We start from the raw sequence: 115,343 nt of genomic DNA, 5'->3' as shown, positions 1-115,343 counted from the left end.
AATCTCCTTCAACTTCAAGGAGGCGGCGCAGGATTACGCCAAGGCCTTCGAGCAGGCTGCCAAATGGAGCGACGAAGACGCGTTCTACTACAAGGCGGCAGAGGCCAACGCTCTGTCGGAACAAGGGGACTTCTCCGGCGACAATGCGTATCTCGCCCAGGCCCTGACAGCCTATGAACAGGCATTGACCTATGTCACCCGCGAAAAGTTGCCGCTGCTTTGGGCGGCCACCCAGAACAATATGGGCGCCACGCTTGCTACGTTGGGCGAACGGGAAGCCGGCCGCGAAAACCTCGACAAGGCAGCTGCCGCCTATGAGCAGGCGCTGACCGTCTATACGCATGACGCCTACCCCGACGACTGGGCGTCGACCTATGGCAATCTGGGCACGGTCTACTGGCGGCTCGGCCAGCGCGAGAACGGGACGGCACTGCTTGAGCGGGCAGTCGCGGCCTTCCGCTCGGCGCTCGAGGTACAGTCGTTGAAGAAACTGCCGCTGGAATGGGCGGCGACGCAGAACAATCTCGGCATCGTGCTGTCCGAGATCGGCGAACGCCAGACCACATCGGACAGTTTTCGCGCCGCAATCGAAGCGCATCGTGCGGCGCTGACCGAATACAGCAGGGAGCGCGTACCGCTCGACTGGGCGCTGAGCCAGGTCAATCTGGGGGCAGCGCTCTACCGCCTCGGTGAGCGCGAAAAGGATATCGCGACCATGCAGCAGGCGGTTGCTGCCTATCAGGCGGCGACCCGCGAAATGACCAGGGAACGCGCGCCGGCGCAATGGGCGACAATCCAGAATAATCTGAGCACGGCGCTGGAATCGATCGGAACCATTAACGGCGATGTCGCCACGCTTGAGCAGGCGCGCGACGCCGCCCTTGCATCGCTTACGGTTTGGACGCGCGAGCACGCCGCGGCGAGCTGGGCCAACGGCCAGCTGACGCTCGGCAACGCCTTGCAGCGCCTCGGCGCCAAGCAGAAGAACAAGGAACTGCTGCTGGAGGCAGCCACCGCGTACCAGGCCGCTCTGTCCGAATATCCGCGTGAGAAACTGCCGCTCGACTGGGCTTCGCTGCAGCAGAATCTGGGATCGGTCAACGACACGCTCGGCGATCTCGATACGGGAACCGATTACTACATTCAGGCGGTGACCGCGTATCGTCAGGCATGGGAGGTCTATACCGCAACCGCCGCGCCGGGCGAGTTCGCTTCGATTGGTTACAGCCTTGCAGGCACGCTATCGAACTGGGGCGAACGCGCGGGGGACATGTCGACCCTGCGGCAGGCGATCGATGTCTACGGTCAGGTGCTCAGGGTTCGCACCCGCGACAAGGACCCAGTCAATTGGGCCAAGACGGAATTCCGCCTCGGCTGCGCGTTGATGATGTCAGGCAAGCTGGCCTCTGACGATCAACTGCTGCAGCAATCGGTCGACGCGCTGCGGGCGGCGCTCGACGGGCAGACGAAAGGCGGTGATGTCACGGAGATCGGCCAAACGCGGCGCGTGCTCGGCCAGACCCTGTCGATCCTGGGCGACAATACATCCAACCTGGACTTGCTGGCGCAAGCAGCCGACATGCTGGAAGCCGCGCTCCCCGCCTACTCCAAGGACGCCGACCCGGAGGAGTGGGCCAATATCAATTACGACCTCGGCTTTGCCCTCTACAGCCAGGGCCGGATTGGTGGCGACGCCACGTTCTACGCCAAGGCCGTGGAGAGCTTCGAGAGGGCAGCGCGGATCTACGACGGTTTTCCCGACCGCATGCAATGGGCGCGCACCAAGGGCGATATCGGCAATGCCTTGCTGATGGCCGCGGACGGCAAGGACGTCGAGTTGCTCACCCGCGCGATTGCCGCCTATGACGCAGCGCTCAGCGTGGTAACGCGCGAGAATGCGCTGGCTGTCTGGGAGAACAATCAGAACAATCTCGCCGGCGGGCTGTCGAGTCTTGGTTACTGGGCGAACGATGTCGGCAAGCTGAAACGAGCCGCTCAGATCTACCGCGACCTCGCCACGGTGCGAACGATCGCCCGCGATCCCGATCTCTGGATCACCAACCAGACCAGTCTCGCGCAGACGCTGAGCATGATCGCGGCCCGCGAGCCTTCGGCTGAATTGTACGAGGAGGCGATTGTCGTCAATCGGGCGCTTGCCGAGCAGCTCGGTCGCGACCGCGATCCCGAACGTTGGGCCAATGCGCGCAACGAGATGGGCTATGCCTTGACCATGGCCGGCCGCGCCGAAAACAATGTCGCGCATTTCGAGGAGGCGGTGTTGGTCCTGCGCGAGGCGATCGTGGTGCAAAAGAAGATCAATTCGGTGCCGGCCGTCGCCTTCACGCAGGACAGCCTGTGCGACGTGCTGGTCGATCTGGGCGCCGCCCACAAGGACAAGGCGATGGCACAGGAAGCGATCGCCGAATGCCAGGACGCGCTCATTGTCTTCCGCGCGCGTAAGATGGACGATCTCGCCGCCGGTTCCGAAAAGAACCTCGCCGAGGCACAGGCGTTGCTGGCCGAGTTGCATTAATCCGAGCCCGCGCTCCCGGATGCGGGCGAATGGTGGGCACGCCAGCGTTCACGCTGTTGCGCAAGCAAATGTCATCGGCTCGCCATGGCATGACAGAGATGCGATGTGGCAGTATCGGCAGCGCGCCGGTAGCCGCCGCCATCCAGAGCGCCAACACAGCCGGATTTTCGTCGGAGCTTTCCATGACCCTACTCACCCGCCGCCGGCTTCTAAAAACAGCCGCGCTTGCCGGCGTCGGCGGGGTTGGCCTTGCAGCGATGGCCAGGCTCAGTGGCTGGGCCGCAGCCGCGCCCGAGCCGGTGGTTCTCAAGACGGCAAAGATCCAGGCCAGGTTCATGGATATCGGCCAGACCCGCGATGTGCTGACTTATGGAGAGGCCGGAATGCCGCCGGTGCTCAGGATGAAAAAAGGCGAGCCCTTTGCCGCGCGTCTCGTCAACGCCATCGACGACCCGACGACCATCCATTGGCACGGCATTCGCGTTCCAAACAAGATGGACGGTGTTCCCTTCCTAGTTCAGCCTTACGTCTATACCGGCGATCATTTCGACTACGCCTTCACGCCGCCCGACGCCGGCACGTTCTGGTATCACCCGCATTGCAACACGCTGGAGCAGATGGGCCATGGCCTCACCGGCGTGATCGTGGTCGAAAACCCCAACGATCCCAAATTCGACGCCGAGGCAATCGTCAATCTGCGCGACTGGCGCCTCGGCGACGACGCGCAGTTCATCCAGCAATTCCGGCCGCGCGATGCCGCAAAAACCGGAACCTATGGCACGGTGCGCACCGCCAACTGGCTCGACCAGCCGCAATTCGACGCGCCGGCCGGCGGGTTGGTGCGGCTGCGGGTCGCCATCACCGATGTCACCCGCATCTACGCGTTTCGCGTCGAGGGTGCGGAGGCCGCGGTCATCGCGCTCGACGGCAATCCGGTGCCGCAGCGTTTTGCGCCCGATGCCTTGCTGCTCGGACCGGGGCAGCGCATGGAGCTCGCCATCCGCATGCCTGACCAGGAGGGCGCGATCGTCAGCCTGGGCGACATCAGGGGCACCAAACCCAAGGTCCTCGCCACCTTGCGCGCCACCGGCAGCTCGCTCAAGCGCGACCTGCGCGGCCTCGCACCGCTGGAAGCCAACCCGGTGCCGGAGGTGGATCTCGCCAGCGCGAAACACATAGCGCTCTCGCTCAGCGCCACGGCGGAAAACGTGCCGAGCGACAGCATATGCGGCACGCTAGGCTACTCCTTCTGGGCCATCAACAAGGTACCGTGGCCGGGCGACACGCCGGACCCGACCGCGCCTTTGGCCGAGCTGAAGCTCGGCAAAAGCTATGTCATCGACATGGAGAATTTGACGCCGCAATCGCATCCGATGCATCTGCACGGCATGAGCTTCAAGGTGCTGTCGTCGTCGACACGCCAGGTTCAGCCGGTCATCTCCGACACCTATCTCATGCAGCCCAACGAGAAGGTTCAGCTCGGTTTCGTCGCGGACAATCCCGGCGACTGGCTGCTGCACTGCCACATCATCGAACATCAGAAAACCGGGATGACGAGCTATATCAGGGTGGTTTGACGCCGAGGCGGGTCAATCAGCCTCTACCGGGGTTGGCCTCACCTGTCGGGCCTGTTGCCGGAGAAATTGCCGCCGTCCGCTGGTTTCGTTGGCAAAGCGGGGCCGTTCCCTGCTATTCCCGCCTGCAAATCAAGAAGCCGTGGACACGCTTGCATGACCAATGTCGCCCTGACTGGACTGGCCCGCGATCTCGCCAGGCGCGCCGCCGAGGGACGCCCGGTGCGCATCGGCGTCATCGGCTCCGGCGAAATGGGCACCGACCTGGTCACGCAAGGCATGCTGATGCCCGGCATCTCGGTCGCGGCCATCTCGACACGCCGCCCGCACACCGCCCGTGACGCCATCCGCATCGCCTATGGCGATGAGGCGATGGCGGTCGAGGCGGACAGGGGCTCGAAAGTCACCGCGGCGATCGAGGCGGGCAAAATCGCCATTACCACGAACGAGATGCTGGTCACCAATCCGCTGATCGACGTCGTCATCGACGCCACCGGCAAGCCTGGTGTCGCCGCCGATTTCGACTTGAAGGCGATGGAGCACGGCAAGCACCTGGTGATGATGAATGTCGAGGCCGACGTCACGATCGGCTGCTACCTCAAGCAGCAGGCAGACCGGCTCGGCGTCGTCTATTCGGTCGGCGCCGGCGACGAGCCGTCGAGCTGCATGGAGCTGATCGAATTTGCGTCGGCGCTCGGCTACACCATCGTCTCGGCTGGCAAGGGCAAGAACAACCCGCTCAACCACGATGCCGTTCCGGACGACTATCGCGACGAAGCGATCCGCCGCAACATGAACCCGCGCATGCTGGTCGAATTCGTCGACGGTTCCAAAACCATGGTCGAGATGGGCGCCATCGCCAACGCCACCGGGCTGGTCCCAGACGTTCCCGGCATGCACGGCCCAAAGGCCGACCGCGATCAGCTGGCCAAGGTGCTCATCCCGAAGGCGGATGGCGGCATCCTGTCGAAGAAGGGCGTTGTCGACTACACCATCGGCAAGGGCGTGGCGCCCGGCGTGTTCGTCATCGTCGAGGCGACGCATCCGCGCATCGTCGAGCGCATGGACGATCTGCATATCGGCCACGGCCCCTATTACAGCTTCTTCCGGCCCTACCATCTGACCTCGCTGGAAGTGCCGCTGACGGCAGCGCGTATCATGCTCTACGGCCGCCCCGACATGGTGCCGCTGCCGAAGCCGGTGGCCGAGGTCTGCGCGGTCGCCAAGCGCGATCTCGCCATGGGCGAGACCTTCGATGCCATCGGTGAGACCTGCTACCGCTCCTGGACAATGACCGTCGAAGAGGCCCGCGCCGTCAGCGCCGTCGCGGTCGGCCTGCTCGAAGGCGGCAAGGTGCTGAAGCCGGTCAGGAAGGGCGAGCTCATCACCACCGACAACGCCACACCCGACCGCACGACCAGGCTGTTCGCTTTGCGCAAGCTGCAGGATGAGATGCTGTACGGGAGCTGAGATTGGATGACAGGCCAGTCGGGCTGGCCTTGTCATGACAACTCCCTATGTTGTAGTGGCACCGAACGGAGGCTTCCAGGATGAATCTCCAGATCAGAGACCCGCGCGCCCGTGACCTCGCCCGGCAGCTTGCCGAAAAGCGAAAGATTTCAATGACCGAGGCGGTGATCGAGGCGCTCGAATCCGAGCTTCAGCGCGAACGTGAACGAGTTCCGCTGGCTGAGCGGCTGGCCGCCATATCGAACGATCTGAAGGCCAAGGCGGGAAGCGGCGGCAGGGATTTGACTAAGGATGAGATCGACGAGATGTGGGGACATTCCTGATGTTCATCGACACCTCGGTGGTGATCGCTGTCCTCGCCGGAGAGGAAGACGCCGCCGATTGGAGCCGCCGGATCGGGCAGGCCTCGATACGGATAACATCTCCGCTGGTCGTGCTCGAAGCGGCGATGCGGCTTTCGTCGAAGTTGGTGGTGGAGCCGCTCTCGCCGAAAGGGCAATAGGAGACTTCCTGCGCGAAGCCGCGATCGAGGTGGTTCCGATCGAAAGAGGTGATGCCAAGCTCGCGATCCAGGCTTTTTCGAACTATGGCAAAGGTCGCGGCCACCCGGCTCAGCTCAATCTCGCTGACTGCCTGTCATATGCCTCGGCAAAAAGCCGTGGGATGCCCTTGCTCTACAAAGGGAAAGACTTTTCCCACACCGATCTGGCCTGATCCTACTGCCCCAGTTCCACGATTCGGCCAGCAGCTTCGTCAGCCGCTCCCGCCCAGCAGGCCAAATGCTGCCGCGCTCGCGCCATGGGCTGTTGACCTGCTCGCGCAACACGCCTGATCATTGCGCTCGTGCTGACGACGCAGACCATCGGCTGCCATTGTATGATCCATTCATACAGTCTGTCTCTTTGATCCGGGTTTTTCAAACGATGCCGAGATGCCAATCTCGATCAGTTGAACCCCCATTGAGGATTGAAATCGTGCAAACCATTTGGACAAGACGCGAGACGATGAAAACCCTTCTGGCAACGGGCATGGTTGCCATGCTTCAGCCTCTGGCTTTTGCAGCCAAGGCCGCCGCCAAGCTGAAATGGACCCATTTTCAGGCTGACGAGAATGGTTTCCGCCGCACGCCGGTGCTGCTGACCGGGGAAAAAGAAGCCATCCTCCTCGACGGCGGATTTACCCTGTCCGATGGCCGTGCGGTCGCGGATGCGATCAAGGCGACGGGCAAGACCCTGACGACGATCTATGTCAGTTGCAGCGACCCTGACTATTATTTTGGCCTCCGTCCAGTCGCGGATGCTTTCCCCGGCGCCAAGATCATCGCGGCCGGCGCAACGGTTGCGGCCATCAAAGCCAATGTGCAAGCCAAGCTGGATGTCTGGAGCCCACAGCTCAAGGACAATGGACCGAAGGTCCTGGCGGATGTCGTCATTCCCGAGGCTTCCGATATCACCTCACTTGAAATCGAAGGAAACAAGATCGAGATCGTCACCGTCGCCGATCTGAAAGACCGGCGGTATCTCTGGGTGCCCAGCCTTGAAGCGGTGTTCGGCGGCGTGCTGATCTCGTCCGGCGTACATGTCTGGGTTGCCGACGAGCCAACCGTAGACGACCGCAAGAAATGGATTGCCGCGCTCAACGAAATCGCGTCCCGCAAACCAAACATCGTGGTGCCGTCCCATCAGGTAGCCGGTGCACCGGACGGTCTGGCGGCCGTGGAATTCACCCGCGCCTACCTCGAAGCTTTCAATAAGGAAGCCGAAAAAGCGAAATCCAGCGTCGAGCTGATTGCAGCGATGAAGCGGCGCTATCCCGATCTTCTGGACGTCTCGTCGCTGGAACTGGGCGCAAAGGTCGCCAAGGGTGAGATGAAGTGGGGCTGATACGGCCCCGCGAGCGTCTGGGCTACTTCCCCAATTCCACCGACCGCAGCCGCGCGGCTTCCACCGCCTCGGTCAGCAGCTTCGTCAGCCGGTCTTCGCCCATCAGCACGGCAAGGGCGGCTGCCGTGGTTCCGTTGGGGCTGGTCACCTGCTGGCGCAGGACGCCGGGCTCCTCGCCGCTTTCGGCAGCGAGTGCAGCAGCGCCATAGACGGTCTGCATGGCCAGCAGCCTGGCGGTCTCGGTCGGCAGCCCGGCCTTCTCGGCTGCAACCGTCAGCGCCTCGATGAAATGGAAGATGTAGGCCGGACCGGACCCCGAAACCGCCGTCACCGCGTCCATCAGGCCTTCGTCGTCGATCGTCGTCACCACACCGCTCGCCGACAGCAGCTCGGCAACGAAACGCCTGATGTCGTCGGTCACCAGCGGGTTGGAATAGACCACCATCATGCCCTTGCCGATCGCGGCCGGCGTGTTGGGCATGCAGCGGATAACAGGCGCGAGATGGCCGAGGATGTGCTCGAAGGTGGCGACCGGCGTGCCCGCGGCGATGCTGACGAAGGTGGTCCTGCCGTCGCCGAAGCGCTTGTAGGCGGCGGTGACGTCGCGGATCACCTGCGGCTTGACGGCGATGACGACGAGGTCGGGCTCTGCGTCGGCGGGGATCCCGTTCGCGTCCGCGGCGACACTGCAACCGAGGTGCTCGGCGCGCTTGCGCAATTCGGCATTGGGCTCGACCACGAACACGGCTTGCGGGGCAAGCTTGCCGGATTTCAGCCAGCCCGCAAGCATGGCGTAACCCATATTGCCGCAACCGGCGAGAACAAGCCTGATCGTCATTGAGAGCCCTCCGAGACAAGGGTTCTCCTTAGACGCTAGCGGGCAGACGGGAAAGCCCCTCAAGGGGTGCTGGATCAGGCCAGCCGGTCAAGGTCGCCGGCGCACCGCGATCGGCCGAAGCGACACTTGCTGCAAGCCAAGCACGCCGAGCACGAAGAACAGCCACACCGGGTCGCCGCGATGGAAGAAGAAGCTTTCCAGGAACGCGTTCAGCGCCGTGAACAGCACCACCATCATGAAGAAGTCACCGAGATAGATGTTCTCCTTGCGCGGCGGGATGCGCATGTAGTCGCGCAGCGGCGCGATCAGGAAAGTGTAGACGGCAACGCACAGCGCCGGGATGCCCATCAGCACCGCAATGTCGAGATAGCCGTCATGGCCATGCACGATCGTCCGGATGTCCCAGGCCCGGTCGAAGGGCTGGTCCTGGCTGAGCAGCAGCGGCGTGCCCCAGAAGCTTTCATAGCCGTAGCCGGTCCAGGGCTTCTTCGCCAGCATCTCGCCGGAGAACTCCCACAGCGTCGCGCGCCCGGTATAGGTGAGGTCGGGGAAATAGGTGGCCGCCAGCTCCTTCACCGGCGGGATGAAGACGATGCCTAAGGTGCCGATGGCCGTCGCAATGATCGCCAGTGCAAACAGGACCGGCGTGCCGAACCGCATGCCGATCAGGCTCGGCAGCACGACGATCAGGATCGAGAACGGCACCAGGCCGGCCGTCGTCTTGGAGCCGGTGTGCAGCATGAAGATCATCGCCGCGCCGAAGATCGCCACGCCCCAGAATTTCTGGCTGCGCCGGAAGAGATAGAGGCCGGCGAAGCTGAAGCAGGCCATGATTGGTCCGGCAATGTTCTTGTGGGCGAACACACCACGCCACAGGCCGGCATGTTCGGGCTCCTGCGAATCGGCCGTATGCAGGGCCTCATGCGGAAAGACGATGAGGCCGATATAGGACAGGCCGATAACGACGATCGCGCAGAATATGATGACTTTCGAAAAACTGTCGGCGTCGCGCGGCAGCACCAGGACCGTCGCTATCGTCAAAACGCCAAGCAGCGTGAAGAAGGCCGCGCGCATGGCCGAGGACGGGTCGGTCGCGTTGATGACCGAAAGCATGAAAAAGCCGAGCATCAGAATCCAGGACGGGCTGAGCAGCGAGCGCACCACCTTGGGGTCGGCGAACGTCAGCAGTGAGAAGATCGAAATGGCGCCGAGCGAACTGAAGCCGAGCTGGTTGACGATGTCGCCGCCGTCGCCGGTCAGTTCCGCGCCTGCCGGCTGAAACGGCCGGAACGACACGATGACGACGGCAAACAACAGCGCGGCAATCGCCGTCGCCACGCCGTCGCGGGTGACGATGCCGCCCAGCAGCAGCTCGTCAGTTCTTCTCAGGCTGCCTGTATTGCTCATTGGCGTATCCAAATTCGGCAAGCACGCGGCCGAGCGAGACATAGACGGGGTAAAGCGCCGTCGACAGCGATCCTGTCCGCGCCAATTTGATTGCGCCGCGCACGGGCGAGGCTATCAGCAGCGCCAGGCTTTTTGCAAACACCTTGGCGCCGGCGAATGGCGTGCCGGCGCGCTTCTTCTTTTCGACCAGCGTCGAGATTACACCGTTGCGTAAGGATCGGGCGCGGATCCAGTCAGCCTCGATGCGCCGGGCTGGAACGCCTTCGCGCACCTTTGCCTCGGCGCACCAGCCAAGCACGAAACCTTTCTGCGCCGAGCGGCTGAGGAAGTCGGAATCGCCGCCGCCCATGAAGTTGAACCGCAGGTCGAGGAAGGGCGGCCCCATGATGGTGAGCACATTGCGTCCGACCAGAAGGTTGCCCGAGGAATAGAGTGCGGCCACGCGCCCGGTCTGGCGATAGGGCGGCGCAAACACCGGGTGCTCGGCCCATTTGGCGTGAGCAGGATCGGTAAACACCGGCACTTGCGGGCCACCGACAATGTCGGCGCCAAGCGTCTCCGCCGTCTTGCACATGCGCTCCAGCCAGTCCGCGTCGGCGATCTCGTCATCGTCGATGACCAGCAGGTGGCGGAAATCCGGAAAATGCAGGATCGCCGTCTGCCAGCCGGCATTGTAGGCACTGCAATTGCCCCGCTCATGCGCGATGATGACCATGCCTTTCATATCGTCGCGTTCGAACAGCGGCACGGCCGCCTTGGCGCCCTCACGCGCCTTGGCTTCGTTTTCGATGACGATGACGGCGAAGCGCCGGCTGGTTTGCTGTGCCTTCAGCGACGCCAGCGTTTCCAGCAGCAGTTGCGGCCGCTTGAAGGTCGGCAGCGTGACGACGGCAGCGATCGTCTCTGCGGCGAGCCCCGGAGAGCGTCCCGCAATCGATACCGAACCGTCCGATGGCAAAGGGATCATCCGCTCCAGCCGCATGTTTTGAATCTGACTTTTTGATAACACCGCGACGATAACGTTTCGTTAATCACCTTTCGCAGCGGCGCCTGCTGGTCCGCGCCTTTCAGCCGTTGCGTCGCATGATTTAATCAAGGGTTCACCCAGCTTTGCTAGTGGCTGACGCCTGGATAGGTGAGATGCATCTGCTGTTCGCCACATCGATCGTGCCCGACGGCGCTCTCGCTTCGGGCTATGAGATCGCCAACGCTGCGATCATCGCCGCCTTGCGGCGCGCCGGCGTGCGCGTCACCGTCATCGGCTTCATCTGGCCGGGCAAGGCGCCCAGCGACCCCGAAAACACCATCGTGCTCGGCGCCGTCGACGTGCGCACGGAAAGCGCCTCGGCGCGGCAGAAGCTCGCCTGGCTTGGCAAGGCGGTGCTGTCAGGGCTCACCTTCGCTTCCGTGAAGCTGCGCGCGGTTTCCGACAGCGAAGTCCGTGCCGCGATCGAGCGCGCCGGTCCCTTCGACGGCTATGTCCTGAATTCGGTGCAGTTCGCCGGCGCCTTTGAAAAACTGTTCGCCGACCGTCCCTCGATTTTCGTCGCCCACAATGTCGAACATGGTTCGGCCAAAGAGAATGCGGCAGCAGCAAACAGTCGCTTCCAGCGCCTGCTGTTTGCCCGCGAGGCCAGGCTGCTCAAGACCATGGAGGAGCGGCTCTGCCGCCGGGCTCGCTTCGTCTTCACGCTGGCCGAGGAAGACCGCGCCGCACTCGGCGTTGCCAGCGACGACCGCTCGGCGGTGCTGCCGCTGGTGACCACTGCCACGGCCCCAAAGCCGGTCAAGCCGCGCCGCATCGATTGCGACGCGGCGCTGATCGGCACTTGGACCTGGCAGCCGAACCGCATCGGCCTCGACTGGTTCCTGGAAAAAGTCGTGCCGCATCTTCGCCGGAGCTTTCGCATCAGGGTCGCCGGCAACATGCCGTCGGATATCACCTCTGCCCATCCCGGTGTCGAATTTGTCGGCCGCGTGTCCGACGCCCAGAATTTCGTGCGCGGCGCCGCCGTCATTCCACTGATCAGCACCGCGGGCAGCGGCGTTCAGCTCAAGACCATCGAAACCTTCGAGCTCGGCCTGCCGTCGGTCGCCACCAGCCGTTCGCTGCGCGGCATCGATCATCGCCCGGCAAATTGCTTCGTCACCGACGATCCGGCCGCCTTCGCCGGCGCGCTGGAGGCAGCGGCGGCCGATGTCAAGGATGTCGATGGCAGCGCCTTTCACCGCCGGCAGATCAAGGCACTGGATGCCGCCATCAGGCTCGGCCTGGAAAAGCTCGGGTCGGTGGGGGAGGAGGTGTTTGCATGAACATGCACACCGCCCGCGCCGCCTTCGGGCTCGATACGCTGAAGACGATCCTTGGCATTTCGGTCCTTGCCATCGGCTGGGATGACGCGATCGCGCTGCTCGCTCGTCTGATTGCCGAGCGGCGCTTCACCAAGGTCAGTTTTCTCAACGCTCACAACGCCAACATCGCCTCTACCGATCCGGTCTTTGCCGAGGCGCTCGACGATTTCCTCATCCTGCCTGACGGCGTTGGCGTCGATCTGGCGGCAAAGCTGCTCTACGGCGCGCCGTTCCCGGACAATCTCAACGGCACTGATCTCATTCCGGCCTTTCTGCAGGCATCGGCGAGGCCGCTGACCGTCGGGTTGCTTGGCGCCACCCGCGCCAACGCCGAGGCGGCGTCGGTCAGGCTAGCCGCTCTGGCGGTGCAGCACGAATTCGTCGTCATCCATGACGGCTATTTCTCCCCCGCCGAAGAGCAGGCGATCGTCGATCGCATCGAGGCATTGCGGCCCGACGTGCTGCTTGTGGCCATGGGCGTGCCGCGCCAGGAATTGTGGATCGCCCGTCATATCGATGCCCGCCACTGCACGCTGCCGATCGCCGTCGGCGCGCTGCTCGATTTTCTCTCCGGCACGGTGCCGCGGGCGCCTCTGTGGATGCGCCAGCTGAGGCTCGAATGGTTGTTCCGTCTGTGCATCGAGCCCGGCCGGCTGTGGCGCCGCTACGTCGTCGGCAATCCGGTGTTCCTGCTGCGTGTCGTCAGGCAGAAATTCTCGCGTCGGCCCGAGCCCGCCGGAGAGTTGCGGTGAACAGCCGCGTCGTGCCGAGCCCTGCAGCCGAGACCGGTGCCCTGCCGCAAACGCCGACGGCGGCGGTGGTGACCGCCAGCTATGCGCCGGATTTCGAACGCTGCCGCCTGTTGTGCGAGACCCTCGACCGCCATGTCTCCGGCTTGGCGCATCATTACATTCTGGTCGAGCACCGCGACGTGGCGCTGTTTCGCCAGTTGGAAAACGACCGCCGCAGCGTTGTCGACGAGCGCGACCTGCTGCCGCGCTGGCTGCGTGTGTTCGACGATCCGATGAGCCTCTTTCGCCGTCGCATCTGGCTCAGTCTCAAGACCCAGCCGCTGCGCGGCTGGCATGTGCAGCAGCTGCGCCGCATCGCCATCGCTGCGCATGCTGGAGAAGACGTGCTGGTCTTCTGCGATTCCGACGTCGCCTTCCTCAAGCCATTCGATCTGAGCGCCTTCTGGCGCGACGGCAAGGTGCGGCTGTTCCGGCGCGACGGCGTGCTGTCGAGCGACGGTCACGACGAGCATCGCATCTGGTCGCGCAATGCGGCCTCGGCGATTGGTATCGATGCATCCGAGGTTTCGAACCACGACTATATTTCGACGCTGATCGCCTGGCGCCGTCAGACCGTGACGGCGATGTGCGCCGAGATCGAGAAGGTGCACGCGCGCGGCTGGGTCGAGGTCATCGCTTCAGTGCGCCGGTTCTCCGAATGCATGATCTATGGCCGCTATGTCGACGATGTGCTGGGGGGCGCCGGCCATTTCCACGGCTCGGAGGAATTCTGCCGCGTGCACTGGACCGGGGAGGCGCTGTCGGATGACGAATTCCGCAGCTTCGTCGCCGCTATGGCACCGGGGCAGGTGGCGATCGGCATGCAATCCTTCATCGGCACCGATATCGGCCGCATCCGCCGCCTGATCGGATTGGCTTAGATTGCCTTGGCGGGCTTGCGCAGCGCCGAATAGGTTAGCAGCGCCGAGGCGAGATAGAGCAGCAGGAAGACGACATTGAGCGATACGACAAGCCTGGGCGTGTCGGCAATCGTGGTCAGCACATAGGTCAACAGCACCGCCTTCAGCCCCGCCAGCAGGCCGAGGTTGAGCGCCCTGAGCGCGGTCTGGCCGCGCGCGAACAGCAGCTCGGCCTGGTATTCGACCAGGTTGCGCAGTCCCGGCACGCCGATTGCCAACGCCACCAAGGGCGCCGCCTCGGCGACATTCCGGCCAAGTGCATTGGGGAAGAAATGCAGCACGATGCCGAGTGCGGCCAGTGCCAATGTCGACACCAGGAACACGCCGGCTTCGATACCGCTCTTGACCCGCAGTCGCGACAACAGCTCCGGCGCCCGCATCATCCTCTGCACCAGCATCATCGAGAAGGTGCGGATCGGGATTGCCGTCAGGTCGACCAGCCGCATGATGATGGCATAGATGCCGGCCAGATGCGGCCCGCCGATCGCCAGCACGAGCAGCTTGTCGAATTCCGACTGCAGGTAGAACAGCACTTCGGCTCCTGCAACATAGATCGAATCGGCAAGCCGCCTGAGATAGAGCTCGGTGCGCAGCCTCAGCCGCTGGCGTGGATAATAGAAGCCGAAGGCCAGCAGCAGCGAGGCGGCGTTGGCGCCGATGTAGAACAACGACCAGATCCAGACGCTGTGCTGGCCCGATAGCATGAACAGCACGGCGCCCAGCGCGCGGAACGCCGTGGCCACGATCGACAGCACGGCGGCGCGGCCGAATTTGCCGAGCCCGTTGTTGACGATCAGCACCACCTCGACCGGCCGCCACAAAAGCGCCTCTGCAAAGACGATTGCGGCAAAGACGGCCAGCGGAACGGTGCTGGCGAAGAAGATCAGGTAGACGCCCCAGGAGGCCGCCGCCAGCAGTGGTAAGGACACGGCGCCAAGCAAAAGGAAGCCGGCGGTGAAGGTGCCGATCAGATTGGGGCGGATGGTGGCTGTGCGGTAAAGCGCCGAGATGAAGCCGAAAGCGAGGATGCGCGACAGCATGACGCCGGCCGCCGAGGCGGTGGCGAACATGCCGAACTCGGCAATCGACAGCGTGTTGGCAAGTGCGATGAAATAGGCAAGCGAGAACACCAGCCGCCCGCCGGCGCCGCTGATGGCTGAAAGATAGTCGCGAACCAGCCCCCGTCTTTCGGCGAGGAAGGTGCCGATGCGGGCGAGTGTCCGCCTTTGCGGTATGTCGCTGGCCTGCGTCATATCGAGGAAAGCCGTAAGCCGCAAAGCTTAACGTGCGGTTCTGACGCCATTTTACAGATCCCGGCAATGCGTGGCGAAGCGAGAAACTTTCACTTGCAGACTTCGGAAATTAACCTTTTGTTTCCCATGCCTGTTTAGCGTGACTTAACGATTGGCCGACCGCCGCTCCTGCGCCGTCGAAGGTAAAGTTTCGAGACAATGGTCGACAGGGAAAACCGTGAAGACTGGAGGCGCGAGCGCTCCCTCCTGGCGCTCGGCAAAGCCGTGCGCGGCGATGAGGCGGCGGATGCGTCGGCGGTCTCGATCGGTGACCGGGTGGATCCGTCATGGCGCGAGGACGCCGCCACGCGTCACCGCATAGCCCGCTCGCAACGCGAGGCGCGGTCGAATCCGGCGCCAACGTCACCGCCCGAGCCGCCGCAGTTCCAGGCCGACGGCGAACCCGTTTCGGCCGCCAGCGCGCGTGAGGAGCCTGTTTCCGGCCGGCGTCAGCAGCACGCCGCCTATGAGCTCCGCTCTTTCCACGAGCAGCGACCGGACCGCGACGACGATGACGGGCAGGAATGGAAGCCGCTGATCGATCCGCTCCAGGTCGTCCGCGGCATTAGTCGTTCCAAGTTGCTGATCGTCTCGACGACGATATTGGGCACGGTGCTCGGCGTCGCCGTCGCCGTTTCGACACCGAAGAAATACGAAGCCACCACACAGATGGTCATCGAGCCAGGCGACCTGAAGCTTTCCGACAACGATCTCACCCAACCGGTCGGGCAGCCCGATGCGGCGCTGGCTGTTGTCGAAACCCGCATCAAGATGGTGACATCCGGCAAGGTCCTCGACAAGGTCGTGGCCGATCTCAATCTCGTCGACGATCCGGAATTCAACGGACAGGGCTCTGGCGGCCTTGGCGTCCTGTCGCTCATTCGCTCGATACTGTCGCGCCAGGATGGCCCTGGCGGCGGCGGTGAAGTGCGCCGCCAGGCGCTGGCGGTCGGCAATCTGGCCAAGAGCCTGTCGGTTGAGCGCAGCGGCAAGAGCTTTGTCGTTTCCATCAGCGCCACCACTCAAAGCGCCGACAAATCGGCGAAGATAGCCAATACGACCAGGGACGTTTTCCAGCAGGAGGCGGCCCAATACCAGTTCGGGATGGCCGGGCGCGCGACGGACCAGCTGACGGCCAAGCTCGATGACCTGCGCAAGAATGTCGAGACAGCGGAGCGCAAGGTCGAGGATTTCAGGGCCACGCATGATCTCGTCGACGCGCAGGGCCATCTGATCAGCGACGACCAGATGCTGAAGCTCAACGAGCAGCTCTCAGTCACCCGGGCCCGTACGCTGGAACTCAATGCCCGGGCCGCGTCGGCGCGTTCGCTGGACGTCAATTCGGTCATCAACGGCACCTTGCCGGAAGAAATCAATTCCAACACGATGAGCGAACTGCGCGCGCAATATGCAGTTTTGAAGCAGGAGGCCGACCGCGCCGCCGTGCGTCTGGGACCGCGTCATCCCGAATACCAGGCGCTCAACGCCCAGCTCGACGGCTCGCGCGAGCGCATCGCAGGCGAACTGCGCCGCATCGCCTCGTCGCTGCAGGTCGATTTGAAGCGCTCGGTTCAGCTTGAGCAGGATCTCGCTTCCCGCCTGGCTCAGGCAAAGGTCCAGAGCGGCGACGTCAACAGCGATCTGGTCAGCCTGCGCGAACTGGAGCGTGACGCCACGGCCAAACGCTCCGTCTACGAACAGTACCTTCTGCGCGCCAAGGAGACCGGCGAACAGCAAAACATCAACACCACCAACATCAATCTGATGACCCCCGCGCAACCGCCGCTCGAACCCAACGGACCGTCGCGGGCTGTAATAGCGATGGCCGGCCTGCTGCTCGGGCTTGCTTCGGGCATCGGTGTCGGCGCCATGCGCGGCGCCTTTGCCAGCCTGCGCGGCGCTGCCAATTCGCGTTCGCGCGGCAGAATGGACGAGCGCCCCCCTCCGGTCGAGGACAAGGTCTATCGCGCGCCGCTGCCTGTGGCGCCGCCACCGGCAGCACCTCCGGTGTTGCCGACCGCGGCCGCTCCCGCCCGGAGCCCAGGTCTGTTCGACGGACTGTTCTCGGCGATGCGCAAAGCCGCGCCGGGTAGCGGGACGTCAGGCGAACCCGTCGAGACCTACCGCGCCCAACCAGCCGCCGAATATACAAGGCCGGTGCAGGAGCCTGTGGGCTATCGCCAGCCGGACTTCCGGAACGAGGTTCCGCACGCCAATTCCCCTGCGCAGCAGCCTGGCTACGCGCAGCCTCGTCAGCCGGCTGACTATGCCTATTCGCAGGCTCAGCCGATGCCCGCGGCGTCCGGGCCGTGGTCTTCTCCGCAGCCCGCTGGGGCGGCGCCGGAAGACCAGCAGGCGCAAATCGACGATATCCGCGCCAGCCTGCGCGAATTTCGCGAAGCGGTGCGCGAACTCACCGAAAGCCGTTCGCACCGCCGCTATTTCTGAGCAATTCCAGGAAAAGTGTGAAACGGTTTTCCCGGGAAAAGCGCGTAGCGCGCTTTCCCTTGGGAATTGCGTCAAAACAAGAAATAGAGCGGTTCAGCCTTTCCGTGAAAGGATGAGTCGCTCTGAGCCCGTCAGCACAGAATAAAAGCTGCCGGTTTCGAGTTTACGGCATGTGACGGCGCTTTGACGGGATTGCTTAGGCCAAATTTCGTGACAATGCCGCGCAGCATGGCGCCCAAAAAACGCTGCCGTCGGGCTTTACCCGAATGGGCGGAACGTTTGGAACAACGACATGCACGAAGCAACGTTCAAGGCGCGCGCCGCGCCTTGGCTGGAATGATGTCGAGGATGGTTCATGGCCGAAGTGATTGACGGAAAGATCGTCGCCGCAGACGTGGTTCAGAAGGTCAAGGCCTTGACCGAGGACCTGGTCGCCAAGGGAAAGGCCCAGCCCGGCTTGGCGGTGGTCATCGTCGGCGAGGATCCGGCAAGCCAGGTCTATGTCGCGTCGAAGTCGCGCACCGCCAAGGAATGCGGCTTTCATTCGCTGCAGCACACACTGCCGGCCGACACGTCCGAAGCGGCACTGCTGAAGATCATCGGCGAACTCAACGCCGATCCGGCCATCAACGGCATTCTGGTGCAGCTGCCGCTTCCCGCCCATATCGATGCCGGCAAGATCATCCAGGCCATCGCGCCACAAAAGGATGTCGACGGCTTTCATTTCATCAATGTCGGCAAGCTCGGCACCGGCGAACTCGAAACAGCCTTCGTGCCCTGCACGCCGGCTGGCTCCATGCTTTTGATCGAACGCGTGCGCGGCAAGGATCTTTCCGGCCTCAACGCGGTCGTCGTCGGCCGCTCCAACATCGTCGGCAAGCCGATGGCAAATCTGTTGCTTGCCGCCAACTGCACCGTCACCATTGCCCACAGCCGCACCAAGGATCTGCCGGCGCTGGCCCGCACAGCCGACATTCTGGTTGCCGCCGTCGGCCGGCCCGAAATGATCAAGGGCGACTGGGTCAAACCCGGCGCCACCGTGATCGATGTCGGGATTAACCGCATTGCCGCACCCGAGAAGGGCGAAGGCAAAACCCGCCTCGTCGGCGATGTAGCCTATGCCGAAGCGGCCAAGGCCGCCGGCGCCATCACCCCCGTGCCCGGCGGTGTCGGACCGATGACCATTGCCATGCTGATGGCCAATACGTTAGCCTCAGCCTACCTTGCGGCCGGCTTGAAGCGGCCTTCCTTCTGACCCAGAAAGCAGCTTCTTTGCCGAACCTTACTGTACCCTCTGAACGGCCGGTCGTGGATGATCCCGTTCAAGGGGGCCGGCAATTCGCGTTCCTGCTGGTCGACAAGTTTTCGATGTTTTCGCTGGCAGCGGCGATCGATACCTTCCGCTCGGCCAACCGCCTGCTCGGCCGCGATTTCTATGGCTGGACGACGGTCTCGGCCGACGGCGATCCCGTCATGGCCTCCAACGGCCTGCCGCTCAAGATCGACTATGCCGTCGCCGATTTGCCGCCCGTCGATATCCTATTCGTGTCGGTGGGCCTGTCGGTCGAGTTCCCCGGCAAGAGCAAGGTGCTGGCGGCGCTGCGCAGCTGGGGCCGGCGCGGCAATGCGCTCGGCGCGTTGTCGGTCGGCTCTTACCTCCTGGCCGAAGCCGGCCAGCTCGAAGGCTATCGCTGCACCATTCATTGGGAAAACCGGGCCGGCTTCGTCGAGCGCTTTCCCGACATCAACTGCACCGGCAACGTCTTCGAGATCGACCGCAAGCGCTACACCTGCGCCGGTGGCACGACCTCGATCGACCTGATGCTGGAGATCGTGCGTGGCGACTTCGGCTCGAACCTCGCCAACGGCGTTGCCAACCAGTTCCAGCATGAGCGCATCCGCTCCGCCGGCGACCGCCAGCGCGTCGGGCCGGAGCGCGACCTGACCGGCAAGTCGGAGAAGCTAAGGCGCATCGTCGAACTGATGGCCGACCATCTCGACGAGCCGCTATCAGCCGTGCAGCTTGCCAAATCGGCGGGCCTGTCGGTGCGCCAGGTCGAGCGCTTGTTCCTGCGCCATTTGAGCGTCACGCCCGGTCGTTACTACATGCGGCTCAGGCTTGAGCGGGCGCGCGAACTGCTGCGCCAGACAAACATGCCGATCCTCGACGTGGCCATCGCCACCGGCTTCACCTCGCATTCCTATTTTGCCCAGAGCTACCGGCTGCAGTTCGGCCGTCCGCCTTCCGAAGAGCGGCGCACCACGTACTGACGCGGTGCTGAGCCGGCCTCGGAACAGGCCTCGGCCGGCGCCGATCCTGTTACACGGCAACCGTTCGTGACCCGCTCCGGGGCTTGTGCCCGGACGCGCCGTCAAATAGCTTCCGGCGCGGATCAGAGGGCGGTCTCAAGGAGATTTCCATGGCGGGACTTTTGCGGAGCATCGCTGCGGCGCTGCTCCTTTTGTCGATGACTTCGCTCGGCTTTGCCGCCAACAAGGTCATCATCATTCTTGACGCTTCGGGCTCGATGTGGGCCCAGATCGACGGCAAGCCGAAGCTCGAGATCGCGCGCGAATCGCTGAGGACCGTGCTGCAGTCGGTCCCGGGCGACGACGAGATCGGCTTCATGGCCTATGGCCACCGCGAAAAGGGCAGCTGCGACGACATCGAACTGATCGTGCCGCCGCAAGCCGGCTCGGCTAGCGCCATTTCGGCCGCTGCCGACAGCCTGAAATTCCTCGGCAAGACGCCGCTGACCGCAGCCGTCAAGCAGGCGGCCGAAGCTCTGAAATACACCGAGGACAAGGCGACCGTGGTTCTCATCACCGATGGGCTTGAAACCTGCGAAGGTGACCCGTGCGCGCTGGGCAAGGAACTGGAGGCCTCAGGCGTCGATTTCACCGTCGACGTCGTCGGCTTCGGCCTGACCGCTGACGAGGGCAAGCAGATTGCCTGTCTCGCCGACAACACCGGCGGCAAATATATCCAGGCCTCGGACGAGAAGGCGCTGCAGGAAGCACTGATCGAAACCGTCGCCGCGCCGGCTCCGGCGCCGGCACCCGAACCCGCTCCGGCGCCTGCCCCTGAACCGGCAAAGCCCGAATTCAATTTCATCCCGAGCGTGGTCATGGCGGAAGGCGGCGATCCGATCACCGACGGCAATGCCTGGGAGGTCTACAAGGCCAAGGCCGATGGCACGCGCGGCGACAACGTCACCACCGAATACGGCGCCTACAAGGGCAATCTGGAGCCGGGCGACTACATCATCGTCGCGCGCGACGGGGAGGCCAAGTCCGAACAAAAGCTCAAGGTCGAGGCAAGCCAGATCTACAAGCCGCTCTTCACCCTGAATGCCGGCACGCTCATCATTCATCCGCGACCAAGCGTGGGGGCGGATGTTGTCGATGGCGCGGCTGTCGTGATCGACTATCCGAGCGCCGATAACCCCGCGACCTACTATGGCACCACCAAGGTGGTGTTGCCGGCCGGCGACGAGAAAGTGACTGTCACCATCGGCCAGGGCGTGGCTACCGAGACGATTCCGCTCGCTGCCGGCAAGACGGTCGAAAAGGACATCATCGTCGGCGTCGGGCATGTCGTGGCCAACGCCTACTATGTTGCCGGCGGCGACAAGGCCGATGGTTCAGGCATTGGCTTCAAGGTCTTCAAGGCGAAAAAGAAGATCGACGGGACCAGGGAAGAGGTGACCTACTCCTATGGCCCTGACAGCAAGTTCGATCTGCCGGCCGATGACTATGTGTTGATTGCGACGGTCGACCTCGCCGTCGTCGAGCAGCCGTTCACCGTCAAGGTCGGCGAATTCCAGGATGTGAAGGTCGCCATGAACGCCGGCGTGCTGGCAATCACCGCGCCCGGCGCTTCAAAGATCGAGATTTTCGAGGCTAAGAAAGACATCAACGGCAATCGCAAGTCGCTTGGCTACGCTTACGACCAGAAGTATCAGGCGGCGATAGCGACCGGCGATTATGTGGTCGTTTCGGAGAAGTCGGACAACAGCTCGAAGGAAGGCACCGTAACAGTCAAGGCCGGCGAGCGAGCCGAGCTCACGGTGCAATAGGATCGTATGGACGAACGCAAAAAAGGGCGGCCACGAGTCGCCCTTTTTCATGGATAGGGCAATCTGGTCAGGCTGCTCCGAAAGCACTGGCGCCATGGTCGGCGCGGCCGACCAGCTGGCGGAAACCGGCGAACAGCTCGCGGCCGAAACCGAACTCGTTGCCGATGAGATCGATGTCGGCCGTGCGGCGCAGCGCGAGCTCGGGCCCCGGCACCAGCACTTCCAGCGTGCCGGCATCGGCGTCGAGCCGGATGATGTCGCCGTCATGGATCCTGGCGATCGGCCCTTCCTCGACCGCTTCCGGCGTCACATGGATCGCCGCCGGCACCTTGCCGGAAGCGCCAGACATGCGCCCGTCCGTGACCAGCGCGACGCGCTGGCCGCGATCCTGCAGGATGCCGAGCACGGTGGTCAGCTTGTGCAGTTCCGGCATGCCGTTGGCCTTCGGGCCCTGGAAGCGGATCACGGCAATGAAGTCGCCGGTCAGCGTGCCGGCCTTGAAGGCTTCGTTGAGGCCTTGCTGGCTGTCGAACACCTTGGCCGGCGCCTCGATGACGCGGCGTTCCGGCTTCACGGCGGACGTCTTGATGACGGCATGGCCGAGGTTGCCCGCAAGCACCTTCAGGCCGCCGGTCGGCTGGAAGGCTTTCTTGAACGGTGCCAGCACCTTCTCGTCGCCGCTCTGCAGCGGCGAGGCTTCACGCACGACGCTGCCGTCTTCCCCGAGCCGGGCCTCGACCGCATAGGGCCGCAGGCCTTCGCCCCATACCGTCTGCACATCCTCATGCAGGATGCCTTCGTCGAGCAATTCGCGGATCAGGAAGCCGAGCCCGCCGGCGGCATCGAAATGGTTCACGTCGGCAAGCCCGTTCGGATAGACGCGCGCGAGAAGCGGCACCGCTTCCGACAGGTCGGAAATGTCCTGCCAGGTAAGCGTGATGCCGGCCGCCGCGGCCATGGCGATGAGATGGATGGTGTGGTTGGTAGAGCCGCCGGTGGCGTGCAGGCCGACGACGCCATTGACGAAAGAGCGCTCGTCGATCATGCGGCCTACCGGCGTGTAGGCGTTGCCGAGCGCGGTGATCGCCAGGGCTCGCCTGGTCGCCTCGCGCGTCAGCGCGTCGCGCAGCGGCGTGCCTGGATTGACGAAGGACGCGCCGGGCGTATGCAGGCCCATGATCTCCATCAGCATCTGGTTGGAATTGGCGGTGCCGTAGAAGGTGCAGGTGCCCGGCCCGTGATAGGATTTGGACTCCGCTTCGAGCAGTTCTGCTCGTCCGGCCTTGCCCTCGGCATAGAGTTGGCGAACCTTGGCCTTCTCGTCATTGGGCAGGCCCGTCGTCATTGGCCCGGCCGGCACGAACACCGCCGGCAGATGGCCGAAGGTGAGAGCCGCGATCACAAGCCCCGGTACGATCTTGTCGCAGACGCCGAGATAGACGGCGGCGTCGAACATGTTGTGCGACAGGCCGATCGCCGCGGACATGGCGATCACGTCGCGCGAAAACAGCGAGAGCTCCATGCCGGGCTGTCCCTGGGTCACGCCATCGCACATGGCCGGCACGCCGCCGGCCACTTGCGCGATCCCGCCGACTTCGCGCGCGGCATCCTTGATCAGCGCCGGGAAGGTTTCGAAGGGCTGATGCGCCGACAGCATGTCATTGTAGGAGGTAATGATGCCGAGGTTCGGCACCTTGTCGGCGCCGAGCGCCAGCTTTTCAGACGGGCTGCAGACGGCAAAGCCATGCGCGAGGTTGCCGCAAGACAGAACCCCCCGGTTGGCGGCGCGGCTGGAGGCCTCGGCGATGCGGCCGAGATAGCGCTCGCGGCCGGCTTTCGAGCGTTGGCGGATGCGTTCCGTGATGGCTTCGATGTCGCGTCTGGCTGTCATGGTCGGTCCTTTCGAGCCCCGGAAGAACGTCCTCCACCGTCTGCCGGGACTGCTTTGCGTGAAATCAGGGTGCCCAGAACACCTCTACCGGGATGGGTGCCGCTTCGAGCACTTTGCGGATGGGCTTTTTCGCACCCGGTCCCATCGCACCGTCGAAGGCGGTGCGCTTGTCCTCGCCTTCTATATGCAGCGCGATGAAGCCGGCGTCGACGATCCGCGCCAGCGGCAGCGTCAACCGGGGTTCGCCGGCGCTTGCCGCGTGAACCGGCAGCACGATCCTTGATGAGGCCGGGTCGAGCAAATCGCCGAGATTCTTGGCGTCGGGAAAGAACGAGGCGGTGTGGCCGTCGCCGCCCATGCCGAGCACGACGACATCGAGGGGCCAGGGCAGAGCCTTCAGCGCCGCATCGTCGGCCGCCGCGGCGGTCTCGATGCTTGCCGCCTCATGGTAGAGCGGCACGAAGTGCGCGGCAGCCGCCTTGTTCTGCAGCAGGTTGGCCGCGACCAGCCCCGCATTCGAGCGCGGCGAGGAGGCCGGCACGAACCGTTCGTCGACCAGCGTCACCGTCACCTTGTTCCAGGCGATCGGAATGGCCGAAAGTGCTGCAAAGAACTTTGCCGGCGTGGTGCCGCCGGAAACGGCAAGCAGGGCCGTGCCGCGCTCGTCGATGGCCTTGGTCAGGCGCGCCGCGACATTGCCGGCAAGGGCTGCCGCCAGGTCCTGGCGCCCGGCAAAGCCGTTCCAGTTATAGACGGGCTCGCTCAATTGCTTTCGTGCCATGTCCGCCCGTCGCGTTCGATCAGCGCAATCGAGGCCGAGGGACCCCATGTGCCGGCCGTATAGCCTTGCGCCTCCTGCCTGGCGCTTTCCCAGGCGTTCTGGATCGGGTCGATCCACTTCCATGCCGCCTCGACCTCGTCGCGGCGCATGAACAGCGTCTGGTTGCCGCGGATAACATCCATGATCAGCCGTTCATAGGCGTCCGGCGCGCGACCGTCGAAAGATGTTGCAAAGCTCATGTCGAGCGGAATCTGGCGCAGCCGCATGCCGCCCGGGCCTGGATCCTTGATCATGATGAACTGCTTGACGCCTTCGTCGGGCTGCAGCCGGATCACCAGTTGGTTGGCTGAGATCGGCCCGGCGCTGTCGCCGAAGATCGAATGCGGGATCGGCTTGAACTCGATGACGATTTCCGAAACGCGGGTCGCCAGCCTTTTGCCGGTCCGGAGATAGAACGGCACGCCGGCCCAGCGCCAATTGCCGATCTCGGCCTTGATGGCGACGAAAGTCTCGGTGGAGCTGTCTTTGCCGAGTTCCTCGACATAGCCTTTCACCGCGCCGCCTGCAGAGGCGCCGGCGCGGTATTGGCCGCGCACGGTGTGCTTGGGTGCCTCATTGCCGTTGATGCGCTTCAGCGCCCGCAGCACCTTCAGCTTCTCGTCGCGCACGGCATCGGCATCCATCGACGATGGCGCTTCCATGGCAACCAGGCAGAGCAGCTGCAGCATGTGGTTCTGCACCATGTCGCGCAGCGCGCCGGCCTTGTCGTAGTAGGTGACGCGGTCTTCAAGACCGACGGTCTCGGCCACCGTGATCTGCACATGGTCGATATGGGCAGAATTCCAAAGCGGCTCATAGAGCGCGTTGGCAAAGCGCAGCGCCATCAGATTCTGCACCGTCTCCTTTCCGAGATAGTGGTCGATGCGGAAGATCTGGCTTTCGTGGAAGTCGTCTCCAACCACGTCGTTGAGCTTGCGCGCCGAATCGAGGTCGCGGCCGATCGGCTTCTCCAGCACGATGCGCGAATTCGGCGTGATGAGATTGTGGGCTTTCAGCTGGTGCGAGATGTCGCCGAACAGCGCCGGCGCAACCGCCAGATAGAAAGCGCGAATGCGGTCGCTTTCGCCGATCGCCTTTTTCAGCTTGTCGAAGCCGGCACCCGTCGTCGCGTCGGCCGATACGTAGGACAGCCGGGCAAGAAATGTCTTGAGTTCCTCGGCGTCGATGTCGGCCGGCTTAACATGCTGGGAAATCGCCTGCTTGGCGAAAGCCTGGAATTCCTCGTCGCTCATCTTGGAGCGCGAGGTGCCGATGATGCGGGTCGGCTCGGAAAACTGGTGGTCGCGCTGGCGGTGGTAGAGCGAGGGCAGCAGCTTGCGTTCCGACAGGTCGCCGGTGCCACCGAAAATGATGAAGTCGAAAGGCTCGACGGGAATGATCTGGCTGGTCATGGTCTGTCCGCTTTGACGCCGCTCGCTGTGACGCGGCTGGATATAATCTAATCGATTTAAATTATCCAGTGCCATGGTGTCACATCAAGGACAAATCACTGCATATTGATTCGGTCCAAATGTGCCTTGACACTGGCTTGCACCCGGAGGCCTTTCGTCAAGCGATGGTCCCGGGGCTTTCGCGCCTGCAACATAAAGCGGGAATGTGACGAAAGCTAATGCGTGTCGCCCAGAAGTGCGAAGCGGTTCTGGGAGACAGACACGCATCAAACAAAAAGGAAAATGCGCTTGCGAGGTGGGTCTTCAATGAGCGGAAAAAGCATGCGTCTGGAAAACAAGGTTGCCGTCATCACGGGTGCTGCGTCAGGTTTCGGCGAAGGCATGGCCAGGCGCTTTGCCGAAGAGGGCGCCAAGGTCGTCGTCGCCGACCTCAACGCCAAGGGCGCGAAGCGCGTTGCAGCAGAGATCGGCCAGGCCGCGATCTGGACCCAGACCGACGTTTCGCAGCGTTCCGAATTCGACGAGATGGTCCATGCCGCAGAAAGCGCCTTCGGCCGCATCGATATCATGGTCAACAATGCCGGCTACACCCATCGCAATGGCGACATGCTCGAGGTCGACGAGGCGACCTTCGACCTGATCACTTCAGTCAACATGAAGGCGATCTATCACGCCGCACTTGCCGTGGTGCCGATCATGGAGCGGCAGGGCGGCGGCGTCATCCTGACCACGGCTTCGACCGCCGGTTTGCGGCCGCGTCCGGGGCTCACCTGGTACAATGCCTCGAAGGGCTGGGCGATCACCGCGACCAAGTCGATGGCGGTCGAACTCGCGCCCAAGAACATCCGCGTGAACTGCCTTTGCCCGGTCGCCGGCGAGACCGGCATGCTGGAGAAATTCATGGGCACTGACACGCCCGAGATCCGCGAGAAATTCCGTGCCTCGATACCGCTCGGCCGTCTGTCGACGCCGCTCGATATCGCCAACGCTGCGCTTTGGCTTGCGTCGGACGAAGCCGCCTTCATCACCGGTGTGGCGCTGGAGGTCGACGGCGGCCGCTGCATTTGAGCAATTCGGGAAGTACCTCGCTGTTCGCAATGCATGGCAGGCAGAGCCACATCGGCAAGAGTTCGCATCGGTGCGCCGGCCAGCCGAGGAACGAACAGTTGACGTCGTCACGCCGGACCCCCGTTTGACTTCTCGATCCCCCAAAAGGCATAACGGGATCGTGGATAGTGTTGGCGGGTGATGAAGATCAGGCAGCAGAAAAGTCGCTACGATCTGGGATGGCGGCTGCGGCTTTACCTGGCCACGCGTGCGCGGGCACAAAGCAAGGCGATTTTCATCGGCATTACCGGAAGCTCCGGCAAGACCACGGCGGGAAGCCTGCTTGGACACATCCTGGCCGGTCATGGTTCGGTCCACACACAGGTTCTGGCCAACACTATGAAACTGTTGGTCTCGACCCTATCCAGGCGAATGGGAAAGGGCGGCAAAACCGACTACGTCGTCTTCGAGGCTGCTGCATTCGGCCCGGATACAATGAAGCCCATGGCCGAGTTGCTTCGCCCCGACGTGGCTGTTGTCACAATGGTCCGGCTGGAGCATCGGGCCAGTTTCAAGACTGTGGAAAACGTCGCTCGAGAAAAGAGCGCCCTAGTCGCGGCGCTGGAGCCGGGCGGCTTCGCGATGCTCAATGCCGATGACCCTCTTGTGATGGGCATGGCCTCGGCGAGCTATTGCCGTTCCGTCACATTCGGCACATCGGAGCAGGCGGATTATCGCGTCAGCGATATCGAGGCAGCCTATCCCAAGCCGTTGCGGTTCTCGCTCCACTGGCGCGGCGGTGTGCTCGATATCGAGACGTCGTTCCCCGGCCAGCATTTCTGGCTGCCGACGTCAGCGGCGGTTGCAACCGCTCTTGAACTGGGCGTGCCTGCGCAGATGGTCAAGGACAGAACCGCGACGTTCCAGCCTCTGGAAAATCGCGGCCAGGTGCTCGTCCCCGCGGGCGGCCCCCACTTCATCGTGGATGCCGCAAAGGCGCCCTGGCATTCGCTGAGCCTTGCCTTCGACATGGTAGCCGGATCGACATTCGGGCGAAAACGAATCGTTCTTGGCCAGCTATCGGATTTTTCAGGCTCGAATAACAGATATGCCCAAGCCTACAGCAGCGCGCGCGAGATTGCAGACCAGGTGATTTATGCCGGCGATCATGCCCATCGCTCCAAGGCGAACCAGGCAGATCGCGACAGCGGCCGCTTCATCGAATTGCGCACGGCCAGGGAAGTGTCGGACTACATCGCCCAAACCGCGCAGCCTGACGAGTTGATCCTGCTCAAGAGCTCGTCCAATCTGCACCTCGAGCGTGTCGCTCTTGCCTGGACCCACGACGTCCAGTGCTGGGTTTCGGTATGCGGCAAGACCGAGGGATGCGAGCAATGCGGCCTCTATGAAGTGCCGTTTGAGCAGCACCGTGAGTTTGTGGCGCAGAGAAAATCGAAGCGCCGCAAGCACAGACTGCTGCGGCTCCTCGGCCGCTAGAATCTTTGGCCGAAGCACGCCAGCGCCCGTTTGACTCTGGAACTTGGCACGACGCATATTAGGCTGGGCTAAAAGCTGGCGGGGTGTGAAACTGGAATTGCTGAAAATTCGCAAGGACTTGGGCTGGGCGCTGCGACGGCTGCAGGCGCGCTGGGTGCGGGCGCGTAACAAGGCGACGTTCATCGGCATTACCGGCAGCTCCGGCAAATCCACATCCACCAGCCTGCTTGCACACATACTGGCCGCCCAAGGCAAGGTGCATCTACAGGCCCAGGCCAATACAATGCCTGCGCTCATCCGAACGCTTTACAAGCGCCTGAGGAAGGCCGGCAAAGTCGATTACGTCGTTTTCGAAGCCGGCGCTTCCGACTTCGGCACGATCAGCGCCATGGCGCAGATGCTGAAGCCGAGTGTGGCGGTGGTTACGATGATCCGTCTGGAGCATTTCGGCAAGTTCAAGACTCTGGAAGCTGTGGCGGGAGAGAAGCGGGCGCTGGTCGGGGCACTCCAACCCGATGGACTTGCGGTTCTCAATTGCGATGACCCACTGGTGATCGGCATGGCGTCTGGCGCGAAATGCCGGATTGCGACCTTCGGCCAGTCCGGCGAGGCAGACTACCGCGTGAGCGACGTGCATGCCGCGTATCCGGAATTGCTGCGGTTCACCCTTCATTGGCGCGGTGGCAGCCTGAATATTCAAGCGCCTTTTCCCGGCGAGCAATTCTGGCTGCCGACTGCAGCGGCTGTTGCCGCCGCCTTGGAACTTGGCGTCCCGCCAGAGCAAGTCGTAGCGAGAACGGCATCGTTTGCACCACTGCCCAACCGCTCTACGGTGCAAGAGGTATCCGCGGGTCCGAAATTCCTGGTCGATACGGCCAAAGCGCCCTGGCATTCGCTCAACATTGCCCTGGAGATGATTGCAAAGGCCAAGGGTGCTCGCAAGCGCATTGTGCTGGGGCAGATATCGGACTACGCCGGCTCGTCGAGGAAATACGGCGCCGCCTACAACATCGCGCGCGAAATCGCCGATGAGGTCATTTATACCGGCGACAATGCGCATCGCTCTCGCGCCAGCCAGGCCGACCGCGACAGCGGCCGTTTCATTGAGCTTCGCACTGCCAAGGAAGTTTCGGATCATATCAAACGGACGGCAGTCCCAGGAGAACTGATTCTGCTGAAAAGTTCGTCCAACCTTCATCTGGAAAGGATCGCGCTCGCCTGGACACACGACGTCAAATGCTGGGTCCCGATATGCCGCAAGTCGGAAAGCTGCCAAATGTGCGGCCTCTATGAGGTGCCGTTCGAGGAACAGCGGGATTTCCTGGCGAAGCGCAAACTTGCTCGCAGGAGACACCGTTTCAGGTGGTTGCTCGGCGGCTGACCAGATCTGGCGGCTTGCGTCTCAAGCCCCGGTCTTGATGTAGCTCTTGTAGATCCAGCCGCGCTTGCCGTTGTAGACGATCTGGCACCATTTCTTGCAACTTACCACCTGCACCGACGACTTGGCGGGCACGGTCCCCATGGCGGCGGCGTTTTTCTGCGGACCGCTGCGCATTGTCACCGTCCTGAGGATGCGTCCGGTGCCGGCGGCAGCAGCCACCTTCTGTGGCTTGGCCTTGGCCTGGGTATCGTTCGTTGCGGCGGAAGATTGCTCGTCTGGAAGTTGCGGTTTTGGCGTCGGTATGGCGGCGGTTTCCGCGTCGTCGTCATTGGCGGGAGCAGCGACCTTTGACAACTGCGTCGTGGCGTCGCCCTGGGCCGCCGGTTCTTCGAATGCCGCGGCATCGGACGGTTTGGCGGCAGCGTGCTCGGCAGGCGCCTGATCGGATGGCGTCGCGGCAGGGTCGCTGTTGGATTGCGCCGCAGTCCAGCGCGGATCGTTGGCCGACAGCGGCGGCATCGCAGCCCCACCCACAGCGACCGTCGATGAAACCGCGTCGCCCTTGCGCGCGGCTTGTGGCGCCGCTACCGCGGTAGCCGTCGCCGCGACCGGGGCAATCTTGGTCGTCTTGACCGGAAAAGTCGGAACGTTCTGCTGTGTGCTGGCGATCGCTTGCCGGTCGTTGGCCGGCAATGCCAGCCAAAGGGCTATGCCCGCCACACCAAGCAGCGCTGCGGTGCCGACCGCGGCGATCACCAGATGCGAATTCGTGCGCACCCCCTGCCAGAAGGAGGGCCGCATGTCATAACCGAATTGCATGGCGAAGCGCCGACGTTCCGGCGCGCCGAAACTGAAGGGCTCGTTCACTCTTGCCACCTCCAAAAGATGAGCCGGTGTTCTTTCGATCGGCGCCGGCAGCCCGGCATTCGATCGGCATCGGTCCCAACAACAAAGCGGGCAGGCCCGCAGAAATCCCCGTTCAATCGCCCAGAACCGGCATCCTTTGCCCTTGATTGTGGCATCAGTGCGCCCTCAGGGGAATTGTGCGCTCTTGTTAAGGATTCTGCAACGTCTCGCTGCGGCAACCAACAGCTCAATAGAATCAGCTCAGTACCAGCCACGGCTGATATGAGATACTTTCCCTATATTCTGTCCCTCAGGGCAAACCAGTTCAGTGCCAAGAACAATAATGGCGTTCTAAATCGCCGGCCGCCGGGGAAAGCCGGGATGTTCAGGTCCTCGATCAGCTTCAGTCTGTCGCGGTTGCCGGCGACGGTCTGGGCATAGAGCTTGCCGAAGAAGTTCGACAGCATCACGCCGTGGCCGGAATAGCCTCCGGCCGAGATCACATTGGGCATCACCTCGCGCACGAACGGTTTCCTGGGCATGGTGATGCCGACATAGCCGCCCCAGCCATGGGTGATCTCGACATCGCTCAGTTCCGGATAAAGCTCGGCTATTTGCCGGCGGATATGGACATGGATGTCCTTCGGATCGTTGACGCCATAGACCTCGCGCCCGCCGAACAGCAGCCTTCCATCCCTGGATTTGCGGAAATAACGCACGACGAAACGCGAATCGTCGACCGCCTCGCCGCCCGGCAGCACTTTCGAATCGACGCCCAGCGGCACCGTCGCGCCGATGAAGGAACCGATGGGCATGATGTGCGCGGCACTCACCGGCTCGAGCGTGCCGCCATAGGCATTTACACCGATCAGGCATTTCTGGGCGGTGATGGTTCCTCTCGAAGTCGTCACCCTGACCTTGCCGCCGCTGGAGGTAACACCGGTCGATAGTGTCTGCTCGAACAGGTGCGCGCCGGCCGCTGCCGCGACCTTTGCCGTGCCGATCACCAGCTTCATCGGGTGGATGTGTCCGGTGCCGGTGTCGCGGGTGCCGCCGAAGTAGCGTGTGGAGCCCAGCCGTTCGGCCGTTTCCCTGGCATCCATGAAGGCGATGTGCGGATAATTGAAGCGGCCCGCCATGATCTCGGCATGCGCCTTGTAGTCGTCGAGATAACGCGGCTTGTGCGCCACGGACAACTGGCCGGGCATATAGTCGATGTCGATCTGGTTGACGGCGGCGAATTCGAGCAGGTGCGCTTTCGCCTCCTCGGCAAGGTCGAACAGCGCCTTGGCGCGGGAGAAGCCGTATTCGGCCTCCATCTCTTCGGCCCAGGCGCGCTGGCCCGTGCCGAGCTGGCCGCCATTGCGCCCTGAAGCGCCGTCGCCGAAGCGATGCGCCTCGATCAGAACGACGTCGGCTCCCGCCTTCGCCAAATGAGCGGCCGCCGACAGCCCGGTGAAGCCACCGCCGACGACGACGACGTCGCAGCTGCGGTCGCCCTCCAGGGCAGGGTACTCAGGGCGTGGTCCGGCTGTGTCTTCGTACCAGGAGCGACCGGGGGAGGTAGGTGATTGGTAAGGCATGGGGACACCAGCCAATGGTGAATGGTGAATGGTGAATGGTGAATGGCTGCGAGACGCACGACGTCTGCGCTCATCCATCCAATATGAAACTACTCACCATTCACTATTCACCATTCACACGACGAAGTCGCCGCTCACACGTTGAGCAACAGATACTCCCGCTCCCACGGGCTGATCACTTCCATGAAGGTCTCGAACTCCGCCCGCTTGATCGCTGCATAGGTTGCGGCGAAGGACTTGCCCAGAAGAGCGCATAGTTCCTCGTCGCCTTCGAAAAGATCGACGGCTTCGAGCAGGCCGCGTGGCAGGTCGATCTCATCGGCGTTTGCGGTGGTCAGCACCGGAGGCTCGGCCTTGATCTTGTTGGTGATGCCGATCAGCCCGCAGGCAAGTGAGGCCGCCAGCGCCAGATAGGGGTTGGCGTCGGAAGACGGGATGCGGTTTTCGACACGCCGCGCCGCCGGGTCCGAGCGCGGCACGCGGAACGCCGTGGTGCGGTTGTCATAGCCCCATTTGTTGTTGACCGGCGCCGAGGCCGACTGCGTCAGCCGGCGGTAGGAATTGACGTAAGGGGCAAACATCACCAGCGCGTTCGGCACATGCTTCTGCATGCCGCCGATGAAATGGAAGAAGTCGTCGGTTTCCGAGCCGTCCTTCGCCGAAAAGATATTCAGCCCGGTCTTCTTGTCGATGATCGACTGGTGGATGTGCATGGCAGAACCTGGCTGGCCCTGGATCGGCTTGGCCATGAAGGTGGCATAGATCTCATGCTTCAGCGCTGCCTCGCGGATGGTGCGTTTGAACATGAACACCTGGTCGGCGAGCTCGACCGGATCGCCGTGACGCAGATTGATCTCGAGCTGGCCGGCGCCTTCCTCGTGGATCAGCGTGTCGATCTCCAGGCCCTGGCTTTCGGAGAAATGGTAGATGTCGTCGATCAGTTCGTCGAACTCGTTGACGCCGGCGATCGAATAGCCGGCGCCGCCGCCGATTGCCCGTCCGGAACGCCCGACGGGTGGGGTCAGCGGATAATCCGGGTCGGGGTTCTTGCGCACCAGATAGAATTCGATCTCGGGCGCCACCACCGGCTTCAGCCCGCGCTTGTCATAGGCTGCTACCACGCGCTTCAGGACGTTGCGCGGCGTGAACTCGACCGAACGGCCATCCTGATGGACGAGGTCGCAGATGACGGCGGCCGTCGGGTCTTCTTCCCACGGCACGACGGTCAACGTCGACAGATCCGGCATCAGCTTTAGGTCGCCATCATCCTCCGGATAGTGGAAACCGTTGCCATCCTCGGGATAGCCGCCCGAAATCGTCGTCATGAACACTGCCGATGGCAGCGCCAGCGAGGTGTTGGAAGTGAATTTCTTCGAAGGCATCATCTTGCCGCGCGCGACGCCAGCCTGATCAGGCGTGATGCATTCTATGTCTTCGATGCCGCGCCATTCCAGCCAAGCGCTGACTTCCTTCCAGTTCTTCACGCCGCGTTGATTTTTCACGAAGGCAGGCGTTCGGACGCGTCCTCCGCGGGTCGACGGACGGACTTCCTTTTTCGCAGGCGGCATCATTCACCAGTTTGGGTTGCGGATTTGGGAGTATAGCCGTTGCCGGTGATGGAAGGGAAGGGGAGCCGGCCCGATAGGTGCGGCAACGAGGCTGAACGGCCTATGTCAGACGGCCTTGCCGGGCGGCGCATTTGCGCCCAGCCATCTGCGCAAGGCACCGGCATAGCGCCTGCGCCATCCGCTTTGCGGCGCGGTCAGGAACCAGGATTGGCTGAGGTTCCAGCTGTCTGCGCACAGATCCCTGAGCCTTGTGTTGATGATGCCTTTGCCGGATAGCGGATAGACCGAGAATTCGGAAAAGAAGATCGCGCCTTCGATTTCGTAGAAATCGCATCGCATGTGATCGAACGGCGCGGTCAGCCGCTCGGCGATGGCAAGCATGCGCGGGAAGGATGCCGGCAGGTCGATCCGGACCCACTGGGGGCCGCTGCCTGGCGGTGGCGGCGCGTAGGTTCCGTCACGGTCGAAATGACATTTCTGTTCGTTGCCGTGCTCATCCCGACGCGCGGCATAGACATAGGCCGTCGTCCCGTTAGACACGTGGAATTTGTACTCCAAAGCAACGGGCTGACCGTCCTCGAGGAGCATCTCTTCCACGAGGATGCGCCTGCTGGCGTGCTTGTAGCCCCATTCGCCGAGCTTCCTGCCGTAGCGGTGGCGCATCCAGCGTGCCGTACGCCGGCGCAGCCTAGCTCTGTCTACCTCACCGTTGCGGACCATCATGTTCCAGCGGCAGCCATGATTGGCCTTCACCATGACATTGCCGGTGAGCAGCTCCGCCGGAAGTTCTGCCGCGTCATATCCGGACCACAGAACCGCAGCGGTCTTGAGTTCTGGACAGGTGGACAGAGCGTAGGCTTTCGAGGCGAGCTTGTCGCAAGCCGTGGTGAAGAAGGGATTGTGGTCGAAAATCTTGCGCCACAGGAACTTGTCTGCATAGGAAGCGGGCCTTGCCGGATCGGGCAGCACGCCGCTATGATTGAAGGTGCGGGCGCAAATCATCGGATGGCGGACAAGGCACCATGCCTGTACCAGGGTAAGCAGCACGCGGTCGCTCATCCGCAGCCCTGGCATGATCAGCTTGCTGGCCTGGGAACACTCCCGCGTGCAACGAACACGTCCCGCGTCATATTTCGATGGATGCTCGTGCGGCCGGTAACCGCAAGCCGGGGATCAAGCGTTCTTTCTACGCTTTCCGCCCACAGCCTGCCAAGCGAGACCGGCTCCCACAAGACGATCTGCACACCTTGAGGCGCGGTATCGGCTATGCGAGAAACCACCGCTGCCTTGGGCGATACCATGCTGGCGACGTAAACGACCTGCGCCTCGCCATAGTCATAGTCGCGGCCGTCGCAAAGCTCGGCCCGCATCCGCACATAGCCGAGCTTGGCCGCAAGCCTGTTTGCCGTTTCGACCGCTTCAGGCACAATATCGAGACCGATGATTTCGGGGACGACAGTCTGGTCGTGTATGCGGAACATCGTAAACGGACGCCCTCCGCAGCCGACCATGACAGCGCGGCAGCAGCTGCCGAAATCGACGTGATCGAAGACTTCGTTCAGGCGATTATACGCATCCCTGGATGACAGCACGCCGATGCTTGTTTTTCCCGCTGCGATCTGCCCGAAGGATGCCGGACCGCTCAGATCCTGATCCAGCATGTGCCTGATCTCGGCGGTATCTTGCTCCTGCACCATCTTGCCGAATGCGGCGGTCAGCGCCGGTCGGTACGAAAGGATCTCCGGGTAGTTTTCAAGCAACGCCTCGCCGGTATCGTGTCCCATGGCGATGCCAAGATCTCGGATGGCATTTATGAGTTCAGTCGGAGTACGCCCTGGCAAGGAGCCCACAATTTGCTCCAGTTCACGCTTCCAGGCGCCCAATTCCGGCATTGCTTCCCACCATTCCCTTGCCGTAGCTAGCAGTGTGCGGCGACAACGTCTACATCATTGCCTTCACTTGAACGGGACAGTCGACCATGCCCCTGACCACTATCGGCTTCGACGCCGACGATACCCTATGGCAGAACGAACAGTTCTTCCGCCTGACCGAGAAGCATTTTGCAACCCTGCTCGCCGACCATGGCGAGGCCGAGCACATTTCGGCACGGCTGCTGGAGGCCGAGAAGCGCAACCTTGCCGTCTACGGCTTCGGCATCAAGGGCTTTACCTTGTCGATGATCGAAACGGCGATAGAAGTGACCGAGGGCCGTGTGCCGGCCTCGACGATCGCCGAAATCCTTGCCGCCGGCCGGGACATGCTCGGCCATCCTGTCGAGGCGCTGCCGCATGCGCGCGAGACAGTCGAAAAGCTCGCCGGCGCCTACCATCTGGTGCTGATCACCAAGGGCGATCTGTTCGACCAGGAGCGCAAGCTGGCGGCGTCCGGCCTTGGCGACCTGTTCGATGCCGTCGAGATCGTCAGCGACAAGAGCGCCGCCACCTATGCCAGGATCTTTGGCCGTCACGGCAGCCCGCAGACCAGCATGATGGTCGGCAATTCGCTCAAGTCGGACGTGGTGCCGGCCATCGAGGCCGGCAGCTGGGGTGTGTATGTGCCGCACGAGCTGACCTGGGTGCTCGAACACGTCGAGCCGCCGGTCGAGGCACCGCGTTTTCGTCAGCTTGTAGATCTTGGCGAACTGCCGGCTTTGATCGAGAGCATCGGCAAGGAAGGCTGACCGCCCGCACGCGTTCGGGCGGATTGCGATCAGCCGCGCCCGAGACTGATCAGCCGGTCGACCACCGGCTGCAGCCTTTCGGTGGTGATCGGCTTGGTTACCACCACATCGACCACGCTCGACAGACCCAGGCTGTCGGGCGTGCCGGTCTTGGTTGAAAGCAGGATCACCTTGGGGAGCGACCGCCCAGATGTCCGCCGCAAGGCGTCGATGGCCGCAATCAGCGCGCGGCAGTCCTCGTTGTCGGGGCCGCCATCGAGAACGACGGCGCCCGGAATGAGGGTTCGCAATGTCTTGGCCGCCATTTCGGGCGACTCGGAGATCGGCTTCAGTCCGGACTTCTCGACGATCTTCGACACCACCACCCGGTTGATCGGCGATTTTCCAACGACCAGCACGTGGGAGAAATCCGTTGATATCTCGGAGTTCGCATCCCTGCTTGACGAATTCAGATGTTTGGCGGTGTCGGTCTCGCGGTTCACAGGGCACATGGGCGGGGCGGGCACTCGGCGCTGCTTCAATGCAGGGTTGAAATCCGAGAGCCAATTGGCGTGAGATCGCCCGCCATGTCAAGCTGAAATGACGGACCTGCGAAATATAGCCGGAAATATTAAAACCCGGAGACAAGGTCTGTTTTCGAACTGTAGTTAAGTTTACGCTCAAAAGCGAAAGTCACCCGCGCTGAAAACCCGCGGGTGACGTTGAAATCGGCCAGTGAGCGGCGGGGCCCATAGGTTCCACAAGCACAAAGCTTCCGTTAGGGAAGATCAGCCGTGACTCTTCTGCGTGACGATCACCGGGATCAGCAGGTCGCCCCAATTGCCGTCGCCGCCATGATGCCGGGCCGAGCGCACCAGTTCCACCGAGACGCCGGCCTCCACTGCCTTCATCACCGATTGATTGAGCCGGTGCAGGTCGTTGGCCAGCATGCGGATGGTCGCCTGTTGGTCGACACTCATCGTGGTGGACTGCTCTTCTGCACGTTCCTTGACGCGGCTTATGGATGCCATTTTCTTCTCCCTTGCCCTTCGGGCGTTTCCTCTGTTGGTTATGTCGATCGGTTCATTCCGCTGCCGGCTTGAACTGGGCGTGCTCAGTCGATTCATGCATGGCGGCGGTCGAGGACTGGCCGCCGCTGATCGCCATTGAGACGGCGTCGAAATAGCCGGTGCCGACCTCGCGCTGGTGCTTGGTCGCGGTGTAGCCGTGGACTTCGGCCGCGAACTCGGCTTCCTGCAGCTCGGAATAGGCGGCCATCTGCCGCGCCTTGTAGCCGCGGGCCAGCTCGAACATGCCGAAGTTGAGCTGGTGGAACCCGGCCAACGTGATGAACTGGAACTTGTAGCCCATGGCGCCGAGCTCGCGCTGGAACTTGGCGATCGTCGCGTCGTCGAGGTTCTTCTTCCAGTTGAACGACGGCGAGCAATTATAGGCGAGCAGCTTGCCCGGATGATGCCTGCGCACGCCTTCGGCGAATTTCTTGGCCTGCGCCAGATCGGGCTTGGATGTTTCGCACCAGATCAGGTCGGCATGCGGCGCATAGGCAACGGCGCGCGCGATGCACGGTTCGATGCCGTTCCTGACCTGGTAGAAGCCTTCAGCCGTGCGGCCGGCATCGTAGTCGACGAAAGGCTGGTCGCGCTCGTCAATGTCGGAGGTCAGAAGCTTTGCCGCTTCCGCATCGGTGCGTGCCACGACTAGCGTCGGCGTGCCCATCACGTCGGCCGCCAGACGCGCCGCGTTGAGGTTGCGGATATGCGCGGCGGTCGGGATCAGCACTTTGCCGCCGAGATGGCCGCACTTCTTCTCAGAGGCCAGCTGGTCCTCATAGTGGACGCCGGCAGCGCCCGCCTCGATGAACGCCTTCATGATCTCGAAGGCGTTGAGCGGTCCGCCGAAGCCGGCCTCGGCATCGGCGACGATCGGCGCGAACCATGTGTCGACCGACAGGCCGTTGCCTTCCGAGGTCTCGATCTGATCGGCGCGCTGCAGCGTGCGGTTGATGCGCTTGACCAGTTCGGGAGCCGCATTGGCGGGATAGAGCGACTGGTCCGGATACATGGCCGACGCGGTGTTGGCGTCGGCGGCGACCTGCCAGCCCGAGAGATAGATTGCCTTCAGCCCGGCACGCACCTGCTGCATCGCCTGGTTGCCCGACATGGCGCCGAGTGCATTGACGAAGTCTTCCTCGTGGATGAGCTTCCACAGCCGGTTGGCGCCCATTTCGGCAAGACTCTGGCGTATCTGGACCGACCCGCGCAGCCGCTTCACATCGTCCGGCGAATAGGCTCGTTCGATGCTGTCGAAGCGGCCTTCGGGCGCGGATGGGACAAGATTGTAAAAATCAGTCATTGGTCACTCCAGATCAATCGATGCCAGTGTCTTGAAACGCCGCGCCCTGGGATAGTGTGCGTCGTCTGTGTGTGACATCATTTACATTGCGCCGCGACGAGAGCGAGGGAAACCGCTATTTCCGGTGGAAAATAAGAGAAAACCTGTGTTGTGTGTGACTGCTTGACGCTGTAAATCTGTCATGATTGTAAAAAGATGGTGCGCCGTTCATCGCTCGCAAGTCGTGTAAATTCCTGTCAAGGAAAGCCGATGGCCGACCAGAAGATATTCGCCGGGCCGCGCATCCGCCGCATCCGCATCGCCAAAGGCCTGACCCAGACGGCGATGGCCGAGGGGCTCGGCATCTCGCCGTCCTATCTCAACCTGATCGAGCGCAACCAGCGGCCGCTGACGGTGCAGCTGATCCTGAAGCTGGCCTCTGTCTACAAGGTCGACCCGCATGAATTGCAGGGTGAGGCGAGAGGGTCGATCTCGGCCTTGAAGGAAGTGTTCGGCGACCCGCTGCTTGCCGGTGAGCTGCCGAGCGACCAGGAACTGATCGAACTGGCCGAGGCCGCCCCCAACGCATCGGCTGCGATGATAAAACTGTTTCGCGCTTACCGCGAGCAGGCCGAGCGGCTGTCCGATCTCAACGAGCTTCTGGCGCGCGAGGGCCGCGCCACGGCGCTGTCCGGTGCGCGGCTGCCGATCGACGAAGTGCACGAGATTTTCGAGCGCCGGCCGAACCATTTTGCAGCACTCGAGGAGGAGGCCGAGGCCTTCACCTCGGTGCTCGACCCCGGCGACGATCTGTTCGGCGCGCTGAAGGCGTGGCTGAAGCGCGAGTATGGCATCGTCGTCAAGGTGCTGCCGGTCGCCACCATGCCGAACTGGCGCCGCCGTTATGACCGTCATTCGCAGCGTCTTTTTCTATCGGAGCGGCTGTCGCCGTTCGACCAGTTGCGCGAAGTCGCCATGGAGGCCTGCCTGATCCGCATGACGGTCGCTGTCGCCGGCGAAATTCAGACGCTGAAGCTCGGTACGGACGAAGCCCGTCGGCTCGCCCGCTTCGAGTTCGGCCGCTACGCCGCCAATGCCTTGATGATGCCCTATCAGGCATTTCATGCCGCCGCCGTGCGGGCTCGTTACGACATCGATGTGCTGCGCTCGCGTTTCGGCGTCTCCTTCGAACAGGCGGCGAACCGCCTGACCATGCTGCAGCGCCCTGGCTTGTCCGGAGTGCCGTTCTTCATGCTCGAGGTCGACAATGCCGGCAACCGCTTCCGCAAGGCCGGCGGCCAGGGCTTTCCGCAAAGCCGCTTTGGCGGCGGCTGCCCGAAACTGCCGGTCCATGCCGCTTTCGCTTCGCCTGGCCAGATACTGGTCGAGGCGGTGGAAATGCCCGACGGCGCCGAGTTCCTCTGCATCGCACGCACGCTCGAGGGGCCGCAGGGTTCGTTCTCCGAGCGCCCGCGCCGCACCGCGCTGCTGTTGGGCTGCGATATCGGCTTTCGCGACGAGATCGTCTATGGCGCCGGGCTGCCGGCAAAGGCCGGACAGGGCGCCGCCACGCCGGTCGGTCCCGCTTGCCGGCTGTGCGAACGCATCGGCTGCCTCGCCCGCGCCGAGCCGCCGGTGACCCGTCCGCTGGGCCTGGACGAGATGGCGACGGGCCTGAGCGCCTTCGATTTCCAGTGATGCTTCTCGGGCAGGAGGTCGCGGAAGACCGCAGTTGTTTGCGCTAAGCAATAGAGCGCGGCCCGAACCATCGCAGAACCAAATATTGATTAAGCATCGGCGCTGCGCTATCGAAGGTGAGCTGCAGGGCAGCCAAGGGGGGACGGCTTATGAACAGGAAAGCTTTGTGGCTTGGCGTGGCGCTTGCCCTTTTGGCGGGGCCTGTTCTGGCAGAAAAATCCTCGGAATTCTTCAAGGACTATCAACAGTATAGTGACGACGGCAAGGCATTCCTGGACAAAATCGATCCAAAGACCGGCGCGGTCGACCTTCCCGAAGGCATCCATCTCGATCTCAAGGACAAGTTCTATTTTCTGGGCAAGAAGGACGCGACGTCCGTCCTGACCGAGGCCTGGGGCAATCCGCCTGATACCGCGTCCGAAGCAATCGGCATGATCTTCCCGGCCAAGTACGAGCCCATCGCCGGCAACGGTTGGGGCATCGAATTGCGCTATGAAAAGATCGGCCATGTCGATGACGCCGACGCCGCATCCATCGACTACACCGAATTGCTGAGCAGCATGCAGGCGGACACATTGTCGGCCAACGATCAGCGGGTGAAGGACGGCTTTCCCCCGATCAAGCTGATCGGCTGGGCCTCGCCGCCGGTCTATGATTTCGTCCACAAGCGGCTGCACTGGGCCAAGGAACTGCAGTTCGGAGACGATACCGTCCACACGCTCAATTACGACGTCCGTTTCCTCGGCCGGGAAGGCGTCTTCGTGATGAGCTACATCGCTACGGTCGAACAATTGCCGGAGATCAAGCAGAGCCTGGACGAAGTGCTGGGCGTGGCGGACTTCAACACCGGCAAGAAATACACCGATTTTCTGCCAGGCACCGACACGGTCGCCGCGGTTGGCATTGGCGGCCTCATCGCCGGAAAACTCGCGGCAAAGGCCGGCCTGATTGCAGTCGCGCTCATCGCCCTGAAAAAGTTCGGCATTCTGCTGCTGGTACCGTTGGCCGGTCTCTGGCGCTTTATCCGCGGCAACAAGGGCATGTCCTAGAAACGGCGGTGTTTGCCCGTATGGCTGCCGGTTGGCGGTGCGCCAAAGGGAATGCCGGGCTGGGTCACGTCCGGCGGTAGCCTATGCGCTAGGCGAATACGGCACGTTTCTGTCGTCCATTGTGCATCATGCCACCCCGAGATAGCCGACAGTCGCACCCCATGACCGATACCGCATCTTCTCCAATCGCCGCACCGCCGATCGTCTCGCCGCGCGAAGAGCGGGTCGGCTTGCTGCTGGTGTTCCTGTCGGCGCTGATGTGGAGCTTTGGCGGCACCATCGCCCGCTTCATCGACACCGCTGACAGTTGGACGGTGGTGTTCTGGCGCTCGCTGTGGGCGGCTGTGTTCCTGATTTGCTTCATGGCCTGGCGCGACGGCTGGCGCGGCATGTTGCGGCTGTTTCGCGACATGGGCCTGCCCGGCCTTGCCGTGGCCGTCTGTTTCGCCACGGCGTCGACGTGCTTCGTTGTCGCGCTCGCCTACACCACCGTTGCCAATATCCTGTTGATGCAGGCCGGTGTGCCGCTGCTGGCGGCATTGCTTGCCTGGGTGCTGTTTCGCGAACGCGTCGCCGTCGCGACCTGGGTGGCGATCGCCGCCGTCATCGCCGGCGTCGCCATCATGGTGTCGGAATCGCTCGACGGCGCCGTATCGCCCATCGGCGACGGGCTGTCGCTGCTGATCGCCGTCATGTTCTCGATTGCCACCGTCATCACCCGGCGCTTCGCCCATGTGCGCATGACGCCGGCGACGTGCCTCGGCACGATGCTGGCAGCGGCTTTCGCCGCATCGCAAGCCACGCAGTTTGCCACGTCGACCCACGACATGGCTTTCCTGTTTGCCTTCGGCGTTATCAATCTCGGCCTGGGCCTTGCCTTCTTCGCCACCGGCGCGAGGCTGGTTCCGGCGGCGATCGCAGCACTCCTCGGCACGTTCGAGCCGATCCTCGGACCGATCTGGGTCTGGCTCGTTCATGGCGAGGTGCCCTCGGTGCGCACCATCATCGGCGGCGCGGTGGTGGTCGCCGCGCTGCTCGTCCATATCGCGCTTGAATTCAAGCGCCAGGCGAGGCCTGCACGGCCGGGGACCACTGGCCTGCCATCCCCTAATTGACCCGCCTTTCCCTTGGTTGAGCCCGTCTTCCCTAATTACGCCCGCCTTTCCCCAATTAGCGAAGCCGCACGCCCTATTGACCGAGCTTCCCCGCGCGGGCCATTGACAACCTTGCTGCGGCACGGGCAGGCTGGGGCACGGCAACAACAAGACAGGCTTATCTTGCCAAGTGTCCCCGCCGGTCGGACCAAGACCGGACCACAGCGTCGTATCCCTGCCAGCGCCGCGGCGAAAGCCTCTGACGGCGTCAGCGCGCCCGCCATGCGGGCACACAGAGCCATCATCTGCCGCTCGTCGAACCGCCCGGACGGCGCTGGCAGTTCATGCTTGTGGCTGCCCGGAAAGCTCAATACTCTGAAGCAAATGCCCAATCGCGCTCGAACAGCGACGACTTGGCGAAGGAACACTCATCAAAGGAGAACAGCATGATCCGCAAAGCGCTCTGGCTTTCGGCAACCTCGGCATTTCTGACGCTTTTCGCCGTTGGCGGCCATGCCGAGGATCGCGTCGTCAACGTCTTCAACTGGTCGGATTACATCGACAGTTCGATCATTGACGACTTCACCAAGGAGACCGGCATCAAGGTCGTCTACGACACCTTCGATTCCAATGAAATCCTCGAAACCAAGCTGCTTGCCGGCGGCAGCGGCTATGACGTCGTCGTGCCCAGCGGCAACTTCCTGGCCCGCCAGATCCAGGCCGGCGTGTTCCAGAAGCTCGACAAGTCGAAGCTGCCCAACATTTCCAACATGTGGGACACGGTTTCGGAGCGCACCGCCAAATACGATCCCGGCAATGAATACTCGATCAATTACATGTGGGGCACCGTCGGCATCGGCTACAACATCAAGAAGGTGCAGGCAGCACTCGGCACCGACAAGATCGACAGCTGGGATGTGTTCTTCAATCCCGACAGCCTGGCCAAGCTGAAGGACTGCGGCGTCTATGTGCTGGACTCGCCGGCCGACATCATCCCGGCGGCGCTCAAATACCTCGGCCTCGATCCGAACAGCACCTCACCTGACGACATCGCAAAGGCCGAGGAGACGTTGCTGAAGGTGCGTCCGTATATCCGCAAATTCCATTCGTCCGAATACATCAACGCGCTCGCCAACGGCGACATCTGCCTGGCGGTCGGCTGGTCGGGTGACGTCTTCCAGGCGCGCAACCGCGCGGTCGAGGCCAAGCAAGGCGTCGAGATCGGCTATTCCGTGCCCAAGGAAGGCGCCCAGATGTGGTTCGACCAGATGGCGATTCCCGCCGATGCGCCGCATGCCGCCGAGGCACTCGAATTTCTCAACTACATGATGAAGCCGGAAGTGATCGCCAAGTCGTCCAACTATGTGCTGTACGCCAACGGCAACAAGGCTTCGCAGCAGTTCGTCGACAAGGCGCTGCTGGATGATCCGGCGGTCTATCCGGACGCCGAGACCTTGAAAAAGCTCTATACGGTCCAGCCCTACGATCCCAAGACCCAGCGCCTGATCACGCGCAGCTGGACCAAGATCGTCACCGGCCAGTAAGCAATGCGACATGGTCCCGGCAGCCACCTGCCGGGACCATTCTTCTCTGGGGCAAGAAGCAAAAAAATAGGACGGAGTGGGACATGAAATCGCTTGGCAGCATCCGCAGGGATTTCGCGCCATGGAACGACCCGAACGCCAAGCCATATATCCAATTCGAGAACGTCACCAAGAAGTTCGGTGACTTCACCGCCGTCAACAATCTGTCGCTGACCATTTTCGAGCGCGAGTTCTTCGCCCTGCTCGGCGCGTCGGGCTGCGGAAAGTCGACGTTGCTGCGGATGCTTGCCGGCTTCGAGGAGCCCACCGCCGGCCGTATCCTTCTCGACGGCCAGGACTTGCGCGGCATCCCGCCCTACCGCCGCCCGGTCAACATGATGTTCCAGTCCTATGCGCTGTTCCCGCATATGAGCGTGGAAAAGAACATTGCCTTCGGCCTCAAGCAGGAAGGCATGCCGGGACCGGATATCGAAAAGCGCGTCGCCGAGATGCTGAAGCTGGTGAAGCTAGAGCAGTTCGCCAAGCGCAAGCCGCACCAATTGTCGGGCGGCCAGCGCCAGCGCGTCGCGCTCGCCCGCTCGGTTGCCAAGCGGCCAAAAGTCTTGCTGCTCGATGAGCCGCTCGGCGCGCTCGACAAGAAGCTGCGCGAGGAAACGCAGTTCGAGCTGATGGACCTGCAGCAAAATCTCGGGCTCACTTTCGTCGTCGTCACCCACGACCAGGAAGAGGCGATGACCATGGCCGACCGCATCGCCATCATCGACAAGGGCGAGGTGATGCAGGTGGCGACGCCGGCGGAAGTCTATGAAGCCCCCAGTTCGCGCTTCGTTGCCCACTTCGTCGGCAATGTGAACATGTTCGAGGGCAAGGTCGCCGAGCGTGCGGCAAACACCACGCGCATCACCGGCGCGACAGGGGCCCAGATCGTCGTCGAAAACAGCACCGATACAAAGGCCGGTTCCGACATCGTCTTCGCCATCAGGCCGGAGAAGATCAAGGTGTCGTCGACGAAACCGGCCGACGCCGTCAATGCGCTTGAGGGCGAGGTCTACGACGTTGCCTATCTCGGCGACATGACCGTCTACCACATCCGGCTGGATGACGGGCAGATCATCAGGGCAAGCGCGCTCAACGCGGCGCGAGTCACCGAGGACCCGCTGACCTGGAACGACCGCGCCTGGGTCTCCTTCCGGCCGGATGCCGGCGTCGTGCTGACACGGTAGGGGGCGGCCATGTCCAACATTGCACTCACCGACGCCGGTCCATCGGCCGCGGCCAAACCGTTCCTGATCCGGCTCGGTGCCGGCTTTGTCAGCCGGCTCGTCATCATCGTGCCTTATCTCTGGCTGCTGTTCTTCTTCTTCATCCCGTTCATCATCGTCTTCAAGATTTCGCTGTCGCAGTCGGCGATCGCCATGCCGCCCTACACGCCGGCGCTCGATTTCAGGGACGGCATGTCCGGGTTCTTTGTCCGCTTCCGCGAACTCAGCGTCGACAATTATGTCTGGCTAACGCAGGACGCGCTTTACTTCAAAGCCTACGTGACCAGTGTTATCATCGCTGCTGTCTCGACGATCCTGACCTTGCTCGTCGGCTTCCCGATCGCCTACGGCATGGCCCGCGCGCCGGCGACGATCCGTCCGACCTTGCTGATGCTGGTTATCCTGCCGTTCTGGACGTCGTTCCTGATCCGCGTCTATGCCTGGATCGGCATCCTCAAGCCCGAGGGTCTGCTCAATCAGCTGCTGTTGTCGCTGCACATCATCAATCAGCCACTGATCATCCTCAACACTTACACGGCGATCTTCATCGGCATCGTCTATTCCTACCTGCCATTCATGGTGCTGCCGCTCTATTCGTCGCTGGAAAAAATGGATTATTCGCTGATCGAGGCGGCAAAGGATCTCGGCTGCCCGCCGACATCAGCCTTCTGGAAGATCACGTTCCCGCTGTCGCTGCCCGGGGTCATCGCCGGCTGCCTGCTGGTGTTCATTCCAGCGGTTGGCGAGTTCGTCATTCCCGATCTGCTCGGCGGCTCGCAGACGCTGATGATCGGCAAGACCTTGTGGAATGAATTCTTCGCCAACCGTGACTGGCCGGTGTCGTCGGCCGTCGCCGTCATCCTGTTGCTGCTCCTGATCGTGCCGATCATGCTCTTCCAGCAGGCCCAGGCACGCGCCCAGGAGCAGGACAAATGAACGCCACCTGGAGCCGCTTCAACGTCACCTCGGTCGTGCTGGGCTTTGCCTTTCTCTATCTGCCGATCGTGCTGCTCATCGTCTTCTCCTTCAACGAGTCGAAGCTGGTCACCGTCTGGGGCGGCTTCTCGACCAAATGGTATGCCTCGCTGTTCCACAATCAGGGGCTGATGGACGCCACCTGGGTGACCGCGCGTGTGGCTGTCATCTCCGCCACTGTGGCAACCGTGCTCGGCACGCTGGCAGCACTGACCTTGACCCGCTACACCCGCTTCCGCGGCCGCATCCTGTTTTCCGGCATGGTGTTTGCGCCGCTGGTCATGCCGGAAGTCATCACCGGCCTGTCGCTGCTGCTGCTGTTCGTTGCCGTCGGTCTCGACCGTGGCTTCCTGACCGTGACGCTTGCTCACATCACCTTGACCATGTGCTTCGTGGCCGTCGTCGTGCAGTCGCGCCTGGTGTCGTTCGATCGTTCGCTGGAAGAAGCTGCCTTGGACCTCGGCGCAACGCCGGTAAAGACCTTCTTTCAGATCACGCTGCCGGTGATCATGCCGGCCATCGTCTCCGGCTGGATGCTGGCCTTCACCCTGTCGCTTGACGACCTGGTCATCGCCTCCTTCACCTCCGGGCCCGGCGCCACCACGCTGCCGATGAAGATCTACAGCCAGGTGCGTCTCGGCGTGACGCCGGAAATCAACGCCGCCTGCACCATCCTGATCGCCGTCGTGGCGGTAGGCGTCATCATCGCTTCGGTCGCCAACAAGCGGCGTGAGGTGCAGCGCCAGCTCGACGAACAGGCCGCGCAGCGCGGTTGATTGCGTCAAACGAGGGATAGGGCGGTTCCGGTAACGGACCGCCTACTCGCCTGAGACGCCGCGGCTGATCGGCGAGATGAACGGCGTGCTCCAGGTGCCGCCGACGAAGAATGACGACTGGTTGGATCCCTGCTGGCCATTGACCGGTGCCGCTGCCGGGTCGGCCTGGGTGACACCCCCCGACAGCGCCAGCCCGCGTCCGCCGTAAGAGGCGATGCCGGACAGCCAGACCTTGTATTTCGCCGAATTGGCCTCGGCCTTGTCCAGCCTTGCCACACCCTTCGAGATGGTGGCCTTGAGCTCGGCGCCGTCCATCGGCAGTGTCCCGTCCGAGACGTCGTCGAGCGCGAAGAAGCCGCCCTGTTCCGTGTGCTTCAGAAATGCCGGCAAATTGAGCCCGCTCAGCGCGCCCGGCCCGAACGTCGCAGAGACCGAGCCGTCGGCGTTCTCGAAGATCGAGTCCCAGGATTTGCCCGGCCCTTTGAGAATGACCGAGACAGTGCCGGTGCTGGCCGGCACCAGCCGCGTCATTCCGGCCGCGGTGCCGAAAGCGGCGCCGTCAATGTCGGAGGCGAGCAGCCGGATCTCGACCTGCGAGCCCTCCGGTTTGCGGTCGAAACGCAGGCTGCTCTGCACGTTGCCGCCAAAGGCCGACGCATCGGAGATATCGAAGACGGCAAGCCCGTTCTTCACCTGCGCCGTGGCGGCGACGTCGGCAAGCTGGATTGCGCCGGCCGAGGCATGTGCCGCTGACAGCCTCAGATCGAGATTGATCCGGTCGGCGAAGCTGGTGTCGATTTCGCCGGGACCGGTCTCGCCGGTCGGCGCCAGCGGCGTGAAGGCCGAAAACAGCGACCTGAGGTCGAGCGTATCGAAGGCGAGTGTGCCTGATATCACCGGCAAGGCGTCGCCGAACGAAAAATCCAGCGCCCCCATTCCCGGGTTGTTGTCGAGCGTCACCGCGGTGTTTTCGAATTTGACGCGGCCGGCGGTCGCCGTGATCTTGCTCGAAATCGAGACCGAACCGATCGCCGTACCAGGAGCAATGCCGGCCTGCGACCATTCCAGCACGCGCCGCAGCGAGGGCGCGGCGAATTTCGCCTGGCCATCGAAATAGGCGTTTTGCGACATGCTGGCCGTGCCGTCGAACGAGAAGCTGGCCGGCACTGCCTTGAACGAAAACGTGACCGGTGCGGCGCCGCCGGCAAACAGCACCAGCGGCTTGGCCGAGGCGGCATCGACGGTGACGCTCTCGCCGCGCCAGATTCCGGTCGCCGACAAGGTCGCGTTGCTGTTCATCGCTGCCCAGCTCGCCTGGCCGGACAGGCTGGTCAGCAATTCGACGTCCTTGCCGCCGACGGAGGCGACCATGCGGCCGTCCCTGAATTCCACGGTGCCGAACGGATCGGCGGGCAGCTTGCTCAGATCCGGTTTCGTCGGATCGGCGTTGACCACGCCGCGCGCCGTGTCGATGGAGCGGGTGATGCGTCCGCCCGTTGGTATGGCGGGCAGGAATATGCCGTTTGCGGCGCGCTGGACCCGGATCGTCGGCCGCACCAGCCGCGCCGTCGAAAACACCACATCGCCCTGCAGCGCCGCCATGGCCGAAAGGTCGACCTCGACCCGTTCGGCCTCGATCACCGGCGGCGCGTCGGTCTCGGTCCACTGGGACAGCGTGACGTCGCTCAATATGGCGCGGAACTTCGGCCACACCTCGATGCGCGGCGAACCGGCGATGGTGACCCTGAAACCGCTCCACGCGCTCATCTCCCAGGCGATGCGATCGCGCACGATCCGGGTCGAGGCAAACAGCGGCAGAGCGGCGACGACCAGCGCGATGACGAGCACGGCAACGCCGATCGCCCATATTCCGCGCCGGATCAAAGGTGATGGCATATTGCCCCGGTTGCTTTCATTCCGATAAACGCCTGACGGGTGTAACCGCCAGTCGTCACCACGCCTTCCAGCCGTCACTACGACTTAGGGCTGAGGCATTTCAAGTCTTTATGGCCCGGCGATGGCAATTGCGCACATATGGCCGAGTTTAGCGGAACAAAATCTTGCTCTGCCGCACGGTGGTAGGCATAAGCGATGCAGCTTCAGCCTGCTACGAGGCGCGGCGTTTTTGGGACAGCGCGCCTGTAAAGCTGAGGCTAGTGCATGTCGCCCGGAGAGTGCAGCGGTTCCGGGACAACGACGTGCATCAAAACAAAAGCATATCTATCTTGCGACGCGACGGGCTTCAAGGAGGATCGATAATGGCTGCCGAAGCACCGCTCTGGACCCCGACGCAAGACCAGATCGACGCAGCACCACTGACCGCGTTCATGAAGGCAGCAGCGGCCAAAAGCGGCACATCCTTCGCCTCCTACGCCGAACTGCACCGCTGGTCGGTCGAGGATCGCGAGGGCTTCTGGAGCCTGCTGTGGGACTTTTGCGGCATTGTCGGCGACAAAGGGACCGATGCGGGCGAGCCCGTGCTCGTCGATGGCGACAAGATGCCCGGCGCATCGTTCTTTCCCGAAGCGACACTGAACTTCGCCGAGAACCTGCTGAAGAAGACCGGTTCCGGTGACGCGATCGTCTTTCGCGGCGAGGACAAGATCGAGCGGCGGCTGTCGTGGAGCGAACTGCACCAGCTGACCTCGCGCTTTCAGCAGCTTTTCCTGTCGCTCAAGGTTAAAAAGGGCGACCGCATCGCGGCGATGATGCCCAACATGCCGGAAACCGTCGCCGCCATGCTGGCGGCCGCCTCCATCGGCGCGGTCTGGTCGTCCTGTTCCCCCGATTTCGGCGAGCAGGGCGTGCTCGACCGTTTCGGCCAGATCGAGCCGGTCATATTCATTGCGCCGGACGGCTATTGGTACAATGGCAAGGCAATCGAGGTAGCCGACAAGATCGCTGCCGTTGCGGCGAAGCTCGAAACCGTCCGCAAGGTCCTGATCGTCGACTATCTCGGTACCTCGCGCGATATCGCAGCGATCATCGACAAGGCCGTGGCGCTCGAAGAGGCGCTGTTACCCTTTACCGCCAAAGCGGTCACGTTCGAGCGGCTGCCGTTCGCGCACCCGCTCTACATCCTGTTCTCGTCAGGTACCACCGGCATTCCCAAATGCATCGTCCATTCGGCCGGCGGCACGCTGGTCCAGCATGTCAAGGAACACCGGCTGCATGCCGGACTCATCGAAGGCGACCGCTTCTTCTACTTCACCACCTGCGGCTGGATGATGTGGAACTGGCTGGTGTCGGGCCTGGCCTCGGGCGCCACGCTGCTGCTCTATGACGGCTCACCCTTCCACCCCGACGGCAATGTGCTGTTCAGCTTCGCCGATGCCGAGAAGATGACCTTTTTCGGCACCTCAGCCAAATTCATCGATTCCGTGCGCAAGGCCGGGCTCAAGCCTATCCGCAGCCATGATCTGTCGAGTGTGCGGGCGATTTCCTCGACCGGCTCACCGTTGTCGCCGGAGGATTTCCGCTTCGTCTTTGACGGCATCAAGAAGGACGTACATCTGGCCTCGGTTTCCGGCGGCACCGACATCGTCTCCTGTTTCGTGCTCGGCGTACCGACGCAACCGGTCTGGACCGGCGAGATCCAGGGTCCCGGCCTCGGCCTTGCTGTCGATGTATGGGACGATGACGGCAAGCCGATCCGCGAGCAAAAGGGTGAGCTGGTTTGCACCAAGGCGTTTCCGTCGATGCCGATCGGCTTCTGGAACGATCCTGAGGGCAAGAAATACCATGCGGCCTATTTCGAGCGCTTCGACAATGTCTGGTGCCACGGCGACTTCGCCGAATGGACCGCGCATGGCGGCATGATCATCCACGGCCGTTCCGACGCGACGCTCAATCCGGGCGGTGTGCGCATCGGCACGGCGGAGATCTACAATCAGGTCGAACAGATGCCGGAAATCCTTGAGGCGCTGTGCATCGGCCAGGATTTCGACAATGACGTGCGCGTCGTGCTGTTCGTGCGGCTGGCCGCCGGCGTGACGCTGGACGAGGATCTGGAAAAGCGCATTCGTTCCAAGATCCGCAGCGGCGCCAGCCCGCGCCACGTGCCGGCAAGGATCGTCGCCGTCAGCGACATTCCGCGCACCAAATCGGGCAAGATCACCGAGCTTGCAGTGCGCGACGTGGTGCATGGCCGCGCCATCAAGAACAAGGAAGCGTTGGCCAATCCAGAGGCGCTGGAGCTGTTCACGAACCTGCCGCAGCTGGCTGAGTGACGCGGCCGGGATGGTTAACCAGATATGTCGGTCGAATTTACCTAGATTTCATGAGTGGTACACATTCGTAAATTTTTTGGACGGCCGGTAAGGATTTGTTAAGGCCCGGCGTTGATAGTCGCACGTAACTTGAGGGAGAAATCCCGTTCCTCGTCCCCTGAGGATCAGATTCGCTCAAGCCCCCGTTGTGACAGCAAATCCCATTTAAGGCGTCCTGTTGGACGCCTTTTCTTTGTCCGGGATTCTCGCCCGGGAATGGCCGGCCCTATTCGGCCAGCACCCGCGTCGACGGGAAGGCGACCTCGACCAGCGTCCCTTCGCCCGGCGTCGAGGTGATGGTGAAGCGGGCGCGGTTGGCTTCCACCATCGCCTTGGTCAGCGGCAGGCCGAGACCGGTGCCGTCGCCACGCCCGCGCTTCAGCGCATTGATCTGCTTGAACGGCTTCAGCGCCTGCTCGATCTCGGCATGGCTCATGCCAATGCCGGTATCGCGCACCCGCATGACAACGTCGCCGGAGGTTTCATAGGCGGTCGACACGATCACCTGTCCGCCGGCTTGCGTATAGCGAATGGCGTTGGACAGGATGTTGAGCGCGATCTGGCGCACGCTTCTGAGGTCGGCGACGACTTCCGGCAGTCGCGAGGCGAAGCTGGAGCGAATGATGACACGCTCGCGGTTGGCCTGCGGCTGCATCATCGCCACCGTCTCGGCCAGCGTATCGTTGAGCGACACCGCCTCGTAGTCCATTTCCTGCTGGCCGGCCTCGATCTTCGAAATGTCGAGGAGGTCATTGACGAGATCGAGCACATGGTTGCCCGAGCGGTTGATGTCTCTGAGATAGTCGCGGTAGCGGTCATTGGCTACCGGGCCGAACTTCTCGTCCACCATCAGCTCGGAAAAGCCGATAATGGCGTTGAGCGGCGTGCGGATCTCGTGGCTGATGCGGGCGAGGAAATCGGTCTTCTGCGAGGAGGCGCGCTCGGCCACCGCGCGCGCCTGGGTCAGATCCTCTTCGGCCCGCTTCCACTGCGTGATGTCGCGCACCACGGCGCAGAAGCCGCTGTCATTGGGCAGCCTGCCGATGGTCATGAACAGCGGGATGAAGCGCCCTTGCGCCTCGCGCCCGATCACCTCGCGGCCATCGTTCATCACACTCGCCACGCCGGGCTCGGACAGGCCGTTCAGATAGTCGCGCGCCGCGCGCTGGCTTTCGATGGCAAACAGCGAGGCGAACGGTTTACCGGTGACGTCGTCGCTGTCGAAGCCGAACAGCGCCTCGGCCGGCCGGCTGATCGAGCGGATGTCGCCGTCGCGGCCGATCAACACCACACCATCGGTCGCGGTGTCGATGATGGTGCGCATCTCGGCAATGCGCGCTTTGAGTTCGGAGACATCGGGCTGCGTCTGCTCCTCGGCTGCGAGATGCGCAACCATCGGCGGCTCGTTATCGCCGGTACGTCGCACCACCAGCATCAGCGCCTTGCCGGCGCGCCACGGCACCGAACGCAAAATGGCTTCGATCGGAAATTCCTGGCCCTCGCGCGTCTTCAGTTTGAGTGTGTGGTCGCTTTCGCCGGCCATTTCTGAATAGGGATCGGCAAACAGCGCGTCGAGCCCGCCGGCGTCGCTCAGGTCCTCAAGCGTGTCATAGCCGGTCAGGCCGAGGAATTCCTCATTGGCGTAATGAAGCTCGTCGCCCGAATGGATGAGCAGCGGCACCGGCAGCTTGCCGAGGATCGACGTGTCAGGGGCCTTGTGTTCATCTCCGGCCGAGAATGCCGAAGGCATGAACCCCTCAAGCTTGAGCGGCGGCACTTTCAGGCGCTGTGGTTCTGCCGGCACTGTGTCCGCATCGCCGGCCTTGTCCCCGTCTTCCACGGCGGAATCGGTCGCCTCGTCGGACGGCGCCCAATCCTCATTGTCCTCGGCATCGCGGAAGTCGGCCGACGTCATGCTGTCGTCTTCACCGGCATTGGCCGGCGTCTCGGCAACAACCGGCTGTGGCTCTGCGGCCTCGACGATCTCTTGGGCTTGCGTATCATCCGGTTCGGAAGCCGGCGCAAGTTCGTCGTTGGACGACGTTGCTTCCGTACTGTCTTCGGTGACGGAGCCTGGTTCGGGATCGGCATAGTCGAGCAGGGAGCGCGACACTGTCGGCGCCTTCGCCTCGCCTGCTTCGCTGTCCGCAAGGCCGTCGTCCGGCTGCTCGCCGTCAAGCCGCGTCAGGTCCTTTTCGTCCTCGGCATCGCTTTCCGGCGGTTCGGCCTCAGCCGTTTCGCTTTCGGGTGCGGCTGCCGATGGTTCAGCCACGGCAGCCGGGCCGGCTTCGTCCGGACTCGAGACCTCGGCGGGTTGTCGGGCTGGCGCGGCTGTTTCAGGCTGGTCCGCCTCGACATGATCCGGCTTGGGCTCATCTGCCTTGGCCTGGTCTGGCATTACCTGATCCGGATTGGCCGGTTCGGCCTGCTTGGCAGTCTCCGGCTGCTCCGGCGGGGGATTGTCCTTCTTCAGCCGCTCGCCGATTTCGCGGAAAGCGCTGCGCTCCAGCGTCGACAGGCCCCTCTCGCTTGTCGGCTGCTTGTCGTTGGCGGGCTGCCGATGCTCGGCCAGCCGGATGACCTTGTCGGCAAAACGACGTTCCTGCTTCGGCACGATGGTCAGTGCCGGCACTTCGCCCTCGAACGGATCGGCCGCCTTGGGAGCTTCCGCCACGGGCTGTTCCGGGGCCGGCTCAGCTGCTGCCGCTGGCGCGCCATTGGGGACCAGCGCCATGCCGATTGCTTCCGGATCGACCACCGCATCGCCGGCGCGGGCGACGCCGAAACCACGAAAACCTTCGAAGGCGCGGCTGCGGCCATAGACAGGCAGTGCTGCCAGATCGACCGGTATCTTCAGGTCGGAGCCGGCAACCGGCCACAGTACCGAGCGGCCCGACCAGGTGTCGCGCCGTTCAAGCAGGCCCGCGATCTCGCCCGAGGCGTCGAGGCCGAAAGTTGTCGCGACGTCCTTGAAGCGGCGGCCGATCACGTCGGCGGCGGCTTTGCCGACAATGTCGCCGAATTCCGGCGACAGCGCGCTGAACTTGCCCTCGGCGTCGGTGCGCCAGACGAAGCGCAGCGGCGGCGCCGAGCGGTCGACCTCACGTTTGGCGGGAGGCGCAGCCGGTGGGGCTGCGTCGGACGGCAGGGCGGGCGCAGCGGCACTGCTGTCCAACTGCGCACTCTCGGCCGGGGAAACAGAGTCCGGCTCGGCCTGCGCCGGGCTGTCCGGCTCGCCCGCCTGCGGCTCTTCGCCGGCATGGAAGTACCAATGATCATGTTGCGCCGGCGCGCTGTCATTCGCCGCCTGCTCGCGGCCGGTCGTCTGCTCGCGATGGTCCGCCTTTGTATCGGTTGACGCCGAAGCATCATGCTCGGTGGCAGCCGGACCTGTCTCCCCGACATCAGGCGCGGCCGCGAGTGGGGCGCCCTGATTCCCGCTTGCGGTGGGGTGGTCAGCCACCGCATCCACCGTTACCGCGTTCTCCGCGGCGGCTTGCGCCGGGCCATCGTCGACCTGCGCTGCAGCAGGTTCGGCATCCAGCTCGCCGACAGGATTTTCCTCACCGAGCTGATCCTCGTCGATGACCACCAGCAGATGCCTGGACTCGGTCAGGCGCGCGAAGCCGGCCGGATAGGACGTGGCGCCGCCGGGGACCAGCCGCTTGACGATGCGGTCGTCCTGGCTCGCCACGTCGGCGACAAGCGCGGCCAGCGTCTCAGGCCGGATGGCGAGCGCGCCAAAGCCATCCGAAGCCGCCTCGACAGTGCCGGCGGCGTCGACAAAGGCGATGAAATGGCCGTCTTCGGTAAAGCCGCTGATGGCGCGGGTCCCAATGTCGGCAGCACTGCGCGAGCCGGCCTGCGCTGCCGGCACCACCAGCATAATGGCGCTTTCGCCGTCCGGCATAGTCACCGCACTGGCCAGGAAGCCGACGGCGCGGCTGGTGATGCCGGTCGCCAGCCGTACCGTAATGGCGCGGTCGCTGCCGATCTGCGGGAAGCCCGCGGTCGCCATGATCTGGCGCCTGGCGATCAGCGGCAGCTGAGCCGAGGCGCCGATGATGGCCTCGATATCGGGATAGCCGAACACCGCAGCGCCCGGGCCGTTGGCCCAGATCACCTGTTCGAGGTCGGCCGACAGAATCGCGATCGCGTCGCCGGCGGCGAAGCGCTGGCGAACCGCATCAAGCACGGTGACATCGAGGAAAGAGTAGTTCTCGGAAGGCATGCGCTTGGCGGACCCTTTCGGTGAAACCTCTTGGCGAACCCCTCTTGGCGAACCTACAAGGCGGGCAATTTGCAGTTAACGCTTTGTTAATAAAAGCCCGCGCGGCGAAGGTCCACAAGCCATGGCGGGAAGCAGGTGGAATCTCTGGCCACTTGGTTAACAGCGTCTCGGAATGTCCCTGGATAACCTCTTGGGTGACGCATTGGAAGAAATTTATGGTGCACTGCAACAAAGATATTGCATCGCACAAAAAAACCGCTATATTGCCATCATACATGAACGAGACGGCTTTTTGTCAAAGCCGCTACCCCGAAAGGATGGAAAATGACCAAGGCCAAGACCGCTGAGACCATCGAAAACGTCGAATTCCCGAGCTTCGACGCTTCCAAGGCAACCGACCAGATCCGCGCTTTCGCCGAAAAGGGCGTCGAGCAGTCGAAGGAAGCCTACTCCAAGCTGAAGACCGGCGCCGAAGAGACCCAGAAAGTCCTGGAATCGACCTTCGAGACTGCCAAGACCGTTTCCAGCGACCTGTCGCTCAAGACGATCGCCGCTCTGCGCGCCAATGCCGAAGCCGGCTTCTCGCATCTCGAGGCCCTCATCGGCGCCAAGTCGCTGTCGGAAGTAGTCGAACTGCAGACCGCCTTCCTGCGCAAGCGCGTCGAGACCACGGTCGAGCAGGCCAAGGACTTCCAGGCTGTTGCTTCGAAGGCTGCCGAAGACGTCTCCAAGCCGGTCAAGACCGCTTTCGAGAAGGCCCTGAAAGACATCAAGGCCGCCTAATAATTGCGCACAACTCTGCGATGCATCAAAACGTCGCATTTCGTCAGACAAATAGGTGTGCAATAGAGTTGTCCAAATGAATACCCGGCGAGTGGAACCTCCTCCCTCTGCTCTCCGGGGTGACCAGCCAGCACCTCCTCCCGCTGGCTCGTAACAGGAAAAGGCCGGCACCTCCTCCCGCCGGCCTTTTTCTTTTGCCGAAGAAACCGGCGCCTGTTGGCAGAACCGGCTTTGCCTTATCAAAGGCCTTGAATTAGTCTCTGATAGACCGTATTGGACGCATCGCCGAACGACAGAGCGGATCTCGGAGAATGAATGTTCACCACGATCTGGCTCAGGCGAACGTGCCGTTGTAGCTCAGATGGTTAGAGCGCCGGATTGTGGATCCGGAGGTCGCTGGTTCGATCCCAGCCAACGGTACCATCGAATTTCCCGCTAAAGTATTGATTGCCGATCCCGACGGTCCACGAGAGATCAAGACCTGTATGGCGCTGTCGGCAGGGCAGGAAGACCCTGACTGCACACGCCGCGGTGCGGATACCCGCGCCACAGCTTAGGTTTCATTTTACTCCAGCGATTCGTCGGTCGGCCGAGGCGTCGTGCCTGCCTGACGAGGGCGGCCGGCATTGCGATTTGCAATACGGCTGTCGAGCGGCGATCTGGACGCTTGCTGGGCGCCGGCGGTCTTGGGTGCCGTCGGCTTGGCGCCGGAATCGCTGTCTTCAGCATCGCGACGGGGATGTGGCAGGCCGGCGGCGTCAGGCGACCTGACCGGGGGTGTGGCGGCCGGGTTTGTCGATGCGGGTTTATCCTTGGCCATTTTCAACTCTCGCCTTTTCAGCATGCAGACGGCCGGACAACAAAGTCGGGCCATTGGACAGAACGGTCAGCCGTGCGGGCGCATCACGACTTTGATGCAGCCGTCCTCCTTGTCGCGGAAGGTTTTGTAAAGCTCGGGCCTGGCCTCGACGCCACCCGATGGGTGATCACGAATGACGGGTCGATATCGCCGTTCTGAACTTTCTGCAGCGATGTCGCGTTCATCCTGGATCGTCGGATCGGCCACCTGTTCGCAACGTATGTGGCCTTTGCCGCGCCATGTGAGGGCCTTCATGTGCTGTTCCTTGACGACAAGCTCTGCGAGCCCGAACTTGGCTTGATGTGAAATGTTCCCGCTTCGAACGAGCATCTGGCCTCAACCCTTGGCGGCCGAGCCGGGTTCGGCCATGCCGCAATGCTGCTCGGTCGGGGTGCCGGCCGGCGTGGCATGCGCGGCTGCAACCTGCTTTTCCAGCCGCTGATCGCCTGCTGCCCACGGCCACATCCTTGAACGCGTTTTGGCGCAAGCGCAGGCTATCGCGCCAGCATCGCGGCGACAACGAACACGACGGCGGCAACGACGACAAGCGCGACAATGGCCAGCACCGGGCCATTTTTACTCGGGGCCGGGGCGCTCTCGTCGTCCGGCCGCCGCATCGCATTGGCGAAGCTTGCTTGATTAGCGAAAGCCGGCGTGCCCGTCGCTGCGGGAACCGGCACGGCGCCGGTGTCTGCCGCTTCGGCATCGGTTTCCATGGGCGCCGCCGCCGGGTCGAATCCCGGCGTCTTGTCCTCTGTCACCCCAGACTGAATATCGCCTCTGTCTTCGGCCGGGTTACGTTCGACGTTCATGATGATGCTCCTGCCGCTGGCCCGGGCTTCCCCAACCGCGAGCGGATCAGGATGTTCCATTGGGCGGAATCGCCGACAACGAGGAGCAAATTTCAGATAGCCTTCAAACAGATGTCTCTGGTGGCAACGCGGGCCTTGCAACCGGTCAGCACCGGATTGGTGGTCTCGTTGTAGTCGGCCATGGTCGGCAACGCGGCAGATTCGGCAAAGTTCCAGTCTGGCTCGCAATGCCCGCTTACGCACACCGCCGCTCGTTGACCTTGAGCTGGCTCGTTCCAGCCACTCCAACCCAAATTGCCAGTCGGGCTCCCGGCGGCGCGCTGTTTGGATTCCGTGGGAACATCAACAGCGCCAGCGAGTTCGGTATGTGCAGCGAGTTCCCTGTTCGCCGCATGGCCAACATCCGGAGCTCTTGACTGCCCGCGTCTTCGCTCCTGGAGCGCGGGCCACTCCTCTTAGCCCAAGGTTGCGATCATGAGCAGAAACATTCCGGAAAAGCGGGCCAGGCAGGGTGGCTTGGGGCGACCGGTCCTTGGCGTGCTCTTGGCAGGCCTTGTCTTGGCGCTCGTTGCCTGGGGGATCGCTGAAATCTATGGCGAGCAGGCTAAGACACCGGCGACACAGCAAAACAGCCGGGTTCCATCGCCAGATACTTACAGCCCAAATCCTGGCCAAACGGACCCTGCAAACTCCAAGGCCGATGATGTGAATGGCGAACCGGTGGACCGAAATCCCAAGCTCGACAAGGATCCGACGCCGCGATCAAGCACTGGCGGGGATCAGCCAGGAACGCCGCCAGCTCAACCTGCTTCGCCATAGCGTTCGGACCTGTTGATGAAAACAATCCAACAGCAGATGCGGAAATTTGGAGCGGCGATTTCAGCCAAATTCAGGTGCCCGGGTCTGTCAATAATCGCCGACGCTCTCTGATAGCTGAAAGTCACGAAAACCTCCGCTGATTATTACCGCTTGCTGGATGGCACTGGCGGCTCCAGACCGACTGCGCGCTGTGTCACGCCGGCAGACCTTTGCACCTCTGGGCGCTTTTGGAGTTGCAAGTCGATGGAATCGGGCAAGCTGGGTGTAGATGATGCAGTCGTCATCTTATCCAGGTCCGGCAGCAACACCATCTTTGCGTAGCGTGGAGGAACCAGATGGCCTCCGAAAACAGCGAATATCCCGCACACGAATAAAGCGAGAAGCAGGGCCGTAAGCACATCTGTGAAAATTTCGACAAATCTCATGTGCTCGCTCCGCGCGTAAGGATCCCGCCGCGCTCTCGACAGTAAGAGCGGCGGGATCCTTAACCGGCGATGAAGGGACTTTGATCGACGGTCTTCTCCTAATGTGGCTTCCGGTTGCGTGTTCCCTGGTTCGGACCTTATCCACCGACTATGGGACTAAGGTCCCGAACCTAAATGGAACCAATGGGGAAGAGCGGAATCCATGTGCCTTTAAGAGGCTTCAACCAGAGGGCACGACGGCTGATCGTCAGCCTCCCGCCAGAGACAGTCCACGGGCGCGCTCGCGCAGCAACGCAAGCAGTTCGTCGCGCCGTGGCTCCGGCGTGTCGACGGGTAACACCAAACACAAGGTCCTTTTGATGGCGCCGTGGCCGTCACGGATGGGGGCCGCCATGCACCAGGTGAAACGGTCGGCCAAGGCTGTGGTCTCGCTGAAACCCTGCCGGTGGGCCAAGGCAACATCGGCAAAGAATTCGGCTGGTGCAATGATGCGGCCGTCGGGAAGCCTGTAGTCGCCAGATGGGATGAAATCCCTCAACTCTTGCTCGTTCATATGGCCGAGGAGCAGCCGTCCGGATGCCGTCCATGGGATCGGCACCTCAACCCCAACATCGCTTGAGATCCGGAACGGGCCTGGGGAATCTCGGCAGTCAAGAACGACGTATTTGTTGCCACGCAGGCCGCATAGCTGGACCGTCTCGCCTGTCTCGGCGGCCAACTTATCCAAGGTCTCGATGATGCGACGGTAATGGGCATTGTGATGTGAGTAGGCCCAGCCGAACAGATGCATGGCGCGTCCGAAATAGACGTAACCTTCACCGCCGACGTTTTCGAGCATTTCGGCGTCGAGCAGGCTGTTGACGATCTCGTAGGTGGTCGAACGCGGCGCGCCGATCATCTTGGCGATGTCGCCGACGCGCATTGGCGCGCGATGCCGCAGCAAAGCCTCGAGCAGCATGATGACGCGGTCGATGCCGCGTCGTCGTTCGCCATTGCGCGGCTCCGCGCCGGCTTCCTTCCCGATCGCATCGTTAGTGCCGTCGCTCATGACCATCCGCCAAAATCATTTCGGTTCTCGTCTCAAGGCGCTTGAAAGATGTCAAGGCTCAGTCTAGCATCCAATTTGTCCGATATACAGACACATTGTCTGAAATACCAGACAAACTAACGAGCCTGACGCAGACAAATCCCGAGGGGACACACGGTTTCCAGGACCCGGCGACCGACGGGTTTCCTCGCCCTTGTTCTGCACGTCGAGGCCACAACCTCTGAAGGGAACAGTCATGATGAAATCACCGTTTTTCGCATCCGCCAGCGCGCTTTGCCTCGGTCTCGTGCTGAGCTTTGGCGCCGGCTCGGCAGTCAATGCCGCCGCCAACTGCATCAAGGGCGACCGCAAGGCGCCGTACACGATCGGCTGGGCCAACATCTATTCCGTGCCGACCTGGATGAAGCAGACGCAGGGCACGATCGAAGCCGAAGTCGAGAGCCTGAAGAAGCAGGGACTGGTTGACAAGCTCGTCGTCACCGACGCTCAGGGCGATGCCAACGTCCAGATCCAGCAGATCCAGTCGATGATCGATTCCGATGTCGACGCCATCATCCTGATCGCCGGTTCGTCGACCGCACCTGCACGCGTTCTGGCCGATGCCTGCGCCAAGGGCATCGCCATCATCAACTTCGACAGCCTCGTCGATACCGACAAGGTCACCGCCAAGGTCAATACCGATTCTTCGCAGTGGGGCGACCAGGCGGCCAAGTTCCTGATCGACGCTATCGGCGGCAAGGGCAAGATTCTCATCCTCAACGGCCCGGCCGGGGTTTCGGTCAGCGATGACAGGCGCAAAGGCGCCGACGCTGAGCTCAAGGCCCATCCCGACGTGACGGTGCTTGCCGAGACCAACACGCCCTACAACGTCGCGCCGGCACAGGAAGCCGTCACCAGCCTGCTCTTCGCCAACCCCGAGATCCACGGCATCCTGTCGCTCGGCGGCGCTCTGTCGGCAGGCGCCGTGCTGGCCCTCGACAAGCAGGGCCGCGAACAGGTGCCGATCACCGGTGAGAACGCCCGGCAGTTTTTGGAACTCTGGAAAGAAAAGGGCTTGAAGAGCTGGGCGACGATGCAGCCGAACTGGCTCGGCGCCTTCGCCACCTACACTGCCGTCCAGGCGCTGGAAGGCAAGGATGTGCCGGCTTTCGTCAAGATTCCGCTGCCGGTAATCGACAATTCCAACATCGACGAATACCTCGCCCGGGCCAAGGACTTCCCGGCTGACGGCTACATCTTTTCTCCTTACGATGAGGAGCTGTTCAAGAAGCTGCTGGCTCAGAAATAAGCCTGAAGGGTTGTAGCGTTGACAACCATGGCTCCGCTGCTCGCGGCGCGGGGTGTGTCGAAGTCTTTCTTCGGCAACCCCGTCCTGCGCGACGTTTCAATCGCTCTCCAGCCGGGCCGCGTGCATGCGCTGCTCGGCGAGAACGGCGCCGGAAAGTCGACCTTGATCAACCTTTTGTCCGGCGCCTTGAGACCGGATGGCGGGACGATCGAGGTCGATGGACGCGCGGTCTCACGCATGACGCCGGCTGTTGCGCGGCAGGCCGGCATCGCCGTCGTCCAGCAGGAACTCAGCCTGACGGCCAGTCTTTCCATCGCCGAAAATATTGGTCTCGGCGCCTATCCCAAACGGTTCGGCCTGATCGACTACCGCGAACTCGCTGCGCGGGCGAGGACCGCATGCGAACTTGTCGGGCTGCACGAGCCGCTGTCGACGCCGGTCGGGCATCTGTCGCTCGGCCGCCGCCAAATGGTGGAGATCGCCAAGGCGCTCTACCGCCGGCCGCGCGTGCTCATTCTCGACGAACCGACATCGTCGCTATCGGCAACCGAAACCAAAATTCTCACCGATCTGCTGCAGCGGTTGCGCGGCGAAGGCATCGCCATTCTCCACATCTCGCACCGACTGAACGAAGTCATGGCGCTGTGCCAGCACGTCACCGTTCTGAAGGACGGCACCTGCACGGCCGACCGCACCCTGGAAGGCACCGACGCCGCCGGGTTGGTTCGGCTGATGGTCGGCCGCGATCCCGGTGATCTTTTTCCGCAATGGCAGCCTTCCAATTTGCCTGCCGACGCTATCTCTGTCCGAAATCTTTCGGCCGGCCTGATGCGCGACGTCGATCTGGATATCAAAACGGGCGAAGTGCTTGGCATTGGCGGCCTGGTCGGGCAAGGGCAGGAAGATCTGCTGCTCGGTCTCTACGGCGCCATTCCGGCACGGACGGCGTCGGCGACCGTCAACGGCGCCTCCGGCCTGCCCGGCGGCGTGCCGAAAGCCAACGCGCTGGGGCTGGCCTATGTGCCCGCGGATCGCAAGCGCGAGGGCCTGCACCTGATCCATCCCATCATCACCAACATGATGCTGCCCGCCTTTGCCAGGCTGCCGGCGCTGAAGCTGCGCAGCCGCCGCGCAGAGGGCGAGACGGCCAAAAGCCTTGCCGCCCAACTCGGCATCAAGGGTCACCTCGGCCGGGCGGCGCAGGCTCTATCGGGCGGCAACCAGCAGAAGGTGGCGCTGGCGAAATGGATGCCGCACGACCCGCTGGTGCTTCTGCTCAACGATCCGACGCGCGGCGTCGACGTCGAAACAAAACGTGAGATCTACATGATGCTTCGCAATTTCGCCGCCGCCGGCAAGGCGGTCGTGCTGCTCAGTTCCGACACGCCCGAACTCGTGCACCTTTGCGACCGTGTAGCCATCGTCCGCGAAGGCCGCATCGTCGCCATGCTGGCGCGTGGAGCGCTGAGCGAGGAAGCCATCGTCTCCGCGGCGATGGGCGCCGAACAGCGGAAGGTTGCGGCATGAACACATCTTCCTCCGCCCGGCAGACCGATGCGCTCTACTGGCCGGTGCAGATGCGTCGCAATGTCGGCGTGCGCAGCCTGTTTGCCGTCGTCCTGATGTTTCTCATCGCCTATGGCGTCCTCTTTCCGGGCCTGTTCACGGCGTCCGGCTTCGCCAAATTCACCCAGAGCTGGTTTCCATTGGCGCTGGTCGCCATGGCGCAGGCGATCCTGATGCTCACCGGCGGCATCAGCCTAGCCATCGGCGCGACGGTCAGCTTGGGCGCGGTCATCGCCGCGACGACGATGGCCGGGCCGCTGGGCGTCGCCGGGGGCACTGCCGCGGTGGCGCTGACGGGCCTCGGCATCGGGGCGGCAACCGGCTTCATCGTGATACGGCTTCGCCTGCCGGCGATCGTGGTGACGCTTGCCGGGTCCTTCATCATCGGCGGCGCCGCACTGCTGATCCTGCCGCGGCCCGGCGGCGCAATCCCGGCGTGGCTGTCCGACCTGCTTGCCGGCAACACACCGGCGGCATTCGTGCTGCTGGTGCTCATCGTTCTCCTGTGGAAGCTCTATCTCGCCACGCCGCTTGGCTTGAGCCTCTATGCCGCCGGCGAGAATCCGGTCGGCGCCTATCGCTCCGGCGTGCCGGTCGACGGCGCGCGCATTGCGGCCTATGCGATCAGCGGTCTGCTCTCCACCGGCGCCGGCTTGTTCGTCGCCGCACAGACCGGTTCGGGCGACCCGGTCATCGGCGCCGCCTTTACCCTGAACTCGATTGCCGCTGCGGTGCTCGGCGGCATCGGCTTCCTCGGCGGCCAGGGCACGATGCGCGGCGCGCTTGCCGGCAGCCTGCTGCTCAGCCTGATGATCAGCGTCATGTTCTTCCTCGGCTTCACGCCGGTCGCACAATATGTGGCCCAGGGCCTGATCATCATCGGCGCGGTCGCCATCCCGCAATTCCGCAAGGCACAGCAATGACAGCATGGAATGACAGCGCGGGCGGCAAACGCGCCCTGACGGTCCTGCTCAGCCGGCCGTTTCTCACCGTTGCCATCGTTGCCGCGGTCTGGATCGTGGCGAGCTTCGTTTCGCGCGGCTTCGGCGCTTATGGCCATCTGCGCTATCTGGTGGAGCTCGGCGCCGTCATCGGCCTGGTTGCCGCGGGCCAGACTTTTGTGGTGATCGCCGGCGGCATCGACCTTTCCGTCGCGGCCATCGTCACGGTCAGCGCCGTCAGCCTGCCGCTGCTGTCGTGGCAGGTGGATCCGACCGGCATCACCGCCATTCTTGCCGTTCTGGTGCTGACCACGGCAATCGGCCTGGTCAACGGGCTCGGCGTCGCTTTGCTGCGCGTCCACCCGATGATCATGACATTGGCCATGGCGACATTCTTGCAGGGTCTGTTGATCATCATCGCCGGCGGCAGCGCCGTGACCGCCGAGAACCCGCTGGTCCACTGGCTCGGCAATGGCCGGCCGGCCGGCATTCCCGCTGGCGTATTGTTGTGGGTGGTCGTCTCGGCGATCGTGCTGACCACGATGCATGCGACATCGCTCGGCGCCCGGATTTTTGCCATGGGCGCCAACCCGCTTGCCGCGGCGCTGTCCGGTGTTCCGGTCACGTCCACGACGCTTGCGGTCTACGGCATCAGCGGCTTCTGCTCGGGACTTGCCGGCGTGCTCGTGTTGGGCATGAACGGACAGGGCTATGTCGGCATCGGCGATCCCTATCTGCTCGCCTCGATTGCCGCCGTGGTCCTCGGTGGCACCTCGATTCTCGGCGGGCTTGGCACCTATGCCGGCACCATCCCCGGCGCCATCCTGCTGGTCACCATCACCGCGCTGATCACCGTCGTCAACGCATCGCCCGGCTGGCGCAGCATCCTGTTCGGCTCGCTGATCCTCGGCCTGCTGCTGCTCTCAGGCCGGGAGCAGGCGCGCCGATGACACATCGTCGAGCCGATAGATGCGCCTTGCGTTGCCGAAGAACAGCGCCGTCTGCTCGTCGGCGGAAAAGTCCGCTGTGATGGTTTTGAAGCCGTCATATATGTCATCGAACGAGGCATGCAGGCCGGCGACCGGAAAGTCGCTGCCGAACATGGCGCGACCGGTGCCGAAACAATCGATGCAATGCAGGACGACGGGCTTCAGGCTGTCGAGCGTCCAGTCATGATCGTAGGCGACCAGATCCGATATTTTGATGGCGACGTTGTCGCATTGCGACAGAAGCCGCAGCCCGTCGCGCCACACCTGCATGCCATCGGCGTCGCGGTCGATCGGGCTACCGCAATGGTTGAGCACGAATTGCTGATCGGGGAAGGCCCTGGCAAGCAGCCCCGCGTCGGCGAGCTGGCGCGGAAACACCATCATGTCGAAGGCCAGCCGATGCTGGCCAAGCAAGGCAAGCCCGGCGCGCCAGGCCGGATCGTCCATGATGCCGTCACGGGCCGCAAAACGGCGGGCAGGGTCGGGATCCCAGCTCAATATGTCGCGCACGCCGGCGACACGCTCGAACGCGGCTTGCGCTTCGATCAGCGCCGGCGCCTGGCGATCGGCGAGCGGCACGTGAACGACATAGCGGGCGGCGACGCCGCGCGATTTGTCGAGTGTTTCAAGCCAGCGCGTTTCTCCGATGCAGTCGCCACTCGCCCAGCCGGCTTCGACATGGACGGTGGCGACGACATTATGCCCTATGGCATCGCGCGCATAATCCCCGGGCAGATAGTTCCGCCGCAAGGGGCCAAGCTCGCCGAGGCCGCCGCGCTCGCTGGCCGTGGCGGCGAGCCAGGGATGCCGTCCCAGTCTGAGATCCCAAAGATGATGATGGGCGTCGATGATCGGTCCGGCGTAAGGTTCTGGCACGTATCTCTCTCAGGCTGTGACCGGCGATCGATCCTGGCTTCGTTCTGCGACGGTAAAAGGGTTAGCATCGCATGACTGAAAACTCACCGGTTCCAGCCCTTTCGGTGCGCGAAAATTTTCGGCTCGACGACCGCATCCGCGGCGTGCCTCCCGGCACAACCGGGCTGGACAGCAGCCTTGTCGCGGCCGAGCACTGGCATCCGGCCGATGGACGCATGGCGCTTCCGGTGCTGACCCTCGACGAGGCGGCCTTCTCCGCCAATCGCGACCTGTTCCTGCGCTATGCGCGCGAACACAATGTTGCGATCGCTCCGCATGCCAAGACGCCGATGGCGCCCGATCTTACCCGGTCGCTGGTCGAGGCCGGCGCATGGGGCACGACGGTCGCCGACATCAGGCAAGCGACAGTGATGCTGAAGGCCGGCTTGACACGGCTGATCATCGCCAATGAGGTTGGAGGAGCCGGCGGCGCCAACCGGCTGGCCGTGCTTGCTGGTGCCTGGCCGGATGCCGAGCTCTATGTCTTTGCCGACTCGGTCGACGCCGTGAACGCGCTTGCCGAGGCTTGGCGCGCCAATGCGGCGCTGCCGCCGCTGCGCGTGCTGGTCGAACTTGGTGCGGGCAGGGCGGGCGCCCGCACCACCGCGCAAGCCGAGGCCATCGCCGATGCGATCACGGCTGCCGGCGGGCGGCTGCTGATCGCCGGCGTTGCGACCTATGAAGGGGCGGCGGCGCAACCCGAGCCCGGTCGCACCGATGAGGTGATATCCGGCCTGCTGGCAATGACCGCCGACATGTTCCTGCGGCTGCGTGCCCGCGTCGGCGGCGACGCACCGCTGATCGTCACAGCCGGCGGCTCCGCCTTCTTCGACCAGGTGGTCGCGGCGCTTGCACCCCTCGTTTCCAGCGACGGCAACGCAACGCTGGTGCTGCGCAGCGGCGCCATCTTCTTCCACGACCACGGCACCTATGACCGTTCGCTCGGCGCCCTCGATGCCCGCAAAGGTTTTGCCATAGGCGGCATCAGCGCTTCGGCGCGGCATTCCTTTCGCCCTGCGCTACGCCTTTGGGCCGAAGTGCTGTCGCGTCCGGAGCCGGGCCTTGTCATCTGCGGCATGGGCATGCGCGACGTGTCGTTCGACCAGGGCTTTCCAACGCCGCTCACCGTCTTTCGTGCCTGCAAGCCGCTGCCGATGCCGGCGGCGCGCGCCGAGGTGGTCAAGCTCAACGACCAGCATTCCTTCCTGTCGATTGCACCGAGCGACGACGTGGCCGTCGGCGACGTCGTCGAATTCGGCATCTCGCATCCCTGCACCTGCCTCGACCGTTATCGCGTGATCTTCGGCGTCGACGCGACCGGCCACGTCCGCCACGCTTTCCCCACCTGGTTCGGCTGACCAGATCCCCCAAAAAGAGAACCTCGAAAGGATCCGATATGATCAAGTATTTTCAGTCCGGCTCGCGCATGTCGCAGGCAGTCGTCTATGGCGGCCTCGTTCACATAGCCGGCCAAGTGGCCAACGATCGCAAGGCCGGCATCGAAGGCCAGACCAGCGACGTGCTTGCCAAAGTCGAGGCGCTGCTGGTCGAGGTCGGCAGCAGCAAGTCGAAGTTGGTGGCGGTCAACATCTTCCTGCCGCAGATCGGTGATTTCGAGGCCATGAACAGCATCTACGATGCCTGGATCGATCCTGCCCGCCTGCCGGCGCGGGCCTGCGTCGAGGCGCGGCTTGCCGACCCTGATCTGCGCATCGAAATCACCGCGGTCGCGGCGGTCTGACCATGCACACCGGCCTCGCCCACACGCTCGATTTCGACCGCGACGGCAAGACGCTCAGCCATCTAAGCATTCCGTTCTCGATCGATCGCTCGCCCTACTTTCAGGTCAAGGTGCCGATCTGCCTCATCCGCAATGGCGACGGCCCGTCACTGCTTTTGATGGCCGGCAATCACGGCGACGAATATGAGGGCGAGCTGTCGCTGGCAAAACTGGCGCGCCGGCTCGATCCGAAGCGGATCAAGGGCCGCATCACCATCATGCCGATGGCCAACGCCCCTGCGGTGATGGCCGCCAAGCGCTGCTCGCCGCTCGACGGCGGCAATCTCAACCGGGCGTTTCCCGGCGATCCCTCGGGAACGCCGACAAGCCGGCTCGCCAATTTCCTTGAGACGGAGCTGTTTCCTCGTCACGACGTCGTCTTCGATATCCATTCGGGCGGCACGTCGATGGAGCATCTGCCGACCGCGCTGGTCGAACGCAACGCCGATCCCGAGCGCCACCGGCGTGGCGTCGAGCTGATGCGCACGCTCGGAATGCCCTACGGCTTTATCGCTGACAACGGCCAGGCCTCGCCAACCTCGATGGGCGCAGCGCGCCGCGCCGGCGCCGTCGGCGTCAGCGGCGAGTTCGGCGGCGGTGGCACCGCAACGGTCGATTCGATGGCGATCACGGCCCGCGCGCTCGACCGTCTGATGATAGCAATGGGTGTGGTCGACGCGCCGGTTCTTGGCGCGGGCGAAAAGCCTTCGGCGCCGACAAGGCTGCTGTCCCTGTCCAGGCACAGCCAGGGCCTCTATGCCACCCGCCGCGGCTGGTTCGAGCCCGCCGCTAGGCTCGGCGACAGTGTCACTTCAGGACAATTGGCCGGCTGGTACCACGATCTCGAGCGGCTCGATGTTCCCGAGGAGGCCCTGCATTTCGCCGAAAGCGGCTTGGTGCTGTCGCGCCGGCTGCACACGATGTGTGAGGCGGGCGACTGCCTAATGCAGGTCGCAGAGCCGGTCGACGGCTGAGCCAAAGGCAGAGGATATTCCATGCAGCAACTGTCCATGTGGACCTATCCCTGGGACATCCAGGATCTCGGCCTGGAGACGGTCGAACGTGATCTTGTCGAGCGCGCCGGGCTCAACATGATCAGCCTGGCGACATCCTATCATGCCGGGCGCTTCCTGCAGCCGCGCAGCCCGCGCCGCAAGGCCTATTTCCCTGAGGACGGCACCATCTATTTCAAGCCGACCGCTGCGCGCTGGGGAAGTCTAGCCATCCAGCCCAAGGTGGCTGACGTGATCACTGAGGGCGGCGACGTGCTCGGTCAGCTCATCCGCCGTCGCGACGCGGGCGGACTAGGAGTTTCGTGCTGGACGGTCTGCCTGCACAACACCCGCCTGGGCATGCTGCATCCGCAGGCCGTCACCCGCAACGCCTTCGGCGATGCCAACTACTACAATCTCTGCCCCTCCCATCCCGATGCGCGCGCCTATGTCCGCGCGCTGATCGCCGACATCTCGCACAGCTACCGGCCGGACCGGATAGAACTTGAAAGCCCGTCCTTCATGGGCTTTGCCCATGAATACCATCACGAGAAGGACGGTGTCGGGCTGACGCCGGAAGACGATTTTCTTTTGTCTCTGTGCTTCTGTCCGTCCTGCGTCGCCCGTGCGGCAAAAGCCGGCATCGATGCCGAGGCGGCGCGCAAGCTCACCAGGCAATGGATCGTCGAGACCTGCGAGCGTGCGATGCCTGAGCGGCGCTTTCCCGATTTTCCCGCCTGCGGCATCGACGCCTTTGCCCCCTGGCCGGAGCTCCATGCCTATCTCTTGTGGCGATTCGAGCCAGTGACCAGCCTGGTCGCCGAACTGCGCGAGGTAGCCGATCCCACGACGCGGGTCGTCATTATCGATCTGAAAGACGGCTGGCTTGGCGGTTGCGATCTGGCAGCGCTGGGCAAGGTCTGCGACGGGGCGATCCTGTGCGCCTACGACATGCAGGCCGGCGATGTCGCCAGCCTGATGGCGGCCGGCCGTGCGGCACTGGGCGCGGACAAATTCCTCGGCGCCGGCTACCGGCTGTTCTATCCGGAAATGGCCCGCCCCGACATCCTCGCGGCCAAGGTGAAGCCGGCGCTGGCGCCCGGTGTGGACGGCGTCAATTTCTACAATTACGGCCTCATTCCAGCCGCGCGGCTCGACTGGATCCGCGCTGTTCGGCAGTCTTGAGCCAGCCGGCCAATGCTCGTGGCCACGAGGCGTTGAGGCCGGATTCGGGCGCGAGCGCTGCCGGGTTAATCAAATCAGCGAAACCTGAAGCCATCCATGGTGTAATCCGGGTAGGCGTCCATCGTGTCGAATAGGTCGAACAGGTCAGGTGTGTCCGCCAATATTCCTGACAGAACCAGCACCGTGGCCACGCCGGCAGCAAGTCCGCCGGCGATGTCGTGTTCGACACTGTCGCCGACGCAGACCACAGTGCCGCGGTCTGGATTGCCTGCCAGCGCTAGTGCGGCGCCGAATATAGTGGGGTAAGGCTTGCCGATACGCGTGACGCTACCACCGAGGTCCTCGTAGAGATCCGCCAGCCGGCCGGCACCGAAGCGCGGCCCCACTGCCGTCAGCATGATCTTGTCAGGGTTGGTGCAGAAGCATGGCACCTGCCGCACCGCAGCCGGCGCAAGAAGTCGGCGATAGTGCTCAAGATCGTAGCGGTCGCCCTCGCTGGCCGAAATCAGCACCAGCCCGGCATCGTCACCGTCCTTAGTCAATGCGAACGGCAGACCTTCGATCGCCGAGCGGTCATCGTCGCGGCTTATCAACAGGCATTTCGTGTTTGGCAGTAGCTTTCCGGATACCGCCATGTCGTGGAAGAACTCCCACGCGACCTCGCCGGAAGAAACAAAATGGTCCCAGCTTCCCGGTTCGAAGCCGAGCTTTAGCAGCCGGCTCTCGTTAGGCCCCGCCCGCTTGCCGGAGTTCGAGATCAGCACAATGGTCTTGCCGGCGCGCTTCAGCGCCGACAGTGCTTCCACTGCCCCTGGATAGGGGCTGGCGCCGTCATGCAGCACGCCGAACTGATCGAGCAGGAAAAAATCATAGCGCTCGGCCAGCTGGTTGACGCCGTTGAGGTGTTCGACTGTTTTCGCGCTCATAGAAGCCCCGCCGCGCTTGCGCCCATCAGCGCCAGCCGCGCTGTGCCGGCGGCGGCTTCGTCCGAAAGCGCCGGCAGGAAATCAACACCAAGTCTGCGCTGCCGGATCGCCGTCCAGGCGGCATTCGCCGCACCGCCGCCGACGCTTCTGACCGACGTCAGCTGCGGAGCGCCGAGCTCGGCGAGCCTGTCATAGCCGAGCGCCTCGATCGCGGCGATACCCTCCAACATGGCTTTCAGATAGTCGGCGTCCTCCACCGGTCGCGGCACAAGACGCGGCGGCAGTGCCGGATCGGCGATCGGAAAGCGTTCGCCTGCAGTGGCAAGAGGATAGTAGTCGAGGCCGGTCTCGGTCATCGGGTCGATCGCCATGCTCAGCTCGACGATGCGCGCCAGAGGGAAATGCTGTGTCAGCACCTTGCCGCCGGAGTTCGATGCGCCGCCCGCCAGCCAGACATCTCCAAGCCGATGGCTGTAGATGCCGAAGCGTGGCGCCGAGATAGGCCGGTCGGACAGGATCTTGACGGTCAACGACGACCCCAGCGCGGTGACGCCGTCGCCCATTGCCGCGGCACCTGTCGCCAGGAACGAGGCGCAGCCATCGGTCGTTCCGGCGACGACGGCGATTTCGCGCGGTAAGCCGAACATATCCGCGGCATCCGCGGTGAGTTTGCCGACGACATCGCCCGGCCTGGCGATACCGGGCAGCAACTCCATGCGCATTTCGGTGGCCGCAATCCAGTCCGGCCAGCAGCGGGCCGTGATGTCGTAACCGGTTTTCAAGGCATTGTTCTCGTCGCTGACATCGAAGCGACCGGAGAATTGTCCCGCGATCCAGTCCGCCTGATGCAGCACCGCGGCAACACCGGGCGTGCGCTGGAACCAGAGCGCCTTGGCGAGACCGGACGTCGCCCCAAGTGCGGCACTGGTCGCTGGGGCTTCGCGAGCGATCGCGACCAGAATGGCGTTGTCGGCGACCGTATCGTTGTACATCAGCGGCTCGGCCAGCGGCCGCCCGGCGCCGTCGACCGGCAGCAACGTACCTGAAGTGCCGTCAACAGCGATCGACCGGACCGCTGTTCGGTCGATGCCCGAAAGCAGTTCCGCCAGCGCTGCGCCGACCGCTGACCACCACACTGCAGGGTCGCGGGCATTCCGGCCAAACAACTCGAGCGAAACGGCGGAACGCGCGGCAATGGAAAAATCCGGACGCATGGCGACCGCGCGCGCGCCGGACGTGCCGATGTCGATGCCTATGGCAAGCGGCGTGTCAGCGGCTGGCGGCATTGAGTTTCTGGCGATACTTCTCGGCGTCCCAGTTGACCAGTTCATCGTTCTCGGCGGCGGTGAGGTAGTTCGGCCGCGCTGCAATGTCGACGCGTGCCGTCACGTCGGCAAGGCAGCGTTGCATGGCGTCGGCGCCCGCACTGGCATCGCCGCGCATCAGCACGCCCAGCCCGGGAAACAGGATCGCCACGGGGTTTGTACCGCACCGCTCGATGACGCGCGGCACATCCTCACCGGGCTTTGCCACCACCGACCCCCGACCCAGAAAGATGACGTGATCGGGGTAGAGGCTGCCCCCGGACGCCATGCGGCGGCTTTCGGGATCGATGGCGACCGCGTGCGCCTCGATTTCCGCCGGCAGCCTGTAACCGGTTTTCCCGGCCAGCGCCGCCAATCCCGCAACATCCGGTTCCGCCACTTGGCGCGCCGGCCGCGCCAGAAGCAGCGTGACGCGGCGCAGCAGCACTTCGGCCTCGGCGACGGTATCGGCCGCGACGACCAGCCCGTGATTGGCAAGGATCAGCACGTCGACCCCAGCCTGAAGCCGCTCGGCAATACCCTGGGCAAGCGGCAGGCCTGGCCGGAAATAAGGAACATACGCCCATTTGAGACCATCAAGGCGTCTGGCGGCTTCCACCTCGCAATTGGCCTGTACCGCCAGCGAAATGGTTTCGACGCAATGGACATGCAGGACGACGCGCTGCGGCATCAGCGCGTGAACGGTGGTTTCAATCGAAGGGCGCAGGCGCCGGGCGTTGAGCGTCTCGATGGCGAAGATCTGCGGCTGGTCGGCGGCGCTGTCGCGCTGTTCGACAGCCCTGAGCAGCGGCGCCATCGCCACCGGGACCATGATGTCTTCGGAGAGCGCATCCTTCAGCCATGTGCCGGAAGCCTTGATCCACAGCGTGTCGCCGGCTTTCAGCGAGGTGTTGCCGCCGGCGGCCTGGGTCAGATTTGGATTGCGCCCGATGCTGGCCGAAAGCGCCCGCAAAGCAGCCATTTCCTGCGCATCCGCATAGCTCGCCATGGCGCATTTCCTCTATCAGCTCCGTCAGCCTCGCAGCTTCGGATACCCGTCGTGGGATGTTGATGTGTATCGCAGATGCGAGCGACTTACGTCAATAGTGATCTAATGTCATCAAAGGTTCTTGCAATCGGAAAGATGTTGAGTAAGTTACGTCAAATGCCGTGGCAAAAACGGCTCCTGGGAGGAAAACGATTGAGCGACTCCGGCCGCCAGCGTCAGATCGTCGAGTTGCTGCGGGATCGCCCCTTCGCGTCGGTGCGCGAACTGCAGGAGCAGCTCGGCGTGTCGGCGGCGACGGTGCGGCGCGACATCGACAAGATCGACGAGGCCGGTGAAGCACGGAAGGTCTATGGTGGCATCTCGGCGCTCGACGGCGCTTCACAGGCGGGTGTTGCCTATGCCAGGCCCTATGACGAGAACCGCGACCTCGCGGTCGAGGCCAAGCGGCAGATCGCCGCTCTCGCGGCCACGATGGTGCGCGACGGCGATGCGGTCATCGTGCATGGCGGTTCGACCTGCTTCCACCTTGGGGTCAAGCTGGCTGAGCGCAGCATCCGTCTCTATACCAATTCGATGCCGCTCGCGGCCTATCTGAGCGACCACGGCCATTGCAGCCTGACCGTTGCCGGCGGCGATCTGCATCGTGAGCCGGGCATCATCCATTCACCGACCCAGGCGGAGCCGTTCTACGCATCGAAGTTCTTTCTCGGCGCGCAAGGCCTTGGCCAGGAGGGCGTGCTGGAATCGCACCCGCTGCTGGTCCGCTCCATCGCCGATCTCAGCCTGTGTGCCGACCAGATCGTGGTGCTGGCCGACAGCCGCAAACTGTCGATCCACGCCCGTAACATCGCGCTGCCCTTGTCGCGCATCGGCACGCTGGTGACCGATGACGGCCTGTCCGACGTCGACGCGCGCATGCTGGAAGACGCGGGCGTCATGGTGCGCATCGCTTCGGCTTCGGGAGCCATCCAGTGAAGATGGCCGTCCTCGATTTCGGCAAGACCAATTCGAAGCTGTTCGTCTTCGCTCAGGACGGGCGCATCGTCGACGAGCGCCGGACCCGGCCGAACTGGATGCGCAAAGATGGCTTCAGCGTGCTTGATGAGGCAGCACTTCACAGTTGGGCGGTTCGCGCCGTAAGCGAGGCCTCCGACGTCCATGGCGTACAGGGCGTGATGGTGTCGGGCCATGGCTGCACCTTTGCCCTGGTCGACGAGGCGGCGCTGACGCATCCGATACTCGATTATGAGCAAGAGCCGCCGGCTGATATTGCCGCGCAAATTGATCGCCTCGTTCCGGATTTCACCGAGACCTTCTCGCCGCGATTGCCGCTCGGCTTCAACTACGGTCGCCACATGCTGTGGCTACAGGCGGTGCAACCCGGTGCATTCACGGCCGCGAAATCGATCCTCGGCTATCCACAATACTGGAGCTGGCGGTTTGGCGGCCGGGCGGTCTCGGAAGTGTCCTATCTCGGCTGCCACTCGCATTTATGGGCGCCGCGCAAGCGCGACTTCAGTTCGCTGGTCGATATTGAGGGCTGGCGCGACCGGATGCCCGCTTTCGAGCGGGCGGGCTCGGTTGTCGGCGAGCAACGCCTCGGCGACACGAAGCGGCGGATCGCCATCCACAATGGTGTCCATGACAGCAATGCCGCGCTCCATGCCTATCGCCGGCAGGAGCTTGGCCCGGTCACCGTCGTCTCGACCGGCACCTGGGTCGTCGTGCTTAATCCGGATTGCCTGCTCGACGCGCTCGATGGCCAGCGCGACATGCTGGTCAATGTCGATATCGACGGCGGCCCTGTGCCGACCATCCGCTTCATGGGCGGGCGCGAATTCGCCACGATCAGCGACGGCTGGCAAGGCGCGATCGCGCCGGCGGCAGTGCAGCGGGTGATCAACGCCGGCAGCATGGCGCTGCCGAGCTTCGCGCCGGGCGGACCAATGCCCGGCCGCGCCGGCAAATTGGTCGGCCGCATGCCAAGCGCCGAGGAACGCGCAGCCGTGGCGCTGCTCTACGTCGCGCTGATGGTCGACCTCTGCCTCGACCAGATCCATTCGGACAACACCGTGATCGTCGATGGCGGACTGAACGCTGGCGGCCTGCTCGCCGGGCTAGTGGCGCAACTGCGTCCCAGCCAGGCCTTCCTGCAAGGGGCCACACTGGAGGGCAGCGCCACCGGGGCGGCGGCGCTGGCCTTCGAGACCGTCGGCCGCGAATTTGCCGCGGAAGTGCCGGAGCCCGTGCGTGCCGCAAGCTTCACCGGACTTGCCCGATATCGCGACACATGGCGTGGCCTCATCGGCGAGCAGGGCATCCCCCGCGCGGCAGCGGGAGGCGCACGGTGATTGTCGCTGCTCAGGCCGAAGTCACGCGCCAGCCAGTGCTGGAAATGCGGCACATCTCGAAGACGTTCGGGCCAGTCCGCGCCTTGCAGGACGTGTCGCTGACCGTCCATGCCGGCGAAGTCCATGCACTGATGGGTGAAAACGGTGCTGGCAAGTCGACTTTGATGAAGGTGCTGTCCGGCGCCTATCGGCCTGATGCCGGCGGCGAGATACTGATCGACGGCGTGCCGGTCGCCACCGGCGACCCGATCAAGGCGCGGGCTCACGGCATTGCGGTTATCTATCAGGAACTGTCGCTGGCGCCCAACCTGACGGTCGCGCAGAACATCTTCCTCGGCAATGAGCCGAGGCGTTTCGGCATCGTCGACCGCGACCAATGCTACCGGCGCAGCAATGAGATCATCAAGCGTCTCGGCGTGTCCTTCTCCGCACGGGCTCAGGTTTCCAGCCTGTCGCTCGGCGAGCGTCAGCTGGTCGAAATCGCCCGCGCGCTTTCGACCAGCGCGCGCATCATCGTCATGGACGAGCCAACCACCTCGCTGACCTCGCGCGAGACCGACCGTCTCTTCGAGGTCATCGCGACGCTGAAGTCGCAAGGCATCGCCATCATCTACATCAGCCACCGCATGGAAGAGGTCTACCAGTTGGCCGACCGTGTCAGCGTGCTGCGCGACAGCGGCTATGTCGGCACACTCGAGCGTGCCGAGCTGAACGCCTCGCGCCTCGTCTCGATGATGGTTGGCCGCGACCTGTCCGCTTTTTACAGGAAGGATCATCGCCCGCCGGACAACAAGCGCGCGGTCGCCTTGTCGGTGCGCGGCATGGCGGACGGCAATCTCCTGAAGAACTGCTCCTTCGAACTGTACAAGGGCGAGGTGCTGGCTCTGGCTGGCCTTGTCGGCTCGGGCCGCACCGAACTCGCGCGACTGATCTTCGGTGCCGACAGACGCATCGCCGGCACGCTGGAACTCGACGGCAAGCCCGTAACCATCGGCTCGCCAAGCGAGGCACTGAATGCCGGCATCGCCTATCTCACCGAAGACCGCAAGGAGCTCGGCCTCTTTCTCGACATGTCGATCTCCGACAACATCAGCATGGGCGTGCTGGCCAGGGATGCGCGGCCCGGCGGCTTGCGCGATTTCGAAGCCGCCGAGAGACATGCTGCCACTGCCGTTTCGGATCTCTCCATCCGCACCAGGTCGGTACAGGCCAATGCCGGTTCGCTGTCGGGCGGCAACCAGCAGAAAGTGTTGCTTGCCCGCCTGCTCGAGACCGAGCCGCAAGTGGTCATCCTGGATGAACCGACGCGCGGCGTCGATGTCGGAGCGAAGTCGGAAATCTACCGGCTGATCGACAATCTCGCCAAAAAGGGCATCGCCATCCTGATGATCTCCAGCGAACTGCCGGAGGTGATCGGCGTTGCCGACCGCGTGCTGGTAATGCGCGACGGCACGATTGCCGGCGAGGTTACGGCGTCCAAAGACCAGCCGCTGCGCCAGGAAGCAATCATGGAACTTGCAACGGGAGCGGCCAAGGGATGACCGACAAGGCGACCGAGATCAGTGGCCAGGTTGTCGGCAGGAGCCGGCGGTTGCGCACCGCCTTCGCCGCCCTTGGCATGCTGCCGATCCTGATCCTGCTGGCGGTCGGCTTCCAGTTGATGAACGCGCGCTTCTTCACCCAGACCAATTTGCTGATCGTCATGCAGCAATCGTCGATCAACATCGTGCTGGCAGCGGGCATGACCTTCGTCATCCTGACCGGCGGGATCGACCTGTCCGTCGGCTCGATACTTGCCGCCTCGGCGATGGTGGCGGTGATGGTGTCGCTGGTGCCCGATTGGGGACTGCTGGGCGTGCCGGCGGCCATTCTCGTCGGCCTCGGCTTCGGCGTCATCAACGGGCTGCTGATCGCCTATATCAGACTGCCGCCCTTCATCGTCACGCTGGGGTCGCTGACCGCTGTGCGCGGCGTCGCCCGCCTGCTCGGCCAGGACACCACGGTGTTCAACTCGGACCTGCCGTTCGACTTCATCGGCAACGGTTCGCTGTTCGGCATTCCGTGGCTGGTCATCATCGCCTTGTCGATCGTGGTGCTGTCCTGGCTGGTGCTCAAGCGCACCGTGCTCGGCACCTGGATCTATGCCGTTGGCGGCAATGCCGAAGCGGCGCGGCTGACCGGCATCAAGGTGCCGCTGGTGCTGCTCTTTGTCTATGGCGTTTCCGGCCTGCTGGCCGGCCTTGGCGGCGCCATGTCAGCGGCCCGGCTCTATGCGGCCAACGGGCTGCAGCTTGGGCAGTCGTACGAACTCGACGCCATTGCCGCGGTCATTCTCGGCGGCACCAGCTTCGTCGGCGGCGTCGGCTCGATCTGGGGTACGCTGATCGGTGGCCTGATCATAGCGGTGCTATCCAACGGGCTCATCTTGGCCGGTGTCTCGGACATCTGGCAGTACATCATCAAGGGATTGGTCATCATCGTGGCAGTCGCCCTCGACCGCTACAGGCTCCAGGCAGGAGCGAGAACGTGATTGACCTTGGTCGCCGGCGTAAACGACCGGTTTGTGTAACGCACCGTGAGAGGCGCGGGGCAATTGGAGGAAAGCAATGAAGACCATCGCTAAACTGCTCTGCGGCGTCGCACTCGCGGCCGCCGCCATCGCGCCCGCATCGGCCAAGGACCTCAACAAGGTCGGCATCTCGGTCGGCCTGCTCGGCAACCCCTTCTTCGTCGCCACCATCAAGGGCATCGAGGACGCAGCCAAGAAGATCAACCCAAAGGTCGAGGTAACCTCAGTGTCGGCCGACTACGACCTCAACAAGCAGGTCTCTCAGGTCGATTCCTTCATCGCCGCCGGGGTCGACGTGATCATGCTCAATGCGGTCGATGCCAAGGCGATCGGCCCGGCGGTGAAGAAGGCGCAAGCAGCGGGCATCGTCGTTGCCGCCTTCGACGTCTCGGCGCCAGGCGCCGACGTCACCGTGATGACCAACAACGTCAAGGCCGGCGAAGAGGCCTGCCAGTATCTGGTCGACCACACCGGCGGCAAGGGCGACTACGTTATCCTCAACGGCCCGGCGTCGTCGTCGATCCTGGAGCGGGTGAAGGGCTGCAAAGACGTCCTTGCAAAACACCCCGACATCAAGATCCTCTCCGACGACCAGAATGCCGAAGGCTCGCGCGACGGCGGCCTGAAGGTCTTCCAGTCGCTGCTCACCCGCTTCGACAAGATCGATGCGGTGTTTGCCATCAACGATCCGACGGCGATCGGCGCCCAGCTTGCGGCCAAGCAGCTCAATCGCTCGGAGTTCATCTTCACCGCAGTGGATGGCGCTCCCGATATCGAGAAGGAACTCGCTTCCGGCACCTCGATGATCAAGGCCTCGGCTTCGCAGGATCCCTACGTGATGGCTGGCCAGTCGCTGACGATGGCGGCTGAGCTGCTTGCCGGCAAGAAGCCGGCGGAGCCGACCGTGCTGCTCGACCCGAAGCTGATCACGGCCGAGAACCTGAAAGACTACAAGGGCTGGACCGCAGCCCGCTAAGCCTCCCAAGGCCGATGCGGCCGGGGCAACCCGGCCGCAACTCAATTCCAGAAACGGGAGACGATCATGTCGCGCATCGGTATTCATTCCTTCGTCTGGTCGGCGAGTTCGGCGCAAGGCGACCTCGAACGGACGCTGGCCAACACCAAGGAGGCCGGTTTCGACCTGATCGAGTTCTCCTATCTTGACCCCGCCAATGTCGACGTTGGCGGGCTGGCCAGGCGCATCGCCGACCTCAAGCTTGGCGTGGCGATCAGCATCGGCCTGCCGGCCGACGGCGACATTTCGAGTGCCGACAAGGCGGTTGCCGCGCGCGGCGTCGAGATCCTCAACGAGACGATCGCGCTCACCCGCGATCTCGGCGGCCAGAAGATTGGCGGCATCCTCAGTACCAGCCACGGCTTGCAGACGCAGGCGCCGACGCGCGATCAGTGGAACCGCAGCGCGGGTACACTTGCGAAGGTTGCGGAGACGGCCAAGGCCGCCGGCGTCACGCTCAATCTGGAGATCGTCAATCGCTTCGAAAGCAATCTTCTCAACACCGCTTCACAAGGCCTGGCCTTCATCGCGGACACCGGCTCCGACAACATCTTCCTGCATCTCGATACCTTCCACATGAACATCGAGGAGGCCGATGTCGGACTGGCTATCCGCCATGCCGCTGACAAGATCGGTTATGTCCATATCGGCGAGAGCCATCGCGGTTTCCTCGGCACCGGCAATATCGACTTTGCCGCCATCTTCGATGCGCTGACCGCGATCGGCTATAGGGACGACCTCAGCTTTGAATCCTTCTCGTCGAAGATCGTCGACGAGAACCTGTCACGGAAGACGGCGATCTGGCGCAATCTGTGGTCCGACAATATGGAATTGGCCCGGCATGCGCGCGCCTTCATCTCAATCGGTCTGGAGACGGCGCAGCGAAAGGCAGAGCTTGTTGCATCGAGACATCGTCCTTAGCAGGAGCGCGCTGCCAAAGCGCCAATGTTGTCGTTCATCCGGCCCGCGCCTTACGTGCAAGGAATCGACGTCGGAGGCGCTGAGTGTGGCGGAGGCAGTCGAGCGGGGTGACGCTGACGAGAGCTTTCTGATTTTGGCCCACGAAACGCAATAAAATCAACATCTTCATACGCCCTCCGGGGCCATCCGATCTCCATACTGGACGGGGATGACGTTTGACACAGCGCGGCGGAAAGAAGCAGGATGGCTGATAGAGTCGACATCGCATAATGATGTCACTATATAGCGGCGGCTTCGACCGTGTAGCTGTGGCGGTGTACCACGAAGCAGCAGAAAATGTGTTACGCGTTGTGATCCCTATTGTGATACAAATCGGCCGTCGACAGCAGGAAAAGATCGTAAGAACAATAGCATAGAGCCGAAGCCGATCCCGGCCAACGTACCACTCTATCAAACAATCAGAACGTGCTCATTGAACCCTTCCCTTCATTCGGCTCTTCGGACCTCCGACAAGATCAACTTGCCGGGCGAAGCCGACTCGGTTCGAATGGCAGCATGCATCCTTTACCGGGTGCGGACGTTTACGGTTACCAACCGGCATAGCCGCCAGGGAAAAGCAGTATGAGTGAACATGCGATCGAGTTCTTGCGCGGATGGATCGGTGAAAAGGTCCACTGCCAGCACTCGCCGGTAAAGATCGAGAAGCAGGCCGAGACCCTCGCCAAGGAGTGCGCGGCCAAGGCCGCTGAGGTCGGCATTCCGCTGGAAGATATCCAGGAAGAAGTCGGCGACATCCAGGAACTGATCGCATCGCGGCTCGAAGAGGCGGCCGAGGCCGACCAGAGCAACGCGGCCAAGCCGTGACGCAACAGGCCCGCCAGGCCTTGTCCTCTATCCAAATCGATCTTTCAGCCAGGCCTTCGGCAGCGCCGGCACGAAATTGCCGTCGCGTCCGCTCATATCCTCATTGGCGACCATTGCATTGAGGATCGCCTCCTCTACGCCTTGCGCCACCGCATCGAAGAACGGATCGATATCGACGTCCGGGATGTAAGCGGCGTTTGCGGTTCGTCCCGACGGTGCAAGTGCTGCTTGCGGATTGGCGGTGGTGAAGGCCAGAAAAATGTCGCCCGAACTGTGGTAGCCGAAGCCGCCTGTCATGGCGATGCCGAGCGGCACGCGCTTTGCCAGCCGCTTCATCTGGTGCGGCAGAAATGGCGCATCGGTGGCGACGATGGCGATGATCGAGCCCTTTTCGGCACGCGGCGTGCCTTCGCGCATCGCCGGCTCTACCAGATCGGGCCCGACGCGGGCGCCGCGCAGTGTGAAATTGCGCCGCTTGCCGAAATTCGCCTGCACGAATACGCCGACCGTATGCCTGATGCCCTGCCACTCGACGATGCGCGATGCCGTGCCCGAGCCGGCCTTGAAGCCAAAGGCAATCATGCCGGTGCCGCCGCCGACACTGCCTTCCTCGATCGCTCCACCGGCGGCACCGTCGAGCGCGGCTTCGACATCTTCGAAGCCGACGTGATGACCGTTGATGTCGTTGAGGAAACCATCATAGGTCTCCGCCGCAACCGGCAGGCCCCAGCCGCTGTCGAGCGCCGCCGGCAGCACGCGTTGCATCCAGCGCAGCGTGCCGTCGCGGGTAACGCCGCAGGAATGCGTGTTGGTGATGGTGACCGGCAGGTTGAAGGCGCCGACTTCCTCGATAATGTGCGACCCCGTCAACTCGCCATTGCCGTTCTGGCTGAAGACACCGGCAAACACCGGCGTGGCGAGCTCAGCCGACGGCCGCGGCAGGATGGCGGTGACGCCGGTGCGCACCGGCCCCGTGCCAACCTCGAGCAGACCCTCGCCGGAAATCAGCGTCGCATAGCCGACCGATACGCCGGGCACATCGGTGATGGCGTTGAAGCCGCCCGGCGTGCCCTCGAAGGCAATGCCGAAAGCACGGGCGCGCGGCTTGCCCGCCGGCGTTTGAAGATGCGGGTCATGTCCGGTCATGCGGTCCTCTAAAAAAGCGAGCCCTGATTGCCCGGTTCTTTCGGTTTGCTGGCCGCCGGCTTTGCGGCGGGTTTGCTGGCGGGCGGCGTGGCCGCTGGTTTGGCAACGGCCTGCACCCGCTCGGCGTCGCCGGTCGCGACCGCATTTACGATGCCGTCGGCGAACTCCAGCTGCAGGCCAGCGCCCGGCGTCACATCAACTGCCAGTTTGATCACCGCGCCGTCGGCATCCTTGACCAGCGCGAAGCCGCGGGCCAGCACAGCCTTGTGCGACAGCGTTGCCATCAGCCTCTCGGATTGGACAATGCGGCCGCGCAGTCGCTCCAGCCTGAGCAGTACCGCTTGCGTGCCGCGTCTCGTCAAAGCTGTCAGCAGATCCCTCTGCACGGTTTGCCGCCGTGCCGTTGGCTCGATCGTAATGCGGCCTTGCAGCAAAGCCAGTTGCTGCCTGTGCCGTTGCAGGGATGCTTTTGCGCATTTTGGCAGTTGATCCGCTGCGCGATTGAGTTCCGCGCGCCGGGCTCTCGCCAATGCGCGCAGCGCCCCCTGGGCGCGCAAAAGGTTGCGGTCGTTGGTTCGTCGCGCCTCGGCAATCCGCCGCGACAGCGTTGCCGGAGTGAGCTTCACGGCGAAGAACCGAGCTCGCTTTCTTTCGGTGGAGACCATCAGCCCCCGGCTAAGCCGGCTGGCCGCCTCGTCCAGCCGCCGTCGCGGCAGCGCCAGCAACTGGTCGGGTGAGGGCAGTGCCCGGGCCGCCGCACGCGAGGCCTGCCGCTTGCGTTCGAAATTGCGCAAGGTGGCTGCTTTGAGACGTGCGCCAAGACTGGCTAGTGTCGCTTCGAGGTCCGCTTTCACCGGCACCGCGATCTCCGCCGCACCTGTCGGCGTCGGTGCGCGCATGTCGGCGACGAGGTCGATCAAGGTCCAGTCGGTCTCGTGCCCGACGGCCGAAATCACCGGAATGCGCGAGGCGGCGACGGCGCGCGCCAGCCCTTCATCGTTGAACCCCCAGAGGTCCTCGAGGCTGCCGCCGCCGCGCGCCACGATCAGAAGGTCGGGCTGGGCAATCGCGCCATCCCAGGCCAGCGCGTTGAAGCCGTTGACGGCGGCCGTCACTTCCGCCCCCGCCGTCTCGCCCTGGACTCTTACCGGCCAGACCAGCACATGCAGAGGAAAGCGGTCCTTGATGCGATGGATGATGTCACGGATCACCGATCCGGTCGGCGAGGTGACGACGCCGATGGTGCGCGGCATGAACGGCAGCCGCCGCTTGCGGCCGGCATCGAAAAGTCCTTCGGCCTGCAGTCGCCGCTTGCGCTCTTCCAAAAGCGCCATCAGCGCCCCGGCGCCGGCGGGTTCTAGATTGTCGATGACGATCTGGTAGTTGGATTTGCCGGGATAGGTGGTGAGTTTGCCGGTGGCGATCACCTCCATCCCCTCTTCGGGACGGAATTTCAGCCGGCTCATCGTGCCTTTCCAGACCACGGCATCGAGCCGCGCGCGGTCGTCCTTCAGGGTGAAATAGGCATGGCCGGAAGAGTGCGGCCCGCGATAGCCGGAAATTTCGCCGCGCACCCGCACATGGCCGAAGACATCCTCGACCGTGCGCTTCAGCGCGCCGGAAATCTCGCTCACCGTGTATTCGGTGGCATTGGTTCGTGATTCGGATTCTGCGTCGCTCATCGGCCGATTGAGCGGCTGTTGTCGCTCCGCGTCAAGATTCCATAACTTGATCTTAAGCCTGGCCTGATTGACTCTGGGCCAAGGAGGACGCATGAGCGCCCGCAAACAACGCAGCCCGTTGACGTTCCAGGTCACCCTGACGGTGCTGACGCTTGCCGTTTTTGCACTGGCCATCGTTGTCGGCTTCGGCCTTTACGCCACCATGCAGGCCGACCGGGTCTCGCTCGAGCGGGAGAAGGTTTTCCTTGCCAACGGCCTGCAGGACCAGATCGCCGCGGTAAAGCGCGAGCAGGAAAGCGTCGCCGTCTGGGATGATTCCGTTATAAACGCCAAGGCCGGCAACCAGACCTGGATGGCCGAGAATTTCAGCGTCTGGATGTACTCGTATTACGGCCACAACCGGGTCTATGTGCTGGACAACGCCAACCGGCCGGTCCACGCCATGCGCGAAGGCAAGGTCGTGTCGCCTGCCGTCTTTGGCGAGGACGAACCCGCTTTGCGGCCGACCATCGCCAGGTTGCGCCAGATGATGAGCAAGGACGCAAGCCAGGCCGGCGCAAAATTCGTTGCCGACGATCTGGTCTCGCTTGGCGGTCAGCCTGCCATACTCAGCGTCATGCCTCTGGTGCCGAGTTCGGATCGCGTCACCCAGGCATCCGGCAGCGAATATCTGCATGTCTCCATAGAGTTCATCAACGACGCGGTGATCGGCAAGATCGCGCAGAAATATCTGCTGGCGGGGGCGCATCTCCTGCCGATGGCTCAGCCGCTTGGCTCGGCTGCCATTCCGCTTATCGACAAACAGGGTGTCATCCTCGGCTATATTGCCTGGGACCAGGAACGGCCCGGCCTGACGCTGGTGGGCAAGGCCAGCCCGGCCCTGGCTCTGGCCGCGCTGGTTGCGGCGAGCGTGCTCGCCTTTCTGCTCCGGCGTCTGCGCCGTGCGTCATCGGCGCTGCAGACCAGCCAGGCCCAGGCGCAATATCTCGCCTTTCACGACACGCTCACCGGCCTGCCCAACCGGGCACTGTTCGAGGACAGGCTGCGGCGTGCCTTGCTTACCTCCGGCAATGAAAGCAAGGTCGCGCTGCTTTATCTCGATCTAGATCGCTTCAAGCATGTCAACGACACGCTTGGTCACCCGGCAGGCGACGAACTCGTGCGCCAGACGGCGGCCAGGCTTCAGCATACGGTTCGCGACGTCGACACGGTGGCAAGACTGGGTGGCGACGAATTCGCGGTGATCCTGATCGATGTCCGCGACGTAAGGAACGCCGAGGATATTTCCGAGAGGGTGCTGCAGAAACTGCAGGAGCCGTTCAAGCTGATGGACGATCAGGTCTTTATCAGCGCCAGCATCGGCATAGCCTTGTCGACAGGCCCTGATGCCGACGCAGACGATCTGCTGCGCAAGGCCGACATCGCGCTCTACGAAGCCAAGAAGAACGGCCGTGGCCGCTACCAGGTCTTCGCCGGCGACATGGACGACCTTTTGCTGCGCAAGCGCAAGGTCGAGAGCGAGCTGCGCAGCGCGCTGAATGGCGGCACCGGTATCAAGCTCGCCTACCAGCCGGTCTTTGCCAGCGACGGCAAGACCATTGTCGGCGCCGAGGCGCTGATCCGCTGGGCGCATGAGGTCCATGGCGCACTGCCGGCGGCGCAGTTCATCGCCATCGCCGAGGAACGCGGCATGATCGGGCAGCTCGGCGCATGGGCCCTGCTGGAAGCCTGCCGCTTCGCCGTGAAGACCAAACTGCCGTGGCTCGCCGTCAATGTCTCGCCGCTGCAATTGCGCGACGCCGGCTTTGCCGAAGAGGTTGCCTCGATCCTCGCCGAAACCGGACTGGCGCCGAAGCGCCTGCAGCTCGAAATCACCGAAAACGTTCTCCTGGAAAACAACGACACCACCAGAGCGGCTCTGGCAGCCTTGCGCCAGTCGGGCGTCGGCATTGTGCTCGACGATTTCGGCACCGGCTATTCGTCGCTGAGCTATCTGCGCCGCCATGCCATCGACAAGCTCAAGATCGACCGCTCCTTCGTGCGGCTTCTCGACGGCGACGGCAATTCGGGCGCCATCGTCAAGGCGCTGATCGATCTCGCCGGCGCGCTCAAGGTCGAGGTCACCGCCGAGGGCGTAGAGACCGAGGTGCAAAAGGCGCTGCTGGTCGCCATGGGCTGCCAGCAGCTGCAGGGCTACCTCTTGTCGCCGCCGCTGGAGCCGGCGCAATTGGTGGCGCTGCCCGGCCTGTCGTCGGCCAACGCAACGACGGAGGCGGCAGCGTCGGCCTGATCGTTCCTACCAGCCAGGCAGGATCTGGTTCGGCTTGCTCCGCTTCATCTTGGCGAAGGCGAGCGAGGCGAAATCGAAGCTTCCCGTTTCTTCGCCGAGCGGCACGGAAATATTGTCGAGGCTTTCCGAGATGTGTCGGGCCAGAGCGTCGACGATTTCGGGACGCGAGGTCTGGCCGCGCATGATGCCGATGCGGCAGTCGGGCAGGGCGCCAAAACCGTCGGCTTCGCCCAGCACTCGCATGCCGGGCCGCAGCGCGCATTCCGGCAGCACCGAGATCGCCAGCCCCGACAGCACCGCGGCGGTGATGACGGTGGCCGAGAAGCTGGTGAACAGGATTCGATAGTCGCGGTTTTGCCGGTCGAGCACATCGACGGCGGCGCGCCGCCAGATGCAGTTCGGCCGGCCGAAGGCCATCGGCAGCACTTCCTGTTCGTGCGTGGCATGGTTGGCCGAGGTCACCCATAGCAGCGGCTCGCGCCGCACCACTTCCGACTGGCCGCGCGTATCGTTGTGCGTCACCAGCGCAAGATCGAGATTGCCGCGCTTGATATGCTCGACCAAGCCTGGCGTAGGCTCGCAGATGACGGTCAGTTCGACGCGCGGGTTTGACCGTGTGAAGCGTGCCATGATTTCGGGCAGGAACCGGTCGGCATAGTCGTCGGGGGTGCCGATGCGGATGGTGCCTTCGAGCCGCTGGTCATCGAAGGCGGCCAGCGTTTCGCGGTTGAGATAGAGCAGGCGGCGCGCGTAGGAGAGCAGCTTGTCGCCTTCCTCGGTCAGCCTGTTGGTGCGGCCGTCCTTTTCGAACAGCGGCTTGCCGATCCGCTCTTCCAGCCGGCGCATCTGCATCGACACCGCCGATTGCGTGCGCAGCACTTCCTCGGCCGCGCGGGTAAAGCTGCCGGTATCGGCAATCGAGATGAAGGTCTGCAACTGGTCGAGATCGAGTGGCGCTTTCATCGGTCCAATCCATCAGTAGCGTTGATGCTAAAGATTAGAAACATTCGTTGGATTAATCAATCGGTGCGTGGCAAATTCACATTGTCCACATGAAGGCATGTGAATCGAGACCGGAACGGCCGCTGTCCCCAGCGCCGATCGCCTGGTCTTGTCCAGTTCGAGTCTGAAGGAGACCGACATGACCACGTTTGATTTCGCCACCGCGACCTCGCGCATCACCTCGCGTCCGGCCGTTGCGACGCGCGTGGCCAACACCCTTCTCAATGCCTACCAGGCCTGGAAAAATCGCCGGGCCTTCTATCGCCTCGGCGAGATGTCGGACGCCGAACTCGCCGATATCGGCCTGACGCGCGCGGATCTCCATGTCGCCATCGATGTGCCGTTCGGCGCCGATCCGACCGTGAAGCTGCGTGCGATTGCGAGCGATCGCGCCGATACAATCGAAGATCTCGCCCGCCAGATAGCGTGATATCGGGCGCATTGTTTCGGTTGCCGTGAACCTTTCTCAGGCTCGCTACGACCAACGAGTATAGCAGGCTCCCCACTCCCTGCCGGTTCCCCGCCGGCCAGCCTGCACACTGGCCCGGTCCTCCTCCAGGACCGGGCTTTTCTTTTAAAGCTCCGTCGTCATCGTGCGGTCTGCGCCGCGTCGCTTCGTTCCTTGCTCCGAAGCCGCGAAGGTCAGCGCCCAACTACCGCCAACTACCGCCGGTCCATGTCCCGCTTGAACTGGTCGAAGATCGTTTCCACGCCCTTCTGATAGTCGTCGCGCTGCTGGGCGCCGGTCTCGAACATCTTGCCGAAAATATCGTCGAACGGATTGCGTGGCCTGCCGCTCGGATTGGCCTGCGGTTGCGGCGCCTGGCGCTCCTGCGGTGCCTGTCGCGGCTGGGGTGCTTGCGGCTGCTGCGGCGCCGGCTGCCCACCGGGCAGGCCGAAGCCGCCACCACCGCCTTGCCGCATCATCTCTTCAAAAATCTTGCCCAGCGGGTTGTCGCCGTAAGGGCTCTGCGTCTGTTGCGGCTGTGTTGGCTGCTGCGGCCGGCCCTGCGGTTGCTGTGCCGCGCCACCGCCGAACATATCCTGCAGCACCTTGCCCAGCGGATTGTCGCCATATGGGTTGGGCGCCTGTTGCGGCTGGCTTTGCGGCTGTTGGGCGCCGCCGCCGAACATGTCCTGCAGCACTTTGCCCAGCGGGTTCTCACCGTAAGGATTGGGTGCTGGCTGCGGCGCAGGCTGTGCCCCGCCGCCCGCCTGCCGCATCATCTGTTCGATGATCTCGCCGAGCGGATTGCTGCCGCCGCCGCCGAAGCCACCGGCGGCCTGCATCTGACCCCCGGTCAACTGGTTTGTCGTCTGCTTGAACAATCCGCCCATCACCATCGAAGCGATGGCCGGCAGCATCTGCTGCAGGATCTGCTGGCTGACGCCGGTCGCCTGCGCGGCCTGGCTGGCCACCGCGCGCGACAGCTCCTTCGAGCCGAACAGATGACCCAGAATGCCATTGCCCTCATTGACGCCTTGCGGTGAGAAAGCCCTGGTCGCGTCCTCGAAGTATTTGGCGTGCTGGCCGCTCGCCATCGCCGTCATGAAGGCGCCTAGCCCATAGGGATCGGCGGTGTTGCGTTGCAGCCCTTGCGAGAAGGCCGGCAGCAGAGCGGCGACAGCCGCCTGCGTCTGCTGCATGGAAAGCCCGTACTGCTGGGCAAGCGCCTGCATGCCGTTGCCGTTCTGCGCCTGCGCCAATATGTCGAACAAGGTAGGCATCGGTTTCTCCTCCGGGAAATCCTCGAGGGAGAACCTAGTTCGTTTCGATGTTCGATTGAAGCGGCTTTTGCCGCTGCTCAAGGCGCGACGCTAATACGCATATTCCATGAACACCGGCTCGATCGAGCCGCCCCAGCGCGTGTGGTAGGCCGACAGCATTTCCTCGGCACTGGTGGTACCGCGCGCCACGACTTCGTCCAGCGTGTTGAGGAACGAGGTCTCGTCATAGCCGTCGCGGTTCTTCCTGCCGCGATTTTTCAGCCCAAGGCGCGAAATCGTCATTACATCGCGGCCGATCTCACGCAGCGTCGTGTTGCGGAACGGCGCGGAAATGCCTTGTTCCGGCACCGCATTGCGCATCGCCAGCGTTTCTTCATAGGTCCAGCTCGAAGTCAGCGCCTCGGCGGCGTCGAGCGCGGCCTCGTCATAGAGCAGCCCGACCCAGAAGGCCGGCAGTGCGCAGATGCGGCGCCACGGCCCGCCATCGGCGCCGCGCATTTCGAGGAAGCGCTTCAGCCTGACGTCGGGGAACAGCGTCGACAGATGGTTCGCCCAGTCGCCCATGGTCGGCAGTCCGTCCGGTACTTCATTGCGGGCAGCGCCGGCCATGAACCGGCGGAAGGTGATGTGCGTCATGTCGTGATAGTGGCCGTCGCGGATGACGAAATACATCGGCACGTCGAGCGCCCATTCGACATAGTCGGCAAAGCCGAACTCGGGCGAGAAGCAGAATTCGAGCAGGCCCGAGCGCTGGTTGTCGGTGTCGCGCCAGATGTCGCCGCGCCAGCTCTGCAGCCCGTTCGGCCGGCTGTCGGTGAAGGGCGAGTTGGCAAACAGCGCCGTCGACAGTGGCTGCAGCTTCAGCGACACCTGCATCTTGCGGCGCATGTCGGCTTCGCTTTCGAAGTCGAGGTTCACCTGGATGGTGCAGGTGCGATACATCATGTCGAGACCCTTGGTGCCGACCTTGGGCATGTAGCGGGTCATGATTTCGTAGCGCGATTTCGGCATTTTCGCCGTCTCGGCGAGCGACCATTTCGGACTGCCGCCGAGGCCGAGAAAGCGGATGCCCATCGGCTCGGCGATCTCGCGCACCTGCGCCAGATGCGCATTGCCCTCCCGGCAGGTCTGGTGGATCGTTTCCAGCGGCGCGCCCGACAGCTCGAACTGGCCGCCAGGCTCCAGCGAGATCGCGCCCTGTCCGGTCGGCTCGACCAGGCCGATGATGCGGCCGTCATCGATGATCGGGTCCCAGCCGAGCTTTTGCTGCATGCCTTCGAGGATGGCGCGGATGCCGCGCTCGCCGCCATAAGGCACCGGCGCGTTGCCGTCGACATAGAAGGGGAACTTCTCGTGCTCGGTCCCGATGCGCCACTTGTCGCGCGGCTTGTTGCCTTCGGCCAGATGCTCGACCAGTTCGTCGATGCCTTCGATTGGCCGGAAATCGGTTGTGTCGCGCGCCATGGGGCCCCCTCTGCGGCTCTCGGAGCCCGCCGGCGCTAAATGGACGAAATGTCAGCAGCCGATCAAGCGAAAAATCCTGAGCCACAGGTCAACAGGAATTGATCTTTACGCCTCTTACCAGTCTCCGACCGTCACCTGCATCACCGCAAGCGCCGCTACAGCTGCTGTGTCAGCGCGCAGGATGCGCGGTCCGAGCGGGATGGCAGTGACGAAGGGGAGCGCCCGCAGCATCTTGCGTTCGTCGTCGGAAAAGCCGCCTTCCGGCCCGACCAGCAGCGCCAGCTTCCTCTCCGGCACCGCCTGCAATGCCGGCAGCGGGTTGTTGGTCGAGGCATCCTCGTCGCAGAAGATAAGCCGGCGTTCCTTGTCCCAGCCGGAGAGCAGGCGCTCGAATTTCTCGGCCTCGCGCACTTCCGGCACCGCCAGTATGCCGCATTGCTCGGCCGCCTCGACGACATTGGCGCGCAGCCGGTCGATGGAGGGTTTTGCCACTTGCGTGTGCTGGGTGATCACCGGCTGCAGGATGCCGGCGCCCATCTCGACCGCCTTCTGCACGAGATAGTCGAGCCGGCCCTGTTTCAGCGGCGCGAAGCAATAGATCAGGTCAGGCAGGGGCGGTTGCGGTCTCTGCGAGGCCAGCACCTTCAGCCGCACCGCCCTTTTCGACCTGGTGGCAATCGCCGCCGACCACTCGCCGTCGCGGCCGTTGAAGACCAGGATCTCGGCGCCTTCGCCGAGCCGCAGCACATGCGTGAGATAATGGCTCTGCTGCTGGCCGGCATCGAATTCGATGCCTGCCGCGAGGTCGTCCGGCACGAACAGCCGCTGCATCTTGTAATTGGCGCGCATCGCCGAGGAATGGGCGAGGCGGTGCCTGGCGTCAAGTCTCGGCGGAACGATGCCACACCGGTTCAAAACCGTGCCGCAGCACCGAAACGGTCGTGGCCGGTGTGAGCAGGCGCAGCGACCGGCCGGCAAGGCTGTCGAAGGCCGCCGCATCGCCATAGCCTGCGAACGACCAGGGCAGCGCGTTGCCGCCGCGCAGCGCATAGGCCGAGCCGCCATCCGCGATCATCGCTCCGTCCGGCAATTCGGCAAGCTCTCCCATGGTGACATCAGGTGGCTTGCCGCCGGAAGCCAGCCGCTCCTTGTGCAGGCGCTTGTCCACCATTGGCGCGCGCGGTTCGTTTACACCGAAGACTTTGCCGAAACGCCCGACAAAATCCGTGGCTCGCTCACGCCGGCAATAGAAACAGGGACGGTGCCCGGCGGCCAGCGCCGTCACCTCGTCGAGGAAGAACAACTCGGTCCAGCCGGCCCTGCCGCCCGGCCTGTTCCTGCCCATCGGCTCGCGCCGCGCATTGCGGAATTGGCAGACGCAGATGATCCAGGCCGGCAAGGCCCAACGCTTTTTCAGCAGCGTCTTGGTCTCAGGATCGTGGATGATGCCGCGATTGCCGGTGAACAGGCCGCGCTCGGATATGGCATGGATGGCGCCGAACGGATCGACCCGGTTCTGCAGTGGCATAGCTCTCTCCCGAATACGCATCTTGGCTGCAATACGGGCGACATGATATCGCTCGTCGCGTCATTTCATGTCAGCAGGGTTTTGCGATGCGGGTGCTGGTGGTCCAGAACTACGAAAACACCGGCCTTGGCCAGGTTGGTGCCGCGCTCGCCGAAGCCGGCGCCGATCTCGACCTGCGCCGGCCCTACAAGGGCGATGCGCTGCCGGACGACGCGACCGGACACGATGCCATGGTGATGCTTGGCGGCGGTCAGAATGCGCTGGCCGACGATGACTACCCGTATTTCCCGGCGCTGCTCGAACTGACCCGCGATTTCGCCGCCAAGGATCGCTCGGTTCTCGGTATCTGCCTGGGCAGCCAGTTGGTTGCCCGCACTTTCGGCGGTGAGAACCAGATCGGCGGCGCCTCGGAATTCGGCTGGCACAAGGTATCGCTGACGCCGGATGCCAGAACCGATCCGGTGCTTGGCGCACTTCCCCAGGATTTCCCCATCTTCGAATGGCACGACGACACTTTCGCGCTGCCGTCAAATGCGGTGCGGCTTGCCGGCAGCGAAATTGCTGAGAACCAGGCGTTCCGTATCGGCCGCGCCGTCTACGGCTTCCAGTTCCATTTCGAGGCCGACCGGCCGATGGTGAGGGACTGGAGCACGTCCTTCGCGCCGCTGATTGCCGATCGCCATCCCGACTGGCACGACCGCCTCGACAGCGAAATGGCTCTCAACGGCCCCCAGGCCGACGCCGCGGGCTTGGCCATTGCCCGCGCCTGGGTGGCGACGATCTGAGACTGGCCGCGCGCAGTCAGCAATTCCAGGAAAAGTGTGAAGCGGTTTTCCGTCCGGAATTGCGTCAGATAAAAAGATAGAGCGGTTCGCCGTAGCGGCGAACCGCTCTATCCGTTGCATAATTGGCACGCGGCGGGGAATCCGCCGGGGACAACCTCTTTCGTCCTTGGTTTGTGGCCGAACGCTATCCTACAAGGCGCGCGCTCTGCATCGGCAATGCAACCGCGATGAACCTTCTGTGTGATCCGCGCGACACACCGCCGATACAGAATCGACCTACAAGCGCGAAATCGTCGAAACTTTGAGACGAATTCTCGGTTTCAACCCATTGGTAACCGCCTCGTGCCCAGATGCAGGAAGCTCAACTAGAGATGACGTCCGTGAAAGCAGCGCTTCTGTCCTTTGTCATGCTGTCTGCCATCGTTTTGTGCGGTCTCGGCATTTATTCCGCCGATGCAGCCAACAACCATCAGGCCGTCGACGGCTACGGCGTCACCGCCGCGCTTCGCTAAAACGCTTTTCCCTGCACAGTCAGGATACGCTTGTCCGCGCCGTCCACGGCGAGCGCACTGAGCATGCCTGACTGCCAGGCGAGCGTGTCGACATTGACGCGGTTCGGCATCACCTCCGCCTCCGGCACCGGTGTGTGGCCGTGCACGATCACCTTGGGGTAAAGCCCTGGATGGTTGTGGAAGACGTCGCGTATCCAGACCAGATCCTGCGGGCTCTGGCTCGCCAGCGGCACGTCAGGCCTGACGCCAGCATGGCAGAAGAAGAAATCACCTGATATCAGTGACAATTGCAGCGACCGCAGGAAGTCGACATGGGCTTGCGGTACAGCATTGACCAGTGCCTGGTGTCCCCGCCGTAACGCCTCGGCCTTGCCGAACCAGCTTGCGTGTCCCGCTAGGTCGACGCCATAGGATTGTGCCGTCTGCACGCCGCCATAGCGGATGAACAGCCCTTCCGGGTCAGGCTCGTCGAGAAAATCGAGGAAGCCGATATCGTGGTTGCCGGCGAGCATCAGATGCCGTGGATCGCGTTTCTGTGCCTCGATCAGGAAGTCTATGACGCCCTTGGACTCTGGTCCGCGGTCGACATAGTCGCCGAGGTGGATGACGCGCCAATCGCTGGTCGGCTTGTATTCGAGTTCGCTCTCGATGCGGCGATGCATGGCGGCGAGCAGATCGAGCCGGCCATGCACGTCGCCGATCGCATAGAGGCGCATGCCATCGGGCGCGCGCGCGTCGAGGTAGTGGATGCCGGTCTCGATCAAGGCGGCTTCGTCTCCGTGATCCAGCGAGGCTAGGGTCTAATCGGTGAACAAGACCCTATCGCCGCAACTGGTCCTTGCCCATCTCGGTCACCAGCCGTTTGCCGCACAGTGCCAGCGTGATGTCCATCTCCTTGCGGATGATGTCCAGCGCCAGGGTCACGCCTTGCTTGCCCATGGCGCCCAACCCGTACAGGAACGGGCGGCCGATATAGGTGCCCTTGGCGCCGAGGCAAAGCGCCTTCAGCACGTCCTGGCCCGAGCGGATGCCGCCGTCCATATGAACCTCGATCCTGTCGCCGACGGCATCGGCGATCTCCTCCAGCGCCATGATTGACGACGATGCGCCGTCGAGCTGGCGCCCGCCATGGTTGGAAACGATGATGGCGTCGGCGCCGGTCTCGACCGCCATCAGCGCGTCCTCTTTGTCGAGAATACCTTTCAGGATCAGCTTGCCGCCCCAGCGCTCCTTGATCCAGGCGACGTCCTTCCACGACAGGTGCGGGTCGAACTGCTCCGTCGTCCACGATGCCAGCGAAGCGACGTCGCCGACGCCCTTGGCATGGCCGACAATGTTGCGGAAGGTGCGGCGCTTGGTGCCGGCAATGCCCATCAGCCAGCGCGGTCGCATGGCGATGTTGGCAATGTTGGCCAGCGTCATCTTGGGCGGCGCCGACAGCCCGTTGCGGACATCCTTGTGGCGCTGCCCCAGGATCTGCAGGTCGAGCGTCAACACCAGCGCCGAGCATTTTGCAGCCTTCGCCCTGTCGATCAGGTCGAGCACGAAATCCTTGTCGCGAAGCACGTAGAGCTGGAACCAGAACGGCTTCTTCGTCACCGACGCGACATCCTCGATCGAGCAGATGCTCATCGTCGACAGGGTGAACGGCACGCCGAATTCCTCTGCCGCCTGCGCCGCCAGCATCTCGCCATCGGCATGCTGCATGCCGGTCATTCCAGTTGGGGCAAGCGCCACCGGCATCGCCACTTTCTCGCCGATCATGGTCGATTCCAGCGAGCGGTTGCTCATGTCGACCAGCACGCGCTGACGGAATTTTATCTTCTGGAAGTCCTCCTCGTTGGCGCGGTAGGTGCTTTCGGTCCAGGCGCCGGAATCGGCATAGTCGTAGAACATCTTCGGCACCCGCCGGCGCGCCAGGTCCTTGAGATCGGCAATGGTGAGGATGTCGCTCATGGTGGTTCCTCGTTAGCCAGTCGTCTTGAAGCCGTCGTCGGCGTCGGACCGCTGCTTAAGCCTGAGCCGCGACACGCGCTGCCAGTCGCCGCTGCGTTCGGCCTCGAGCATCGAGCGCTCGACATAGGAGATATGGTCCATCGCCGCCTGGCGGGCAGCTGAGGGATCGCCGGCCTTCACGGCTTTGTAGATCGCGCCGTGCTGGGCCAGCAGCGCCTCCCGCGCTCCGGGCACGCTGAACACCAGAAGCCGGTTCTGGAACACGCCTTCAGACAGCAGCCGGTAGCAGGAGCGCAGCGTGTGCAAGAGGATGATGTTGTGCGCGCATTCGCACACAGCATGGTGGAACTCGACGTCGATTTCCGCCTCGTCGTCGAAATCGCCGGTGCGGTGCGCCTCGTCCATGCGCGCCATGATGCGGTCGAGCAGCGCAATGTCGTCCGCTGTCGCGCGCCGCGCCGCATATTCGGCCGCCACGCCTTCGATCTCGCGGCGGTATTCCAGATAGTCGGTCACCGCCTTGCGGTGCATGGAGACGAGGTCGGTCACCGGCTTGGTGAACAACTGGCCGATGACGTCGGCGACATGGGTGCCGCCGCCGGCCTTGGTGATCAGCAGCCCGCGCCCTTCCAGCGCCTTCAGCGCATCGCGCAGGATCGGCCGCGACACGTCGAACTGGCGCGCCAGCTCGCGCTCGCCCGGCAGCCGGTCGCCGGTGCGCAGCACGCCTTCAAGGATCAGGCTTTCGATCTGCTGCACCACCTCGTCGGCGGTGCGCGAATGCTCGATCCTGGAGAAAATATCGCTCAACGGGGGCCTGGGAAATTGAACCGGCGTCGCGCAAGATAAAGCCAGCGTCGCCAACTGGTCAAATTATTTATCCAATTTGCCCAATCGGGTCGGTCTGCGCGTCGCGCCGGCAGGACCTACGATGCTAGACTTTGGTGTTTACGCGCCTCATGGATTGCCTTTAGAGGACGCCATCACACGAAGGGTCGAGAACAGGGGGACCACCGTGTCGGACGAGACGTCCAACCTCGAATTCCAGCCGCGCGCCCAGGGCAGCGTGATGGGCTTTCCCGCGCATGAGGGACGGCCTGGCGCGCTTGGCGAGGTCCATGCCCGGCCGCATCCGCTGATCGAGAAGCCGCGCGTGCTTGTGCAACTCGCCTTCATGACCGAGGGCGGCTCCGGCGTCGACATGGCCGTGCTCTCCGAACTGTCGCGGCGCCTCGGCATCGCGGCGCCCGACCGTCATGCCCGCCACCACGCCATGAAGTGGGGCAAGGGCACGCTGCGCTGGGAGCGGCATACGGAATTTTCGACCTATCTTTGGGAAGGGCCGCTGGCCGAAAGCAGCAGGGCGCAGGAGGATTCTCCTTTCGGCAACGGCTTCTCGCCGCCGGGAACGGTGATCTCAGGTATAAGGCTGGAGATCCGCAAATGGACGCCGGCAAGCGAGAAGCTGATTGCGGCCTTCGACCCGACGAGCCTCTGCTATTCGCTGGTCGAGCGCGGCAATGCGGCCATAGTCACCGATTTCCGCCAGGACGGCGACGGCCTGACCCGCATCCTGGTGCTTGATCGCGGCCTGACGCCGGCGCGGACCGGCGCGCTGTCGCAGCGGCTGATCGACGTCGAGACGTATCGCACGCTTGCCATGCTCGGCCTGCCGCTGGCGCTGACGCTGTCGGGCCGCGCCCGCCGCATCGAGGACCGGCTGGCGCAGACCACGCTGGAAATGAAGGTCGCTGAAACCCGCGACAGCCAGACGCTGCTCGCCGACCTGACCGAGCTTGCCGCTGAACTCGAGGCTGATGCCGCCTCCAGCCTCTATCGCTTCGGCGCCAGCCGCGCCTATGACGGCATCGTTGTCGAGCGGCTGGAAGCGCTGGACGAAGAAGCCGTGCCCGGCTACGACACTTGGGGCGGCTTCCTGCAGCGGCGGGTGGCACCCGCCATGCGCACCTGCCGTTCGGTCGAGGAGCGCCAGGCCAACCTGTCGCGAAAACTGACCCGCGCCACCACGCTGCTGCGCACCTGGGTCGATGTCGAGGTCGAGAAGCAGAACCGCGATCTGCTGGCGTCGATGAACAACCGCGCCCGGCTGCAACTGCGGTTGCAGCAGACGGTGGAAGGCCTGTCGGTGGCAGCAGTGTCCTACTATGTCGTCGGCCTGATCTCCTATCTCGCCAAGGGCGCATCGATCTTCGGCCATGCCTTTGCACCCGAAATCGTCACTGCCGCGGCGGTGCCGGTCGCCATCGTGCTGGTCTGGTGGGGCGTGCGGCGAGTCAGGCGGATGCACTCCGAGCCGGCGAAACATCCGGGGGAGTGAGAAGCGGTCCGCGCAGCGGACGAAAAGCCAATTGCTTGGCTTTTCGAGCTTCGAACGCCCTGAGCCAGCGAAGGGCAAGGCGCTGGACGATCCGCCCTGCCGGGCCAGCGGCAGATTGCCGCTGCGGAAGGCGGGCAGTACGCTCTTTGCCCGACGCGGTGTTTGCAACATCCGGATGTAACTGGTAAAAGATTTTTACCAGCTAAGCGGAGGACGCCGCCGATGTCCGGCCTTGTCATGCCCAAGCCAGACGACGCCACGATGCGAAGGCGCGCAGAGATCGTCGCCGATATGCGCATCATCGTGCCGGGCGAGGGCGTCGTCGACGCCACCAACGAAATGCGCGCCTTCGAAAGCGACGGTCTCACCGCCTACCGGCAATTGCCGCTGGTCGTGGTGCTGCCGGAAACGGTGGCGCAGGTGTCGCGGGTGCTGAAATACTGCAACGACCGCAACATCCGTGTCGTGCCGCGCGGCTCCGGCACCTCACTCTCCGGCGGCGCGTTGCCGCTCGAGGATGCCGTGCTGCTGGTCATGAGCCGCTTCAACCGCATCCTTGCGATCGACTATCCCGATCGCGTCGTCGTCGCTCAGCCCGGCGTCACCAATCTCGGCATCACCACCGCCGTCGAGCAGGAGGGCTTCTACTATGCGCCCGATCCATCCTCCCAGATCGCCTGCTCGATCGGCGGCAATGTCGCTGAAAATTCCGGCGGCGTGCACTGCCTGAAATACGGCCTGACCGCTAACAATGTGCTGGGCATCGAGATGGCGCTGATGAACGGCGAGGTGGTGCGCCTGGGCGGCAATCATCTGGACTCGGAAGGCTATGATCTCCTCGGCGTCATGACGGGGTCCGAAGGCCTGCTCGGCGTCGTCACCGAGGTCACCGTACGCATCCTGAAGAAGCCGGAGACGGCGCGCGCTCTGCTGATCGGCTTTCCGACCAGCGAGCAGGGCGGCCAATGCGTCGCCGACATCATCGGCGCCGGCATTATCCCTGGCGGCATGGAGATGATGGACCGGCCGGCGATCCATGCCGCGGAAGATTTCGTCCACGCCGGCTATCCCCTTGATGTCGAGGCGCTGCTGATCGTCGAACTCGACGGGCCGGGCGTCGAGGTCGATCACCTGATCGGTCTCGTCGAAGCGATCGCCTACAGGAACGGCTCCACCACCTGCCGCATCTCGCAATCCGAACAGGAGCGGCTGAGTTTCTGGGCCGGCCGCAAGGCGGCCTTCCCGGCGGTCGGCCGCATCTCACCCGACTATTACTGCATGGATGGCACCATCCCGCGCAAGGAATTGCCGCGTGTGCTCGCCGGCATGCGCGAACTGTCGGGAAAATACGGCCTTGGCGTCGCCAATGTCTTCCACGCCGGCGACGGCAATCTGCATCCGCTGATCCTCTACGACGCCAACGTGCCGGGCGAACTCGACAAGGCGGAAAGTTTTGGCGCCGACATCTTGCGGCTCTGCGTCAAGGTCGGCGGCGTCTTGACCGGCGAGCACGGCGTCGGCGTCGAGAAGCGCGATTTGATGCCGGAGATGTTCAACCAGATCGACCTCGACCAACAAATGCGCGTCAAATGCGCCTTCGATCCCAACCATCTGCTTAACCCGGGAAAAGTGTTTCCACAACTGCGCCGCTGTGCGGAGCTTGGGCGCATGCACGTGCATCGGGGGCAGCTGGCATTTCCGGATATTCCGAGGTTTTGATGGGGGCGGAATGTCTCACGTCGGCGATCCTTCGCGCCCCCCTCTGTCCTGCCGGACATCTCACCCACAAGGGGGGAGATCACCAGTCATCTCTGCCTTCGCCAACCTTCGACGTTGCTAGAGAGGCGCGGTCGCCAAAGCTGCTAATCTCCCCCCAAGTGGGGGAGATGTCCGGCAGGACAGAGGGGGGCGCGAAGGAACTCGACCCATCTTCGCCATGACGACCTTCACCCCCACCACATCGGCCGAGATCCTCTCCACCGTCCAATGGGCGGCGGCGGAAGAGTCACCTTTGGAAATCATCGGCCACGGCTCCAAGCGCGGCATCGGCCGGCCACAGCAGAGCGAACACACGCTCGATCTTTCGAAGCTCACCGGCGTCACCCTCTACGAGCCGGCCGAGTTGGTGCTGTCGGCCAAGGCCGGCACGCCGCTTTCCGAGATCGAAAACCTGCTCGCCGAAAACGGCCAGCAGCTCGCCTTCGAACCGATGGATTACGGTCCTTTACTCGGCGGCGAGCCCGGCAAGGGCACCATCGGCGGCGTGCTCGCGGCGAACCTGTCCGGTCCGCGCCGGCTGAAGGCGGGGGCTGCGCGAGACCATATTCTGGGCATCAATGCGGTTGCCGGACGCGGCGAGGCTTTCAAGTCCGGCGGCCGCGTCGTCAAGAATGTCACCGGCTACGATCTGTCGAAGCTGATGGCCAACAGCTGGGGCACGCTGGCCGTGTTCACCGATGTCACCTTCAAGGTGCTGCCGGCGGCCGAGACCGAGGTGACGCTTGCCATGCGCGGCCTACTCGACGATGCCGCCTCTGCCGCCATGGCGCTGGCGCTCGGCTCCAGCGCCGAAGTGTCGAGCGCGGCCCATCTGCCCGAACGCATCGCCGCGCGCGTTGCCGGGGGCAGTCTAGGCACTGACGCTGCAACGCTGCTGCGCGTCGAAGGGTTTGGCCCATCGGTCGCCTATCGCATTGAGGCGCTGAAGACCCTGCTGAAAAATGCCGGCCCGCTGCAGGAGATCGCAGGTGAGACATCGCATACCCTCTGGCGTGACATAAGGGACTGCACGCCATTCGCCGACCGTAGCGAAAAGCCGGTCTGGCGCGTCTCCATGGCGCCGTCTCAGGCCCATCAGATGGTGCTGACGCTGCGTATGCAGATCGGTGTCAGCGCCTTCTACGACTGGCAGGGCGGGCTGGTCTGGCTGCGCATGGAGGAGGGCGATCCCGAGGCCGCCCTGCTGCGCGGGCTGATCAGAAAGCATCGCGGCGGCCACGCGACGCTGGTGCGCGCCACCCCTTCGTATCGCGCCGCCGTTCCGGTGTTCGAGCCGCAGGCGCCGCATCTGGCCGCACTGTCGGCGCGGCTCAAGGCCGAGTTCGATCCCAAGTCCATCCTCAATCCCGGCCGCATGGCCCAAGGCTAAGATAATGCAAACTAACTTCTCCCTTGCCCAGCTTGCTGATCCCCATGTCGCGGAATCGGAGAAGATCCTGCGCAAATGCGTGCATTGCGGCTTCTGCACCGCCACTTGCCCGACCTATGTGACATTGGGCAACGAGCTGGATTCGCCACGCGGGCGGATCTATCTCATCAAGGACATGCTGGAGAACGGCCGTCCCGCCGACAAGCAGATCGTCACCCATATCGACCGCTGCCTGTCCTGCCTGGCCTGCATGACCACCTGCCCGTCGGGCGTCAATTACATGCACTTGGTCGACCATGCCCGCGCCCATATCGAGGAAACTTACAAGCGGCCGCTGCTCGATCGGCTGATCCGCGCCATGCTGTCCATGGTGCTGCCCTATCCCACACGCTTTCGCGCCGCGCTGAAGTTGGCGAAACTGGGCAAGCCATTCATTGGCCTATTCGAAAGGCTGCCGGCGCTGAGGCCGCTGGGTGCGATGCTGAAGCTGGCGCCGGCATCGATCCCGGCGGCCTCGCCGATGGCCTCTCCCGGCGTCCATGCCGGCAAGGGGACGAAGAAAGGTCGCGTCGCCATCCTCACCGGCTGCGCCCAATCGGTACTCGACCCCGCCATCAATGAGACGACGATTGCATTGCTGACACGGCTGGGCGTCGAGGTCGTGGTGCCGCAGGGCGAAGCCTGCTGCGGCGCGCTGGTCCATCATATGGGCCGCGAGGCAGCAGCCCTTGCCTCGGCACGGCAGAATGTCGATGCGTGGACGCGTGCCATCGACCAGGGCGGGCTCGACGCCATCGTCATCACCGCATCGGGCTGCGGCACAACCATCAAGGATTACGGCTTCATGCTGCGCCTCGATCCGGCCTATGCCGACAAGGCCGCGCGGGTCTCGGCGCTGGCCAGGGACATTACCGAATATCTCGCAAGCCTCGACCTGCCCGAGCCGGTGCGCAAACCCGGCACCGTCGTCGCCTATCACTCCGCCTGCTCGATGCAGCACGGTCAGAAGATCATCCGCCAGCCGAAGGAATTGCTGTCCAAGGCGGGCTTCGTCGTGCGCGAACCGCGCGAGGGGCATCTGTGCTGCGGCTCCGCCGGCACCTACAACATCCTGCAGCCGGAGATTTCCGCAAGGTTGCGTGACCGCAAGGTGAAGAACATCGAGGCGACCGACGCCGAAATCGTCGCCACCGGCAACATCGGCTGCATCACCCAGATCGCTTCGGCTGCAAAGCTGCCGGTGGTGCACACGATCAAGCTGCTCGACTGGGCCTATGGTGGTCCGAAGCCGGAGGGCGTCTCCGAAGGAAACCTGGTCGCCGCCGAGTAAGCAGCTATTCCGCTGCCAGCCGGTCCACCACGCCATACGTCGCCTGGTAGCGCGCGCGCTGGCGGCTGAGCGCGACCATTGTGTTGCGCAAGAGGATCGCCACAGTGATCGGGCCGACGCCGCCCGGCACCGGCGTGATCCAGGACGCGACTTCCTTCACGCTCTCGGTGTCGACGTCGCCGACGATGCGGCTCGTGCCGTCCGGGCCGATCTCGGAATTGATGCCGATGTCGATGACGGCCGCACCGGGCTTCACCATGTCGGCCTTGATCAGCCGCGGCTTGCCGACGGCGACGAACAGCGCATCGGCGCGGCGCGCATGTGCCGCCACCGAGCGCGTCATGTGATGGCACACCGTCACCGTCGCGCCTTCGCTCATCAGCAGGAAGGCAATCGGCTTGCCGACGATCTCGGAATGGCCGACGACGACGACTTCGAGCCCCTTGAGGTCGAGGCCGGTTTCCTTGAGCAGCTCGACCGAGGCCGCAGCCGTGCAAGGCGCGAGGTCGAGCTGATTGTAGACGATATTGCCGATCGACGCCGGATGCATGCCCTCGACGTCCTTCAGTGGATGCACCGCCGCTTGCAGCGTCTTGATCGGGATATGCGCCGGCACCGGCCGCTGGATGATGATGCCGGTGACGCGCGGGTCGGCGTTCAGGCCATGGATCGCCGCCTCGAGTTCGCCGGCGCTGATGTCGGCGGGGAACCGCCGCTCCTCGAAACCGATGCCGGCAAGCGCGGCTTTGGCGCGCTGGTTGCGCACATAGACATCGACGGCAGCGGTATCGCCGACGGTGATCGACACCAGCTTGGGCGGAAAACCTTCGGCGGTGGCGATGGCGGCATCCTCGCGCACGGATGCCATGATGCGCTGGGCGACCGGACCGCCCCGGAGATAGCGGCTATCGTCTGGCGGAGACATGGCTGAACCTTTGCAGCGAGTTTGGCGCAGGGGAGTTTGGCCGTCCCTATAGCAGGGGAAATGCGGCAAGGCAGCGTGAAAGCGAACCGTCATCCCCCTGGCGCGACGTTCTGGCGCAGCCTGGCTCAGCTACCGCCGCAAAGAGAAAGGGCAGCACGGTTTCCCAGGCTGCCCTTTTCTGACTGGCCGCATCCCCACACGGCCCGTCCCCCGTAAACTCTTCCCGATCCCTGAAGGTCTAGCCTTCTGACCAGATGATTCGGTAGCCGACTATATCACGACCACGGTCGTTCCAACATTGACCCTCTCGTAAAGGTCAACCACGTCCTCGTTGCGCATGCGGATACAGCCGGAAGATACCGAGCCGCCGATGGTCCATGGCTGGTTGGTGCCGTGGATGCGGTATTCCGTCGTGCCGAGATAGAGCGCGCGGGCGCCGAGCGGATTCTCTTCGCCACCGGCCAGATAGGTCGGGAGGTAGCGGCCCTTGGCAGCCTCGCGCTTGATCATCTCCGCTGGCGGGCGCCAGTCCGGCCAGACGCGCTTGTTGGTGATCTTGTGCGTGCCAGACCATTCGAACCCAGGCTTGCCGGTGCCGACGCCATAGCGCCGCGCCTTGCCGTTCTTCTCGACCAGGAACAGGAAGTTCTGCGTCGTATCGATGACGATCGTGCCCGGCTTCTGCGGGCCGTCATAGGCGACTTCCTGCGGCAGGTAGAGCGGATTGATCTGCGGCCGCATCACCACGCGCTTGGCCGGCGCCTGCACGGAAGCAGTGCGCACCCGATCGGGTCGCGCTGGCTGCGCATAGCGAAGGCGTGGCTGCTGCTGCACGAACTGGCGGCTCTGCCGCACGATGCCAGGCGCGCGGCCAAGCTGCAGCACCCAGGGTGCGGAAAGGTCGGGGCTCACCATCACCGGCGGCCTGTCGGCATAGCGGTCGTTGGCGGCAGAGGAGGTGACGCCGGCGGCCAGAATGGCCACGGCGCCGAGCACGGAACGCAAAAAGATCTTCATCGGAACGCACCTTGATCGTCGAACGGACGGAGGCGGAACTTGCCCCCGGTTGCGCGATCCTTGGCGCGAAGCGGCAACCGAAACATGAATCGGAATGCGTAAAATGCCGCTTTGTCAGTAAACCTTTTGGTGTGGTTACCGCCGGGTTCAGGAATCTGGTAAAGCCGCGGTAAATGCAGCGCGAAAGCGCGTTAACGGATGGATTGGCCATGGCGCAAGACAACACCGGACTGCTTACCGGCTCCGACGGGATCACGCGCTGCTTCTGGCACGGCAATCTGCTGGACTATCTGCACTACCACGACCATGAATGGGGCCGGCCGGTCGCCGACGACCGCAGGCTGTTCGAAAAGATCTGCCTCGAAGGCTTTCAGTCCGGCCTGTCCTGGCTGACCATTCTGCGCAAGCGCGAGAATTTCCGCGAGGCCTTCGCCGGTTTCGACTTCGACAAGGTCGCTGCCTTCACCGACGAGGATGTCGAGCGCCTGGTCGCCAATGCCGGCATCATCCGCCACCGCGGCAAGATCGTCTCGACCATCAACAACGCCAAACGGGCGTGCGAAATGGTCGACGAGTTCGGCTCGCTGGCCGCCTGGTTCTGGAAGTTCGAGCCGGGGCCGAAGGAGCGGCCGGCGGTGGTGGACATGGCGCATCTACGCGCCAACCCGACGACAGGGGTCTCGATCAGGATTTCGAAGGAGTTGAAAAAGCGCGGCTGGACCTTTGTCGGCCCGACGACGATCTACGCCTTCATGCAGGCGATGGGTCTGGTCAACGACCATCTCGAAGGCTGCGTGTGCCGGGAGCAGGTGGAGAAGGAACGCAAGGCCTTTAAGAGGCCGAAGTAGGGCGCTGTCCCCCTACCTCCCCCTTGTGGGGAGGTCGCGCCGAAGGCGCGGGTGGGGGTATCTTGGCGCTGCACCCCCACCCCGACGCTACGCGTCGACCCTCCCCACAAGGGGGAGGGTAAGGAGCTCACGTCCCACTTGCGCCAGTCAGGAACAATCCCGCGACAATCGCCGCCAGTGCCGCAAAGGTCGGATAAATCACCAGCAATCCTGTCATCAGCGCCTCGCGCATGGTGGAACGCTTGCGCTCGTCGGCGGTGACCTCGAACGGACCGAGGCTCGCCGTCACCGGCGCACGGTTCTCGGCCGGCCGCAGTCGAACTTCATGCAAGCCGTCGTCTCTGATGTCGAACTTGTGTGCCGCAGTCATGGCCCCAACCCTTTGTTTCGGCGCGCTTATCGGCTCTGATTGTGTCGGCACGATGCCGCGCCGATGGCGGAATTGTTTCCTTTTGGTGCGTTTTGTTTCGGAGGAGAAGGAAAAAGCGCAAACCCTTGCCGCACAAAGCCGCTTCGGTTAGGACACGCCCACTCCAAACAAGTCATCGATTACTAAGCGAAAAGACCCATCCTATGGCCGACAAATCGGAAAAGACGAAAGCGCGGCTGCCGCGCGGCTTTGCCGACCGCAGCGCTGAAGACATCCGCGCCGTCGAGAAGATGATGGCCACGATCCGTTCGGTCTATGAGCTCTACGGTTTCGAGCCGGCCGACCAGCCGCTGATCGAGTACACCGATGCGCTCGGCAAATTCCTGCCCGACCAGGACCGGCCGAACGAAGGCGTTTTCTCGTTCCAGGACGATGATGAGCAGTGGCTGTCGCTGCGCTATGATTTGACTGCGCCGACGGCGCGTTTCGTCGCCGAGAATTTTGAGAAGCTGCCGAAACCCTATCGCAGCTACCGCTCCGGCTGGGTGTTCCGCAACGAAAAGCCCGGCCCGGGCCGCTTCCGCCAGTTCATGCAGTTCGACGCCGACACGATCGGTACGCCGGGCGTCGCAGCCGACGCCGAGATGGCCATGATGATGGCCGACGTGATGGAAGCGCTTGGCATCAAGCGTGGCGACTACGTCATCCGGGTCAACAACCGCAAGGTGCTGGATGGCGTGCTGGAGGCGATCGGCCTTGGCGGTGACAACAATGCCGGCCGCCGGCTGACCGTGCTGCGCGCCATCGACAAGCTGGACAAGCTCGGGCCGGAAGGCGTGAAGCTTCTGCTTGGGCCGGGCCGATGGGATGGCGGCAAGGAAGGCGAGGGCGACTTCGCCAAGGGCGCTGGTTTGGACGACGGGCAAGCTGAAGCAGTTCTCCTCGCCACGGCAAGGAACGCACAGGTCGACCAGGTTTCCATAGTGAGCTCGAACCCGACTTACCAAGAAGGCGTCGGCGAGCTCGCGACGATTGAAGCCCTGGTCAGGGCGGCCGGATATGGCGAAGATCGCATCGCCATGGACCGCTCCGTCGTGCGTGGCCTCGAATACTACACCGGCCCGGTTTTCGAGGCCGAGCTTCTGGCCGAAATCCCCAACGAAGACGGCCAGATCGTGCGCTTCGGTTCGGTCGGTGGTGGCGGCCGCTATGACGGGCTGGTCTCGCGCTTCCGTGGCGAGCCGGTGCCGGCGACCGGCTTTTCGATCGGCGTCTCCCGCCTGATGACGGCGCTGAAGAACCTCGGCAAGCTGGACACCACCGATGTCATCGCGCCGGTCGTCGTGCTGGTGATGGACAAGGATACGGAAAGCCTCGGTCGCTACCAGAAGATGGTGGCCGATCTGCGCGCGGCCGGCATCCGCTCCGAAATGTATCTCGGCGGCGCCGGCATGAAGGCGCAGCTGAAATATGCCGACCGCCGCGGCAGCCCGGTCGCCGTTATCCAGGGCGGCGACGAGCGCGCCAAGGGCGAACTGCAGATCAAGGATCTGATCGAAGGCGCGCGGATGTCGGCTGAGATCACCGACAACGCCGAATGGCGCGCCGCAAGACCGGCACAGGTCACGGTGCCGGAGGCTGAGCTGGTCGCCGAGGTGAAGAAAATTTTGGCTGCGCAGGCCGCTGACCGTGCGAAGGGTGGCGCTTGAACGCCCCCCTCTGGCCTGCCGGCCATCTCCCCCTCAAGGGGGGAGATTGGATGTTGCGTAGGCTTTCGCCAATCTCCGCCGGTGAAGAAGAGGCGCTGCGCCGCAAGCTGCCAATCTCCCCCCTTGAGGGGGAGATGGCCGGCAGGCCAGAGGGGGGTGCCTCGCGCCGCCCATGACCTCCCGCCCCGCAATCGCGACGGAAATCACCGAGCTCTTCGCCACCCGCAACACCCATGCGGTCGAGGTCGCGGTGCTGCAGCCGGCCGACCCATTCCTCGATATGGCCGGCGAGGATCTGCGCCGCCGCATCTTTCTCACCGAAAGCGAGACCGGCAAGACGCTGTGTCTGCGGCCCGAATTCACCATCCCCGTCTGCCTCGACCACATCGCCTCGCAGGCCGGCACGCCGCGCCGCTATTGCTATCTCGGCGAAGTGTTCCGCCAGCGCCGCGAGGGCGGCAACGAGTTTTTCCAAGCCGGCATCGAGGATCTCGGCGACCGCGATACGGCCAAGGCCGATGCGCGTTCGCTGGCCGATGCGCATGCGCTGCTGCAGCTGGTGCTGCCGGCGCAACCTCTTGCGATCACGCTCGGCGACCAGACCATCTTCGAGGCGGTGCTAGCGGCCCTCGGCCTGCCGCGCGGCTGGCGCATGCGACTTGCGCGTGCCTTCGGTTCGGCGCCGATGCTGCAGGCAGCGTTGTCCGATCTCGCCAACCCGCCACGCAACGGTCAGCTTGACGGCGAAGTCGCGGCCCTTGTCCTCAATGGCGATTTCGAAGCGCTTTCCGCCCACATTGCCGGCGGCATGGAAGAGGCCGGCCTGCTGGCATCCGGCGGACGCGCGCCCGCCGACATTGCCCGGCGGCTGATCGAAAAGGCCGAACTGCGCAGCGTGCGGTTGTCGAACGAAGCGTTTGCGGCGCTCAGGGATTTTCTCGCCATCGACGTGCCGCTCGACGGCTCGAGTGCTGCGCTCGAAAGTTTTGCGGCCTCTGCCGGGCTTTCGCTGGGCGCGGCGCTGGAAAAATTCGCCGCCCGCGCCAAAGCCATCGAGGCACATGGCCTGCCTGCAAAGACGATCCGCTACGACGCTGCCTTCGGCCGTCCGCTGGATTACTACACCGGCATCGTCTTCGAGATCGCAGCACTTGGTGGCGAGCGGCCGCTGGCCGGCGGCGGTCGCTACGACCGGCTGCTGACCCTGCTCGGCGCCAAGACGCCGATCCCCGGCGTCGGCTTCTCTGTCTGGCTCGACCGCATCGAAGCGCTGCGGGGAGAGCCGCAATGATCACGCTGGCGATCCCATCGAAAGGCCGGCTCAAGGAGCAGGCCTTGGAGGTACTGGCCAGGGCCGGGCTTGCCGTCAGCCTGCCCGGCGATGAGCGCCAGTACCGCGCCCGCATCGACGGCGCCGAGGGCATCGAGGTGGCGTTCCTGTCGGCGTCCGAAATCGCCGGCGAGATTGGGCAAGGTTCGGTCGACCTCGGCATTACCGGCGAGGATCTGCTGCGCGAAAACCTCGCCGACTGGGAGGCGCGCGCCGAAATCGTCGCTCGCCTCGGCTTCGGCCATGCCGATGTCGTGGTCGCGGTGCCCGGCATCTGGCTCGACGTCGATACTATGGCCGATCTCGACGATGTCGCCGCCGATTTCCGCCAGCGCCACGGCAGGCGACTGAGGATCGCAACCAAATACTGGCGGCTCACGCAGCAGTTCTTCTCGCAAAAGCACGGCATCCAGGTCTACCGCATCGTCGAAAGCCTCGGCGCCACCGAAGGCGCACCGGCCGCCGGCCTCGCCGATGTCATCGTCGACATCACCACCACCGGCTCGACCCTACGCGCCAACCATCTCAAGGTGCTGGCCGATGGGGTTGTGCTGGAGTCGCAGGCTTGCCTGGTGGCTGCCCGGAAAGATCGTGCGCCGGCGGATGAGGCGCTAGTGCGGGAAATAGCCGCGAAGATGAGCGCGCTCCCTCCCCCTTGAGGGGAGGGTGGACAGCCGCCAAAGGCGGATGGACGGGTGGGGTCGCTCCGGCAGTGCTCGACGCGAGACGACCCAAGCCGGGTCGACCGTGACCAAGGAGTCGAGCACTTCGCCGAGGACCCCACCCGCCTCGCTTCGCGAGGCACCCTCCCCTCGAGGGGAGGGAAACCGCCTGTACTTTCCACCACCCCATCAGGCTGCTAGGCTCACTCATCGGGAGGAGACGGCGATGGCGATCAATCTCGACGAGCTCAAGAACGCCACCAATCTGCGCGGGCGCGGCAGGGCGTTCATCGCGCCGATCGATGGCAGGGCGCATGTCTCCGGCGAGCGCACCCCGTCGCTGCTCGACAAGACGATCCCTCAGCTTTTCTCCGGCACGGTCAGCAAATACGCCACGCAGGATGCTGCCGTCTTCGTCGGCCAGGACAAGCGCTTCACCTGGAGCGAACTGTCGGACACGGTCGATACGCTCGCCGCCGGCTTCCTGGCGCTTGGCCTCGAAAAAGGCGACCGTGTCGGCATCTGGTCGCCTAACCGCTGGGAATGGCTGGTCACCCAGTTCGCCACCGCTCGGATCGGCCTGATCTTGGTCAACATCAACCCGGCCTACCGGCTGACGGAGCTGGAATATGCCCTCAACAAGGTCGGCTGCAAGGCGCTGGTCACCGCCGCCAGCTTCAAGACCTCTGACTATCTCGGCATGCTCGAGACGCTGGCGCCGGAGCTGGCCAGGGCCACCCCCGGCAAGCTCAGGGCGCAGAAATTGCCGGCGCTGAAGATCGTCATTCGCATGGGCGACGACAACTCGCCCGGCATGTTCAATTTCGCCGATGTGCTGTCGATGGCCGGCCGCGACGAGCATGACAGCCTCGACCGCATCTCCGAAGGGCTGAAGCCGGGCGAGGCCATCAACATCCAGTTCACATCAGGCACGACGGGCGCGCCCAAGGGCGCGACGCTGACCCACACCAACATCGTCAACAATGGCAATTTCGTCACCGCTGCGATCAAGCTCACCGTCGACGACCGGCTCTGCATCCCGGTGCCGCTCTACCACTGCTTCGGCATGTCGATGGGCACGATGGGCTGCGTTACCAAGGGCGCGACCATGGTGTTTCCTGGCGAGGGTTTTGACGCCGGCGCGACGCTGAAGGCGGTGGCGCAGGAACGCTGCACCGGCCTCTACGGCGTGCCGACCATGTTCGTCGCCATGCTCGACCACGCCGACTTCACCAGCTTCGATCTCTCCAGCCTGCGCACCGGCATCATGGCGGGCTCGCCATGCCCGATCGAGGTGATGAAGAAGGTGGTGTCGCTGATGCATATGGAAGAGGTGACCATCGCCTACGGCATGACCGAGACCAGCCCGGTCTCGTTCCAGAGCAGCGTCGACGATCCGCTGGAAAAACGCGTCTCCACTGTCGGCCGCATCCATCCGCATGTCGAGGTCAAGGCCATCGACGCCGAGGGCGCCACCGTCGCCGTCGGCGCGCCGGGTGAGCTGTGCACCCGCGGCTATTCCGTCATGAAAGGCTACTGGGACGACGCGGAAAAAACCCGCGAGGCGATCGACGCCGACGGCTGGATGCACACCGGTGATCTCGCCACCATCGACGCCGAGGGCTATTGCAACATTGTCGGCCGGGTCAAGGACATGGTCATCCGCGGCGGCGAAAACGTCTATCCCAGAGAGGTCGAGGAATTCCTCTACCGCCATCCCAAGGTCAAGGAGGTGCAGGTGTTCGGCATTCCCGACGCCAAATATGGCGAGGAGCTGTGCGCCTGGATCGTGCTGAAGCCCAACCAGATCGCCACCGAGCAGGAGATCAAGAATTTCTGCGCCGGCCAGATCGCCCACTACAAAATCCCCCGCTACATCCGCTTCCGCACCGAACTGCCGATGACGGTGACGGGCAAGCCGCAGAAGTTTTTGATGCGCGAGGCGATGATGGAGGAACTGGGGCTGGTGGTGCAGAAGACGGCTTGAGGGGCTGAGGCCGGTGATGGAGATTGCCGGCTTCGCAATGACATCGGGGTGCTCCATACAGGCCTGCCGCAAGGTTCGCAGAAACGCATGGGGGCTTGAATGACTGGTTTCGCACGATTGGTGACGTCCTATGCGATGCCATTGGCTGCCGTCGCGATGGCCGTTGCGGTCAGAGCCAGCGGGCTATCGGTGGACGAAGGTTCGCAGAGCGTCAGGGTCCTCGTCGGAGCGCTTTCGAGTGCGATCATGTTCATCACCATTTTCGTGGTGCTCGACCACGCCGAGGCGGTTGCCCACCGTGTGGGAGAGCCCTACGGCACATTGGTGCTGACTTTTGCCGTGACGGCTATCGAGGTGTCGATCATCGTTTCCATGATGCTGCATGGAGAGAACAACCCCACGCTTGCACGTGAGTCCGTCTTCTCGACGGTGATGATTGCCTCCACGGGCGTTGTCGGAATGTGTCTCACGTTTGGCGGCTGGCGTCACCGCAAGCAGGCAATTGTCCGGCAAGGGACCAGCGCATATCTGGCCGTTCTGGTCGCACTGACCGTCATGACGCTTATCCTGCCGACCTATACACGGACCACCGATCCCGGCACATTTTCAGCAGCTCAACTTGGTTTTGTGAGCGTACTTTCTGTGCTGCTCTATGCAAGTTTTGTGTTCGCGCAAACCGTCCGGCACCGGGACGACTTCATCGAAGGACTGGCACACGACGTTCCGGCGCGAACCGCCCCTCACAAAAGCGTCTCTTCCAGCGCTCTGCTCCTGGTCATCGGACTGATCGGAATTGTCATGCTCGCCGAGCAGGTCGCCGCAAGTGTGGAAGATGCGCTCGTTGCCTACCAGGTGGCCCAGGCTGACAGCATTGTGGGAGCAATGATCGCGGGTCTGGTTTTGATGCCGGAGGCCATTTCGGCGGTTCGCGCTTCACTCAACAACGAGCTGCAGCGCGGGCTGAATGTCGCAATGGGTTCGGCCTGCGCCACGATTGGTTTGACAATACCGGCGGTCGCAGCAGCCAGCCTGCTGACGGGGCGAGGGTTAACCCTGGGGCTGCCGGAGGCTGATGCAGTGCTTTTGGTTTTAGCGCTTTTCATATGCGGCGTAAGCTTTAGCAACGAAAGGACGACCTTCCTGACCGGAATCGTCCATGCCGTGGTATTTTTCGCGTATGTATTTCTGGTATTTATCCCTTGAGGCTTTGGTGCGATCTGGCGACCAGCCGTCAAGGCGGGTATTCTCGAACGCGCCTGATTTGAGTTTCTTTTCGGGGTTCCCAAGGCGCCATCCAAGACCCAAACGACTCACACCCCCAGCACCGCCGCATCCAACCCCCGAATGATCTTCGCCAGTTCCACGCATTCATCATGCCGCACCTTGTTGCGGCGCCAGGCGAGGCAGATCGTGCGTTGCGGCATTGGCTCCTGGAACGGCACGATCTTGAGGTCCGGCATGGCGCTGGCCGGCCTTGCCGCCATTTCGGGGATGAGCGTGACGCCGAGACCATGCGCCACCATCTGCAGCAGCGTCGTCAGGCTGGTGGCGCCGTAGCTTGCCATTGCTACGGGACGCACGCTGCCGCACAGGGCCAGCGCCTGTTCGCGCAGGCAGTGGCCTTCCTCCAAAAGCATCAACCGCTCCAGCGCCGGGCTTTCCGGCGGCACCGGTGGCGAGGCGAAGGCTGGATCTCCGGCTGGCACGGCGAGGAAGAAGCGGTCGGCGAACAGTTCCTCGGTGACCAGGCCCGGCTGCTCGAGCGGCAGCGCGGCGATGAAGGCGTCGAGCCGTCCGGTTGCCGTGTCCTCGACCAGTGATGCCGTCACTGCTTCGCGCAGTTCGAGCTGCAGGGACGGAAAATGCCGCTTCAGCTCCGGGAGCACATGCGGCAAAAGATACGGCGCCACGGTCGGGATGATGCCCAGCCGGAAGCGGCCTTCCATGGCCGGGCGGCCGCGCCGGGCCGTCGTCTCGACATCACTGATGTCGCGCAGGATGCGCTCGATGCGTGGCAGCAGCGCTTGCGCCTCTTCCGTCATCCGCACCGTCTTGCCGCCGCGCTCGAACAGCCGGCAGTTCAGCCTTTGCTCCATCTCGGCGATCTGCGCGGACAGCGCCGGCTGGCTGACGCCGGCGAGTTTTGCGGCGCGGCCGAAATGCAGCGTTTGCGCCAAAGCCTCGAAATATTGCATCTGCCGCACGGTCAAGCCAATCATAAGGAAAGCCTATCGCAACAAACAGGAAAGGCAATTTGTTTTTATCGAAGAGACGGCTTAGTCTGGAACCATTCCAGAGTGGCGCGGCTCCCGGCCGGCCCGGAAAAAACAACACATAAAATCAGCAATTCGGAGGCCAAGATGGACGCGATGACCGACGACAACAGCGCCGGCAAATGCCCGGTCGCGCATGGAACCTCCGCCAGGACCAACCGCGACTGGTGGCCGAACCAGCTCGACATCGGCGTTCTCCACCAGCAGTCGAGCCTTTCGGACCCGATGGGCGAAGCTTTCGACTACGCCGCGGAGTTCAAGACGCTCGACCTCGACGCGGTGATCGAGGATTTGCACAAGGTGATGACGGATTCGCAGGATTGGTGGCCGGCCGATTTCGGCCATTACGGGCCGCTGTTCATCCGCATGGCCTGGCACAGCGCCGGCACCTATCGCATCGGCGACGGCCGGGGTGGCGCCGGTGCGGGCCAGCAGCGTTTCGCGCCGCTGAACAGCTGGCCGGACAACGCCAATCTCGACAAGGCGCGCCGGCTTTTGTGGCCGGTCAAGCAGAAATACGGCCGCAAGATCTCCTGGGCCGACCTGTTGATTCTCACCGGCAACGTCGCGCTGGAATCGATGGGCTTCAAGACCTTTGGCTTTGCCGGTGGCCGCGCCGATGTCTGGGAGCCCGAGCAGGATGTCGACTGGGGTTCGGAAACCAAGTGGCTCGACGACCAGCGCTATTCCGGCGACCGTGAGTTGCACGGCTATCTCGGCGCGGTGCAGATGGGCCTGATCTACGTCAACCCGGAAGGGCCGAACGGCAAGCCGGATCCGCTGGCCTCGGCCCGCGACATCCGCGAGACCTTCGGACGCATGGCAATGAACGATGAGGAAACCGTGGCGCTGATCGCCGGCGGCCACACCTTCGGCAAGACCCATGGCGCCGGTGATGCAACACTGGTCGGCGCCGAGCCGGAAGGCGCGGGCATCGAGGCGCAGGGCCTCGGCTGGTCGAGCAAGCATGCCACCGGCATTGCCGGCGATGCGATCACGTCCGGCCTCGAAGTTACCTGGACGACGACGCCGACCAAGTGGAGCAACAACTTCTTCGACAATCTCTTCAACTTCGAATGGGAGCTGACCACGAGCCCGGCCGGGGCCCATCAGTGGACGCCGAAGGGCGGCTCTGGCGCGGTTACGGTGCCGGACGCGCACAATCCCTCGAAGCGTCATGCGCCGGCAATGCTGACCACCGACCTCGCGCTGCGGGCCGACCCGGCCTATGAGAAGATCTCGCGCCGCTTCCATGAGCATCCGGAGCAGTTCGCCGATGCCTTCGCCCGTGCCTGGTACAAGCTCACCCATCGCGACATGGGGCCGGTCGTGCGGTATCTCGGCCCGTTGGTGCCGAAGGAAGAGCTGATCTGGCAGGATCCGGTTCCGGCCGTCGACCATGAGCTGGTCAGCGACCAGGACATCGCATTGCTGAAGGCCAAGATCCTGGCTTCGGGCCTCAGCGTTTCGCAATTGGTCTCGACCGCCTGGGCCTCGGCCTCGACCTTCCGCAACTCCGACAAGCGCGGCGGCGCCAATGGCGCGCGCATTCGCCTGGCGCCGCAGAAGGACTGGGAGGTCAACCAGCCTGTCGAACTGGCTACCGTGCTGGCGAAGCTCGAAGCCATCCAGAACGAGTTCAACGCAAGCGGCAAGAAGGTCTCGCTGGCCGACCTCATCGTGCTCGGCGGCGTCGCCGCGGTCGAGAAAGCCGCAACGGATGGCGGCAATGCGGTGAAGGTTCCCTTCACGCCCGGCCGCACCGACGCCTCGCAGGCGCAGACCGACGTCCATTCCTTTGCGGCGCTCGAGCCGAAAATTGACGGCTTCCGCAACTATGTCAGGGGCAAACCGCCGATGTCGGTCGAAGCCATGCTGGTCGACCGGGCGCAACTGCTCAACCTGACGGCGCCGGAGATGACGGTGCTGGTTGGTGGCCTGCGCGTGCTCGGCGCCAACACCGGCGGCTCGAAGCATGGTGTGTTGACCGACAGGCCGGGCACGCTGACGAACGACTTCTTCGTCAACCTGCTCTCGATGAGCACCATCTGGGATCCGGCCTCCGAGCCGGGCTCGCATGAGGTCTATGAAGCACGCGACCGCAAGACCAGGGCAGTCAGGTGGACCGCCACACGCGCCGACCTGATCTTCGGCTCGCATGCGCAGCTGCGCGCGCTGGCCGAGGTCTACGGGTCGGCGGATGCCGGGCAGAAATTCGTTGGCGATTTCGTCAAGGCGTGGACCAAGGTGATGAACGCCGACCGTTTCGACATCGCTGCCTGATACAACCTCCCAAACGAAGGGGGGGGGGGGGGGGGGGCCGCCCGGGGGGGGGGGGGGGGGCGTGGGGGCGGGGGGGGGGGGGCGGTGCTGCGGCGGCGGGGGGCGGGTGGGGGGGCGCGGCGCGGGGGG

The 115,343-nt window shown here is 63.5% G+C and carries 95 protein-coding genes, 1 tRNA gene and 1 pseudogene (1 of these 97 running past the window's edge); 58 read left to right on the top strand and 39 right to left on the bottom strand.

All coding sequences use genetic code 11. From position 1 onward, the window contains the following. The 7 genes from NKI05_RS18265 to NKI05_RS18235 form a co-directional block, all read left to right on the top strand. On the top strand, positions 1–2,533 hold the 3' portion of the coding sequence (locus NKI05_RS18265) for a caspase family protein (RefSeq protein ID WP_196814890.1). Its footprint begins 1,304 nt before the window's first position; only the last 2,533 of its 3,837 coding nucleotides appear in the window; its start codon lies beyond the left edge, outside the window; its stop codon occupies positions 2,531–2,533. 182 nt (positions 2,534–2,715) lie between these two features. Further along, positions 2,716–4,110, top strand: coding sequence for a multicopper oxidase family protein (locus tag NKI05_RS18260; RefSeq protein WP_023669290.1), 1,395 nt, complete (start codon positions 2,716–2,718; stop codon positions 4,108–4,110). 153 nt (positions 4,111–4,263) lie between these two features. Continuing rightward, positions 4,264–5,577: an NAD(P)H-dependent oxidoreductase gene (locus NKI05_RS18255; RefSeq protein WP_023815091.1), complete on the top strand. Its 1,314-nt coding sequence runs from the start codon at positions 4,264–4,266 to the stop codon at positions 5,575–5,577. A gap of 80 nt (positions 5,578–5,657) precedes the next feature. Next, the gene (locus NKI05_RS18250; RefSeq protein ID WP_023669292.1) at positions 5,658–5,900 is read left to right on the top strand and encodes a type II toxin-antitoxin system VapB family antitoxin; all 243 of its coding nucleotides are present in this window, start codon (positions 5,658–5,660) and stop codon (positions 5,898–5,900) included. Further along, positions 5,900–6,079 carry a type II toxin-antitoxin system VapC family toxin gene (locus tag NKI05_RS18245; protein WP_245261319.1) on the top strand — a complete coding sequence of 60 codons (180 nt, stop codon included), beginning with the start codon at positions 5,900–5,902 and terminating at the stop codon, positions 6,077–6,079. Before NKI05_RS18250 ends, NKI05_RS18245 begins: the two co-directional genes overlap by 1 nt. A 29-nt stretch (positions 6,080–6,108) precedes the next feature. Further along, positions 6,109–6,291 (top strand): type II toxin-antitoxin system VapC family toxin, encoded by a 183-nt coding sequence (locus NKI05_RS18240; protein ID WP_280792065.1) that lies wholly within the window; start codon positions 6,109–6,111, stop codon positions 6,289–6,291. Positions 6,292–6,560: 269 nt separating this feature from the next. After that, on the top strand, positions 6,561–7,460 hold the full coding sequence (locus NKI05_RS18235; protein WP_023669293.1) for an MBL fold metallo-hydrolase: 900 nt from the start codon (positions 6,561–6,563) through the stop codon (positions 7,458–7,460). 22 nt (positions 7,461–7,482) lie between these two features. On the opposite strand, the gene proC is transcribed toward NKI05_RS18235, so the two are convergent. The 3 genes from proC to NKI05_RS18220 all read right to left on the bottom strand — a co-directional run bounded on the left by proC (position 7,483) and on the right by NKI05_RS18220 (position 10,672). After that, positions 7,483–8,298 (bottom strand): pyrroline-5-carboxylate reductase, encoded by an 816-nt coding sequence (gene proC / locus NKI05_RS18230; RefSeq protein WP_023669294.1) that lies wholly within the window; start codon positions 8,296–8,298, stop codon positions 7,483–7,485. An 87-nt stretch (positions 8,299–8,385) separates the two neighbouring features. After that, positions 8,386–9,705 carry an O-antigen ligase family protein gene (locus NKI05_RS18225; protein WP_023669295.1) on the bottom strand — a complete coding sequence of 440 codons (1,320 nt, stop codon included), beginning with the start codon at positions 9,703–9,705 and terminating at the stop codon, positions 8,386–8,388. Next, positions 9,674–10,672: a glycosyltransferase family 2 protein gene (locus NKI05_RS18220; protein WP_023669296.1), complete on the bottom strand. Its 999-nt coding sequence runs from the start codon at positions 10,670–10,672 to the stop codon at positions 9,674–9,676. Before NKI05_RS18220 ends, NKI05_RS18225 begins: the two co-directional genes overlap by 32 nt. Before the next feature lie 173 nt (positions 10,673–10,845). Between NKI05_RS18220 and NKI05_RS18215 the strand changes: the two genes are divergently transcribed. From NKI05_RS18215 to NKI05_RS18205, 3 genes are read left to right on the top strand one after another with little or no spacing between them, the layout of a single operon-like run. Next, the gene (locus NKI05_RS18215; protein WP_023669297.1) at positions 10,846–12,018 is read left to right on the top strand and encodes a glycosyltransferase; all 1,173 of its coding nucleotides are present in this window, start codon (positions 10,846–10,848) and stop codon (positions 12,016–12,018) included. Then, positions 12,015–12,809, top strand: coding sequence for a WecB/TagA/CpsF family glycosyltransferase (locus NKI05_RS18210; RefSeq protein WP_023669298.1), 795 nt, complete (start codon positions 12,015–12,017; stop codon positions 12,807–12,809). Before NKI05_RS18215 ends, NKI05_RS18210 begins: the two co-directional genes overlap by 4 nt. After that, positions 12,806–13,729 (top strand): DUF6492 family protein, encoded by a 924-nt coding sequence (locus NKI05_RS18205; protein ID WP_023669299.1) that lies wholly within the window; start codon positions 12,806–12,808, stop codon positions 13,727–13,729. The genes NKI05_RS18210 and NKI05_RS18205 overlap by 4 nt, the downstream gene beginning before the upstream one ends. On the opposite strand, the gene NKI05_RS18200 is transcribed toward NKI05_RS18205, so the two are convergent. After that, positions 13,726–15,021, bottom strand: coding sequence for a lipopolysaccharide biosynthesis protein (locus tag NKI05_RS18200; protein WP_023669300.1), 1,296 nt, complete (start codon positions 15,019–15,021; stop codon positions 13,726–13,728). The two genes, NKI05_RS18205 and NKI05_RS18200, sit on opposite strands and share 4 nt — an antisense overlap. Positions 15,022–15,219: 198 nt before the next feature. Here NKI05_RS18200 and NKI05_RS18195 point away from each other — a divergent pair, with 198 nt between their 5' ends. The 4 genes from NKI05_RS18195 (at position 15,220) to NKI05_RS18180 (ending at position 21,587) form a co-directional block, all read left to right on the top strand. Then, positions 15,220–17,508 carry a GumC family protein gene (locus NKI05_RS18195; protein WP_023692390.1) on the top strand — a complete coding sequence of 763 codons (2,289 nt, stop codon included), beginning with the start codon at positions 15,220–15,222 and terminating at the stop codon, positions 17,506–17,508. A gap of 355 nt (positions 17,509–17,863) precedes the next feature. Next, entirely contained in the window at positions 17,864–18,763 is a 900-nt protein-coding gene (folD, locus tag NKI05_RS18190) for a bifunctional methylenetetrahydrofolate dehydrogenase/methenyltetrahydrofolate cyclohydrolase FolD (RefSeq protein ID WP_023669302.1), read from the top strand. 17 nt (positions 18,764–18,780) lie between these two features. Then, positions 18,781–19,779: a GlxA family transcriptional regulator gene (locus NKI05_RS18185; protein ID WP_032891834.1), complete on the top strand. Its 999-nt coding sequence runs from the start codon at positions 18,781–18,783 to the stop codon at positions 19,777–19,779. A gap of 149 nt (positions 19,780–19,928) precedes the next feature. Then, positions 19,929–21,587, top strand: coding sequence for a vWA domain-containing protein (locus NKI05_RS18180; RefSeq protein ID WP_352460417.1), 1,659 nt, complete (start codon positions 19,929–19,931; stop codon positions 21,585–21,587). Between the two features lie 67 nt (positions 21,588–21,654). Here NKI05_RS18180 and edd read toward each other — a convergent pair whose 3' ends face one another. From edd to zwf, 3 genes are all read right to left on the bottom strand, one after another. Then, complete coding sequence (gene edd / locus NKI05_RS18175) at positions 21,655–23,478, bottom strand: phosphogluconate dehydratase (RefSeq protein WP_023815092.1); 1,824 nt, start codon at positions 23,476–23,478, stop codon at positions 21,655–21,657. Between the two features lie 64 nt (positions 23,479–23,542). Then, entirely contained in the window at positions 23,543–24,259 is a 717-nt protein-coding gene (pgl, locus tag NKI05_RS18170) for a 6-phosphogluconolactonase (protein WP_023727769.1), read from the bottom strand. After that, positions 24,241–25,710, bottom strand: a complete 1,470-nt coding sequence (zwf, locus tag NKI05_RS18165) for a glucose-6-phosphate dehydrogenase (RefSeq protein WP_023669307.1) — start codon at positions 25,708–25,710, stop codon at positions 24,241–24,243. Before zwf ends, pgl begins: the two co-directional genes overlap by 19 nt. A 321-nt stretch (positions 25,711–26,031) precedes the next feature. Here zwf and NKI05_RS18160 point away from each other — a divergent pair, with 321 nt between their 5' ends. From NKI05_RS18160 to NKI05_RS18150, 3 genes are all read left to right on the top strand, one after another. Next, positions 26,032–26,778: an SDR family oxidoreductase gene (locus NKI05_RS18160; protein WP_031205266.1), complete on the top strand. Its 747-nt coding sequence runs from the start codon at positions 26,032–26,034 to the stop codon at positions 26,776–26,778. A gap of 180 nt (positions 26,779–26,958) precedes the next feature. After that, on the top strand, positions 26,959–28,254 hold the full coding sequence (locus NKI05_RS18155) for a Mur ligase family protein (RefSeq protein ID WP_023815093.1): 1,296 nt from the start codon (positions 26,959–26,961) through the stop codon (positions 28,252–28,254). Positions 28,255–28,339: 85 nt separating this feature from the next. Continuing rightward, entirely contained in the window at positions 28,340–29,635 is a 1,296-nt protein-coding gene (locus tag NKI05_RS18150; RefSeq protein ID WP_023697307.1) for a Mur ligase family protein, read from the top strand. Positions 29,636–29,656: 21 nt separating this feature from the next. Here the strand turns inward: NKI05_RS18150 and NKI05_RS18145 are convergent, their stop codons facing one another. The 5 genes from NKI05_RS18145 to NKI05_RS18125 all read right to left on the bottom strand — a co-directional run bounded on the left by NKI05_RS18145 (position 29,657) and on the right by NKI05_RS18125 (position 35,524). After that, positions 29,657–30,502: an SH3 domain-containing protein gene (locus NKI05_RS18145; RefSeq protein ID WP_023815094.1), complete on the bottom strand. Its 846-nt coding sequence runs from the start codon at positions 30,500–30,502 to the stop codon at positions 29,657–29,659. 275 nt (positions 30,503–30,777) lie between these two features. After that, positions 30,778–32,064, bottom strand: coding sequence for an NAD(P)/FAD-dependent oxidoreductase (locus NKI05_RS18140; protein WP_023815095.1), 1,287 nt, complete (start codon positions 32,062–32,064; stop codon positions 30,778–30,780). A 134-nt stretch (positions 32,065–32,198) separates the two neighbouring features. Beyond that, the gene (locus tag NKI05_RS18135; RefSeq protein ID WP_023669313.1) at positions 32,199–33,635 is read right to left on the bottom strand and encodes a glutamine synthetase family protein; all 1,437 of its coding nucleotides are present in this window, start codon (positions 33,633–33,635) and stop codon (positions 32,199–32,201) included. A gap of 102 nt (positions 33,636–33,737) precedes the next feature. Then, a complete protein-coding gene (locus tag NKI05_RS18130; RefSeq protein ID WP_050588078.1) occupies positions 33,738–34,706 on the bottom strand; it encodes an ATP-grasp fold amidoligase family protein in 969 nt (322 codons plus the stop codon). A 2-nt stretch (positions 34,707–34,708) separates the two neighbouring features. Beyond that, complete coding sequence (locus NKI05_RS18125; RefSeq protein ID WP_155923548.1) at positions 34,709–35,524, bottom strand: class I SAM-dependent methyltransferase; 816 nt, start codon at positions 35,522–35,524, stop codon at positions 34,709–34,711. Between the two features lie 86 nt (positions 35,525–35,610). Between NKI05_RS18125 and NKI05_RS18120 the strand changes: the two genes are divergently transcribed. Further along, positions 35,611–36,312: an HAD family hydrolase gene (locus NKI05_RS18120; RefSeq protein WP_031196692.1), complete on the top strand. Its 702-nt coding sequence runs from the start codon at positions 35,611–35,613 to the stop codon at positions 36,310–36,312. Between the two features lie 29 nt (positions 36,313–36,341). Here NKI05_RS18120 and NKI05_RS18115 read toward each other — a convergent pair whose 3' ends face one another. The 3 genes from NKI05_RS18115 to aceA form a co-directional block, all read right to left on the bottom strand. Further along, positions 36,342–36,803 (bottom strand): response regulator, encoded by a 462-nt coding sequence (locus tag NKI05_RS18115; RefSeq protein WP_023751977.1) that lies wholly within the window; start codon positions 36,801–36,803, stop codon positions 36,342–36,344. A gap of 276 nt (positions 36,804–37,079) precedes the next feature. Next, positions 37,080–37,322, bottom strand: a complete 243-nt coding sequence (locus tag NKI05_RS18110; protein ID WP_023669318.1) for an SMc00767 family acetate metabolism repressor — start codon at positions 37,320–37,322, stop codon at positions 37,080–37,082. Between the two features lie 52 nt (positions 37,323–37,374). Beyond that, positions 37,375–38,664, bottom strand: a complete 1,290-nt coding sequence (gene aceA / locus NKI05_RS18105; RefSeq protein ID WP_023806622.1) for an isocitrate lyase — start codon at positions 38,662–38,664, stop codon at positions 37,375–37,377. 249 nt (positions 38,665–38,913) lie between these two features. Between aceA and NKI05_RS18100 the strand changes: the two genes are divergently transcribed. The 7 genes from NKI05_RS18100 (at position 38,914) to NKI05_RS18070 (ending at position 47,041) form a co-directional block, all read left to right on the top strand. After that, positions 38,914–40,341 carry a helix-turn-helix domain-containing protein gene (locus NKI05_RS18100; protein ID WP_023815096.1) on the top strand — a complete coding sequence of 476 codons (1,428 nt, stop codon included), beginning with the start codon at positions 38,914–38,916 and terminating at the stop codon, positions 40,339–40,341. A gap of 149 nt (positions 40,342–40,490) precedes the next feature. Next, on the top strand, positions 40,491–41,390 hold the full coding sequence (locus tag NKI05_RS18095; RefSeq protein ID WP_031244436.1) for a DUF2167 domain-containing protein: 900 nt from the start codon (positions 40,491–40,493) through the stop codon (positions 41,388–41,390). A 161-nt stretch (positions 41,391–41,551) separates the two neighbouring features. Then, on the top strand, positions 41,552–42,505 hold the full coding sequence (locus tag NKI05_RS18090; RefSeq protein ID WP_023729069.1) for a DMT family transporter: 954 nt from the start codon (positions 41,552–41,554) through the stop codon (positions 42,503–42,505). 425 nt (positions 42,506–42,930) lie between these two features. Then, positions 42,931–44,028: a polyamine ABC transporter substrate-binding protein gene (locus NKI05_RS18085; protein ID WP_023669323.1), complete on the top strand. Its 1,098-nt coding sequence runs from the start codon at positions 42,931–42,933 to the stop codon at positions 44,026–44,028. An 83-nt stretch (positions 44,029–44,111) separates the two neighbouring features. Beyond that, positions 44,112–45,251: an ABC transporter ATP-binding protein gene (locus NKI05_RS18080; RefSeq protein ID WP_023689322.1), complete on the top strand. Its 1,140-nt coding sequence runs from the start codon at positions 44,112–44,114 to the stop codon at positions 45,249–45,251. Between the two features lie 9 nt (positions 45,252–45,260). Next, positions 45,261–46,226, top strand: a complete 966-nt coding sequence (locus tag NKI05_RS18075; RefSeq protein WP_031205267.1) for an ABC transporter permease subunit — start codon at positions 45,261–45,263, stop codon at positions 46,224–46,226. Further along, the gene (locus NKI05_RS18070) at positions 46,223–47,041 is read left to right on the top strand and encodes an ABC transporter permease (RefSeq protein ID WP_023815098.1); all 819 of its coding nucleotides are present in this window, start codon (positions 46,223–46,225) and stop codon (positions 47,039–47,041) included. Before NKI05_RS18075 ends, NKI05_RS18070 begins: the two co-directional genes overlap by 4 nt. A gap of 42 nt (positions 47,042–47,083) precedes the next feature. On the opposite strand, the gene NKI05_RS18065 is transcribed toward NKI05_RS18070, so the two are convergent. Continuing rightward, positions 47,084–48,937 (bottom strand): AsmA family protein, encoded by a 1,854-nt coding sequence (locus NKI05_RS18065; RefSeq protein ID WP_023815099.1) that lies wholly within the window; start codon positions 48,935–48,937, stop codon positions 47,084–47,086. A 362-nt stretch (positions 48,938–49,299) separates the two neighbouring features. Between NKI05_RS18065 and NKI05_RS18060 the strand changes: the two genes are divergently transcribed. After that, positions 49,300–51,270 (top strand): acetoacetate--CoA ligase, encoded by a 1,971-nt coding sequence (locus tag NKI05_RS18060; protein ID WP_023806624.1) that lies wholly within the window; start codon positions 49,300–49,302, stop codon positions 51,268–51,270. 265 nt (positions 51,271–51,535) lie between these two features. Here the strand turns inward: NKI05_RS18060 and NKI05_RS18055 are convergent, their stop codons facing one another. Continuing rightward, positions 51,536–55,540, bottom strand: coding sequence for a PAS domain S-box protein (locus NKI05_RS18055; protein ID WP_352792799.1), 4,005 nt, complete (start codon positions 55,538–55,540; stop codon positions 51,536–51,538). Positions 55,541–55,864: 324 nt separating this feature from the next. Here NKI05_RS18055 and NKI05_RS18050 point away from each other — a divergent pair, with 324 nt between their 5' ends. Together NKI05_RS18050 and NKI05_RS18045 are read left to right on the top strand one after the other, a co-directional pair. After that, a complete protein-coding gene (locus NKI05_RS18050) occupies positions 55,865–56,323 on the top strand; it encodes a phasin (RefSeq protein WP_023669330.1) in 459 nt (152 codons plus the stop codon). A gap of 346 nt (positions 56,324–56,669) precedes the next feature. Beyond that, a tRNA-His gene (locus NKI05_RS18045) sits at positions 56,670–56,746 on the top strand. A 463-nt stretch (positions 56,747–57,209) separates the two neighbouring features. On the opposite strand, the pseudogene NKI05_RS18040 reads toward NKI05_RS18045, so the two are convergent. The 4 genes and pseudogenes from NKI05_RS18040 to NKI05_RS18025 all read right to left on the bottom strand — a co-directional run. Further along, positions 57,210–57,337: pseudogene (locus NKI05_RS18040) on the bottom strand (glutathione-dependent formaldehyde dehydrogenase); the annotation flags it as partial. 181 nt (positions 57,338–57,518) lie between these two features. Continuing rightward, positions 57,519–57,647: a hypothetical protein gene (locus tag NKI05_RS18035; RefSeq protein ID WP_023729077.1), complete on the bottom strand. Its 129-nt coding sequence runs from the start codon at positions 57,645–57,647 to the stop codon at positions 57,519–57,521. 29 nt (positions 57,648–57,676) lie between these two features. Next, the gene (locus NKI05_RS18030) at positions 57,677–58,054 is read right to left on the bottom strand and encodes a hypothetical protein (RefSeq protein WP_023729078.1); all 378 of its coding nucleotides are present in this window, start codon (positions 58,052–58,054) and stop codon (positions 57,677–57,679) included. Between the two features lie 1,431 nt (positions 58,055–59,485). Further along, positions 59,486–60,286 (bottom strand): IclR family transcriptional regulator, encoded by an 801-nt coding sequence (locus NKI05_RS18025; RefSeq protein ID WP_023681861.1) that lies wholly within the window; start codon positions 60,284–60,286, stop codon positions 59,486–59,488. Positions 60,287–60,521: 235 nt separating this feature from the next. Between NKI05_RS18025 and NKI05_RS18020 the strand changes: the two genes are divergently transcribed. The 4 genes from NKI05_RS18020 to NKI05_RS18005 are packed head-to-tail and all read left to right on the top strand — an operon-like array spanning position 60,522 to position 65,031. Continuing rightward, a complete protein-coding gene (locus tag NKI05_RS18020; RefSeq protein ID WP_031205269.1) occupies positions 60,522–61,574 on the top strand; it encodes a substrate-binding domain-containing protein in 1,053 nt (350 codons plus the stop codon). A gap of 27 nt (positions 61,575–61,601) precedes the next feature. Next, a complete protein-coding gene (locus NKI05_RS18015) occupies positions 61,602–63,101 on the top strand; it encodes a sugar ABC transporter ATP-binding protein (protein ID WP_196814891.1) in 1,500 nt (499 codons plus the stop codon). Continuing rightward, positions 63,098–64,063: an ABC transporter permease gene (locus NKI05_RS18010; RefSeq protein WP_023815102.1), complete on the top strand. Its 966-nt coding sequence runs from the start codon at positions 63,098–63,100 to the stop codon at positions 64,061–64,063. Before NKI05_RS18015 ends, NKI05_RS18010 begins: the two co-directional genes overlap by 4 nt. Beyond that, a complete protein-coding gene (locus tag NKI05_RS18005) occupies positions 64,060–65,031 on the top strand; it encodes an ABC transporter permease (RefSeq protein WP_352792796.1) in 972 nt (323 codons plus the stop codon). Before NKI05_RS18010 ends, NKI05_RS18005 begins: the two co-directional genes overlap by 4 nt. On the opposite strand, the gene NKI05_RS18000 is transcribed toward NKI05_RS18005, so the two are convergent. Beyond that, positions 65,005–65,946, bottom strand: a complete 942-nt coding sequence (locus NKI05_RS18000; protein ID WP_023692366.1) for an amidohydrolase family protein — start codon at positions 65,944–65,946, stop codon at positions 65,005–65,007. The genes NKI05_RS18005 and NKI05_RS18000 overlap by 27 nt on opposite strands. 71 nt (positions 65,947–66,017) lie before the next feature. On the opposite strand from NKI05_RS18000, the gene NKI05_RS17995 reads away from it, so the two are divergent. Genes NKI05_RS17995 through NKI05_RS17980 form a run of 4 tightly spaced genes read left to right on the top strand, consistent with a single transcriptional unit; the run spans position 66,018 to position 69,942 of the window. Continuing rightward, the gene (locus tag NKI05_RS17995; protein WP_023686803.1) at positions 66,018–67,343 is read left to right on the top strand and encodes an alanine racemase; all 1,326 of its coding nucleotides are present in this window, start codon (positions 66,018–66,020) and stop codon (positions 67,341–67,343) included. Between the two features lie 38 nt (positions 67,344–67,381). Further along, positions 67,382–67,726, top strand: coding sequence for a RidA family protein (locus NKI05_RS17990; RefSeq protein WP_023686804.1), 345 nt, complete (start codon positions 67,382–67,384; stop codon positions 67,724–67,726). A 2-nt stretch (positions 67,727–67,728) separates the two neighbouring features. Then, entirely contained in the window at positions 67,729–68,739 is a 1,011-nt protein-coding gene (locus tag NKI05_RS17985) for a succinylglutamate desuccinylase/aspartoacylase family protein (RefSeq protein WP_352792793.1), read from the top strand. A gap of 21 nt (positions 68,740–68,760) precedes the next feature. Further along, the gene (locus NKI05_RS17980) at positions 68,761–69,942 is read left to right on the top strand and encodes a hypothetical protein (protein ID WP_352792791.1); all 1,182 of its coding nucleotides are present in this window, start codon (positions 68,761–68,763) and stop codon (positions 69,940–69,942) included. A gap of 74 nt (positions 69,943–70,016) precedes the next feature. On the opposite strand, the gene NKI05_RS17975 is transcribed toward NKI05_RS17980, so the two are convergent. From NKI05_RS17975 to NKI05_RS17965, 3 genes are read right to left on the bottom strand one after another with little or no spacing between them, the layout of a single operon-like run. Further along, entirely contained in the window at positions 70,017–70,868 is an 852-nt protein-coding gene (locus NKI05_RS17975; RefSeq protein ID WP_023701283.1) for a TIGR01459 family HAD-type hydrolase, read from the bottom strand. Continuing rightward, the gene (locus NKI05_RS17970) at positions 70,865–72,154 is read right to left on the bottom strand and encodes an FGGY-family carbohydrate kinase (RefSeq protein ID WP_031199271.1); all 1,290 of its coding nucleotides are present in this window, start codon (positions 72,152–72,154) and stop codon (positions 70,865–70,867) included. Before NKI05_RS17970 ends, NKI05_RS17975 begins: the two co-directional genes overlap by 4 nt. After that, positions 72,138–73,181 carry a class II aldolase/adducin family protein gene (locus NKI05_RS17965; protein WP_023815105.1) on the bottom strand — a complete coding sequence of 348 codons (1,044 nt, stop codon included), beginning with the start codon at positions 73,179–73,181 and terminating at the stop codon, positions 72,138–72,140. The genes NKI05_RS17970 and NKI05_RS17965 overlap by 17 nt, the downstream gene beginning before the upstream one ends. Positions 73,182–73,373: 192 nt before the next feature. Between NKI05_RS17965 and NKI05_RS17960 the strand changes: the two genes are divergently transcribed. The 7 genes from NKI05_RS17960 (at position 73,374) to NKI05_RS17930 (ending at position 80,901) form a co-directional block, all read left to right on the top strand. Further along, complete coding sequence (locus tag NKI05_RS17960; RefSeq protein ID WP_023701285.1) at positions 73,374–74,156, top strand: DeoR/GlpR family DNA-binding transcription regulator; 783 nt, start codon at positions 73,374–73,376, stop codon at positions 74,154–74,156. Next, a complete protein-coding gene (locus NKI05_RS17955) occupies positions 74,153–75,532 on the top strand; it encodes an FGGY-family carbohydrate kinase (RefSeq protein WP_023701286.1) in 1,380 nt (459 codons plus the stop codon). Before NKI05_RS17960 ends, NKI05_RS17955 begins: the two co-directional genes overlap by 4 nt. A 44-nt stretch (positions 75,533–75,576) precedes the next feature. After that, positions 75,577–77,073 carry a sugar ABC transporter ATP-binding protein gene (locus tag NKI05_RS17950; RefSeq protein ID WP_352792878.1) on the top strand — a complete coding sequence of 499 codons (1,497 nt, stop codon included), beginning with the start codon at positions 75,577–75,579 and terminating at the stop codon, positions 77,071–77,073. After that, complete coding sequence (locus NKI05_RS17945; protein WP_023701287.1) at positions 77,070–78,062, top strand: ABC transporter permease subunit; 993 nt, start codon at positions 77,070–77,072, stop codon at positions 78,060–78,062. The genes NKI05_RS17950 and NKI05_RS17945 overlap by 4 nt, the downstream gene beginning before the upstream one ends. Positions 78,063–78,138: 76 nt before the next feature. Continuing rightward, positions 78,139–79,077, top strand: a complete 939-nt coding sequence (locus NKI05_RS17940; RefSeq protein WP_023670567.1) for an ABC transporter substrate-binding protein — start codon at positions 78,139–78,141, stop codon at positions 79,075–79,077. A 66-nt stretch (positions 79,078–79,143) separates the two neighbouring features. Next, the gene (locus NKI05_RS17935) at positions 79,144–80,037 is read left to right on the top strand and encodes a sugar phosphate isomerase/epimerase family protein (RefSeq protein WP_023707957.1); all 894 of its coding nucleotides are present in this window, start codon (positions 79,144–79,146) and stop codon (positions 80,035–80,037) included. 621 nt (positions 80,038–80,658) lie between these two features. Then, complete coding sequence (locus NKI05_RS17930) at positions 80,659–80,901, top strand: DUF768 domain-containing protein (RefSeq protein WP_023670565.1); 243 nt, start codon at positions 80,659–80,661, stop codon at positions 80,899–80,901. A gap of 27 nt (positions 80,902–80,928) precedes the next feature. Here NKI05_RS17930 and NKI05_RS17925 read toward each other — a convergent pair whose 3' ends face one another. Together NKI05_RS17925 and xseA are read right to left on the bottom strand one after the other, a co-directional pair. Further along, positions 80,929–82,047, bottom strand: a complete 1,119-nt coding sequence (locus NKI05_RS17925; protein ID WP_023815106.1) for a DmpA family aminopeptidase — start codon at positions 82,045–82,047, stop codon at positions 80,929–80,931. Between the two features lie 8 nt (positions 82,048–82,055). Next, positions 82,056–83,729 (bottom strand): exodeoxyribonuclease VII large subunit, encoded by a 1,674-nt coding sequence (gene xseA / locus NKI05_RS17920; RefSeq protein ID WP_023715633.1) that lies wholly within the window; start codon positions 83,727–83,729, stop codon positions 82,056–82,058. A 91-nt stretch (positions 83,730–83,820) separates the two neighbouring features. Here xseA and NKI05_RS17915 point away from each other — a divergent pair, with 91 nt between their 5' ends. Then, complete coding sequence (locus NKI05_RS17915; protein WP_023723354.1) at positions 83,821–86,019, top strand: bifunctional diguanylate cyclase/phosphodiesterase; 2,199 nt, start codon at positions 83,821–83,823, stop codon at positions 86,017–86,019. A 6-nt stretch (positions 86,020–86,025) separates the two neighbouring features. Here the strand turns inward: NKI05_RS17915 and NKI05_RS17910 are convergent, their stop codons facing one another. Continuing rightward, the gene (locus NKI05_RS17910; RefSeq protein WP_023695095.1) at positions 86,026–86,982 is read right to left on the bottom strand and encodes a LysR substrate-binding domain-containing protein; all 957 of its coding nucleotides are present in this window, start codon (positions 86,980–86,982) and stop codon (positions 86,026–86,028) included. Positions 86,983–87,160: 178 nt separating this feature from the next. On the opposite strand from NKI05_RS17910, the gene NKI05_RS17905 reads away from it, so the two are divergent. Beyond that, on the top strand, positions 87,161–87,451 hold the full coding sequence (locus NKI05_RS17905; RefSeq protein WP_023753909.1) for a DUF1127 domain-containing protein: 291 nt from the start codon (positions 87,161–87,163) through the stop codon (positions 87,449–87,451). A 233-nt stretch (positions 87,452–87,684) separates the two neighbouring features. On the opposite strand, the gene NKI05_RS17900 is transcribed toward NKI05_RS17905, so the two are convergent. The 4 genes from NKI05_RS17900 to NKI05_RS17885 all read right to left on the bottom strand — a co-directional run bounded on the left by NKI05_RS17900 (position 87,685) and on the right by NKI05_RS17885 (position 91,741). Beyond that, positions 87,685–88,749 (bottom strand): DUF937 domain-containing protein, encoded by a 1,065-nt coding sequence (locus NKI05_RS17900; protein WP_023753910.1) that lies wholly within the window; start codon positions 88,747–88,749, stop codon positions 87,685–87,687. Positions 88,750–88,839: 90 nt separating this feature from the next. Next, on the bottom strand, positions 88,840–90,213 hold the full coding sequence (locus tag NKI05_RS17895) for a glutamate--cysteine ligase (protein ID WP_352792785.1): 1,374 nt from the start codon (positions 90,211–90,213) through the stop codon (positions 88,840–88,842). Positions 90,214–90,327: 114 nt separating this feature from the next. Continuing rightward, positions 90,328–91,062 (bottom strand): 16S rRNA (uracil(1498)-N(3))-methyltransferase, encoded by a 735-nt coding sequence (locus tag NKI05_RS17890; RefSeq protein ID WP_023815107.1) that lies wholly within the window; start codon positions 91,060–91,062, stop codon positions 90,328–90,330. Between the two features lie 31 nt (positions 91,063–91,093). After that, a complete protein-coding gene (locus NKI05_RS17885; RefSeq protein ID WP_023686822.1) occupies positions 91,094–91,741 on the bottom strand; it encodes a hypothetical protein in 648 nt (215 codons plus the stop codon). A gap of 86 nt (positions 91,742–91,827) precedes the next feature. Here NKI05_RS17885 and NKI05_RS17880 point away from each other — a divergent pair, with 86 nt between their 5' ends. Continuing rightward, complete coding sequence (locus NKI05_RS17880) at positions 91,828–92,526, top strand: type 1 glutamine amidotransferase (protein WP_023815108.1); 699 nt, start codon at positions 91,828–91,830, stop codon at positions 92,524–92,526. A gap of 371 nt (positions 92,527–92,897) precedes the next feature. Continuing rightward, complete coding sequence (locus NKI05_RS17875) at positions 92,898–93,038, top strand: hypothetical protein (RefSeq protein ID WP_006206855.1); 141 nt, start codon at positions 92,898–92,900, stop codon at positions 93,036–93,038. Here NKI05_RS17875 and NKI05_RS17870 read toward each other — a convergent pair. From NKI05_RS17870 to NKI05_RS17860, 3 genes are read right to left on the bottom strand one after another with little or no spacing between them, the layout of a single operon-like run. Further along, entirely contained in the window at positions 93,035–93,802 is a 768-nt protein-coding gene (locus tag NKI05_RS17870) for a metallophosphoesterase family protein (RefSeq protein ID WP_023815109.1), read from the bottom strand. The two genes, NKI05_RS17875 and NKI05_RS17870, sit on opposite strands and share 4 nt — an antisense overlap. A gap of 55 nt (positions 93,803–93,857) precedes the next feature. Continuing rightward, on the bottom strand, positions 93,858–94,994 hold the full coding sequence (locus NKI05_RS17865) for an alpha-hydroxy acid oxidase (RefSeq protein WP_023815110.1): 1,137 nt from the start codon (positions 94,992–94,994) through the stop codon (positions 93,858–93,860). A gap of 12 nt (positions 94,995–95,006) precedes the next feature. After that, on the bottom strand, positions 95,007–95,804 hold the full coding sequence (locus tag NKI05_RS17860; RefSeq protein ID WP_023815111.1) for an FCD domain-containing protein: 798 nt from the start codon (positions 95,802–95,804) through the stop codon (positions 95,007–95,009). 205 nt (positions 95,805–96,009) lie between these two features. Here NKI05_RS17860 and NKI05_RS17855 point away from each other — a divergent pair, with 205 nt between their 5' ends. The 4 genes from NKI05_RS17855 (at position 96,010) to glcF (ending at position 101,810) form a co-directional block, all read left to right on the top strand. Beyond that, positions 96,010–97,332 carry a DUF3422 family protein gene (locus tag NKI05_RS17855; RefSeq protein ID WP_023815112.1) on the top strand — a complete coding sequence of 441 codons (1,323 nt, stop codon included), beginning with the start codon at positions 96,010–96,012 and terminating at the stop codon, positions 97,330–97,332. 222 nt (positions 97,333–97,554) lie between these two features. Continuing rightward, a complete protein-coding gene (locus NKI05_RS17850) occupies positions 97,555–99,051 on the top strand; it encodes an FAD-linked oxidase C-terminal domain-containing protein (protein ID WP_352792781.1) in 1,497 nt (498 codons plus the stop codon). 217 nt (positions 99,052–99,268) lie between these two features. Next, positions 99,269–100,480: a glycolate oxidase subunit GlcE gene (gene glcE / locus NKI05_RS17845; protein WP_023804491.1), complete on the top strand. Its 1,212-nt coding sequence runs from the start codon at positions 99,269–99,271 to the stop codon at positions 100,478–100,480. A gap of 4 nt (positions 100,481–100,484) precedes the next feature. Then, on the top strand, positions 100,485–101,810 hold the full coding sequence (gene glcF, locus NKI05_RS17840) for a glycolate oxidase subunit GlcF (protein ID WP_023815114.1): 1,326 nt from the start codon (positions 100,485–100,487) through the stop codon (positions 101,808–101,810). Between the two features lie 4 nt (positions 101,811–101,814). On the opposite strand, the gene NKI05_RS17835 is transcribed toward glcF, so the two are convergent. Together NKI05_RS17835 and NKI05_RS17830 are read right to left on the bottom strand one after the other, a co-directional pair. After that, positions 101,815–102,735, bottom strand: a complete 921-nt coding sequence (locus tag NKI05_RS17835; RefSeq protein ID WP_023670547.1) for a bifunctional 5,10-methylenetetrahydrofolate dehydrogenase/5,10-methenyltetrahydrofolate cyclohydrolase — start codon at positions 102,733–102,735, stop codon at positions 101,815–101,817. A 270-nt stretch (positions 102,736–103,005) separates the two neighbouring features. Further along, a complete protein-coding gene (locus NKI05_RS17830) occupies positions 103,006–103,752 on the bottom strand; it encodes a L,D-transpeptidase (RefSeq protein ID WP_023750650.1) in 747 nt (248 codons plus the stop codon). A 209-nt stretch (positions 103,753–103,961) separates the two neighbouring features. Between NKI05_RS17830 and NKI05_RS17825 the strand changes: the two genes are divergently transcribed. After that, on the top strand, positions 103,962–104,600 hold the full coding sequence (locus tag NKI05_RS17825) for a DNA-3-methyladenine glycosylase I (RefSeq protein WP_023732341.1): 639 nt from the start codon (positions 103,962–103,964) through the stop codon (positions 104,598–104,600). A 127-nt stretch (positions 104,601–104,727) separates the two neighbouring features. On the opposite strand, the gene NKI05_RS17820 is transcribed toward NKI05_RS17825, so the two are convergent. Then, positions 104,728–104,970, bottom strand: a complete 243-nt coding sequence (locus tag NKI05_RS17820; RefSeq protein WP_023732340.1) for a hypothetical protein — start codon at positions 104,968–104,970, stop codon at positions 104,728–104,730. Between the two features lie 203 nt (positions 104,971–105,173). Between NKI05_RS17820 and hisS the strand changes: the two genes are divergently transcribed. The 5 genes from hisS to NKI05_RS17795 all read left to right on the top strand — a co-directional run bounded on the left by hisS (position 105,174) and on the right by NKI05_RS17795 (position 111,861). Then, positions 105,174–106,679, top strand: a complete 1,506-nt coding sequence (gene hisS / locus NKI05_RS17815; RefSeq protein WP_023732339.1) for a histidine--tRNA ligase — start codon at positions 105,174–105,176, stop codon at positions 106,677–106,679. A gap of 172 nt (positions 106,680–106,851) precedes the next feature. Next, positions 106,852–107,970 (top strand): ATP phosphoribosyltransferase regulatory subunit, encoded by a 1,119-nt coding sequence (locus tag NKI05_RS17810; RefSeq protein ID WP_352792777.1) that lies wholly within the window; start codon positions 106,852–106,854, stop codon positions 107,968–107,970. Beyond that, on the top strand, positions 107,967–108,668 hold the full coding sequence (gene hisG, locus NKI05_RS17805) for an ATP phosphoribosyltransferase (RefSeq protein ID WP_023710119.1): 702 nt from the start codon (positions 107,967–107,969) through the stop codon (positions 108,666–108,668). The genes NKI05_RS17810 and hisG overlap by 4 nt, the downstream gene beginning before the upstream one ends. Before the next feature lie 229 nt (positions 108,669–108,897). Next, complete coding sequence (locus NKI05_RS17800; RefSeq protein WP_023815115.1) at positions 108,898–110,658, top strand: AMP-binding protein; 1,761 nt, start codon at positions 108,898–108,900, stop codon at positions 110,656–110,658. A 99-nt stretch (positions 110,659–110,757) separates the two neighbouring features. Further along, complete coding sequence (locus NKI05_RS17795; RefSeq protein WP_023732336.1) at positions 110,758–111,861, top strand: calcium:cation antiporter; 1,104 nt, start codon at positions 110,758–110,760, stop codon at positions 111,859–111,861. 107 nt (positions 111,862–111,968) lie between these two features. Here the strand turns inward: NKI05_RS17795 and NKI05_RS17790 are convergent, their stop codons facing one another. Continuing rightward, complete coding sequence (locus tag NKI05_RS17790) at positions 111,969–112,877, bottom strand: hydrogen peroxide-inducible genes activator (RefSeq protein ID WP_023667719.1); 909 nt, start codon at positions 112,875–112,877, stop codon at positions 111,969–111,971. A 141-nt stretch (positions 112,878–113,018) separates the two neighbouring features. Between NKI05_RS17790 and katG the strand changes: the two genes are divergently transcribed. Further along, on the top strand, positions 113,019–115,214 hold the full coding sequence (katG, locus tag NKI05_RS17785) for a catalase/peroxidase HPI (RefSeq protein ID WP_352792774.1): 2,196 nt from the start codon (positions 113,019–113,021) through the stop codon (positions 115,212–115,214). Positions 115,215–115,343: the final 129 nt, after the last annotated feature.

The organism is Mesorhizobium sp. M0771 (assembly GCF_040320155.1).
GTDB lineage: Bacteria > Pseudomonadota > Alphaproteobacteria > Rhizobiales > Rhizobiaceae > Mesorhizobium.
This window is presented reverse-complemented; position numbering and strand designations above follow the sequence as displayed.

What these genes read in the sequence shown, in the direction of transcription:
- NKI05_RS17905 (WP_023753909.1), top strand. Translation starts at nt 87,161, where the DNA reads ATGACCACGTTTGATTTCGCCACCGCGACCTCGCGCATCACCTCGCGT.
- NKI05_RS17990 (WP_023686804.1), top strand. Translation starts at nt 67,382, where the DNA reads ATGATCAAGTATTTTCAGTCCGGCTCGCGCATGTCGCAGGCAGTCGTC.
- NKI05_RS18025 (WP_023681861.1), bottom strand. Translation starts at nt 60,286, where the DNA reads ATGAGCGACGGCACTAACGATGCGATCGGGAAGGAAGCCGGCGCGGAG.
- NKI05_RS17820 (WP_023732340.1), bottom strand. Translation starts at nt 104,970, where the DNA reads ATGACTGCGGCACACAAGTTCGACATCAGAGACGACGGCTTGCATGAA.
- NKI05_RS18115 (WP_023751977.1), bottom strand. Translation starts at nt 36,803, where the DNA reads ATGTGCCCTGTGAACCGCGAGACCGACACCGCCAAACATCTGAATTCG.
- NKI05_RS17925 (WP_023815106.1), bottom strand. Translation starts at nt 82,047, where the DNA reads ATGACCGGACATGACCCGCATCTTCAAACGCCGGCGGGCAAGCCGCGC.
- NKI05_RS17970 (WP_031199271.1), bottom strand. Translation starts at nt 72,154, where the DNA reads ATGCCGCCAGCCGCTGACACGCCGCTTGCCATAGGCATCGACATCGGC.
- NKI05_RS18250 (WP_023669292.1), top strand. Translation starts at nt 5,658, where the DNA reads ATGAATCTCCAGATCAGAGACCCGCGCGCCCGTGACCTCGCCCGGCAG.
- NKI05_RS17875 (WP_006206855.1), top strand. Translation starts at nt 92,898, where the DNA reads ATGACGTCCGTGAAAGCAGCGCTTCTGTCCTTTGTCATGCTGTCTGCC.
- NKI05_RS17890 (WP_023815107.1), bottom strand. Translation starts at nt 91,062, where the DNA reads ATGCGCGCCAATTACAAGATGCAGCGGCTGTTCGTGCCGGACGACCTC.
- zwf (WP_023669307.1), bottom strand. Translation starts at nt 25,710, where the DNA reads ATGACCAGCCAGATCATTCCCGTCGAGCCTTTCGACTTCATCATTTTC.
- NKI05_RS17980 (WP_352792791.1), top strand. Translation starts at nt 68,761, where the DNA reads ATGCAGCAACTGTCCATGTGGACCTATCCCTGGGACATCCAGGATCTC.
- glcF (WP_023815114.1), top strand. Translation starts at nt 100,485, where the DNA reads ATGCAAACTAACTTCTCCCTTGCCCAGCTTGCTGATCCCCATGTCGCG.
- NKI05_RS18260 (WP_023669290.1), top strand. Translation starts at nt 2,716, where the DNA reads ATGACCCTACTCACCCGCCGCCGGCTTCTAAAAACAGCCGCGCTTGCC.
- NKI05_RS18020 (WP_031205269.1), top strand. Translation starts at nt 60,522, where the DNA reads ATGATGAAATCACCGTTTTTCGCATCCGCCAGCGCGCTTTGCCTCGGT.
- NKI05_RS17995 (WP_023686803.1), top strand. Translation starts at nt 66,018, where the DNA reads ATGACTGAAAACTCACCGGTTCCAGCCCTTTCGGTGCGCGAAAATTTT.
- pgl (WP_023727769.1), bottom strand. Translation starts at nt 24,259, where the DNA reads ATGGCACGAAAGCAATTGAGCGAGCCCGTCTATAACTGGAACGGCTTT.
- NKI05_RS17935 (WP_023707957.1), top strand. Translation starts at nt 79,144, where the DNA reads ATGTCGCGCATCGGTATTCATTCCTTCGTCTGGTCGGCGAGTTCGGCG.
- NKI05_RS18245 (WP_245261319.1), top strand. Translation starts at nt 5,900, where the DNA reads ATGTTCATCGACACCTCGGTGGTGATCGCTGTCCTCGCCGGAGAGGAA.
- edd (WP_023815092.1), bottom strand. Translation starts at nt 23,478, where the DNA reads ATGACAGCCAGACGCGACATCGAAGCCATCACGGAACGCATCCGCCAA.
- hisS (WP_023732339.1), top strand. Translation starts at nt 105,174, where the DNA reads ATGGCCGACAAATCGGAAAAGACGAAAGCGCGGCTGCCGCGCGGCTTT.
- NKI05_RS17915 (WP_023723354.1), top strand. Translation starts at nt 83,821, where the DNA reads ATGAGCGCCCGCAAACAACGCAGCCCGTTGACGTTCCAGGTCACCCTG.
- NKI05_RS17940 (WP_023670567.1), top strand. Translation starts at nt 78,139, where the DNA reads ATGAAGACCATCGCTAAACTGCTCTGCGGCGTCGCACTCGCGGCCGCC.
- folD (WP_023669302.1), top strand. Translation starts at nt 17,864, where the DNA reads ATGGCCGAAGTGATTGACGGAAAGATCGTCGCCGCAGACGTGGTTCAG.
- NKI05_RS17975 (WP_023701283.1), bottom strand. Translation starts at nt 70,868, where the DNA reads ATGAGCGCGAAAACAGTCGAACACCTCAACGGCGTCAACCAGCTGGCC.
- NKI05_RS18075 (WP_031205267.1), top strand. Translation starts at nt 45,261, where the DNA reads ATGTCCAACATTGCACTCACCGACGCCGGTCCATCGGCCGCGGCCAAA.
- NKI05_RS17895 (WP_352792785.1), bottom strand. Translation starts at nt 90,213, where the DNA reads ATGGCGCGCGACACAACCGATTTCCGGCCAATCGAAGGCATCGACGAA.
- NKI05_RS18015 (WP_196814891.1), top strand. Translation starts at nt 61,602, where the DNA reads ATGGCTCCGCTGCTCGCGGCGCGGGGTGTGTCGAAGTCTTTCTTCGGC.
- NKI05_RS18200 (WP_023669300.1), bottom strand. Translation starts at nt 15,021, where the DNA reads ATGACGCAGGCCAGCGACATACCGCAAAGGCGGACACTCGCCCGCATC.
- NKI05_RS18160 (WP_031205266.1), top strand. Translation starts at nt 26,032, where the DNA reads ATGCGTCTGGAAAACAAGGTTGCCGTCATCACGGGTGCTGCGTCAGGT.
- NKI05_RS17910 (WP_023695095.1), bottom strand. Translation starts at nt 86,982, where the DNA reads ATGAAAGCGCCACTCGATCTCGACCAGTTGCAGACCTTCATCTCGATT.
- NKI05_RS18180 (WP_352460417.1), top strand. Translation starts at nt 19,929, where the DNA reads ATGGCGGGACTTTTGCGGAGCATCGCTGCGGCGCTGCTCCTTTTGTCG.
- hisG (WP_023710119.1), top strand. Translation starts at nt 107,967, where the DNA reads ATGATCACGCTGGCGATCCCATCGAAAGGCCGGCTCAAGGAGCAGGCC.
- NKI05_RS18060 (WP_023806624.1), top strand. Translation starts at nt 49,300, where the DNA reads ATGGCTGCCGAAGCACCGCTCTGGACCCCGACGCAAGACCAGATCGAC.
- xseA (WP_023715633.1), bottom strand. Translation starts at nt 83,729, where the DNA reads ATGAGCGACGCAGAATCCGAATCACGAACCAATGCCACCGAATACACG.
- NKI05_RS18120 (WP_031196692.1), top strand. Translation starts at nt 35,611, where the DNA reads ATGCCCCTGACCACTATCGGCTTCGACGCCGACGATACCCTATGGCAG.
- NKI05_RS18255 (WP_023815091.1), top strand. Translation starts at nt 4,264, where the DNA reads ATGACCAATGTCGCCCTGACTGGACTGGCCCGCGATCTCGCCAGGCGC.
- NKI05_RS17965 (WP_023815105.1), bottom strand. Translation starts at nt 73,181, where the DNA reads ATGGCGAGCTATGCGGATGCGCAGGAAATGGCTGCTTTGCGGGCGCTT.
- NKI05_RS17850 (WP_352792781.1), top strand. Translation starts at nt 97,555, where the DNA reads ATGTCCGGCCTTGTCATGCCCAAGCCAGACGACGCCACGATGCGAAGG.
- NKI05_RS17825 (WP_023732341.1), top strand. Translation starts at nt 103,962, where the DNA reads ATGGCGCAAGACAACACCGGACTGCTTACCGGCTCCGACGGGATCACG.
- NKI05_RS17800 (WP_023815115.1), top strand. Translation starts at nt 108,898, where the DNA reads ATGGCGATCAATCTCGACGAGCTCAAGAACGCCACCAATCTGCGCGGG.
- NKI05_RS18010 (WP_023815102.1), top strand. Translation starts at nt 63,098, where the DNA reads ATGAACACATCTTCCTCCGCCCGGCAGACCGATGCGCTCTACTGGCCG.
- NKI05_RS18080 (WP_023689322.1), top strand. Translation starts at nt 44,112, where the DNA reads ATGAAATCGCTTGGCAGCATCCGCAGGGATTTCGCGCCATGGAACGAC.
- NKI05_RS18090 (WP_023729069.1), top strand. Translation starts at nt 41,552, where the DNA reads ATGACCGATACCGCATCTTCTCCAATCGCCGCACCGCCGATCGTCTCG.
- NKI05_RS18140 (WP_023815095.1), bottom strand. Translation starts at nt 32,064, where the DNA reads ATGCCTTACCAATCACCTACCTCCCCCGGTCGCTCCTGGTACGAAGAC.
- NKI05_RS18125 (WP_155923548.1), bottom strand. Translation starts at nt 35,524, where the DNA reads ATGCCGGAATTGGGCGCCTGGAAGCGTGAACTGGAGCAAATTGTGGGC.
- NKI05_RS17900 (WP_023753910.1), bottom strand. Translation starts at nt 88,749, where the DNA reads ATGCCTACCTTGTTCGACATATTGGCGCAGGCGCAGAACGGCAACGGC.
- NKI05_RS17830 (WP_023750650.1), bottom strand. Translation starts at nt 103,752, where the DNA reads ATGAAGATCTTTTTGCGTTCCGTGCTCGGCGCCGTGGCCATTCTGGCC.
- NKI05_RS18155 (WP_023815093.1), top strand. Translation starts at nt 26,959, where the DNA reads ATGAAGATCAGGCAGCAGAAAAGTCGCTACGATCTGGGATGGCGGCTG.
- NKI05_RS17880 (WP_023815108.1), top strand. Translation starts at nt 91,828, where the DNA reads ATGCGGGTGCTGGTGGTCCAGAACTACGAAAACACCGGCCTTGGCCAG.
- NKI05_RS17950 (WP_352792878.1), top strand. Translation starts at nt 75,577, where the DNA reads ATGCGGCACATCTCGAAGACGTTCGGGCCAGTCCGCGCCTTGCAGGAC.
- NKI05_RS18085 (WP_023669323.1), top strand. Translation starts at nt 42,931, where the DNA reads ATGATCCGCAAAGCGCTCTGGCTTTCGGCAACCTCGGCATTTCTGACG.
- glcE (WP_023804491.1), top strand. Translation starts at nt 99,269, where the DNA reads ATGACGACCTTCACCCCCACCACATCGGCCGAGATCCTCTCCACCGTC.
- NKI05_RS17835 (WP_023670547.1), bottom strand. Translation starts at nt 102,735, where the DNA reads ATGTCTCCGCCAGACGATAGCCGCTATCTCCGGGGCGGTCCGGTCGCC.
- aceA (WP_023806622.1), bottom strand. Translation starts at nt 38,664, where the DNA reads ATGACTGATTTTTACAATCTTGTCCCATCCGCGCCCGAAGGCCGCTTC.
- NKI05_RS17810 (WP_352792777.1), top strand. Translation starts at nt 106,852, where the DNA reads ATGACCTCCCGCCCCGCAATCGCGACGGAAATCACCGAGCTCTTCGCC.
- NKI05_RS17885 (WP_023686822.1), bottom strand. Translation starts at nt 91,741, where the DNA reads ATGCCACTGCAGAACCGGGTCGATCCGTTCGGCGCCATCCATGCCATA.
- NKI05_RS18005 (WP_352792796.1), top strand. Translation starts at nt 64,060, where the DNA reads ATGACAGCATGGAATGACAGCGCGGGCGGCAAACGCGCCCTGACGGTC.
- NKI05_RS18135 (WP_023669313.1), bottom strand. Translation starts at nt 33,635, where the DNA reads ATGATGCCGCCTGCGAAAAAGGAAGTCCGTCCGTCGACCCGCGGAGGA.
- NKI05_RS17985 (WP_352792793.1), top strand. Translation starts at nt 67,729, where the DNA reads ATGCACACCGGCCTCGCCCACACGCTCGATTTCGACCGCGACGGCAAG.
- NKI05_RS18110 (WP_023669318.1), bottom strand. Translation starts at nt 37,322, where the DNA reads ATGGCATCCATAAGCCGCGTCAAGGAACGTGCAGAAGAGCAGTCCACC.
- katG (WP_352792774.1), top strand. Translation starts at nt 113,019, where the DNA reads ATGGACGCGATGACCGACGACAACAGCGCCGGCAAATGCCCGGTCGCG.
- NKI05_RS18035 (WP_023729077.1), bottom strand. Translation starts at nt 57,647, where the DNA reads ATGTGGCCGTGGGCAGCAGGCGATCAGCGGCTGGAAAAGCAGGTTGCA.
- NKI05_RS18030 (WP_023729078.1), bottom strand. Translation starts at nt 58,054, where the DNA reads ATGGAACATCCTGATCCGCTCGCGGTTGGGGAAGCCCGGGCCAGCGGC.
- NKI05_RS17945 (WP_023701287.1), top strand. Translation starts at nt 77,070, where the DNA reads ATGACCGACAAGGCGACCGAGATCAGTGGCCAGGTTGTCGGCAGGAGC.
- NKI05_RS17795 (WP_023732336.1), top strand. Translation starts at nt 110,758, where the DNA reads ATGACTGGTTTCGCACGATTGGTGACGTCCTATGCGATGCCATTGGCT.
- NKI05_RS18055 (WP_352792799.1), bottom strand. Translation starts at nt 55,540, where the DNA reads ATGCCTTCCGAGAACTACTCTTTCCTCGATGTCACCGTGCTTGATGCG.
- NKI05_RS18100 (WP_023815096.1), top strand. Translation starts at nt 38,914, where the DNA reads ATGGCCGACCAGAAGATATTCGCCGGGCCGCGCATCCGCCGCATCCGC.
- NKI05_RS18210 (WP_023669298.1), top strand. Translation starts at nt 12,015, where the DNA reads ATGAACATGCACACCGCCCGCGCCGCCTTCGGGCTCGATACGCTGAAG.
- NKI05_RS17790 (WP_023667719.1), bottom strand. Translation starts at nt 112,877, where the DNA reads ATGATTGGCTTGACCGTGCGGCAGATGCAATATTTCGAGGCTTTGGCG.
- NKI05_RS18065 (WP_023815099.1), bottom strand. Translation starts at nt 48,937, where the DNA reads ATGCCATCACCTTTGATCCGGCGCGGAATATGGGCGATCGGCGTTGCC.
- NKI05_RS18130 (WP_050588078.1), bottom strand. Translation starts at nt 34,706, where the DNA reads ATGCCAGGGCTGCGGATGAGCGACCGCGTGCTGCTTACCCTGGTACAG.
- NKI05_RS18095 (WP_031244436.1), top strand. Translation starts at nt 40,491, where the DNA reads ATGAACAGGAAAGCTTTGTGGCTTGGCGTGGCGCTTGCCCTTTTGGCG.
- NKI05_RS18195 (WP_023692390.1), top strand. Translation starts at nt 15,220, where the DNA reads ATGGTCGACAGGGAAAACCGTGAAGACTGGAGGCGCGAGCGCTCCCTC.
- NKI05_RS17930 (WP_023670565.1), top strand. Translation starts at nt 80,659, where the DNA reads ATGAGTGAACATGCGATCGAGTTCTTGCGCGGATGGATCGGTGAAAAG.
- NKI05_RS18070 (WP_023815098.1), top strand. Translation starts at nt 46,223, where the DNA reads ATGAACGCCACCTGGAGCCGCTTCAACGTCACCTCGGTCGTGCTGGGC.
- NKI05_RS18225 (WP_023669295.1), bottom strand. Translation starts at nt 9,705, where the DNA reads ATGAGCAATACAGGCAGCCTGAGAAGAACTGACGAGCTGCTGCTGGGC.
- NKI05_RS18050 (WP_023669330.1), top strand. Translation starts at nt 55,865, where the DNA reads ATGACCAAGGCCAAGACCGCTGAGACCATCGAAAACGTCGAATTCCCG.
- NKI05_RS18220 (WP_023669296.1), bottom strand. Translation starts at nt 10,672, where the DNA reads ATGATCCCTTTGCCATCGGACGGTTCGGTATCGATTGCGGGACGCTCT.
- proC (WP_023669294.1), bottom strand. Translation starts at nt 8,298, where the DNA reads ATGACGATCAGGCTTGTTCTCGCCGGTTGCGGCAATATGGGTTACGCC.
- NKI05_RS17865 (WP_023815110.1), bottom strand. Translation starts at nt 94,994, where the DNA reads ATGAGCGACATCCTCACCATTGCCGATCTCAAGGACCTGGCGCGCCGG.
- NKI05_RS18215 (WP_023669297.1), top strand. Translation starts at nt 10,846, where the DNA reads ATGCATCTGCTGTTCGCCACATCGATCGTGCCCGACGGCGCTCTCGCT.